At 39.0% G+C, this 95,287-nt stretch carries 83 protein-coding genes; 43 read left to right on the forward strand and 40 right to left on the reverse strand.

The annotated features are described in order from the left end of the window. Positions 1–263: 263 nt before the first annotated feature. The 3 genes from B3209_RS07500 to lepB are packed head-to-tail and all read right to left on the reverse strand — an operon-like array spanning position 264 to position 4,442. Positions 264–2,051, reverse strand: coding sequence for a motility associated factor glycosyltransferase family protein (locus tag B3209_RS07500; protein WP_296690324.1), 1,788 nt, complete (start codon positions 2,049–2,051; stop codon positions 264–266). A 10-nt stretch (positions 2,052–2,061) separates the two neighbouring features. Then, positions 2,062–3,936 (reverse strand): penicillin-binding protein, encoded by a 1,875-nt coding sequence (locus B3209_RS07505; protein ID WP_296690326.1) that lies wholly within the window; start codon positions 3,934–3,936, stop codon positions 2,062–2,064. Further along, positions 3,933–4,442 carry a signal peptidase I gene (gene lepB, locus B3209_RS07510; protein ID WP_295797866.1) on the reverse strand — a complete coding sequence of 170 codons (510 nt, stop codon included), beginning with the start codon at positions 4,440–4,442 and terminating at the stop codon, positions 3,933–3,935. The genes B3209_RS07505 and lepB overlap by 4 nt, the downstream gene beginning before the upstream one ends. 60 nt (positions 4,443–4,502) lie before the next feature. On the opposite strand from lepB, the gene B3209_RS07515 reads away from it, so the two are divergent. The 4 genes from B3209_RS07515 (at position 4,503) to B3209_RS07530 (ending at position 9,255) form a co-directional block, all read left to right on the forward strand. Continuing rightward, positions 4,503–5,711, forward strand: a complete 1,209-nt coding sequence (locus B3209_RS07515; protein WP_296663342.1) for a peptidoglycan DD-metalloendopeptidase family protein — start codon at positions 4,503–4,505, stop codon at positions 5,709–5,711. An 18-nt stretch (positions 5,712–5,729) separates the two neighbouring features. Then, complete coding sequence (locus tag B3209_RS07520; protein ID WP_296690327.1) at positions 5,730–7,952, forward strand: polysaccharide deacetylase family protein; 2,223 nt, start codon at positions 5,730–5,732, stop codon at positions 7,950–7,952. 71 nt (positions 7,953–8,023) lie between these two features. Beyond that, entirely contained in the window at positions 8,024–8,692 is a 669-nt protein-coding gene (locus B3209_RS07525; protein WP_296663346.1) for a pentapeptide repeat-containing protein, read from the forward strand. Then, the gene (locus B3209_RS07530; protein ID WP_295796587.1) at positions 8,689–9,255 is read left to right on the forward strand and encodes an MBL fold metallo-hydrolase; all 567 of its coding nucleotides are present in this window, start codon (positions 8,689–8,691) and stop codon (positions 9,253–9,255) included. The genes B3209_RS07525 and B3209_RS07530 overlap by 4 nt, the downstream gene beginning before the upstream one ends. A gap of 3 nt (positions 9,256–9,258) precedes the next feature. Here B3209_RS07530 and B3209_RS07535 read toward each other — a convergent pair whose 3' ends face one another. After that, the gene (locus B3209_RS07535; RefSeq protein WP_296690329.1) at positions 9,259–11,010 is read right to left on the reverse strand and encodes a hypothetical protein; all 1,752 of its coding nucleotides are present in this window, start codon (positions 11,008–11,010) and stop codon (positions 9,259–9,261) included. A gap of 45 nt (positions 11,011–11,055) precedes the next feature. On the opposite strand from B3209_RS07535, the gene B3209_RS07540 reads away from it, so the two are divergent. Further along, complete coding sequence (locus B3209_RS07540) at positions 11,056–11,502, forward strand: hypothetical protein (RefSeq protein ID WP_296690331.1); 447 nt, start codon at positions 11,056–11,058, stop codon at positions 11,500–11,502. A gap of 3 nt (positions 11,503–11,505) precedes the next feature. Here the strand turns inward: B3209_RS07540 and ilvN are convergent, their stop codons facing one another. From ilvN to thrA, 3 genes are all read right to left on the reverse strand, one after another. Further along, a complete protein-coding gene (ilvN, locus tag B3209_RS07545) occupies positions 11,506–11,997 on the reverse strand; it encodes an acetolactate synthase small subunit (RefSeq protein WP_296011508.1) in 492 nt (163 codons plus the stop codon). Positions 11,998–12,030: 33 nt separating this feature from the next. Next, the gene (gene aroF / locus B3209_RS07550; RefSeq protein WP_296690333.1) at positions 12,031–13,971 is read right to left on the reverse strand and encodes a 3-deoxy-7-phosphoheptulonate synthase; all 1,941 of its coding nucleotides are present in this window, start codon (positions 13,969–13,971) and stop codon (positions 12,031–12,033) included. Positions 13,972–14,222: 251 nt separating this feature from the next. Beyond that, positions 14,223–16,715, reverse strand: a complete 2,493-nt coding sequence (gene thrA, locus B3209_RS07555) for a bifunctional aspartate kinase/homoserine dehydrogenase I (RefSeq protein WP_296663361.1) — start codon at positions 16,713–16,715, stop codon at positions 14,223–14,225. 160 nt (positions 16,716–16,875) lie between these two features. Here thrA and B3209_RS07560 point away from each other — a divergent pair, with 160 nt between their 5' ends. Both B3209_RS07560 and B3209_RS07565 read left to right on the forward strand, forming a co-directional pair. Beyond that, positions 16,876–20,673 (forward strand): N-6 DNA methylase, encoded by a 3,798-nt coding sequence (locus tag B3209_RS07560; RefSeq protein ID WP_296663363.1) that lies wholly within the window; start codon positions 16,876–16,878, stop codon positions 20,671–20,673. Positions 20,674–20,861: 188 nt separating this feature from the next. Beyond that, complete coding sequence (locus B3209_RS07565; protein ID WP_296663366.1) at positions 20,862–22,184, forward strand: ATP-binding protein; 1,323 nt, start codon at positions 20,862–20,864, stop codon at positions 22,182–22,184. A 251-nt stretch (positions 22,185–22,435) separates the two neighbouring features. Here B3209_RS07565 and B3209_RS07570 read toward each other — a convergent pair whose 3' ends face one another. Together B3209_RS07570 and B3209_RS07575 are read right to left on the reverse strand one after the other, a co-directional pair. Then, positions 22,436–23,413 carry a LacI family DNA-binding transcriptional regulator gene (locus tag B3209_RS07570; protein ID WP_296663369.1) on the reverse strand — a complete coding sequence of 326 codons (978 nt, stop codon included), beginning with the start codon at positions 23,411–23,413 and terminating at the stop codon, positions 22,436–22,438. Positions 23,414–23,657: 244 nt separating this feature from the next. Next, positions 23,658–25,373: a hypothetical protein gene (locus tag B3209_RS07575; protein WP_296663371.1), complete on the reverse strand. Its 1,716-nt coding sequence runs from the start codon at positions 25,371–25,373 to the stop codon at positions 23,658–23,660. Between the two features lie 428 nt (positions 25,374–25,801). Here B3209_RS07575 and B3209_RS07580 point away from each other — a divergent pair, with 428 nt between their 5' ends. The 10 genes from B3209_RS07580 to B3209_RS07625 all read left to right on the forward strand — a co-directional run bounded on the left by B3209_RS07580 (position 25,802) and on the right by B3209_RS07625 (position 37,778). Beyond that, positions 25,802–27,097: an ABC transporter substrate-binding protein gene (locus B3209_RS07580; RefSeq protein ID WP_296663374.1), complete on the forward strand. Its 1,296-nt coding sequence runs from the start codon at positions 25,802–25,804 to the stop codon at positions 27,095–27,097. Between the two features lie 234 nt (positions 27,098–27,331). Next, the gene (locus B3209_RS07585; protein ID WP_296663376.1) at positions 27,332–28,213 is read left to right on the forward strand and encodes a carbohydrate ABC transporter permease; all 882 of its coding nucleotides are present in this window, start codon (positions 27,332–27,334) and stop codon (positions 28,211–28,213) included. A 24-nt stretch (positions 28,214–28,237) separates the two neighbouring features. Next, positions 28,238–29,395: a carbohydrate ABC transporter permease gene (locus B3209_RS07590; RefSeq protein ID WP_296690335.1), complete on the forward strand. Its 1,158-nt coding sequence runs from the start codon at positions 28,238–28,240 to the stop codon at positions 29,393–29,395. A gap of 11 nt (positions 29,396–29,406) precedes the next feature. After that, positions 29,407–31,536: a cellulase family glycosylhydrolase gene (locus tag B3209_RS07595; RefSeq protein WP_296690337.1), complete on the forward strand. Its 2,130-nt coding sequence runs from the start codon at positions 29,407–29,409 to the stop codon at positions 31,534–31,536. A gap of 16 nt (positions 31,537–31,552) precedes the next feature. After that, on the forward strand, positions 31,553–32,734 hold the full coding sequence (locus B3209_RS07600) for an AGE family epimerase/isomerase (protein ID WP_296690339.1): 1,182 nt from the start codon (positions 31,553–31,555) through the stop codon (positions 32,732–32,734). Next, positions 32,731–33,906, forward strand: a complete 1,176-nt coding sequence (locus B3209_RS07605) for a glycosidase (RefSeq protein ID WP_296690341.1) — start codon at positions 32,731–32,733, stop codon at positions 33,904–33,906. Before B3209_RS07600 ends, B3209_RS07605 begins: the two co-directional genes overlap by 4 nt. Positions 33,907–33,924: 18 nt before the next feature. Next, positions 33,925–34,914: a glycoside hydrolase family 130 protein gene (locus tag B3209_RS07610; protein WP_296663392.1), complete on the forward strand. Its 990-nt coding sequence runs from the start codon at positions 33,925–33,927 to the stop codon at positions 34,912–34,914. A gap of 9 nt (positions 34,915–34,923) precedes the next feature. Further along, entirely contained in the window at positions 34,924–35,697 is a 774-nt protein-coding gene (locus B3209_RS07615) for a type I phosphomannose isomerase catalytic subunit (protein ID WP_296663394.1), read from the forward strand. Between the two features lie 399 nt (positions 35,698–36,096). Then, the gene (locus B3209_RS07620) at positions 36,097–36,837 is read left to right on the forward strand and encodes a hypothetical protein (protein ID WP_296663397.1); all 741 of its coding nucleotides are present in this window, start codon (positions 36,097–36,099) and stop codon (positions 36,835–36,837) included. Then, the gene (locus tag B3209_RS07625; protein WP_296663400.1) at positions 36,834–37,778 is read left to right on the forward strand and encodes a metallophosphoesterase family protein; all 945 of its coding nucleotides are present in this window, start codon (positions 36,834–36,836) and stop codon (positions 37,776–37,778) included. The genes B3209_RS07620 and B3209_RS07625 overlap by 4 nt, the downstream gene beginning before the upstream one ends. Before the next feature lie 44 nt (positions 37,779–37,822). Here B3209_RS07625 and arfB read toward each other — a convergent pair whose 3' ends face one another. The 3 genes from arfB to dapA form a co-directional block, all read right to left on the reverse strand. Next, complete coding sequence (gene arfB / locus B3209_RS07630; RefSeq protein ID WP_296663403.1) at positions 37,823–38,233, reverse strand: alternative ribosome rescue aminoacyl-tRNA hydrolase ArfB; 411 nt, start codon at positions 38,231–38,233, stop codon at positions 37,823–37,825. A 210-nt stretch (positions 38,234–38,443) separates the two neighbouring features. Further along, the gene (gene asd / locus B3209_RS07635; protein WP_296011584.1) at positions 38,444–39,535 is read right to left on the reverse strand and encodes an aspartate-semialdehyde dehydrogenase; all 1,092 of its coding nucleotides are present in this window, start codon (positions 39,533–39,535) and stop codon (positions 38,444–38,446) included. A 22-nt stretch (positions 39,536–39,557) separates the two neighbouring features. Further along, positions 39,558–40,472, reverse strand: coding sequence for a 4-hydroxy-tetrahydrodipicolinate synthase (gene dapA, locus B3209_RS07640; protein ID WP_296663406.1), 915 nt, complete (start codon positions 40,470–40,472; stop codon positions 39,558–39,560). 312 nt (positions 40,473–40,784) lie between these two features. Here dapA and B3209_RS07645 point away from each other — a divergent pair, with 312 nt between their 5' ends. Genes B3209_RS07645 through murI form a run of 4 tightly spaced genes read left to right on the forward strand, consistent with a single transcriptional unit; the run spans position 40,785 to position 46,374 of the window. Further along, the gene (locus B3209_RS07645; RefSeq protein WP_296663410.1) at positions 40,785–42,965 is read left to right on the forward strand and encodes a LuxR C-terminal-related transcriptional regulator; all 2,181 of its coding nucleotides are present in this window, start codon (positions 40,785–40,787) and stop codon (positions 42,963–42,965) included. A 42-nt stretch (positions 42,966–43,007) separates the two neighbouring features. Next, positions 43,008–44,069: a chorismate synthase gene (gene aroC, locus B3209_RS07650; RefSeq protein WP_296663412.1), complete on the forward strand. Its 1,062-nt coding sequence runs from the start codon at positions 43,008–43,010 to the stop codon at positions 44,067–44,069. A 2-nt stretch (positions 44,070–44,071) separates the two neighbouring features. Next, the gene (locus B3209_RS07655) at positions 44,072–45,517 is read left to right on the forward strand and encodes a D-alanyl-D-alanine carboxypeptidase family protein (RefSeq protein ID WP_296663415.1); all 1,446 of its coding nucleotides are present in this window, start codon (positions 44,072–44,074) and stop codon (positions 45,515–45,517) included. Between the two features lie 20 nt (positions 45,518–45,537). Then, complete coding sequence (gene murI / locus B3209_RS07660; protein ID WP_296663417.1) at positions 45,538–46,374, forward strand: glutamate racemase; 837 nt, start codon at positions 45,538–45,540, stop codon at positions 46,372–46,374. Between the two features lie 20 nt (positions 46,375–46,394). Here the strand turns inward: murI and B3209_RS07665 are convergent, their stop codons facing one another. From B3209_RS07665 to B3209_RS07675, 3 genes are read right to left on the reverse strand one after another with little or no spacing between them, the layout of a single operon-like run. Next, on the reverse strand, positions 46,395–47,597 hold the full coding sequence (locus B3209_RS07665; protein ID WP_296663420.1) for an NADP-dependent isocitrate dehydrogenase: 1,203 nt from the start codon (positions 47,595–47,597) through the stop codon (positions 46,395–46,397). 37 nt (positions 47,598–47,634) lie between these two features. Further along, positions 47,635–48,414, reverse strand: a complete 780-nt coding sequence (gene map / locus B3209_RS07670; RefSeq protein WP_295796340.1) for a type I methionyl aminopeptidase — start codon at positions 48,412–48,414, stop codon at positions 47,635–47,637. Between the two features lie 19 nt (positions 48,415–48,433). Further along, entirely contained in the window at positions 48,434–49,198 is a 765-nt protein-coding gene (locus tag B3209_RS07675) for a J domain-containing protein (protein WP_296663423.1), read from the reverse strand. Between the two features lie 149 nt (positions 49,199–49,347). Between B3209_RS07675 and gatC the strand changes: the two genes are divergently transcribed. The 6 genes from gatC to B3209_RS07705 all read left to right on the forward strand — a co-directional run bounded on the left by gatC (position 49,348) and on the right by B3209_RS07705 (position 53,951). Continuing rightward, positions 49,348–49,662 carry an Asp-tRNA(Asn)/Glu-tRNA(Gln) amidotransferase subunit GatC gene (gene gatC, locus B3209_RS07680; protein WP_013700656.1) on the forward strand — a complete coding sequence of 105 codons (315 nt, stop codon included), beginning with the start codon at positions 49,348–49,350 and terminating at the stop codon, positions 49,660–49,662. Between the two features lies 1 nt (position 49,663). Then, the gene (gene gatA, locus B3209_RS07685) at positions 49,664–51,169 is read left to right on the forward strand and encodes an Asp-tRNA(Asn)/Glu-tRNA(Gln) amidotransferase subunit GatA (protein ID WP_296663427.1); all 1,506 of its coding nucleotides are present in this window, start codon (positions 49,664–49,666) and stop codon (positions 51,167–51,169) included. Between the two features lie 2 nt (positions 51,170–51,171). Continuing rightward, positions 51,172–52,713, forward strand: a complete 1,542-nt coding sequence (gene gatB / locus B3209_RS07690; RefSeq protein ID WP_296663430.1) for an Asp-tRNA(Asn)/Glu-tRNA(Gln) amidotransferase subunit GatB — start codon at positions 51,172–51,174, stop codon at positions 52,711–52,713. Positions 52,714–52,956: 243 nt separating this feature from the next. Further along, entirely contained in the window at positions 52,957–53,163 is a 207-nt protein-coding gene (locus tag B3209_RS07695; RefSeq protein ID WP_296663432.1) for a hypothetical protein, read from the forward strand. Continuing rightward, the gene (locus B3209_RS07700; protein ID WP_296663433.1) at positions 53,147–53,527 is read left to right on the forward strand and encodes a DUF3793 family protein; all 381 of its coding nucleotides are present in this window, start codon (positions 53,147–53,149) and stop codon (positions 53,525–53,527) included. Before B3209_RS07695 ends, B3209_RS07700 begins: the two co-directional genes overlap by 17 nt. A gap of 7 nt (positions 53,528–53,534) precedes the next feature. Next, the gene (locus tag B3209_RS07705) at positions 53,535–53,951 is read left to right on the forward strand and encodes a flavodoxin (RefSeq protein ID WP_295796351.1); all 417 of its coding nucleotides are present in this window, start codon (positions 53,535–53,537) and stop codon (positions 53,949–53,951) included. Between the two features lie 149 nt (positions 53,952–54,100). On the opposite strand, the gene B3209_RS07710 is transcribed toward B3209_RS07705, so the two are convergent. After that, positions 54,101–54,370, reverse strand: coding sequence for an ACT domain-containing protein (locus B3209_RS07710; protein ID WP_295796354.1), 270 nt, complete (start codon positions 54,368–54,370; stop codon positions 54,101–54,103). Positions 54,371–54,477: 107 nt separating this feature from the next. Then, entirely contained in the window at positions 54,478–57,249 is a 2,772-nt protein-coding gene (locus B3209_RS07715) for a glycoside hydrolase family 3 protein (protein WP_296690343.1), read from the reverse strand. Positions 57,250–57,396: 147 nt separating this feature from the next. Between B3209_RS07715 and B3209_RS07720 the strand changes: the two genes are divergently transcribed. From B3209_RS07720 to fabZ, 6 genes are all read left to right on the forward strand, one after another. Beyond that, on the forward strand, positions 57,397–58,284 hold the full coding sequence (locus B3209_RS07720; protein WP_296663440.1) for an AraC family transcriptional regulator: 888 nt from the start codon (positions 57,397–57,399) through the stop codon (positions 58,282–58,284). 88 nt (positions 58,285–58,372) lie between these two features. After that, positions 58,373–58,819, forward strand: a complete 447-nt coding sequence (locus tag B3209_RS07725) for a PTS sugar transporter subunit IIA (protein ID WP_013700664.1) — start codon at positions 58,373–58,375, stop codon at positions 58,817–58,819. A 168-nt stretch (positions 58,820–58,987) separates the two neighbouring features. Then, positions 58,988–59,944 (forward strand): ACP S-malonyltransferase, encoded by a 957-nt coding sequence (locus B3209_RS07730; RefSeq protein WP_296663443.1) that lies wholly within the window; start codon positions 58,988–58,990, stop codon positions 59,942–59,944. Positions 59,945–59,961: 17 nt separating this feature from the next. Continuing rightward, on the forward strand, positions 59,962–60,705 hold the full coding sequence (gene fabG, locus B3209_RS07735; RefSeq protein ID WP_296028317.1) for a 3-oxoacyl-[acyl-carrier-protein] reductase: 744 nt from the start codon (positions 59,962–59,964) through the stop codon (positions 60,703–60,705). Between the two features lie 52 nt (positions 60,706–60,757). Next, on the forward strand, positions 60,758–62,005 hold the full coding sequence (gene fabF / locus B3209_RS07740) for a beta-ketoacyl-ACP synthase II (RefSeq protein WP_295796364.1): 1,248 nt from the start codon (positions 60,758–60,760) through the stop codon (positions 62,003–62,005). 4 nt (positions 62,006–62,009) lie between these two features. Continuing rightward, positions 62,010–62,441 carry a 3-hydroxyacyl-ACP dehydratase FabZ gene (gene fabZ, locus B3209_RS07745; protein WP_296663447.1) on the forward strand — a complete coding sequence of 144 codons (432 nt, stop codon included), beginning with the start codon at positions 62,010–62,012 and terminating at the stop codon, positions 62,439–62,441. Here fabZ and B3209_RS07750 read toward each other — a convergent pair. Continuing rightward, positions 62,438–63,076: a hypothetical protein gene (locus B3209_RS07750; RefSeq protein WP_296663450.1), complete on the reverse strand. Its 639-nt coding sequence runs from the start codon at positions 63,074–63,076 to the stop codon at positions 62,438–62,440. The genes fabZ and B3209_RS07750 overlap by 4 nt on opposite strands. 80 nt (positions 63,077–63,156) lie before the next feature. On the opposite strand from B3209_RS07750, the gene ndk reads away from it, so the two are divergent. The 3 genes from ndk (at position 63,157) to ffh (ending at position 66,259) form a co-directional block, all read left to right on the forward strand. After that, complete coding sequence (gene ndk, locus B3209_RS07755; RefSeq protein ID WP_296663452.1) at positions 63,157–63,603, forward strand: nucleoside-diphosphate kinase; 447 nt, start codon at positions 63,157–63,159, stop codon at positions 63,601–63,603. A gap of 180 nt (positions 63,604–63,783) precedes the next feature. Next, positions 63,784–64,839, forward strand: a complete 1,056-nt coding sequence (locus B3209_RS07760) for an NAD(P)H-dependent glycerol-3-phosphate dehydrogenase (protein ID WP_296663455.1) — start codon at positions 63,784–63,786, stop codon at positions 64,837–64,839. 25 nt (positions 64,840–64,864) lie between these two features. Beyond that, on the forward strand, positions 64,865–66,259 hold the full coding sequence (ffh, locus tag B3209_RS07765) for a signal recognition particle protein (protein WP_296663459.1): 1,395 nt from the start codon (positions 64,865–64,867) through the stop codon (positions 66,257–66,259). On the opposite strand, the gene B3209_RS07770 is transcribed toward ffh, so the two are convergent. Beyond that, positions 66,256–66,987 (reverse strand): glycogen-binding domain-containing protein, encoded by a 732-nt coding sequence (locus B3209_RS07770; protein ID WP_296663462.1) that lies wholly within the window; start codon positions 66,985–66,987, stop codon positions 66,256–66,258. The two genes, ffh and B3209_RS07770, sit on opposite strands and share 4 nt — an antisense overlap. A 156-nt stretch (positions 66,988–67,143) precedes the next feature. On the opposite strand from B3209_RS07770, the gene flcA reads away from it, so the two are divergent. Further along, entirely contained in the window at positions 67,144–70,488 is a 3,345-nt protein-coding gene (gene flcA, locus B3209_RS07775) for a periplasmic flagellar collar protein FlcA (protein ID WP_296663464.1), read from the forward strand. 2 nt (positions 70,489–70,490) lie between these two features. After that, positions 70,491–71,141 carry a diacylglycerol/polyprenol kinase family protein gene (locus B3209_RS07780; RefSeq protein ID WP_296663466.1) on the forward strand — a complete coding sequence of 217 codons (651 nt, stop codon included), beginning with the start codon at positions 70,491–70,493 and terminating at the stop codon, positions 71,139–71,141. Here B3209_RS07780 and B3209_RS07785 read toward each other — a convergent pair. After that, a complete protein-coding gene (locus B3209_RS07785; protein WP_296690346.1) occupies positions 71,138–71,917 on the reverse strand; it encodes a hypothetical protein in 780 nt (259 codons plus the stop codon). The two genes, B3209_RS07780 and B3209_RS07785, sit on opposite strands and share 4 nt — an antisense overlap. Before the next feature lie 206 nt (positions 71,918–72,123). Between B3209_RS07785 and B3209_RS07790 the strand changes: the two genes are divergently transcribed. From B3209_RS07790 to B3209_RS07810, 5 genes are all read left to right on the forward strand, one after another. Next, positions 72,124–72,825, forward strand: a complete 702-nt coding sequence (locus B3209_RS07790; protein ID WP_296663473.1) for a DUF2259 domain-containing protein — start codon at positions 72,124–72,126, stop codon at positions 72,823–72,825. 273 nt (positions 72,826–73,098) lie between these two features. Beyond that, a complete protein-coding gene (locus B3209_RS07795) occupies positions 73,099–74,331 on the forward strand; it encodes an LL-diaminopimelate aminotransferase (RefSeq protein ID WP_296662360.1) in 1,233 nt (410 codons plus the stop codon). A gap of 75 nt (positions 74,332–74,406) precedes the next feature. Beyond that, the gene (gene hisC / locus B3209_RS07800; protein WP_296662361.1) at positions 74,407–75,531 is read left to right on the forward strand and encodes a histidinol-phosphate transaminase; all 1,125 of its coding nucleotides are present in this window, start codon (positions 74,407–74,409) and stop codon (positions 75,529–75,531) included. A gap of 25 nt (positions 75,532–75,556) precedes the next feature. Beyond that, the gene (locus B3209_RS07805; protein ID WP_296662363.1) at positions 75,557–76,231 is read left to right on the forward strand and encodes a metallophosphoesterase family protein; all 675 of its coding nucleotides are present in this window, start codon (positions 75,557–75,559) and stop codon (positions 76,229–76,231) included. A 56-nt stretch (positions 76,232–76,287) separates the two neighbouring features. After that, complete coding sequence (locus tag B3209_RS07810; protein WP_296662366.1) at positions 76,288–78,135, forward strand: alpha-amylase family glycosyl hydrolase; 1,848 nt, start codon at positions 76,288–76,290, stop codon at positions 78,133–78,135. 123 nt (positions 78,136–78,258) lie between these two features. Here B3209_RS07810 and B3209_RS07815 read toward each other — a convergent pair whose 3' ends face one another. From B3209_RS07815 to B3209_RS07910, 20 genes are all read right to left on the reverse strand, one after another. Beyond that, positions 78,259–78,879 (reverse strand): response regulator transcription factor, encoded by a 621-nt coding sequence (locus B3209_RS07815; protein WP_296690347.1) that lies wholly within the window; start codon positions 78,877–78,879, stop codon positions 78,259–78,261. A 2-nt stretch (positions 78,880–78,881) separates the two neighbouring features. Further along, complete coding sequence (locus tag B3209_RS07820) at positions 78,882–80,099, reverse strand: sensor histidine kinase (protein WP_296690349.1); 1,218 nt, start codon at positions 80,097–80,099, stop codon at positions 78,882–78,884. Between the two features lie 5 nt (positions 80,100–80,104). After that, on the reverse strand, positions 80,105–80,764 hold the full coding sequence (locus B3209_RS07825) for a hypothetical protein (protein WP_296690351.1): 660 nt from the start codon (positions 80,762–80,764) through the stop codon (positions 80,105–80,107). A 349-nt stretch (positions 80,765–81,113) separates the two neighbouring features. Next, entirely contained in the window at positions 81,114–81,545 is a 432-nt protein-coding gene (locus tag B3209_RS07830; RefSeq protein ID WP_296690352.1) for a hypothetical protein, read from the reverse strand. Positions 81,546–81,773: 228 nt separating this feature from the next. Then, the gene (locus B3209_RS07835; RefSeq protein ID WP_296690354.1) at positions 81,774–83,336 is read right to left on the reverse strand and encodes a PcfJ domain-containing protein; all 1,563 of its coding nucleotides are present in this window, start codon (positions 83,334–83,336) and stop codon (positions 81,774–81,776) included. Next, positions 83,305–84,066 carry a hypothetical protein gene (locus B3209_RS07840; protein ID WP_296690355.1) on the reverse strand — a complete coding sequence of 254 codons (762 nt, stop codon included), beginning with the start codon at positions 84,064–84,066 and terminating at the stop codon, positions 83,305–83,307. The genes B3209_RS07835 and B3209_RS07840 overlap by 32 nt, the downstream gene beginning before the upstream one ends. A gap of 554 nt (positions 84,067–84,620) precedes the next feature. Continuing rightward, a complete protein-coding gene (locus B3209_RS07845) occupies positions 84,621–85,403 on the reverse strand; it encodes a FliG C-terminal domain-containing protein (RefSeq protein ID WP_296690356.1) in 783 nt (260 codons plus the stop codon). Positions 85,404–85,424: 21 nt separating this feature from the next. Then, complete coding sequence (locus B3209_RS07850; RefSeq protein ID WP_296690358.1) at positions 85,425–86,030, reverse strand: hypothetical protein; 606 nt, start codon at positions 86,028–86,030, stop codon at positions 85,425–85,427. Next, complete coding sequence (locus B3209_RS07855; RefSeq protein ID WP_296690360.1) at positions 86,027–86,473, reverse strand: hypothetical protein; 447 nt, start codon at positions 86,471–86,473, stop codon at positions 86,027–86,029. Before B3209_RS07855 ends, B3209_RS07850 begins: the two co-directional genes overlap by 4 nt. 100 nt (positions 86,474–86,573) lie before the next feature. Then, positions 86,574–87,926 (reverse strand): hypothetical protein, encoded by a 1,353-nt coding sequence (locus tag B3209_RS07860; protein ID WP_296690362.1) that lies wholly within the window; start codon positions 87,924–87,926, stop codon positions 86,574–86,576. A gap of 190 nt (positions 87,927–88,116) precedes the next feature. After that, positions 88,117–89,376: a PD-(D/E)XK nuclease family protein gene (locus tag B3209_RS07865; protein WP_296690364.1), complete on the reverse strand. Its 1,260-nt coding sequence runs from the start codon at positions 89,374–89,376 to the stop codon at positions 88,117–88,119. A gap of 204 nt (positions 89,377–89,580) precedes the next feature. Next, positions 89,581–89,781: a hypothetical protein gene (locus B3209_RS07870; RefSeq protein ID WP_296690366.1), complete on the reverse strand. Its 201-nt coding sequence runs from the start codon at positions 89,779–89,781 to the stop codon at positions 89,581–89,583. Positions 89,782–90,229: 448 nt separating this feature from the next. Then, entirely contained in the window at positions 90,230–90,832 is a 603-nt protein-coding gene (locus tag B3209_RS07875) for a hypothetical protein (RefSeq protein WP_296690369.1), read from the reverse strand. A gap of 27 nt (positions 90,833–90,859) precedes the next feature. Continuing rightward, positions 90,860–91,075, reverse strand: a complete 216-nt coding sequence (locus B3209_RS07880; RefSeq protein WP_296667367.1) for a hypothetical protein — start codon at positions 91,073–91,075, stop codon at positions 90,860–90,862. Further along, complete coding sequence (locus tag B3209_RS07885; protein WP_296092289.1) at positions 91,059–91,241, reverse strand: hypothetical protein; 183 nt, start codon at positions 91,239–91,241, stop codon at positions 91,059–91,061. Before B3209_RS07885 ends, B3209_RS07880 begins: the two co-directional genes overlap by 17 nt. A 19-nt stretch (positions 91,242–91,260) precedes the next feature. Then, positions 91,261–92,028, reverse strand: coding sequence for an amidohydrolase family protein (locus B3209_RS07890; protein WP_296690371.1), 768 nt, complete (start codon positions 92,026–92,028; stop codon positions 91,261–91,263). Position 92,029: 1 nt separating this feature from the next. Then, entirely contained in the window at positions 92,030–93,499 is a 1,470-nt protein-coding gene (locus B3209_RS07895; RefSeq protein WP_296663006.1) for a radical SAM protein, read from the reverse strand. A 14-nt stretch (positions 93,500–93,513) separates the two neighbouring features. Continuing rightward, positions 93,514–93,864 carry a hypothetical protein gene (locus B3209_RS07900; RefSeq protein WP_295799090.1) on the reverse strand — a complete coding sequence of 117 codons (351 nt, stop codon included), beginning with the start codon at positions 93,862–93,864 and terminating at the stop codon, positions 93,514–93,516. A 74-nt stretch (positions 93,865–93,938) separates the two neighbouring features. After that, positions 93,939–94,067 carry a hypothetical protein gene (locus B3209_RS07905; protein WP_295799092.1) on the reverse strand — a complete coding sequence of 43 codons (129 nt, stop codon included), beginning with the start codon at positions 94,065–94,067 and terminating at the stop codon, positions 93,939–93,941. A 108-nt stretch (positions 94,068–94,175) separates the two neighbouring features. Continuing rightward, positions 94,176–94,331 carry a hypothetical protein gene (locus tag B3209_RS07910; RefSeq protein ID WP_295799097.1) on the reverse strand — a complete coding sequence of 52 codons (156 nt, stop codon included), beginning with the start codon at positions 94,329–94,331 and terminating at the stop codon, positions 94,176–94,178. Positions 94,332–95,287: the final 956 nt, after the last annotated feature.

Here is a 95,287-nt window from a genome sequence, read left to right on the forward strand (position 1 = left end):
TAAACATCGCAGTGTCGTAGCATGGGAATGACACTTAAATTACTGTTCTTATCAAAACTTGACATTTGGGCTATTTAAAAAAAATGAAAAGACCAAAGGCAACATCCTCTGATCTTTTCTCACGGAGATATTTAACATCTTTGTTGAGATGTATGGAAATTCTTTACAGGCGTCTGGATGTCCTCTAAGATTTCTCAAAAGAACCGCCTATAGTAAATTTCTATCACTGCACATTTATATTATCGGTGAGGCTTAAAAAAACTTTAATTGGAATTTGGAAAAAATTTTTTATATAGATTTATGGATTTTAAAAGTTCAGTGTAAATTAGATTGGAATATCTTATGCTGTAAAGTTTTTTTTCTGCTTCAGAATTATTTGGGATTTTTTCTGAAAGGGAATCAAGCTGCCTTTGCGTAGGGAATACAAGGGCTGCTGCGTCCTTTGCGGAAGACGATGAAATTTTTTTATCTATTTCATTGAGCTTGCTAAAAACTTCTGGAATTGCAAGAGAAGAGCGGAGCGCTTTATTGCAAAGATTGATTCCTTTTTTTGCAAGGGATTCAAGAAGTTTTAAATTTTCACAGAACTGACTTTTCTGCTGTTCAAAAGAAATTTCTTTTTGCTTTGATAATTCTTTTTTATTTTCTTGAGCTTTTTCAAAAAATATTTTTCTTTCTGCTGTTATGACTGGCTTTAAAAGAAAATCTTCCACGTTGAATTTTTCTATTCCGTTTATTGCAAGGCTTTCTGGCGTAAGTGAAAATGTTCTTATTCCCTGTGCGGCTGCGGTTGTGCAATTTTTTTCAAACCACCATGAAAAAAACTGCATTTTTTTATCTGTTAAAATTTCATTTCCGTTGTAGTCTTTTGCATAAAACGGAGCAGCTGAAAATAAAGTTTCAATATTTTTTGTTTCAGAAGTTTTTGTTCGGCTGCTTTCGCAATGAATTTTTTCTTCAAACTTTGAGCCTCTGACATGAGTTTCTTTGTTTGGAAAGCCCAAGTCCATTCCTGCTAAATAAATTTCAGAAGTTCCGCACATTCTTGCAAAGTCCCACGCTGTTGTTGTTACGCTTCCGCCGGCTGCAAGCAACCCTTTTTTATTAGTATTATTTTCAAAAAATTTTCCAATTGGAAACATTGAAGAAAAAAGAACAATTTCTTTGCACTGAAATCTAAACACAGAAGGGTAAACTGCGATTTCTGTAACAAGAATGGATTCAGGCGATTTTAAAAATTCAAGATGGAGTGAACAGTAATATTGCGGATCGGCAAGAATTATAAAATCCGGCTCAATGTTAAATTCCAGGCACGAATGGAGAGCAGTGTCTACGCAGACAATTATTGCTCTGTCTTTTATTTCCTTCAAGTGCGGAAGAATTTTTTCTAAAGTCGGACCTGCTGCTATAATTACAAAAGGAATTCCACTTGCTTTATTTAAGAATTTATTTACTCCGTCAAGCTTTTCAATGTAATCTAAATTTTTGCAGCTGTTGCTTAGCCAAAGTCTTGAAAACTTTTCGAGAGTGTTTGTGTTGACTTCTTCCTTTTGCTTGTTTTGAAATATTACGTTTTCAATTGAATCAAAATATTCCTGTTTGTGCGCAGTGTGGGATTTTGTTTTAAAAATATGAGTTTTAGAATAAGAGCAGTTTGAAATTAATGCGGCGGTTTGTTCAACTGAAGCTCCAATTATAAAAATCAATTTTTTATGTTCAAAAACTGGAGACCAGTCTATAGCGTTTAATGCGGAAAAAAAAGATTGTGTGTCTTCTTCGATTATAATTAAAGTTGGCTCTGGAAATTTTTTTGCAAACTCTATAGGTCCGTATCCTAAGCCAAATCCAAGAAAAATCGCAGTGTCTTTTTTTTCTGAGTCAAAACCGTTTACAAGACTGTCAGCTTCTTTTTCAGGATTGTATTTTGAATGCAGCAAAAGATTTTTTCTTTTTGCACTCAGGCTTCCGTTTTTTGCAGTTTCAAATTCGATTTCATTTGAAAACTTAACTTCTAGTGAATTTGAAAGTTCTGGAAAACGCCTTTTAAACAAAGAATAATTTTTATTCCAAATCGAGTTCAATAGTCATATTCTCCGTTATCGGTGTTCCCGGTTCTGGGCTTTGTGCGGCAACCCAGCCTTCGCCTTTTATTACAAAGTTCAAGTCATCTCTTGCCAAAAGCGGAATCAAGTCTCTTTTTGGACGACCTGTAAAATCCGGCACAACCTTTCCAATTGAAAGCGGCAAATTTTCTTTTATTGTAATTCGGCCTGAATGCTCAAGACTTGCGGCTCCTTCTCGGTTGATTCCAAGATGATCGATTATTTCATCAGCGGCTTTTGCAATTACTGGAGCTACGATTCTTCCTGCGTAAGTTTCACCTTTTGCTTTTTCAATAACGATATACAAAACAATCTGCGGATTTTCGATTGGAAAAATCGCCATGCAGTTTGAAAGAAAATCTGTGTTGCTATATCCGCCGTTCACGGTATCTGCCATTTGCGCAGTTCCGGTTTTTACACCAATTGAAATATCTCTTAACGAAGCTCTTGTTCCTGTTCCACTCTTTGCTGTTGTTTCCATGCAGCTTAAAAGATAGTCCGCAGTTGAGCTTTTTAAAACACGGTTTCCGTAAGTCGGCTCATGTTCATATTCAGTTTTTCCATCGATGTCTGCTATTTTTTTTATAAATGTAAGTTTTATCTGAACACCTTTGTTTGCAAGAACGGTTGCGGCCTGAACCATTTGCAGCGCGCTTACACTTATTTCCTGGCCGATTGACATTGTGGGCTTGCTTCGTGCAGACCAGTATCTGTCATTCTGATTTTTTACTGAGCCTCTGGTTTCAGACGGAAGTTCGACGCCAGTTCTTTCTCCAAATCCAAACCGCCTTATATAAGATAAAAATTCTTCAGTTGTTATTTTTTCGCTCATTTGCGCCAACGCGTCATTGCATGAATATTTTAGTGCGCTTCTTGCGTTAAGCCAGCCATGGTGGTCAAGACAAGTTATTCTGATTGTTTCGCCTGATGAAGTTCGTCTTTGATAAATTCCATCGCATAAAAAACTGTCATCAGCAGTAATTGATTTTGAATCAAGAAATGATGCAACTGAAAAAATTTTAAATACGCTTCCCGGTTCGTAAGCTGTAACAGATGCTCTGTCTGTCATTTCCTGCGTTGAAGCGGAAGAGTATTCATTTAAATTTGCAGATGGCAAACTTATGTATGAAAGTATTTCTCCGTTTTTTGCATCAGCGGCAATCAGCATCAAACTTTCAGCCTGAGTTTCTTCCATTGATTGCTTTGCAATTTTTTCAAGCTTATACTGAAGTCCAGAGTCAATTGTTAAGTAAACATTGCTTCCGTGGATTGTTCCAGTTGCGTCAGGATTCGGCTCTGGGGAAAGAATGTTTTGCTTGGAATATTCAATTCCGCTCAGTCCTGTTCCGTCATCGCCCATGTAGCCAATTAGCTGGCTTGCTAAAGAATTTTCAGGATAAAGACGACCGGGAATTTTATCAAAGCGGGTGAAATTGTAGTAATTATTTTCATCAATTATTTTTATAAGCTCGTCGTATTGTTCTTGGGAAATTTTTTTCTTGATGTAAATGAAATTTGCATTTTTAGCATTTTGAATTTTTTGCGTTATTTCCTGTATTCCCATGTTTAATGGTTCGCAAACTTTTTCGGCAAATTCATCTGGAGCTTTTATGAGTTTTGGAGTTACAACGAAATGATAAAAATTTGTCTGGACTGCAAGCGGCTTTCCGTTTCTGTCTGTAATTGAACCGCGCTCAATTGTTACTGGAGCTGTAATTGTTTTTTTCTGCGGATAAAAAGCCAGCTTTACAAATTTCACATAAACATAAACCAGCCCGACTGCGCATATAAAAAAAATAAATCCAATCCGGAATTTATTAAAAAAAACACTCATTTAAAAATCACCTTGCCCAAAATATTTTTCTGAGCCACAAAGCCGTAAGTTCTTGAGTCAATTGAGTTTTCAAAATTATCTCCTATTGCAAGAATCATTCCTCGTGGAACACAAGGGCTGTTTTTTATCAGATTATACTGAAGTTCTGTAAGCGAGTAATTTTTTTCTCCTACGTGCAAAGTATATCCTGAATCTGATGAATATTCTAGGGATTCGCCTTCTGTGGCAACGCACCTTTTTACAACGAGATTGTTTTTATAAAAATAAATTACAATATCGCCAGTTTTTGCATTGTTCCATCTGAGTAAAGTTGAATTGCCGAATGGATTTACGATTCCGTATGAAAGTTTGCAGACTAAAATTTTTTCGTTATCGTGAATTGCAGGTTCCATTGAAATGCCTTGCACTGAAAGAATATCAAAGACAAAAATTTTTATTACCGCTCCTATAAAAATTCCTGCGAATATGTATTTCCAAAAAGTTGGTTCTTGTGATTTATTTTTCATTATTATATTCATCGTCAATAATTGCTAATATCAAAAACTTTTTTTGTCGATATTGAAAATATGGAAATAATAAATTGCCTGGAATCTTCTGGCTTTAGAAAAAATACTACACACTTGATTCGACACAATGTTTTGCGCAGTGCTCGTGCTTCAGCAAAAACAGTTTATAGAACACGCAATGTTTTTAGCTCAAATTCAGTTAGAGCAGATTTTAATATTTTCTCGTTGATTCAGAATCTTCGCGGGCAGATTGGAGTTGCCGGAAAACGGATTAAAATTGCTTCCCGGTTTGCATGGCTTGTTCCGGTTGTGCTTTTGTGCATAGCTTCGCCTTTTTTTGTTTCCAAGTTTATTTCTTTTTCTGAAAGCTTTGCAAAAAATATAAATCTGAATCCTGTTTCAATGGATGAGTTTCAGGCTCTTGATAATGCGATGAGCGAATTTGCTTTTGACCGGACTTCATATTTTGACAGCGAAGGAAATATTTTTTCTGAAGACGGAATTAAAGTTGAGGCTAATTCAATTCTTTTAAAACAGCCTGTTGTTTTCCAAAATTACACGGTAAAACCGGGAGATACGATAAGTGGAATAAGTTCAAAGTTCGGACTTTCAAATATTTCAACATTGATTGCTGTAAACAATATCGGAAACGTCCGCTCAATTTATGCAGGCCAAAAACTTTCAGTTCCTTCTGTAGATGGTCTTGTTCATTCGGTTTTAAAAAATGAAACGCTTGATTCTATTTCAAAAAAATATTCTGTTGCTGTTTCTGATTTGCTTGATATAAATGACTTGTCATCTGAAAAATTGCAGGAAGGACAGAAAATTTTTATTCCAGGCGCAAGGCTCGACAGCAATTCTTTAAGAAAGGCAATGGGAGAACTTTTTGCAAATCCGCTGAAAATAAAATACAGACTTACTTCAAGATTTGGTTCGCGCGCAGATCCGTTTACTGGCGTTGCATCCCATCACACTGGAATTGACATGGCTTGTCCTACAGGAACTCCAATTTATGCATCCATGAGCGGAAAAATTGCATATACAGGATTTTCTTCGGTCTTTGGAAATTATGTGATTATAAATCATTATGACGGCTACCAGACTTTGTATGCGCACATGAGTAAAATTATTGCGAAAAAAGGCGAGGTTGTTAGCCAGGGCGCGAAGATTGGACTTGTTGGAAACACCGGATATTCTACTGGTCCGCATCTTCATTTTACAGTTTATAAAAATTCAAAGCTTGTAGATCCGCTTACAGTTTTAAAATAAATTTTAGAGGAAATTTATATGAACAGAAATTTCAAGTTGCGCAGTTTTGCTTTTATAGTTTTCTTTGCATTAATTTTTCCAGCTTTTTCTCAGATTGAATTTGGCAGTTTGGATTTAAATAAAGAAGATTTTCTTATATTTTCCGCCGGACAAAATATTCCCGGAACGCCTTCTTACAAGTCGCTTTTTTTCACTCAGCTTGATGAACAGAAAATAAAAAAAGAGCCTGTGATTTTGACTTGCTTCCCGGAAAAAATGGAGCTGCTCAACGAAAATAAAATTCTTCAGATTAGAAACAGATACGGAACTGCAAAATATTCTGTTGAAGATAAAAATTTAAAATGGACTTCTCTTGCTTTTGGAATTCCAGAAAACTACAGCCGGGCGAATTTAATTTCTGAAAGTCCTAATGGAAATTATTTTTGCTATGTAAAGAAAACAAAAAACACAACTGGAAAACTTTTGGTTGTTGACTGTAAAACTTATGAAGAAAAAATTCTTCTTGAAAAAACTCCGTTCAGCTACAAGTCCATAAATGCAAAATGGTCGCCAGACAGCAAGTTTCTTCTTTATGAAAAAGATGGCTGTGTATATTTTATAACTCCTAGCGAACTTTTCAAAAAAATAAATTTGCCTGAAAGCTATAGAAAAATTGGAAATGGCACAATCGATAATGTTCAGTGGACTCAAAATGGAAATATAATTTACGTTTCAAATGACCTTGTTTTTTTAATTGAAGAAAATGAGCTTTACACAAGAGGTCTTTACGCATCTCTCATTGGAAGCGGAAAAATTATCGGACGAATTCCAAAAGCGTTTGATCCGCTAAAAGATAAATTTTGGACAAATGAAGACGGAACAAAATTTGCGATAGTTTCAAGTAAAAATGCTCTTTATATTTATTCTGCTACAGAAAACGATGAACTTAGCTATTTAAAGCCGGAAGGAGTATTTCCTTTTTCACAAATAGACGGAAGCAGCTATGATTTTAATATTTTCTGGAGCGGAACATCTTCACCAGTTTTGTGGTGCGATTCTTTTTCTTTTGAAAATCCAAAAAGAGTCAGCTATGCTTATTCTGTAAAAGAAAAAATGGAGCTTTTGTTTAAAGCTGAAAATTCTATTTCTCCTGTTGTTTCGCCAGATAGAAAAAAAATTGCTTATACAGATTCTGGAAAATTTTTTGTATATGATATTTCTGCGCAGAAAAATATTTTGTCAAAGCCAGAGGAAAAAATTGTTTCGGCTGCTTGGAACGGAAATTTTTCAATTTATATTGGCGGAGAAGAAACTGTAAAGCTTGTAAATTTCCGTGGAGATGAAAAACTTCTTTTCCTCTCTTCTGCCTGCCAGCCATATTGGAGCAATGGGAAAATTTTGTGCAAGTCTGAAATTTCAAAGGAAACATTTGTTTATGAGGCGGACAAAAATACTTGGAGAACAATCTTGCCGTCTTCTACAGAAAATTTTTCACGGCTTGAAAAAAACGGAAGGTACAGAGTCTTTCTTGGTTCTTCAGTGAATTCAAAATTTTCAAATTCAATTTATGTAAGATCTCTTTCTGGAAAAACAAAAACATATTCTGTTTATAAGGAAACTGAAAAATATTCAGAGCCTCTAAAAAAAGCTTCTCTTGTTTTTGACGCATTGAAAAATTCAGAAGGACTTGCAGAAGTTCTTTATACACTTGATGATTTTAGAGTAAAGGGAACTTTCTTTTTGAACGGAGAATTTATCCGACGTTATCCGCACAAGGCAAAGCAAATTGCATTTTCTGGAAATGAATGCGCTTCAATGTTTTTTAGTTGCGCCGACTTGCTTGAAAATAATTTTATAATTGACAAGGATTTTATTCAGCGTGGACTTGCAAGAAATGAAGATGAATTTTTTACTGCGACAGGAAAAGAACTTTCGCTTTATTGGCACGCTCCTTTTTATCATTCAAATCAGCTTATGAAAAATGCAGGCGCAGAAGCTGGTTATAATTATGTTGAAGCTTTTAACAAATTCAATGATAGAATTACATTTGAAGAAAGCAAGAAAAATGGAAATGAATATTTGGATGCCAGTTCGCTTGTTGATTCTCTTGCTGAAAATCTTTATGACGGAATTGTAATTCCAGTTTCGATTGGAAATATGGACGGAACACGCCGCGATTATCTTTATGAAAAATTGGATTTGCTGATTTCTTCGATTTTAGAAAATGGATACGAAATTGTTTCGTTAAAAGATTTGCATTAAATTTTTATCTGCATTTCTTGCGCTTTGAAATGACTATTTGACTAAATGTTTTCAATAACGTAAAGTTAAGTATGTTTGTGACTAACAAGTGCCAGTGCAAGGAATGTCAGAACCCTGCGCTTTCTGTAATCCGCGACAATGAAATTATTCCGCACGAGCCGGGCTTTTGCTTTGAGCATACGGAAGATAAAATTGGTCATCTTACATCGCTGTTGAACTATATAAATTCACATGAAAAAATTATCGGACTTTGCGCTTACGGAATATCCGTGAACGGCGTTGATCTTTCAGGCAAGAAATTTTACGGCTGCAATTTTCAGCATTCAACATTTTCAAACATACATTCAACTGGCTTAAAATTTAAAATATGCACACTTGATTTTTCAACATTCTCAGACTGCGATATGTTGAACAGCGACATTCAGTTTTCTTCTTTTTCCGGTTCGAAATTTATTCACGTGGTTTTTACTGGAAGCGATTTGGTTCATAACAATTACAACGGAATAACTGCTTACCAATGCAGCTTTGACGATTCGGATTTTTACAATAGCCGTTTTATTCGCGCAATTCTTATGAATACATCAATGAAAAACTGCAATCTCAAAAAAGCGATATTTTATAATTCCGCAAGAGAGCACGTTTCATTTAAACTTTCAAACACGCGGGAAGCTTTAATTGACAGAAACAAAAGCGGCTTGATTGAAGACTTTTCAGAATCTGAAGGAGAAGAGGAGTTATGAAAGTTTATTTTCATTTGTGCATAGACGGATTTACAAACAGCTATACAATTTTAAATGAAAATCCCGATATAAAAGAAGCGATTATTGTTGACCCAGGAAAAATTGATATGGAAACAATAAATTTAATTGAAGAAGGCGGCTACAAATTATCTGCGGTTTTAATTACGCACAAACATACTCACCATATACAAGGTCTTAGAACTCTCAAAAAAATCTATACTCCTGTAGTGTATGCCGCTGATGCTGGAATTTACGGAATGGATTGTTCTATTTTAAATGGAGACGGAATTATAAAGATTGCAGGTTTTAATGTTGAGTTTTTTTCTGTGCCAGGACATTCTCCAGACAGCATGGTTTATAAAATTGAGGATGTGGTTTTTACAGGCGACACTTTGATTTCTGGAGTAACGGGAAGCACTTTGAGCCAGTATTCCCATAAATTGCTTTGCAAAAAAATTAAGGATAAAATTTTTTCACTTCCAAATAGAACTGTTGTTTTCCCTGGACACGGTTCTCCAAGTACTATTGAAAGTGAAAAGCAATTTAACATTGATTTAATTTAAAAACTAGTCCAGTCTTTGAACAAGCGCGACTCTTCCGCAAGCAAGCCCCCAATTATCAAAAGCGTAGCTGTTTAAAATTTCTGCCGCATCAACAAAAGCCTGTGCGTTTGTGTTCCTGATATATTCTGCGCTTTCCGGCTGAATTCTGTTTACTGAACCGCGTCCTGCAAGTTGAAGAAAATAATTTCTTACATTTGAAAAAGACTGCTGCATTATGTAAGCCATGAATTCATTTTGCATTAAATATTCATTGTTTGTGTCATATCCAAGTCCCGGCTGCGTTTCCCAAAATTTCTTTAGAAAATTCAAAGAGTCTTCGTCAAACATATTGTAGCAAGTTGCAACGAGATTTCTAAAACTTTCGTCAGTAAAATAAATTCCGTGCCAGCTTTCATGCGCCATAAAAGTATGCCTAAGATATTCTGGAGATTCCCTGCTGAACGAAACGACTGCGCCTTTTCCGGCTTTAAATTCATCTTTGTCTTTTTGTATGATTTTATTTGCAATCAGAATTTCTTTTAAAATTTCTTCATAGCTGTTTATTTGAAAATTTTCTTGCTCAACTAAAGAAAAGAAATTTGCCAAGTCATCGGCCTTATAGTCGTGCGCATTGTAGCCGTGCTTATTTTCCACAAAGTCATCAGAAACCAAAGTTCCCTTGTATCCGGCTTTTTCAACAAAATATGCGATTCTTGTAAAAAATTGATTTTGAATTTTGTAATCTGCAAAATCGAAAAATAAAACTCCGGGGAAAAGTTCCCATTCAAAAAGCTCGTAGTCATTTCGTCTCCAATTTTTTTGTGGCCAGTTGTTTACAAGACCCAAGTCTGTTTTCAATGGAAATAAAACTTTTCCATTTGTGTCTTGCGCAAATACTGAATCCGAAGACTTCATTATAAGTTTTTTTACAAGCTCTTTATTTTCTTGCAACTCAATTTTTTCAAAAGGACTTTTTAATGCTGAAGTTTGCAATGTTTTTGAGTTTTCATTTTTTGAAAGCCGTATTGAAAATTTTTCTTCGCCTGCTGTAACTAAAACTCTTTTCTGATTTTTAAAAATGCCGATGTCGTTTGGAGCTGAAATTCCAATTTCAATTTTTGGCATTATGCGTGTTGGAATATTTTGATCTGGAAAAAGATTTTTTGCATCACTGAAATCCGCAGAATTAAAATCCCATTTTATTTTTCCTCCGTTTGGTCCAAATGCAAAAAGCGGAATATTTTCATTTTCCCAGCCAAGCGCCGCTTCTGTTATCTGCGCTTCTGTTACTTTGAATTTTACATTTCCGTATACAAAAAATCCGGCTGGAACAATATCATTTTGTGCAATTGAAAATACAACTCTAAAATCTTCGGATTCAAAGTCCGAAAAATTTCCGGTTATAAGTTTTCTTGAATATATTGACGTTTTTAAAGTTCCGTTTGAAAAATCATCGTCAAATAAAAAACCCATTGCAAAAACATTTTCCATGGATTTTGAAATTGAATTTTTTGAAAAAGAAATTCTTACAGAAAGGCCTGCGCCTGATTTTTTATAGCGGACATTGCTAAAATGTGCCTTTTGATTCTCTGTGAATTTAAAAAACATATATTGTTTTTTATGTGGGTTTGATATTTTTGCTTCTTTCGCAGCTTTGTTTAATGCAATTAAATTTTCGCCGCTCATTCCAATTGAAGAGTTTCTAGCTTTGAATGCGCAAGATGAAAATGCAATAATCAAAAACAATATTGAGGACTTAAAAAAGAATTTCTGCATGAAAACATACTAAACTTTTTTTTTACTTTACGCTACACTGATAAAATGTTTGCCTTTGTTCCAGGAAAAGACGCGCTTTTGTTTCTTGCAAAAATTCAAAAAAAAATAATTTCTGTTTTTAATTCAAATTGCTCTGCGGAATTTTTTGCAGTTCCTGTTTTTCCGCTTTGGGCTTTTTTTAGTTTTCCTTTTCCGGAAAAAATAATTTCCTGTGAATTTCTTGAGCCGGTTCTAAAAGATGAAAAATTCATTTATCCAGTAAAAATATTTTTCTTGAAAGATGAAAAAGAAAATATAATAAACCTTGAAATTGTATTTGGAAAAATTCTTGGGAAAATAAAAAGCAGTCTTGAATTTCATCTTTGTCCAGACGAAATAAAAAACTGCTTTCCATATAAAATCAGAGTTTTTAAAACCGGAAATGTTTTGGTTCAAGACAACAGCTGGCAGTTGTTTGATGAAAAATGGTGCAAATGCCAGCCGCTTTCTTAAAAACTATCGCATTACTTTTTCGCCGCGGTCCATTGCAATCAGACCGGACTTTAAAAATTCAAGAATTCCGTAAGGCTCAAGAAGCCGCTTTAATGAGCTTATTTTTTCTTCGCTTCCGGTTGCTTCTACAATCAATGCGTTTTCTGAAACGTCAACGATGTGGGCGCGGTAAATGCTGCAAGTTTCGATGATTACGCCTCTGTTTTCTCCGGCGGCCTTTACTTTTATAAGGGCTGTTTCGCGCTGGCAAGTCGAAGAAGAGTCGCAGTGTTCAATAGAAATAACTTCAACAAGTTTTGAAAGCTGTTTTTCAATCTGCTCAAGAATATATTCATCTCCGCGAACAACAATTGTCATGCGGGATTTTTCAGGATCTGCTGTTTCGCAGACTGTAAGCGAATCGATGTTATATCCGCGGCGGCTAAAAAGTCCAGACACACGGCTTAATACACCTGCATGGTTTTCAACAAGAACAGAAAGCACATATTTTTTCATTTCAAACTCCTATAAAAAATCAATGAGAAAATGTTATTTTCCTAATTCAGAATAAATTCCAAGAAGCCGAATTTCTTCAACTTTGTTCGAAAGTTTTTCCATTAACGATTTTACATATTCCGCCGCATTTTGATTTTTAATTTCAGCGTCCGCATAGAACCAGTATCTCCATGGCTGACCTGCAATCGGGCGAGACTCAAGGCGTGTCATGTTCAGTCCGCAATCGTTGAAAACTCCAAGCACATTGTACAAAGCTCCCGGCTCATTTTTTGTCTTAAAGATAAAACTTGCCATGTTTGCAGGAACATTCGCTTCTTTTGCGCCTTTTGGCTTTGCAGTGTGGTTTGCCTGAATTACAACAAAGCGCGTAAAGTTTCCCGGATCATTTTCAATGTCTTCTGCAAGGATTTCGAGTTTGTAAAGTGAAGCGTTGACTGAACTTGCGATTGCTGCGTTTTCCTTTGAATTTTTTTCTGCAACAAACTGGGCTGCTGTTGCTGTGGAAACTGCATCTATGAAATTCCAGTCTTTGTGTTTATCTAAGAATTTCTTGCACTGGCTCAATGCCTGCGGATGCGAATAAACATTTTTAATGTCAGCAATAGTTGCGCCTTTTATTCCAAGCAAAGCGTGTCTGATATTTAAAGTTACGGCACCTGCAATGCTTACGTCTTCAAATCTGCTGAAGTTGTCGTAGTTTTGGAACACGCTTCCTGCAAGGCTGTTTTCAATTGGAACCATTCCGTAGTCGGCTTTTCCATCTACAACGCTTTGGAAAATTTCTTCGAATGAATCAACTGAAACGGCTTCCACATCATGCGAATCGAAATAGCGTGAAATTGCCTGTTCTGCATACGCGCCTCTTTTTCCACTGTAAACGCAGACAATTTTTCCGTTTGATTTTTTTTGTCCTGAATGCACAACAGAAGAATTTTCTTCTCTGATATGGGCAACTGATTTTCCGATTACAGGCGCAAGAGCTTCAATGTCATGCATCATTTTGTCGAACTGGGCAGGAAGCATAGACTGTGCTCCGTCGCTCATCGCTTTTTCAGGATGATTGTGAACTTCTACAATTATTCCGTCTGCTCCGGCTGCAATGGAAGCAAGTCCCATGGAAGGAACTTTGTCGCGGATTCCAACGGCATGGCTTGGATCTACAATAATCGGAAGGTGAGTGAGAGAACGCAAAACTGGAACTGCGGAAATATCCAGCGTGTTGCGTGTTGCGTGCTCAAACGTTCTTATTCCGCGCTCGCACAAAATTACGCTGTCTGTTCCGCTTGAAAGCAAATATTCCGCGGACATCAAAAGCTCTTCCAATGTTGCGGTGTAGCTTCGCTTTAAAATTACAGGCTTTCCGATTGCTCCAACTTTTTTTAAAAGATCAAAGTTCTGCATATTCCTTGCGCCAATTTGGTAGACATCAACATAGTCTTTCATCAGCGGAATAAGAGATTCAGAAACTATTTCTGTAACAATTGGAAGTCCGTATTTTTCTCCAGCTTCCTTTAAGTATTTTAATCCTTCTTCTCCCAAGCCCTGAAAACTGTATGGAGATGAACGCGGCTTGTATGCTCCGCCTCTAAGCATGACTGCTCCACTGGAAGCTACGGCGGCTGCAATTTCCATCATCTGATCGCGGCTTTCAACGGCGCAAGGTCCTGCAATGGAAACAACGTGCTGTCCGCCTATTCTTATTATTTGTCCGCGATTGTTTGGAACTTCAATTATTGTGTTTTCTTTTTTAAATTCCCGGCTTGCAAGTTTGAACGGCTTGCTGATTGGAATAACATTGTTTACGCCCGGCAGAAGTTCAACTTCCCTTACATCCATAGAAACTTTTCCTACGGCGGCAATAATTGTGTCTTCTTCCCCGACGATTTCATTAAGCTTGAAATTTTTTTCTTTTAAAAACTGGCAGATATATTTTTTCTGTTCTTCAGTTGAATCTTTCTTTAATACAATAACCATTTCAAGAAAATCTAGCACAAACAGTTGAATTTTTCAATTCCTGCTTTTGCGTAAAAAAAGCCACTGCCGGTTTTATTCCCAGCAATGGCGTGGTTTTTATTCAATTGACAGTCATTCCCATGCTACGACATGGGAATCTATTTTGTAACTTTTCAATAGATTATCAACCGAGTTTCTTTCAGAAACATCGCAGGGTCAAGCCCGATAATGACATAGAAGGTATTTTGAAGACATTTCAATTATAGTAAATATTAGCTGTGGCTGTTCCAGCTTACGGTTCTAAGAATGTCCCCAAAGACACCTGCCGCCGTAACTCCAGCACCTGCGCCGTAGCCACGGACTGTAAGCGGAATCGGTGTGTAGCGCGCTGTGTGGAATACAAATGCGTTTTCTCCGCCACGCACTCCAAAAAGCGGATCTTCTGGTCCGACTTCAAGCATTCCAACAGAAACTTTTCCGTCTTTTATGCTTGCTCCCATTCTAAGAACTTTTTTGTCTTTTCTAAGCGAAGCCATTTTTTCTTCAAAGTAAGAATCCAGTTCAGGAAGCTTTGCAAGAAATTCTTCTACAGAACCTTCGAGAGAAAATCCTTGAGGGAAAATTGAACGCATTTCAATGTCTTCAAGTTCAATGTTCATTCCGCTTTCACGGGCAATGATTAGAGCTTTTCTTGCAACGTCAGTTCCCTTTAAGTCGTCGCGTGGATCCGGCTCTGTGTAGCGCAGCTGTTTTGCTTCAAGAACTGCCTCGCTGAATTTTTTGCCTTCATCAAGTTTTCCAAAGATGTAGCTCAAGCTGCCGGACATGATTCCGTTGAATCCTGTGAGCTTGTCGCCCGACTTGAACAGATTCTGCAAAGTGTCAATGATTGGAAGACCTGCGCCAACGTTTGTTTCGTACAAGAATCTTACGTGCATTTCATTTGCAGTGTCGCGTAACTTTTTGTAGAAATCCATGCTCATTGAATTTGCTCTCTTGTTTGGAGTTGCAATGCTCATTCCGGCCTTGAAAATATCAAGATAGCGTTCAGGCAAATCGTAGCTTGCAGTGCAGTCAACAAAAATCGGATTGATAGGCTTTGTTTCTTTTACAAAGTTGATTATTTCATCAAGGTTTGTCTTTGTTCCGTTTTTCTTAACTTGATCTCTCCAGTCGCCAAGAGAAATTCCTTCCGCATTGAAAATCATTCCGTCGATATTTGCAATTGCCATAACGCGGATGTCAATTCCCTGCTCTAAAAGCATTTTCTGTTGCTCGCCAATCTGGTCAAGCATTGTTCCGCCGATTGTTCCAGCTCCGAATGCAAAAACCTGAATTGACTGAACTGTGTTAAAGAAGAACTGGTGAACAACGCGCACTGCCATGTCTCCGTCTTCTGCCTTTATTACAGCTGAAATTGAACGTTCGCTTGAGCCTTGCGCAATTGCAAGGATGTTTACGTCGCGGCTTGCAAGTGAATCAAAGAAAGTTCCCGCAACGCCTCTTTTTTCTTTCATTCCGTCGCCGATTATTGAAACGATGGCGCAGTCAGATTGAACCTTTATAGGATTTATGAGCTTTGTTGAAATTTCAAGTGAAAATTCTGATTTAAGAACATCCTGAACTTCATTTGCAAAAGCTTTGCGCACGCAGAATGAAATAGTATATTCAGAAGATGACTGAGTAATCAAAAGAATTGAAATACCTGCATTGCTTACCGCAGAGAAAATGCGGGCTGCCATTCCCTTGCGTCCTTTCATCCCGGAGCCGCTTACAGAAATCATTGCGCAGTCTTTAAGACAAGAAATTCCGCAGACAGGGCCTTTCTTTGCAGAATTTTCAAACGGGCCTTTTCCGATTCTAGTTCCGCGCGCAGAAGGATTGTGAGAGTTCAAGCTCCAGGCTTCAATTCCTTTTGCCGCAAGAGGCGCAAGTGTTTTTGGATGAAGAACTTTGCTTCCGAAGAATGAAAGCTCCATTGCTTCTTCATAAGTCATGTCGTCTACAAGAACAGCGTCCTTTACAACTCTTGGGTCTGCTGTGTATATTCCATCAACGTCAGTCCAGAATTCAACTTTAGAAGAGCCAAGGCAAGAGCCGACAATCGCCGCGCTAAAGTCAGAGCCGTTGCGTCCTAAAAGTCCCATAACAGGCTTTGCGCCAGTTCCAGAAATCCATGAGCAGATAAATCCCGGGAACAAAAGAATTTGCGCCAAAGGTGCTGAACCGTCCCTGTAGTCAGCAAAAGCGTCCGCGCAGTGAGCGTAGTCTGGCTCGCCTTCTTTTTGGTCGCCGGTTGTATAAATAAATTTACGTGAATCCAAAAGCAGAACGCTCTGTTTTTTTGCAAGAAGAACTGCTTCAACAATCGGAGCGCAGATTAGTTCGCCCATGCCCATAATGCGGCAATGAACGGTGTCAGGGCATTCTCCAAAAACTGTAAGACCTGCAAGAAGTTTTTCAAGTTCAGAAAACAACGGCTCAATTTTTGCGTTTACGGATTCTGTGCTGAATTCTGGCAACGCTGATTTTATTTCCGCGCAAATGTCCGCATGAATTCTACGAAGCTCGCTTACAAAAGATTCAGCTGTTCCGCCGGAAGCGCAGCCGTCAATGGCAGTTTGAAGCTTGTTTGAAACTCCTGCAACGGCACTTACAACAACACTGATTCTGTCAGACTTTGCACGTCCGACCATAATTTCCACGCTGTCAAGAATACGGCGGGCAGAACCCATGCTTGTTCCGCCAAACTTTAATGTAAGCATAAACATCCCCTGCTTAAAAAAATATTTCGTTATACTACCATTAATAGAATGAAAATTCAATTGAGGATATTTTGAGTAAAAACACGTTTTTTATGCGGATTGTTGAAGGTGTTTTGCCGTTTTGTTTGTAAATTCCCGCGTTTTGCTCTAAACTAAAACCATGCTCACTAAAGAAAATTTCGCCGATGTTTTAGTTCATCTTGGATTTACAAAAGAAAACAATATTTACACAAAGAAATTTGAGAATGTCGGCTGCGTTTTAAAGGCCGACTTTGCAAACGAAAAACTGATTTATCCTATTGAAAAAGGCTTTGCCGTGAACGACGGAACTACGAGCAATTTTCTTCACGACGAGAATTTTGTTGTCTTTGAATGTGTGGCCCGCCTTTTTGAAAAAGGCTACCGCCCGGAACATATCGAGCTTGAGCCTAGATGGTCGCTAGGGCACGGCGGAAAAAGCGGAAAGGCAGACATCTGCGTAAAAAACAAGGACGGCTCGCCTTATCTTTGCATAATCGAGTGCAAAACTTTCGGCTCTGAATACAAAAAAGAGCTTTCAAATATGAAAGAGTACGGCGGACAGCTTTTTTCTTACTGGGAGCAAGAAAAGGCGACTAAATGGCTGATTCTCTATGCAAGCGATTTTGTTTTGGATTCAGGCTCAAAAGGCAAAAAAATAATAACTTCAATTTCCACTGTGAACTGTGCCGACGACCCGAACCTTTTGGAGCTTTCAAAAGACGAGAAAAACGACACGAAGTATAAGCTTTACAAGGACGCCACAAACGCAAAGTCGCTTTTTGAAGTCTGGAAAGAGACTTACGAGCAGAAATTCTTGGGCGACATAATTTTCAACGATGACACTGTCGCTTACGACATTGGCGTGCTTCCCCTCAAAAAGAAAAATCTTGCTGACTTTACGCGCGACGCAAAGATTGTGAACCAGTTTGAGGAGATTTTGAGGCACAACAACGTCTCTGACAAGGAAAACGCTTTTAATCGCCTTATCGCGCTTTTTATCGCGAAGCTTTACGACGAGAAGAAAAAGACTGACGACACGGAGGTTGATTTTCAGTACAAGAGCGGCACCGACACTTACCAGACAATGCAGGACCGACTCCAGCGGCTTCACCACGACGGAATGAAAGAATTTATGAAGGAAGAAATTTTTTACGTTTCCGATGACTACGTGAAAAATGTCCTGAAAACTTCGCTCGGAGAAAACAGGGAGCAGCTTGAAAAAGAGCTGAACGACACAATTACAAAGCTTAAATTCTACACGAACAACGATTTTGCTTTTAAGGACGTTCACAACAAGACGCTTTTTTATCAGAACGGAAAAATTCTTGTTGAGATGGTCGAGCTTTTCCAGAATTATAAGATTGTCGATTCAAAAAATCTCCAGCTTTTAGGCGATATGTTCGAGCAGCTTTTGAACAAGGGCTTCAAGCAGAACGAGGGCCAGTTCTTTACGCCTGTTCCAATCACAAGTTTTATATGGAAGTGCCTTCCGCTTGAAAAAATTATTTTTGACGGCGAGAAAAATGAAATCCGCTATCCGAAAGTGATTGACTACGCCTGCGGTGCTGGGCATTTCTTAACCGAAGGCTTCGGTGAAATCAACAAGACAATAGAAAATCTCAATCTAAAGCCAAAATCTGGCTGGGAGCGCGGCTGCATTTACGGAATCGAAAAGGATTACCGCCTTGCGCGCGTTAGCAAAATCTCGCTTTTCATGCACGGCGCGGACGAGGGAAACATAGTTTTTGGCGACGGGCTTGACAACCACGAGAACGAAATCACAATCAAAAACGGAATGTTCGATATTCTAGTTGCAAATCCGCCGTACAGCGTGAGCGCGTTCAAGAATCATCTTGAGCTAAAAAACAACAGCTTTGAAATCCTTGACTATATCTCAAAAGACGGAAAAGAAATCGAGACGCTTTTTGTTGAGCGGATTGCGCAGCTTTTAAAGCCGAAAGGAATTGCCGCCGTTATTTTGCCAAGCTCGATTCTAAGCAATTCAAGCGCAACGTACATAAAGGCGCGCGAGGTGATTCTAAAGAATTTTGCGCTTCATTCTATCGTGCAGCTTGGAAGCAAGACTTTCGGCGCGACTGGCACAAACACCGTTGTCTTGTACTTGGAGAAAAATGACGAGCCGCCTGTAAAAAGCCTTGCGGCTAAAGACAGCGTCTCCGCGATTTTCAGCTCAGATGATTTGCAGGTTGCCGCCGACAAGGAAGTTTTTGAGAAATACTGCGCGCACATTCAAGTTGAAAAGGAGGATTACATAAAATTTTTGAAAGACGCGCGGAAAAACGCGGACTGTTCCGCTTACAAAAATCACAATTATTTTGGAATGTATTTTTCAGATTTTGTTCAAAGCTTAGAATTCAAGACAGCCCAAAAGCAGGACGAAAAACAGAAGCTGAATTCTGAAAAAAACGGAAATGCGGACGCGAACGTAAACGAAAACACAAGAAAAGCGTTTTACAGGTTTGCGCGAAAAACAGAAGAGGACAAAATTTATTATTTTTCGCTTTGCAAAAATCAGAAAGTGCTTGTTGTAACTGCGCCAAATGACAACGCTGAACAGGAAAAATTCCTGGGCTACAGCTGGAGCAACCGAAAAGGCGACGAGGGAATCAAGCCAAAATACGAGAAAACAGAAGAAAAATGCGGGCTTTTGTACAACAAAGACGATGAGGAAAACACCGTTTCGCGCTACGTGAAAGACAGCTTTTTAGGAATCTACAGAAGCGAGGGCAAATTGCAGAAATATCTTAGCGTGTGCGCTTTGCCTGATATGCTCGATTTTTCACGCGCAGTTTTTGACAAAGCTATAAAAACGAACGCAAAAAGCAAAAGCGCAGAGACGGAAATAAAAAGCAGGTTTAAGACAAAATCTCTTGAGCAAATTTTGCTTCCTGTTGAAGGAAAATTAACGAAAATAGAGCAAAAGCAAATCATGCAAGAAGGAAAATTTCCTGTAGTTACCCAAGAAAGCGAAAAATTTATTTCTGGCTACACAAATGAAGAAAACTGCGTGACCGACTTGCCTCTTATTGTTTTTGGCGACCATTCATGCACTTTCAAATATGTTGACTTTCCGTTTGTGCGCGGCGCGGACGGAACACAACTCCTAAAGACGAACCAGAAAGAAATTCTGACAAAATTCCTGTATTTTTATCTTCAAACTATTCATATTTATAATTCTGAAAAATATGAACGGCATTTCAAATATCTTAGAACGATGAATATCCCGCTTCCGCCGCTTGAAGTTCAAAAATCGGTTGTCGCAGAGTGTGAAAAGCTAGATTTTGAATGCGAGAACGCAAAAAACGAAATCGAAAACTGCAAGAATCAGATAGAAGAGATAATGGCAAATGTTCAGGGCGAAAAGAAAAGATTAGGAGAGATTGCTCTGTATGCAACAAAAAGAATCGCCTATTCAGAAATCAGAGCGGAAGATTATGTTTCAACTGACAATATGCTTCAAAAATGCGAGGGTGTAAAAATTTATGACGGCGTTCCGAATATTGAAAGCGTGATTGAATACCAAAAAGATGATATTTTAGTCTCGAATATCCGTCCTTATCTTCGGAAAATTTGGCTTTCTGACCGGAGCGGCGGCTGTTCCCCTGATGTCTTAGTTTTTAGAAATTCTGACCAGAAAAAACTTGATTCTAAATTTTTATATTTGTCGCTCTGCCGGGATTCTTTTTTTGATTTTATGATGAGCGGTAGAAAAGGAATAAAAATGCCTCGCGGTGATAAAAATACTATTCCTAATTTTTTTGTTTCTGTTCCTCCAATCTCCGAGCAAAAGAAAATCGTTGCAAAAATCTCAGAGCTTGAGCAGAAAATTTCCGCCGCAAAAGCCGTAATCGCCGCCTGCCCTGAAAGAAAATCCGCCGTGCTAAAAAGCTGGCTGGAGCAGGCTGTTTTTCAGTGATAAATAAAGCAGTAATATCGCTTTTTTCCATGAATGCTTGTTAAAAAGTATATTTCCTCAAAAGAAGCTCCAAAAACTGTATTAAATTGTTGAAAACTCCCTTGGAAAAGTGTAGTGTATAAACAAAAACTCCATTGAAAAAGTGCGTTGATAAGCGAGGTTTTATGTTTATGTACAAACGGAAAATCATGGATGACTTGATAGCTTGGAAAAATAATGCGGGAAAAAAGAAAGCTCTTGTGATAAAGGGAATGAGACAGATTGGAAAAACATTCATTGTGAAAGCATTTGCCGAGGAGAATTACGAAAATGTTGTCTATATAAATTTCAAGGATAATGAATCTGCAAAAAAAATATTTGATGGCGATTTTGTAATCAATAGAATTACTTTGGATATTTCTGCTCTCTTTCCCGGCACTCATTTTGTTCCTGGCAAAACAATTGTTATTTTTGATGAAGTTCAAGAATGTGCTAATGCAAGGGCAAGTTTAAAAGCATTTATGCTTGATGGCCGTTATGATGTAATTTGCACAGGATCACTTTTAGGAATTAAAGGATATAACCGCAAAAAAGGACGTGGAATTCCAACGGGATTTGAACATATAATTTATATGAAGCCTATGGATTTTGAAGAATTCTTATGGGCCAAGAAGATAGACGAAAGTGTTATTTTGGAACTTAAACGTTGTTACCGAGAAAGGATTCCTGTAAGCGAGGTCATTCATAATTCAATGCTAAGAAATTTTAGGGAATATATATGTGTTGGTGGACTTCCTTACGTTGTAGATAGGTTTCTTGCAACTAACGATATGAATGTTGTATATGCTGAGCAAAGGGACATTATTGAGGAATATAAGGATGATTTTGGCAAGCATCTGGATGAAAATGAAAGGGAAGAAATAGATTTAACTTTGCTTGCTAGAATAAATAGAGTTTTTGATTCGATTCTTGCGCAATTGGCAAAAGAAAATAAAAAATTCACTTATGCACAGCTTGAAAAAAAAGGACGGTCAGAAAACTATCAGGCTGCAATTCAGTGGTTATTCGATGCTGGAATAATAAACATTTGCTATAATCTTTCTAATATTAGCCTGCCTTTTGAAGGAAACAAAATAGACAATATTTTTAAAATATATATGCAGGATTCAGGATTGTTTGTTGCAATGCTTGAGCAGGGAAGTTCTGCTGCCTTATTGAATGGTGATTTTGGTATGTACAAAGGTGCGATCTATGAAAACATAATTGCTGATGCTTTTTCAAAGATGAATAGGCCTCTTTATTATTATCACAAAGAATCGGGTTTAGAAATTGATTTTGTTACAAAATATCAAAATAATGCTGTTCTTGTAGAAGTCAAAGCAACCAATGGAAATACTAAATCTGCAAATACTATATTGAAGAATAAAGAACAATATAATGTGAACCTGTGCATTAAATATGGAGATTGCAATATTGGACAGGAAAAAGAAAAATTGTCTCTCCCTTATTATATGATTTTTATGTTGGAGTAAAAAGACCTTCTGTCGATTGAAATGCTGTTATAAGCTCTTTTTCTTCTGAAACGTAAGTGCTGAAAGGTTTTGCAAAACATCTTATTTACCCTAGGCAAATAATCTATTTACCGTGAGTAAATAATATATTTACCTGTGGTAAATAGACTGTTTTCTCAAGGTAAATAAGCTATTTACTTTAGGCAAATAACTTATATGCGCATAGAAAATGAAATACTCGTAATCCTAAACGAATATATTTCTCATTTTCCTTACACAATAGAAATATCGAAAAGTGAGGAGTTTGGCGGTTCTTCGTTGTTTATAAGCTGAAGAAGAATTTTTGTGTTTTGAGCTCCCATTTGCTTTATCGGCTGTCTTGCGGAAACTACTGGCTTTATTATGTAGTGAATGGGCTTGTAGTCATCGAAAACCGCGAATCCGATTTTATCCAAGTCAAAGCCGAATTTACGCATTGTATCGAATATGAAGAAAAGAAAGTCTCCGCCAGCAGTTATAAAAACTGAATCAATATGCGGATTCTGTTTTAGAAATACGCTGATGTTTTTTACGGTTTCTTCTTCTGTGTACGGGCTGTGGACTACAGGCGGATTTTTTATTCCCTGTTCCTTTAGCGCGCTCTTGAATCCTTCAACACGTTCCTTGTTGTAAAGAAATTCTTTTGGACCGGCAATGCAGGCTATGTTCTTGCCTCCGTTTTCAATCAGCCGGGAAGTAAGAAGATACGCGCCTTCTTTGTTCCGAACGTCAACGCAGTAGTGGTTGCAAAGCGGAGTCCGCCCTTGAATGACAAATGGAATTCCAGAAGTGTTCAAAAGCTTGATTAAATCCGCGCGCACATATTCAGCTGGAACTACAAGCCCGTCTATGGATTTTTTTAATATTGCGTTTTCAAGTGATTTTAGCGGCTCGTCCTTGTCCTGTGTAATCACAAGAAGATTGTAGCCGTTTTTTTCAGCCTCGTAAGAAACTGCGGAAATTATTTCTATCCAGTAGGAAGTTGAAAGCGTGTATTCGTAATCTGCTGAAATCAGAATTCCGATTGTTTCTGACTTGTTGTGGGAAAGTGCTCTTGCCGCCGCGTTTGGAATATAGTTATATTCCGAGGCAAGCTTCATTATTTCAATTCGTTTTTCTTCGCTTACGCCTTTCTGTCCGTTAAGGGCTTTTGACACTGTGCTTTTTGCAACACCTGTAAGTTCTGCAATTTCTTTTATCGTGTATTTCATATTCATTTTTTTTGTAATGGTTGTTTTTTAGTTAAGGAAAATTTAAGGAAACTGTTTTCCTTTTGTTTCTATAAATATAAAGTAAACTTCGCTTTTGGGCAAGGAAAAAATTTGTTACAAGATTATTCGATCAAACTGGATAATGACAAATTGAGTTCAATAAAAAATGCTTCCCTGGAAACTCCAAGGAAGCAAGTGTATGTTAAGTTTTATTAAAATAGGAGGCTAAAATAAAACTTAAATTCTAAAGTCTAAAGCTGAATGTTCCTGTGATGCATCCTTTGTCGGTGTCGTTGTCAGTGCTGTTTGTGTAAAGCTGATCCTGACGTTCATAGCGGAAATCAACATTGAACTTTTCAGAAGGATAGATAACAAGACCGAGCCTTGAATCCACTGTGTACTGTCCTGTTCTCTGGAGATTTGAACCGCATCTTTGAATGCAGCGTCCAAGAGCATAAGGCTTGATTCCAACAGAAAGACCGCTCTTTGTTACAGTTTTAATCATGTATTCAAGCTGGGCTGCTGCAAAGAATCTTGAGTCTCCGCCGTCCTGCTCCGCAAAGTTTACCCATTCAAACTCAACGAATCCTCCGAGGTTTGGAATAAGAGCGTTTTCATCAGGAGTTTCAAATGCTGAAACTACAAGGCTTGCAATTCCGTTGTTGTCTGTGTTTACACCAACAGAAGCTCCGATTGGGAACTGTCTGCCCCAGAAGTCAAGAGAGTCGTGTCCGGCTTTTGCGTCTGCTCCGCGTGGATACCATGCCAAGCCTCCGCCGACTTCAAACTGGCTGTTCTGATCTTCTGTCTTGCTTACGCCGTCATCGTAGTAAGTTCTTGTTCTTCCGTCGCTGTAGTTGTAGTCAATTCCAGCATAAGGAGCGATTACGCCTTTAGAGGTTTCAATGTTGTAAGTAATGTCTGCGCCGAATGCCCGGATGTCTTTTGCTGTGCTAAGCTCTGTAAAGTTGATATTCTCGTTCGTTCTTGTTTCGCCTTTGCGTTTAGATTCGTAGGCTTTCTTATAGTTGAAAGTTGTGAGTCCGCTCAAGTTAAGTTCAAGCTGCTCTGTTGGCTTAAACATAACGTCAAGCTGAACTGCTCCTGCGTTTCCTTCATTTAGCTTTTGATAAGTTTTTCCTCTCTTGATGTTTGCGCTAGAACCATAAGGATCTCCATATCCGCCATCGCCATCAATATTGTCTTTAGAGCTTATCCAAGAACCAGCTGCTCCTGTAGAAAGCTGAACTTTAAGATTGTCGAATTCAATTCCTGTAGAAATAACGCCTGTAAGTCCAAGGCTTCCAGTGTCTTTGTCAAGAAAGTTTCTTGTGTCCTGAATTCCGTTGTAATACAAGAAACCAAGTGAGTTGTCCTTGTCTGTGTCGAATGCCTTGTCGCTGCGGAAGTCGTCAAAGATTGATTTTAAACTTGCGTGGTTGAATCCAACTTGGGCTCCGTCTTCATAGTTAAAGTTGTAGAAGTCCATGAACCAGTTTCTGTATTTTACGCCGGCAACAATGCTTGAATAGTCAAAGTAGTTTGAAGCTTTGTCGTTGCTAGTTCCTGGGCGTTCTTCCCATCCTGTTGACTGTTTCTTTGAATCTACAGTTCCTGATTGTGCATCGTCTCCTCCGTTGTAGCTGTCAAGGTAAGTTTTCTTTTCGTCATAGAATTTAAAAACGTATCTCAAGTCTTCAACTCTAAAGTAAACAGAAAATCCGTCGTTTTCTGAACTGTAGCCGCGGTTTGCTCCAGGAAACAAGTCCCACCAGATTTGCGCCTGATCAACTGTTGATTCCATTCCGTAGATTTTTTCTTCAAGGTTGTAGCCAACTGTGTTGTGCATTTTAAGGTCGAACCAGGCGTTCTGCTTAACAGGAGCATCATCTGCAAAAGCCGCCCCCCCCAGTGAAAGAAGTAAAGCCGATAAAGCCACAGGCATTTTTTTAATCTTCATAAAAACCTCATAAAAAGTTAATTGATTTAAGAAACCGTTTTCTCTTTTGTATGTTTATGATAAGCATGGAATTCTTTGGCTGTCAAGTTTTTTTTCTGCAAAGTAAAAATATTTTTTTGTTGAATTTTGCACTTTTTTCTATTATTTGCTGTAAAAATATGAATTTTTTCTTCAAAAATTTTTAAAAATCTGCAAGAAGCTGCATTTTTTCAAGAAAAATCCGGCTAAAAATATATTAAAAAATGATAAAAAAAAAGATTGACAACTGGGTTTTCGGTGCTATAATAAAATAAATAAAGAAACCGTTTTCTCTATTTTCAAGAATTAACAAACAAATGGATTAGCTTGATTTTAGTTCTTTTGTGTGAAATCTGTTTTAAAAACTGCGGCTGCTTCTTAATATTGGAAGTCAGCATTTTGGAGGAAAAATGAAAAGAAGTGTAGTTTTGTGCACTGCGGCGGCTTTGGCTATTTTGGCTTTGGGCTGCTCAAAAAACAATGGCGGTGAAAATTCTATTCACGGAAAAATCGGCGGAAACATTATCGTTCTTACAAACAGAACAGATATTGTAGACACCAAGCTTCAGGAATACAAGGAAGCGTTTGAACAAAAATATCCGGGAACTTCTGTGGAGTTCGAGGCAATTACAGACTATGAAGGAACTGTAAGAACTCGCATGGGAACTCAGGAATACGGCGATGTTCTTTGCCGCCCGAATATTCAGTCAATTGACTTTGAAAAATATTTTGAGCCGCTCGGTTCGCTTGAAGATTTTGACAAAGTGATGAACTTTACAAGAACTTCAAATGCAATTTCCTATAAGGATGTTGTGTACACATATCCGATGGTTGCAACTGTAAGCGCGGGAATTGTTTACAATAAAGCTGTTTTTGAAAAAGCCGGCGTTGGAGTTCCAAGAAACACAGAGGAATTCTACGAGGCAATGCAGAAAATCAAAGACAAGACGGACGCAGTTCCTGTATTTATGAACTATCCTTCTGGCTGGACTTTGAATCAGTGGGAAGGCGGACTTTTGAGTGCGTCTGGAGATCCAGAATATAAGAGAAAGATTATCCACGAGGATTCTCCTTTTGTTCCTGGCGACGGACACTATGAACTTTACAAGATGATGTACGAAGTTGTAAAGCGCGGCTTGTGCGAAAAAGACTTGCTTGCTTCTGAATGGGAACAGTCAAAGCAGGATCTTGCTGACGGAAAAATCGGATGCATGGTTCTTGGCTCTTGGGCAATTCAGCAGGTAAAAGACCTTGCAGCCCGCCCGGAAACAATCGGATATATGCCGTTTCCATTTGAAATCGACGGAAAAAAATATGCGGAAGCCCAACTTGATATGCCGCTTTGCATCAACAAGTACAGCAAAAACAAAGCGACTGCTTATGCTTGGATAAAGTTTATGTCAGACGACACAGACTGGGTTCAGTATACAGAATCAATTCCTGTAAAGAAGGGCGAGCCTTATCCTGCAGTTTTGGATTCGTTCGGTGAAATGGGCGTTCAGTACATTGAGTCTGCTCCGGCGGAACCACAGTACGAAGGCGTTTACGACAAGATTGACAAGGAATCTGAAATCGGTTTCTGGAACGATCCTGAAAAGAAAAGAATTATCGACGCTGCTATTGGAAGCACAAAAGAAACTTTTGAAGGCATCATGGCAGACTGGAACAAACGCTGGGCAAAAACCAGAGCAGAATATTTAAACTAAAAAAGTTTTAAGAATGCCATTGAAGATTGCCTGGTCAAGCCAGACAATGACAGGCAATTTCACGTCCTGCAACGATAGAGAAATTTATGCTGGGCAATAAAATGGCATTCGATCTAAAAAAATATTTTCATCTTTAGGCGCATAAAAAATGTGCTTAAGGATGAAATGTAAAACTTTCGTGCATAAAGGCATTGGAATTTCTTTGTGGAAATTCCTGTGCAAATGGGAGCCACAATGAAAAACCAAATACAACTTTCAATTAAAAAACAGCAGAAAGTCGTGATTTTCACATTTTTGCTAGTTCCGCTTGTGCTTGTAATCGTCTTTGGATTTCTTCCAATCATAAATATGTTTGGCTACAGTTTTCTAAAGTGGGACGGACTTGGTCAGAAAAAATTCATCGGAATTAAGAATTATATAGAAGTTTTTTCACGTCCGGAATATTTCAAAGTTTTTGCAGTCAGCATTTACTATCTTGTGGGCTCTTTTATTCAGCTTGCGCTTGCGCTTTTATTTGCGGTTGTTTTATGCACAAAAGTAAAAGGCGTTAATTTTTTTAAGGGAGTTTTGTTTTTCCCGAATCTTATAAACAGCGTAGCAATTGGCTTTATTTTTACATATTTTTTCAAGGACACAGGAACTCTTAATTCATTTTTGAATTTCCTTGGAATAAAAAACACACCTCTTTGGCTTACAAATCCTAAGCTTGTAAACTACTCATTGTCGTTCACGTCTATTTGGCGATACATGGGATTTAATATTGTAATGTTTGTGGCGGCTATAGAATCTCTTCCAAAAGTTACTTTTGAAGCGGCTGCCTTGGATGGAGCAAACTCATGGCAAAAGTTCCGCTTTATAATTCTTCCTGGAATTGCTCCTGTTCTTCAGATTAATGCGATTCTTGCTGTAAAAGGCGCAGTAAGTGTATTTGAAATTCCTTACATTATGACTGGCGGCGGAAACGGCTCTTCAACTTTTGTAATCAAGACAATGGACACAGCATTTAAATTCAACAAGATTGGACTTGCTTCTGCTATGGCGATTGTGCTTACCATTATGGTTCTCTTTGTTTCGTTTATTCAGAATGCGGTTTTCAAGACAGATGAAAAAAACTGACATAATTTTTTAGGAAGGTTGATTATGAATTCAAAAATTCACGAACGCCAAATTTCAAAATGGCTCAAATATATTTTACTGTGTTTTTCTGCACTGACTGTTATTCTTCCGATTCTTGTTGTTTTCCTTGGCTCTTTTAAAACTGGCGAGGAATTCAACAGAAGCCGTCCGTTTGATCTTCCAAAGTTCCAGGCGAACAACGAAATTTGGAAAGGCGCGGAATCTTTTGACAACGGAAATAAAATTGTGCTGAATTCTTCTATATTAATGGAACATAACTTAAAAGGATTTTCGTTCCTTTATGACAAAATCGAAGACAGTTCAAAAGAAAGTTTTATTGTTGTTTCTGATTCTTTAGGAAATGAAGTTGCAAGAGTTGAGCTTCCGCTTAATTCCGAAGAAAGTTCTGTTTCCGTTGATAAAAAAAACGCTGCATCTTTAATGGTGAAAGGCGCTTATGTTTCTGGAGAAAACTGTACTGTAATCAGAGTAAAAGTTACAGAAGGATTTTTCCTTGAAAACTACAAGACTGCGTTTATAAAAGGAAATATGCTTCTTGGCTTTTGGAACACATTTATTCTTATTCTGTTTTCTGGCGTGGGAACTGTAATAACTGGTTCTATGACAGCGTTTGTTTTGAGCCGCTTTGACTTTAAGCTTAAGAAGATTGTGCGCCAGATGTTTCTTTGGATTTCTCTTATTCCGACGATAACGACACAGGTTGCAACTTTCCAGATAATTCAGAAACTCGGAATGTACAATACGCATTTGTCTGTAATCATTCTTTCTATGGGAACTGATATTATTGCGATTATGATTTATCTTCAGTTCTTGAACAATATTTCAAAGTCGCTTGACGAATCTGCGATTATTGACGGAGCCGGATATTTTCAGGTTTTTGCAAAAATAATTTTCCCTTTGCTTCAGCCTGCGACAGTTACAATTTTGATTTTGAAATGCGTAAACCTTTACAATGATTTTTACAATCCGCTTTTGTATATGCCAAAAAAATCTTTGCAGGTTATTTCAACATCGCTCTATAAATTCAAAGGTCCGTTTGGAACTAACTGGCCTGTAATTTGCGCTGGTGTTGTTATTGCCGTTATTCCGACTCTCGTAGCTTTTATTTCTTTGCAGCGCTACATTTACGGCGGAATGGTTACTGGTTCTGTAAAAGAGTAGCGGAGGAATTTGTGAAACTTATAAAGAAATTGACTGCGGTTTCTGTTTTTGCATGCTTTGGTCTGCTTGCTTCATGTTCTGCTTTTGGTGCGAAGGAATTTGTAACAGTTCAAAAAAACAAGTTTATGCTCGACGGAAAAGAATTCCGTTTTGTAGGCACAAACAATTATTATATGCATTATTCTCCGGACAAAATGATTACTGATGTTCTTGACGATGCACAGGAAATGGGCGTAACAGTTTTGCGCTGCTGGGGATTTCAGTTTGGACCTAATGCTGATCACAATTCGCACGGAATGGACGAGCCTGGAGCTTTTGGAGTTCCTAAAAAATTTATAAATGAAAACACAAAGAAGCCTGAGCAGTTTGGCTATCCGCGTGATATTTTTGAGAGGCTTGATTTTATAATTGCGGAAGCTTCCAAAAGAAACATTAAACTTGTGATTACCATGAACAATTATTGGGACGCTTTTGGCGGACTTATGAATGCAACTACTTGGCAAAAATGGTTCGGACTAAAAAGCGCGGAAGAATTCTACACAAGTGAAAACTGCCGCAAAGCATACAAGGAATTTGTTGAGCATCTTGTTACAAGAAAAAATTCTTACACAGGAATTCCGTATAACGAAGATCCTACGATAATGACTTGGGAGCTTATGAACGAGCCTCGCAACCAAAAAGACACAAGCGGAAGAACTATAAAAAACTGGGTTTCGGAAATGAGCGCGTTTGTAAAAAAAATTGCTCCGAACCAGTTGTGCGCAATTGGAGACGAAGGCTTTATGAGGCAGCCGGGGTTTACTCCTTATGCTGGTGAAGGTGAAACTTGCTACAATGGTTACGAAGGAACAGACTTTGATTCTCTTATCCGCATAAAAAATATTGACTACGGAACTTTTCATCTTTACCCAGAAACTTGGGGAATCCTTGGCAATGCTCAAATAAACTGGGGCGATGAATTTATAAAAAAGCACGCAGCTTCCGGCCGCTCTGCAAAAAAGCCGATTGTGCTTGAAGAATACGGAACTTCTTCCGGCGGAAATTTAAATCGTCTTGCAGCTTACGACATTTGGAATTCAACCGCATACAACGAAGGTCTTGCAGGCTCAATGTTTTGGATTCTTACGTCGTCAAACACTTATGAACTTTCAGAAGGCGGAGATGGAATATATGATGACTACGACGGATTCAGAATACGGAATGACAAGTCCAGCGTTTCAAATCTTTTAAGCGACTATGCATCTTTGTTTTCTGGAAAAGAAATTCCTGAATATCTTTTAAATCCCCGCGTTTATCTTTTAAATCCTACGCATGATCAAGATGTAAAAGGTTTGTTTGAAGTAAGCGCAAAATTTATGCCGGGAAAAAATTCTTCTGTAAAGGCAAAGCGCGCGGAACTTTACATAAACGGAAATCCAGCGGCTTCTCCAAGAACATTGAACTACAATGTTGCCTCGGACATTTATAGAATCAACTTTGACACGCTGGCAAATGCAAAAACTTTCCCAGACGGAAGTGTTCTTTCTATAAAAGTTGTATTCACTTTGAGCGACGGAACAAAACTTGAAACCGAATCAAATTCAATCACAATTTCAAATAAAATAACTTATAGCGTTATAAAGCACTACGATTTTAAAAACGACATTGCGGACGCTTCCTCTTTGGGCGGCTATATGGCTGAAATAAAAAGCATAAAGCATACAAAGCTAAATGGCGGAATGGTTGAAGTTTGCGGCTCTTATTCAGGAGAAAACGCTTGGGAAGAACTAAAGGTTAAATTTGGAGCAATGAAAGAAGTTGCCGACGCTTCAAAACTTGATTTCACTTTTTACTATGAAAAAGACAAGGCAGTTCCTCATGTTTCAAAGAAAAGCGAAGGGGAAAAACTTCCTGGAGTTCAGCCTTATGTTGCTTTTGATCCGGGTTGGGTAAAAACAGGTTTAAAGGAAAACAACGTTTTCTTAAAAGACTTGCCTATTGTAACTCTTGATGACGGAAAATCTTATTACAAAGTTTCTGTTTCGCTTGAGTTTCAGCAGAATCCAACCTACACATTTGTAACAATTTGTCCTACTATGGGTTATGTGAAGTACGACGGACCGGTTTATATCGACGATGTTGTTCTTTATAAAAAAGACTGATAATTGGAGTAATGCAATGCTTGAAGAAATGTTTGCAGAAGTTGAGAGTGAGCTTATTTATCACATCATTCCTTTCTGGAAAAAAATGAAGGATGATGAGCGCGGCGGATTCTATGGTCTTCTTGATTTCGATTTGAATCTGCATAAGGATGCTGAAAAAAGCTGCATTCTTAACAGCCGTATTCTATGGTTCTTTTCTAACGCGTATAAGATGCTGGAAGACAAAGAACTTGTAGATTATGCCAAGCACGCCTATAAATTTCTTTGCGATAAATTCTTTGACAAGGAAAATGGCGGAGTGTTCTGGTCTGCAAATGCTGACGGAAGTATTCTTGATTCAACAAAGCATACTTACAATCAGGCGTTTGCAATTTATGCCTTGTCTAGCTACTACGATATTTCGCACGACAGAAATGCGCTGGATAAAGCATTTGAACTTTACAAGACAATCGAAACTAAATGCCGCGATGCAGATGGATACCTTGAGTCGTTCACTGCTGATTTTAAGCCTAACGAAAATGACAAGCTCAGCGAAAACGGAGTTACTGCCGAACGAACAATGAACACTTTGCTTCATGTCCTTGAAGGTTATACTGAACTTTATCGTGTAAGCCGCAGCGCAGATGTAAAGAAAAATCTTGTTTTTATCTTGAATCAGTTTGCTGACAAAATCTGGAATCCAAAGGAACAAAGGCAGGAAGTTTTCTTTGATAAAAATTTCAATTCGCTGATTGACTTGTATTCTTATGGACACGACATAGAAACTTCTTGGCTTGTTGACAGAACTCTTGAAGTTCTTGCCGATGACGAGCTTAGAAAAAAAATTGCGCCAATCACAGAAATAATTCCGTACAGAATTCTAAAGACTGCTTATAAAGATAATTCTGTTCTGAACGAATGCGAGCGCGGAAAAAATAGCGAGATTCGCATTTGGTGGGTTCAGGCTGAATCTGTAGTTGGATTTTTTAACGCATATCAAAAAACAAATGATAAAAAATTTCTTGATGCGGCTAAGTCAGTTTGGAGTTACATCAAGAATTATATAGTTGACAAGCGCGCAGGCTCTGAATGGTTTTGGTGTGTTGATTCTGAGCGAAAGCCTTCAACCCGTCAGCCTATAGTTGAGCCGTGGAAATGTCCTTATCACAACGGACGAATGTGCTTTGAAATAATTTCAAGAATCAAGAGGATAAAATGAACTTTGAAGAAAAAGTAAAAATTCAGACAGAAAAATACGAGTCGCTTATTGCCATGAAAAATGAAAAGAGCGATTTTTACAATGGAATCTTTGACCGCTACAAGAACCCAGTTCTTACAAGAAACCATGTTCCGCTTTTTTGGAAGTATGACATGAATCCTTCGACAAATCCGTTTTTTATGGAACGGCTTGGCGTGAATGCTGTAATGAATTCCGGGGCATTGTATATAGACGGAAAATTTTATCTTGTTGCCCGTGTCGAAGGCGCAGACAGGAAATCATTTTTTGCCGTTGCAGAAAGCGTTTCTGGTGTGGACGGATTCAGGTTCTGGGATTATCCTGTTCAGCTTCCAGACACTTGCTCAGAAGAAACAAATGTTTATGATATGCGTCTTACTCAGCATGAAGACGGATGGATTTACGGAATTTTCTGTTCGGAAAGCAAAGATACAAAATCAAAGGACTTGAGCGCAGCTGTTGCTTGTGCAGGAATTGTTCGCACAAAAGATTTAAAGAAGTGGGAGCGTCTTCCAAACTTAAAGACATTGCGCTCTCCTCAGCAAAGAAACGTTGTCCTTCTTCCTGAATTTGTAAACGGAAAATATGCATTTTACACGCGCCCGATGGATGACTTTATTGATACAGGAAGCGGCGGTGGAGTAGGCTTTGGTCTTTGCGATGACATAACAAATGCCGTAATTGACGAAGAAAAAATTTCAAGCCGAAGAAAATACCACACAATTACAGAAGTAAAAAACGGAGCTGGAGCAGTTCCAATAAAAACAGAACTTGGCTGGATTCATATTGCGCATGGAGTCCGCAACACAGCTGCCGGTCTTCGCTACGTGCTTTATTGTTTTGCGACTGATTTAAAAGATCCGTCAAAAGTAATCGCCGAACCTTCAGGGCTTTTCCTTGGACCGCTTGGAGAAGAGCGTGTGGGAGATGTTTCTAATGTTGTGTTTACAAACGGAGCTGCGGTTACGCCGTCGGGCAATGTTTATATTTATTATGCCTCAAGCGACACAAGGCTTCATGTTGCGACAACAACACTTGAAAAACTTACCGACTATGTATTCAACACGCCGTCTGACCCGGGACGTTCTGCTGACTGCGTAAAACAAAGGTGCGATTTTATTGCAAAAAATCTTGAGTTCATAAACAAAAAATAAATTTCGGAGAATAAAAAAATGATTAAGATTAAAGGTGAATCAATTCCAAATATGCCGTGGGAAGACAAACCTGCTGTCTTTGACAAACCTGTCTGGCGTTATTCTAAAAACCCTGTTATCGGAAGAAATCCTATCCCTAATGTAACCCGCATATTCAACAGCGCAGTTGCATTGTGGAAAGACGGCGGTTTTGTCGGCGTGTTCCGTGCTGAAACTTGCAACGGAATTCCTTACCTTTACTACGGATTCAGTGATGACGCTCTCAATTGGAAATTCAGCAGCGATAAAATTAAAATCACTGACGAAAACGGAAACGATGTAAGTCCGAACTACGCTTACGATCCGCGCCTTGTAAAAATTGATGATGTCTATCACATAATTTGGTGCACGGATTTTCACGGAGCTTCAATCGGAATCGCGACAACAAAAGACTTCAAGACTTTCACTTCTAAAGGCAACGGTTTTCTTCCGTTCAACAGAAACGGTGTCTTGTTCCCAAGAAAATTCAACGGAAAATATTATATTATGACACGACCGTCAGACAGCGGACACACTCCGTTTGGCGACATTTTCCTTTCTGAAAGCGACGACCTTTTGCACTGGGGCAACCACAAATGGATTATGGGAAAATCAAGCCAGTGGTGGCAGTCTGTAAAAATCGGCGCGGGTTGTGCTCCAATTGAAACAGAAGAAGGCTGGCTTTTGTTCTATCACGGAGTTACAGGAACTTGCTCCGGCTTTGTTTATTCAATGGGCGCGGCACTTTTAGACTTAGAAGATCCTTCAAAAGTGATTCATCGCTGCGGAAACTTTCTTCTTACTCCTGAAGTTGAATACGAAGAGCGTGGTTTTGTTGCGAATGTTGTGTTCCCTTGTGCTGCTCTTGTTGACGCTGATACAAATAGAATCGCGATTTACTATGGAGCGGCCGATACAAACACAGCTTTATGCTTTACAACTGTTGACGATGTTATTTCTTACATCAAAAAATATGACATCGTAAAGTGAGATGCAAAAATGCTAAAGCTTAATCCTATTCAGTGTGATAAAATCTGGGGATACGAAAGGTGGATAGCTTCTACTCATCCTGATGGCTGCCAAAAAGATTTTCTAAATGCCATTGGAAAGGAATATCCGCTTATCGTGAAAGTAATTCAGGCGAATGAAACTCTTTCTGTTCAGGTTCATCCTGATGACGAAACTGCAAAAAAACTTGAAGGGGAAGGCGTGCGCGGAAAAACTGAATGCTGGTATGTTCTTGATGCAGAGCCTGATGCCAAGCTTGCATACGGAATAAAAGAAAATTTTTCCAAGGAGCAGATTGCTTCTTCTATACAGCAGGGAACTTTTCAAAATGAACTGAATTTTATCAGCGTAAAGAAAGGCGACTTTGTTTTTATTCCCTCTGGAACAGTCCACGCCATTGGAAAAGGAATCCGTGTTTTGGAAGTTCAGCAGTCAAGCAACATAACTTACAGAATGTATGACTGGGGACGTCCGCGCGAGCTTCATGTTCAAAAAAGCCTTGCATCTCTTAAGAATAATAAGTTGCTAAAGACAGGTCCTTTTCCTGGAAAGTTTGAGTGCGAATATTTTTCACTTGAATTATTTGAGGAAAAAAGCTTTGTTCCCAAGAAACTGACTTTGCTTTACTTGCTTGAAGGTCAGAATGTTGAGCTTTGCGGTTCTGATGAAACAAAAATTCAGATGGAGCAAGAAGATATTGCTGTTGTTTTCCCTGATGAAACAGTTTCTATAACTGAAAATGCAAAGTTCATGAAGATTTGTTAGTTCTATAAAGTGTTTTATGGCCAGAAACAACTATTTTTGGTTATAAAACACTTTACTTTTTGTCAAAATAAAGTGTTTTTATTAAAAAACTAGATGATTTTAGTTTAAAAACAACTAGTTTTTGTCAAAAAACAGATGAAATTTGTCTTAAGACAAGTGTTTTTAGTCTAAAAATAGATGAATTTGTGTCATAAACAAGTGTTTTTCCTTTAAAAACAGATGAATTTGCTCAGAAACAAACTCTTTTTACTCTCTGACTAAAATTTAAATGCACTGCTATTTAAAAGTACTTTGAAGTTTTTAGATATTTTTCTTTTAAATGTATCCTGTTTTTATGGACAACTTATCTTTGTTTTTTCTCTTGATAAATTTAGTCAAAATCTTATAATCGGAATTGAAATGAAGAGATTTTTTTTGCTTTTCGGTTTGATTTTATCCTGCGCTTTTTGCTTTGCTTTTCCGAGCGTTTCGCAGTTTGTCGAAGCCGGCACTGGCTATGTTGCGGCAAAAAATGTGGAGCGTGACTTCAATCCCTTTAACTTTACTTACGGAATCGAGGAAAAGAACGAAAATTTCCTGAATTTTGCGCCGAATTTCAAGGCACTTGCTTCCGTTCAGTTTTCCGACAATATTTTTGACTTTACAACGCTCGGCAACTATTTTATTCCGCGGATGAACCAAGAGACTGAATCCCAGAAAATCGGCTTCGGCGCGGAATTTATCTATCATTTTCAGCGTTATTACGATTTGTATTCTGAGCACGACATTTATCTTGAAAGTGTTTTTCGTCTTGCGCTAAAAGACAGGCTTTTTTTTCTTGCAAATCTAGGTTCTGGCTTGAAATTTGCGCAAATTGACGCTGTTGACCGCGATTTTCTTTGGGATTTTTCTTTGAGCGGCTCTGTCGCCTTGAATTATTATTTTGACTGTGGCGCAGAAATTTACGGCTCTGTCGTCTCGCACACTCTTTACCGCTATCCGCTTGCGTTCACGCCGCTTTATTCTCTGGGTTTCGCATGGAATTTCAAGAGAGAATTCAGGCTCTCTTCTGATTTTGGCTTTCGCCTGCGCGACCAGTTTGTTGTTGCTCCTTACATCGACCGCTACGAATGGAATTTAAAAGCGAGGTTTTCATTTTGAGAAGGTTTAGAAGACTTTTAAATTTGATTTCAATTTTGTTTTTGATTTCGCTTGCTTTTTCTTCATGCGCGAACTACGGTTTTTACCAGTTTTTGTTCGGCGAGGAAGACGTTGACGAGAGATTCAGCGGATTTTTAGACTTGAGCGGCGAAACTGTCCTTTCTTCCGGTTTGGACTTGGGCGGAAAATACAGCTTTATCGTTGTTACAGACGTTCACATTGGAGCGGGCGACGTTCACTCTTCAAAAATGAATGATTTCTTAGACGAGATTTCTTCCCTTTTTGAAAGCAGCGACAAGACAAAAGTTCCGAGATTCATAGTGAACTTGGGCGACACTGCCGACGGCGGGCATTTATCCGAATTCAATGAATACAATTCCTATCTTGAAAAAATCAAAAAGCTTGCGCTTAAAAAAAATGTTGTAAGCTCGGCGGAAGATTTTAAGGTTTACACGATTCTTGGAAACCACGACCTTTACAACAACGGCTGGACAGACTGGAAAAAGACGATTTATCCGTACAAGTCATCGTATTATTTTTCGCTTTCCTCAGGCCCAGCCGGTTCAGCTTTGTTGCCGTTCTCTTTTTATTTTGTTGACACTGGAAACGGCGCGTTTGGAAAAGACCAGCTTGACGCTCTTGAAAAATTGCTGAAGTCAGATGCGAACCCGAAGATGGTTTTCTCGCATTATCCTTTTTACAGCGACAACGTTCCTTTGATGGCTCTTGAAGACACAGCTGAGCGCAATTATCTTCTTTCGCTTTTTGCAAAAAACAACGTGAAATCTCTTTTCGGCGGACACGTTCACAGGGTTTTTGAGCACGATTTAGGCAGCTTTTCGCAAGTGAACACTTCCGCACTTTTTAAGAACGGCGCATTCCGCCTTGTTACAGTGGACGAAAGCAGCGCAAGCGTCTCAACAAAGCTGATTGAGTTTTAGCTGTTGTTTTTCTATATTGAACTAAAACTTAATATTCGGATTGACTAGAATTTAAATGCGCGCTGCTGTTTTAAAAGCGATTTGAGTTTTTTTGTTTTAAGGCGTTTCTCTTTTGAAGCTGCACTTGGCTTTGTTTTTATGCGCTTTTTGGTGATTTTTACAGCTGAAGTGATTTTTGATTCAAGCCGTTCCAGCGCAATTTTTCTGTTTTGCTCTTGAAATCTTGAATCTTCGCAGTCAATAAAAATTTCAAAATCTTTGTTAATTGAAGATTTTAACTTGGCTGTTAAAAGTTCCAGTTCTTTTTCAGAAAGTCCTGCAAGCTTTGAAAGTGGAATTGAAATGTGAACTTTTGTATTTACTTTGTTTACATTTTGTCCGCCTTTTCCGCTGGAACGTGCAAATGAAAAAACTGCGTTGCTGCAAATTGAATTGTGGAGTTCTTCTTTGTCCATTGAATTTTTTTCGTAAAAATATTTCAGTCTGAAAAAAAAGGGATGTCCTAAAAGTATCTTTTCTGTCATTTTCGGAGCAGACCCGAAAATCTAAATGCATATATTTAAATCATTTAGAGATTACTAACCGAGTTTGCTATGCAAACATCGCAGTATCAAGTACAACAATGACATTTAGAACTTATTAGACATCCCCTTGCTTGTTGTTTTCTACAGATTGTCAAAAAATCCTTTTGCCTTTAAAAGTTCTGCGTTCAGGATTCCGCCAAGGGCTGCACCGCGCTTTGTGTTGTGGCTAAGCGAAACAAACTTTATGTCAAACACATTGCATGGGCGAAGGCGTCCTATTACGCAAGCCATTCCTTTTTCTGTCTCGCGGTCGCGTCGTGGCTGCGGACGGTTTTCTTCGTGACGAACAACAATCGGATGTTCCGGTGCGCTCGGAAGATTCAATTCCTGTGGAACTGATTTATAAGAAGTCCAGATTTTTTCAATTTCTTCAAGGCTTGGCTTTTTGTCCGCAAACTCAAGAGAAACACAAGCTGTATGTCCGTCGATTACAGGAACGCGCGTACAAGTTGAAGAGACAACCGGATATTCAGCGTTCACGATTTTTCCGTCCTGAACTTTTCCAAGAATCTTAAGGCATTCTTTTTCTGTCTTTTCTTCTTCGCCGCCGATGAACGGAACGATATTGTCAATCATGTCAAAAGAAGGAACGCCCGGATAACCAGCTCCGCTTGTTGCCTGCAAAGTTGTAACAATCATTCTTTTGATTGGATAGCCAGCCTGAATCAACGCATGAATCGGCATCATATAAGTCTGGAGCGAACAGTTCGGCTTTACTGCAATAAATCCTTTGTCCCAGCCGTGGTGCTTTTTCTGCTCGGCAATAACATCAAGATGAGAATAGTTGATTTCCGGCACAAGCATTGGAACATCTTCTGTCCAGCGGTTTGCAGAAGCATTAGAAACAACAGGAATTCCTTCTGCGGCATAAGCAGCTTCCAAAGCCTTTATTTCTTCCTTGCCCATTTCAAGCGCAGAAAAAACAAACTGACATTTTCCAAGAGCCTTTTTTTCATCGTTTGCATCCTCAACAATCAAATCCGCAACGCCGGCAGGAATTTCAGCGCCGATAAGCCAACGGTTCTTTACCGCATCTTTGTATGCTTTTCCAGCTGAACGTGGGCTTGCCGCAACGTAAGTCACTTCAAACCAAGGATGATTTTCCAAAAGTTTTATATAACGTTGGCCAACCATTCCAGTTGCACCCAAAACACCTACTTTAATCTTTTCCATAAAAAGCACTCCTTCTTTTCTATTATAAGTTACATTCTTTTATTGCGGCTTCAACAACTTTTTTTGCTTCATCAGTTATTTCAACTAGAGGAAGTCTTACAGAACCAGCCGGAAGTCCTTTGAAATTCATTGCGTACTTTATTGAAGTTGGATTTCCATCTACAAAAGCTGCCTTGAAGAACGGAAGCATTCTGTAGTGAATTTCTCTTGCTTTGTCAAAGTTTCCTTTAAGTCCTTCTGCAACCATTTCTGTTACAAGCGCAGGTGCAAGGTTTGAAACAACAGAAATAACTCCATCTCCTCCAGCTGCCATAAGCGGAAGTGTAAGTCCGTCATCTCCAGAAAGAACTGCAAAGTCCGGTTTCTTTGATTTGATTTTTGCAATTACATCCATCATCTGAGAAATATTTCCGCTTGCTTCCTTTACGCCTGCAATGTTTGGAAGTTCCGCAATGCGCTCCAGCAAGTCGGTAGGAATATTAAGGCCTGTTCTTCCTTGAATATTGTAAACAACAATTGGAATTCCTACTTTTGAGACTGCTTCAAAGTGGCGGAAGATTCCTTCTTTTGATGGCTTGTTGTAATACGGAGTTACGACAAGAGCTGCGTCTGCTCCAGCTTTTTTTGCCCGTTCGCAATAGAGAACCGCGTCCTTTGTATTGTTTGATCCAGCTCCAAGAATTACTGGAATTTTTTTACAAGAGTTTTTTTCAAATTTGCGGACTTCTTCGAATACAATTTCGATAATCTTGTCTTCTTCGCTGCCGGGTTTTTCATCAAGAGTCGGAGTTTCTGCCGTCGTTCCCAGCGGAACCAGACCGTCTATGCCATGCTCCAACTGAAATTTTACATTTTTTCTGAAGCCCTCGTAATCTATTGAACCATCACTGTTCATGGGTGTAATCATTGCTGTAAAAGCACCGCGTAATTTAATCATAGGGACCTCCAAATATTTTTGCATAATTATTGCATTTTTATAGAAAAAAAGCAACGCAATGAAAATTTCATTATTGTTTTATAAAACAAAAAAGACCGCTCTGAAAAATGAAGCGTTAATTGCACTTCGCCCAGAACGGCCTTTGTTTTTCAATTTATATGTGAAAAACTATATATTTAATCTCTTCAACTTTATTGATTTGAATCATAGAGATGAAAAGAAGTGCTTCAAATACCATGCAAATGGTAGTTTTATACCTAAAATATGGTAAATTTTATTTGATTTTAGAATAACTTGGGTTATAATTCAGTTATGAAAAATAAAAAATATTTGTTTTTTTTATCTGTATTTTTCGTATGCAATTTATTGCCTTTGTTTGCAAAAATAAAAAAATCAGCTGAAAAAGAAATTCCAATCCATGTAAAACTGTTCATTGATAAAACTGCGCAAAAAGATGTTGATGAGCTTGATGAAAGTTTATTTAAGAATACAAAAAATCCTATAAATCCTGGATTTTATGATGGAAATTTATGGATTGAAATAAAGCCTGAGATTTCAGAAATTCAGCATTGCGTTATAAGCCTTGGAAATGAGTATATAGATTCTGCGGAATTCTATGAAAAGCGTGGAGGAAAATTTTTCTTAATTGGAAAAGTCGGACATAAAATTTCAACAGATGAAATAGAAGCTCCAGACAGTTTGCAGGCGTTTCCCGTTTTTAGAAATTCAGGATATGACGATGATACTTGCTTTAGAATAAAAATAAAAAATCATAATGGAAATTTTATATATATCAAGCTTGTTAATGAACTTGATTTTTTTAATTCACGAAGAATTTATTTTGCAAAACTTTACACCGTTTTGGGAATATGTTTTTGCATTTTTGCTTTGCTTTTTATATATGCAATTGCTGTGCGCCGGCCAATGCCATTTTTTTTGTCAATGGCAGCGTTGTTTTACATTTTCCTTCAGCTTCAGTTAAAAGGAATTGGTCCTGTATTTTTGTGGAATTTCTTAAATCCGTTTTCATTTTCAACACGGCTTGCATATTATTTTGAAAGTTTCATTCTGATGTTTTTAATTCTTTCCGCAGATACAGTTTTAAAAGGCAATTCAAAAATAGTTTATAAAAAACTTTCTCCAGTTGAAATTCAGCTTATAGTTGTTACATTTTGTGTTCTTTTAACGGTGAGAGCAGAGCAGACAATGCTTTATTCTTATGCCGCGCTCTCTATAACGACAAAAGTTTTTTTTATTGCTTCCATATTTATGTGCTTCAGGGCAATGCAAAAGAATACAAGGATAATACTTTTGCTTTGGATTCCGCAGATTTTATTTTCTATGCTGGCTCAAATTGTAAGAATTTTAAGATTTAAAGGAAATAATGTTTTTTTTGATTTTATATGTTCCGATGAATTTTTAATTTCATTTTTGTTTTACTTGCTGATTACAATGCCCTCGCTTTTTTTTATAACTTATAAAATTAGGCAAGAGTCTCATAATTCAAAAGTTGAGCTAAAAAAAATAAAGGCGCAAAACTCTGAGCTTCTTATTCAAAAAAATCTGATTGAGCGGCTTATGAAAAATATTTTAGTTGATTCTGCGCAAACTTTGAGCATGGCTGATATTCTTTCTGGCCAGGTTTTTACTGCGAAAAATACTTCTTATATAGAAAGAATTAAAATAAATTCTGCAAAAATAAGCGACACGCTTGCAACTCTTAGAATGTGCAATGACGAATCTGAAATTCAAAATCAGCCGATTCTTCTTGCGGATTTTTTTAAAAGCTGCATTCAAGCTTCAAAAACTTTTTGCTCGTCTAAGCCCAACACGATTTCTTATTCGATGGACATACAGCCAGAAACTGTGATTCTTGCGGACATGAGGGTTGTGGAACTTTTTTTTATATCGTTTTTGAATTCTGTAATCGAAGTTTCTGTTCCGAATACCGAAGTTTCTGTTTCGTTGAAAGGTGATGAAGAAAATTTTATTTTTTCAATTTCGAATACAATGGATTCCCAGACAGTTGAAGAAGTTCTTTCTCGCATGGAAACTGAAAATGAAAAGCGTAATTTTACATTTCTTATGCGCATTGCAAAATTTTACCGCGGAGATTTGTCTGTTTCAAAAAATGACAGCAAGTTTAAATTTTCAGTTGTGTTTGATTTTAAGCGTGTTGAAAATTCAAAAGATTCCAGCGTGATAATAAATAAAACTAGATTTTCTCCGTCTAAGAAAAAAGAGCAAAAAAATTCGGAAAAGAAAAAGGAAGTTACTTTGATAAAAACTGGCGAAGAAAAATCAGAGGACTTTATGAAAAAATTATCTTCAAGAGAAAAACAGATTGCAGAACTTATAATTTCTGGAAAAAGCGACAAGGATATTGCGGAGGAACTTTTTATAAGTCCTGGAACTGTTGCAAGCCACAACAAAAAGATTTTCAAAAAACTTGATGTTCATAGCCGTGTTGAGTTGATGAATAAATTGCGTTAAAATCTTTTGAGAATTTTATTATTTACTTTTTAGGGAAAAATTATGTCAGGAAATATATTTGGAGAAATTTTTAAAGTTGCAACATTTGGAGAAAGCCACGGAGCAGGACTTGGCTGTATTATAGACGGATGTCCTGCTGGAGTTTTGGTGGATGAAAAATTTCTTCAGCATGAAATGGAACGGAGAAAGCCAGGTGCAAAAAGCGCGGCGGTTACTGCAAGAAAAGAAGATGACTTTGCAGAAATTCTAAGCGGCGTATTTGAAGGAAAAACAACAGGAACTCCGATAGCTGTCTTAATCAGAAATTCAAATCAGCATTCATCAGACTATGAAAATATAAAAGACAAATTCCGGCCGGGACACGCTGATTTTACATATTATAAAAAATATGGCATAAGGGATTACAGAGGCGGCGGAAGATCTAGCGGAAGAGAAACTTGCGCGAGAGTTGCGGCTGGAGCGTTTGCAAAAATGTTTTTAAAAAATTTTGGAATTCGAATTTTTGCATATACAAAAGAAGCGGCAGGAATAAAAAGCGGCAAAGTTGATTTTTCTGAAATTGAAAAAAATGCAATGCGTGCCGCAGACAAAGATGCTGCTGTTTTAATGCAGCAAAAGGTTGAAGAGTTCAAAATGAAAAAGAATTCTTGTGGCGGAATTGTTGAGTGCGTTGTAAAAGGCGTGGCTGCTGGAATTGGCGAGCCGGTTTTTGACAAGCTGGATGCGGTTTTGTCCCATGCAGTTATGTCGATTGGTGCAATAAAAGGAATTGAATTTGGAAGCGGATTTGCTTGTGCGGATTCAAACGGACTTGAGAACAACGATTTTATGGGAAACTGCTTTTCATTTAAAACAAACAATGCCGGCGGAATTCTTGGAGGAATTTCCCGAGGCGATGATATAGTTTTTAGAGTTGCTGTAAAGCCTGTTCCAAGTATTTATCTTTCGCAGGAAACTGTTGATGTAAATGGAAATGAGTGTGATATTCTAATTGAAGGAAGACACGATGTTTGTCTTTGTCCAAGGATTGTTCCTGTTGTAGAAGCCATGACCGCAATTACTTTGGCAGATATGATTTTAAGAAATAGGAGCAGCAGAGTTTAGCAATGGAAACTTATACATCAGATTTTTTTAACAGCATAGAAGAAAATAAAAATAATAATAACAATAAAAAGAAAAAAAAACACATAATAATTTTTTTTATTTTAACTGCTGTTTTTATTTTTGCTGTGACGCAGGCAGTTTCTGTTTATAAACTTTTAAATCCAAGAAATCCAGAACCGCTTTCTTTGGAGCAGCAGACTTTTCTTGAGCAGTCGTTGAACAAAAAATATCCTGAGCGCGCAGACATTGTTTCTGAACTTCCGTTTCAGTATGTTCCGGCTGATTTGTTTGTAAATGCAGAAAGCGCCATTGTTATTGATTTTGCAACGGGAAATATTCTTTTTGAAAAAAATGCTGAAGTTCAAATTCCTCCGGCTTCAATGACAAAGCTTGTGGAAATGTATGTTGTTTTTGAGGCTGTTGAAAACGGCGAAATTTCCCTTGATGATGTTGTTCCGCTTCCGCCTGAAAGTTGGGCTAGAAATCTTCCAAGCGATGCTTCGATAATGTTTTTGGATGAAGGCCAGAAAGTAACGCTTAGAGAACTTTTGCTTGGACTTGCGATTGCCAGTGGAAATGACGCTTCAATTGCTGTTGCAAAATATGTCTGCGGAAACATGGATTCGTTTGTTGAGCGGATGAATCAGACTGTAAAAAAGATGGGCTTGGTAAAAACTGAATTTGTGGAATCAAGCGGCTACAGCGAAAAAAATATTACGACTGCAAAAGAGTTCGCGGCTTTCTGCAGAAAATACATAGAAAAATTTCCATTTGCAATTACAGAATTTCATTCCCAAAAAATTCTGCGCTATCCGCTTGCAAAAAATCTTCCAAAAGAATCTGCAGAACGAAACGGCGACAGCCAGGCTGTGATTCAGTACAACACAAACAAGTTGCTTGGAAGTCTTGAGGGCTGTGATGGATTGAAAACTGGTTTTATTTATGAAAGCGGTTTTAACATTGCTCTTACTGCAGAACGAAACGGTGTCCGCTATATTTCTGTTACAATGAAAGGACCTGGAGTTGGAAGCACGCAGGGAAATATTTACAGAGTTAAAGATGGAACTAATTTAATGGAATATGCGTTTTCAAAATTTTCTCCTTATATTGCAAAGCAGCCTCATAGTTTTTCTGTGGGCGTTGCAGGTTCTTCTTTAAAAAGTGTTTGCCTTGTTCCTGCAAAAAGTGAAAATTTTTCTGTTCCATTTATTTCTGGAAGTTCTCCAAAAGAGGCAGCTCAAAAAATTCATGTTACAGCAAATATTCCAAAAAGCATCTTTGGAGAATTCGATGAAGGAACTCAGTTTGGAACTTTGTCATATTCACTTGACGGAAGAATTTTAAATACAGTTCCTCTTGTTGCTGACAGAAAAAGTGAAAAGGTAAATTTCTTTGCTAGAATTTGGGGCGCGCTTGCTTATAAAATTTCGTCTTTAAATAAAGGCTGAAAAAATATTCTGTGGTTTTTATGAGTGAAAAAATTGATTTTGCATTTTTAGACAGCGGAACAGGCGGCATTCCATATATGCTTTTGCTGAAAAAAAAATCTCCCGGCTCAAGATGTGTTTACCTTGGCGACACTGTTCATTTTCCTTATGGAGAAAAATCAGCGGAGGAAGTAACTTCTTGTGCTTCTGAATCAATAGAAAAAATTCTTGACTTGTGGAATCCGCGTCTTGTTGTTATTGCCTGCAACACAATCAGTGTGACGGCATTGAATCAGCTTAGAGAAAAATTTTCTGATGTTCCGATTGTTGGAACTGTTCCTGCGATAAAACTTGCTGCGAAAGTTACGGAAAACAAAAAAATCGGACTGCTCGCAACTAACGCAACTGTAAATCATCCTTACTGTAAAAAACTAGTTTCTGATTTTGCTTCTGGATGCGAAGTTTTCAATCGGGGCGACCCTGGCTTGATAAGTTTTATAGAACACGATTTGTTTTATGCTTCAAAAGAAAAGCGGCTTGCTGCTGTAAAGCCTGCTGTGGATTTTTTTTGTTCATGCGGATGCGACACTATAATTCTTGGATGCACGCATTTTACTCACATGGCGGAAGACATAAAAGAATATTTTTCCAATGTTGCCGGAAAAAAAGTTTTTGTAGTGGACAGCCGAAACGGAGTTTCAAATCATGCTCTTGAAGTTATAAAAGGCACTTCTTTAGAAAATCAGCATGAGCCAAAATTTCTTCCGCCTGACATGAGCTTTTTTGTAACAAGCCTTAAAAATAAAAACGACCAAAAAGAATACGAAACTCTTTGCAGAAATTTCAATATTCCTTTTGGCGGACTTTTAAAGCTTTAAAAAGTGCAAAAAGTTAAATTTTACTTTTCCATTTTTGCTGCAATTTCATCGATATATTCCCAGCTGTTTACAATTTTCTTTGCTGGTGGATTTGCAAGACGTGCAAGGTCTCCTGTCATTGTTCCTTCTTCAATAACATCGAGAGTTGCCTTTTCAAGCTTGTGTGCGAAATCTGCAAGTTCTGGAGTTCCGTCTAGCTCGGCGCGTTTTGCAAGTGCTCCTGTCCAAGCAAAAATCAATGCGACTGGATTTGTTGAAGTCTTTTCGCCTTTTAAATATTTGTAGTAGTGTTTTTGAACAGTTCCGTGGCTGGCTTCGTATTCAAATTCTCCGTTTGGAGAAACAAGAACAGAAGTCATCATTGCAAGGCTTCCGCAGGCAGATGCAATCATGTCGCTCATAACATCTCCGTCGTAGTTTTTGCAGGCCCAGAGAATTCCGCCTTCACATTTCATTATGCGTGCAACTGCGTCATCAATGAGCGTATAAAAATATTCTATTCCAGCTTTTTCAAACTTTTCTTTGAACTCGGATTCAAATACTTCATTGAAAATTGCCTTGAAGTTTCCGTCGTAGATTTTGCTGATTGTGTCTTTTGCTCCAAACCATACATCGATTTTTTTGTCTAGGGCATACATAAAGCAGCAGCGCGCAAAGTTTCTTATAGAATCGTCCAAGTTGTGGATTCCCTGAATTATTCCAGGACCTTTCATAACTTGAATTGTTTTTCTGATTTCTTTTCCATCATCGCCTGTGAAAACAAGTTCCGCTTTTCCAGCTCCCGGAGTTTTTATTTCGCAGTTTTTGTAAACATCTCCATAAGCGTGGCGGCCAAGAACAATCGGCTTTCTCCATGAAGAAACATTGCACTGAATATTCTTTACGAAAATCGGCGCGCGGAAAACTGTTCCGTCTAGTTCTCCACGGAGAATTCCATTTGGTGAAGGTGTAAGCTGCTTAAGTTTGTACTCTTCCATGCGGGCGGCATTGCTTGTGATTGTGGCGCATTTTACTCCAACACCAAGACGTTTGATTGCGGCGGCGGCTTCATAAGTTACTTTGTCGTCTGTGTCGTCGCGATTTTTTAAGCCAAGGTCATAGTATTCAACATTAAGGTCAACGTAAGGTTCAAGAAGTTTTTCCTTGATAACCTTCCATAGAACTCTTGTCATTTCATCGCCGTCAAGCTCGGCAATCGCATTTTTCATTTTGATTTTTTCCATAATTAAACTCCTGAAAATCTATTAGAATTTTAGTGCGTTATTTTAAACATGAATTTCCGTTGTAGTCCAAGTCTGTAAGAATTTCCGTGTGGTCTTTAAAAACTGCAACAGTATGCTCTTCGTGGCAGCTCCAAGAACCGTCTGCTGTAACAACAGTCCAGTCGCTTCCTTCTTCAATGTCAACGTCCGCAGTTCCCTCGTTAATCATAGGCTCGATTGCAAGAACCATTCCAGCTTGAATGCGCGGATTCGGACCAGTTGAAGGGCAGTTGCAGACGCTTGGATCTTCGTGGACTTCAAGGCCGACTCCATGTCCGCAGTATTCATAGACAACGCCGTACTTGTTCTGGTTGTATGCGATGTCATATACCGCGTTTGAAATGTCGCTGATTCTGTTTCCTGCCTTGCAAGCGTCGATTCCAGCTAAAAGACATTCTCGTGTAACTCGGCAAAGTTTTTGATGCGCAGGCTTTACGTTTCCTACAAGAACTGTGTGCGTGCTGTCTGAAATATAGCCTTTTAAATTTAGTCCGATGTCAAGCGAAACAATATCGCCATCCTTTACAATCCGTTTTTTTGAAGGAACGCCATGGATAACTTGATTGTTGATGCTTATGCACGCACAGCCAGGAAAGTCCTCCTCGTACCAGGCTGGAGTTGCTCCGAATTTTCTTGCGAAGTTTACGCACCAGTCGTCGATTTCCTTTGTGCTTACTCCGGGCTTTACTTTTGGAATAATTTCGTTGAATAAATCAGCAAGCAAGTGGCAGCTTTTTCTAATTCCATTAATTTGCTCTTCATTTTTTAAACGTATCATATATAAACTCCATGATTTCCTATTTTGTTTCCGCGGAAATTCTTGCGGCTTCGTTTCTGCATATTTTGGCAGTTTGAAAATCCCCAATCCGCTCATAAGAGTCTGCAATCTTTAAAAGAAAAAACGCATCGTCATTTTTCCCAAACCTAAGTTCAAGCGCGCGCTCCCATGCGTCTATTGCAAGTTCATCGTTCACGGCTCCTTCAATGTTGTTCCGAAGAATATGCCGTGCAAGGCTTTTTACTTCCGGAAAGAAAAGCTTGAAATATTCAAATGAAAATTCCATCCTTATAATCTGATCCAAAAGAATGACTGCATCGTAGTATTCCTGCCGCAAAACAAGTTCTTCCGCAAGAATAAATCCGTAGTCCATAAAGTCTTCCCGTGTGAACCATCTTGACAGTCTGAATCCAACACGCTCCATGTTCATTCTTTTGAATTCCGTTACAGCCTCGTCCTCGTTGTTGTGCAGCAAGTCAAAAAAAATCAGTTTGGCGCGGCTTTCGTCATCGGTGCGCTCTAAAAGCCATTTTCTGTAGTCGAATGATTCAAAATTTTTTTCATGGTGGAAATTGCTTTGCTTGAATAAAACTGACTCGTCAAAAAGTCCGCGTGATTTTATGTCGGACAAAACTTCGTAGGCTGCCACAAGCTCGCGGAATGCCTTTGAGTCTTCACCCGTAATGTCCGGATGCAGAATCTTAGCTTTTCTTCTGTATGCGCGCCGGATTTCTGCGATTGTCGCTGTTCTTGAAACACCTAGAATTTTGTAATAGTCTTTCATCTTTTTTCTTTTCAGACGGAAAAAATTTCACGCAAGATGAAGTTTACATTTTTTTTTGCATTTAAGCAATTAAAGCGCTTTTTCAGTTTGCTGAAGATTGATTCAGCCCTTAAATTGCTTAAACGTTCTAAATTTTGTATAATCGCGGCATGAGTGAAAATAAACGTACCGTTGACGAGTCAACATTGGAAAAACTTTTATACCTTTCACGTCTTTCCCCGGAAAGCACAGACATGGCTACTTTGAAAAAGCAGGTGGACGAGATTGTAGGATACTTTGATATTCTTTCTAAATACGATGACAGCGAAAATCCTTATGACGCTTATCCTACAACAAAAGCTGAATGCCTGCGCGAGGACGAAATTGTTCCGGGGCTTGAGATGCACGATGTCAAGAAAATAAACGAACCGAATTTTATGGACGGATATTTCCAGGTTCCAAAAGTTCTGGGAGAAGGTGCGTAAGATGAAGTACAAGACTATAAAAGAAACTGTAGAAGCCTTAAAAAGCGGAGAAACTTCAAGTGTGGCTTTGGTAAAGGAATCCAAGGAAACTTTTGAGGCGGATAAAAATTCAGTATTGCCACTTAATGCATTTTTGGAAATTTATGACGATATTTTAAATTCTGCGCAAGCTGCCGACCAGAAAATTTCAGAAGCTAGAAGCAATGGTTCCCTTGATAAACTTTTTGAAGAACAGCCTCTTCTTGGAATTCCATTTGCGGTAAAGGACAACATTTCTGTGCGCGGAAAAAAGCTTACCTGCTCAAGCAAAATTCTTGAAGGCTACGTTGCTCCGTACAGCGCGACTGTAATAAACCGCCTTGAAAAAGCTGGAGCGATTCCCATTGGAAGATGCAATCAAGACGAATTTGCAATGGGCTCTTCAACTGAATATTCAGTTTACGGACCTACAAGAAATCCTATTGACCGCGCTTATGTTTCCGGCGGTTCTTCCGGCGGTCCTGCTGCTGCGGTTGCTGCGAATCAGGCATTGTTTGCTCTTGGCACTGAAACTGGCGGTTCTGTCCGTCTTCCTGCAAGCTACTGCGGAATCTACGGTCTTAAGACAACTTATGGTGTTCTAAGCCGATGGGGAGTTGTTGCTTACGGTTCTTCTTTGGATCAGGTTGGAATTCTTGGACACAGTCCGCAGGATATTGCACTTCCGTTAAGCGTTATGAGCGGCGTTGATTTTTATGACGACACTTCCGCTGATTTACCTGACGCAAAGCCTTCTGTTGAAGCTTTCTCTGATTTTTCAAAACTGAAAATTGCAGTTCCAAAGCAGTTCCTTGAGTCAAAGGGAATGGATGCCGATGTTGCAAAAGTCTTTGAACAAACCCGCAGCTGGTTTGAGTCCAAAGGCGCAAAAATAGAAGTTGTTGACCTTCCGATTCTTGATGCCGCTATTGCAAGCTATTACGTAATTGCTTTGTCTGAAGCCGCTTCGAACTTGAGCCGCTTTGATGGAATTCGTTACGGAAACAGAATTGACAACGGCAAAGGATACGATGAGCTTTATGTGGACACAAGAAGCAACGGTTTTGGTCCGGAAGTTAAGCGCAGAATTATAATTGGAAACTACGTTTTGTCTGAGCAGTTTTCAGGCGATACTTATAAAAAAGGAATGTCTGTGCGCGCTCGCATTCAGCGTGAGATTGCAAAATTGTTTGAGCAGTTTGATTTGATTCTTTGCCCAACTTGTCCGACTCCGGCTTTTAAACTCGGCCAGAAAGTTGATGATCCGCTTGCCATGTATCTTAGCGACTTGTTCACGACATTTGTAAACCTTGCCCGCATTCCGTCTTTGTCTGTTCCGGCTGGAAGAACTTCTGCGGAAAACGGAAATATGCCTATTGGAATTCAGTTTGCAGGACCTATGTTCAGCGAAATGAAAATTCTTGAAATTGCCCAAGTATGGGAAAACGAGCATAAGGGATGCGGAATTCCTGTTTCGGAGGAAAAATAAAAATGCCTTCTATTGATAAATATGAAATTGTAATCGGCTGTGAAATTCATACGCAGCTTTTGACAAAAACAAAGGCTTTCTGTGCCTGTGAAAATCGTTACGGAGGAATGCCGAACACCCGTGTTTGTCCTGTTTGTCTTGGACTTCCGGGAGCGATGCCGCGCGTTTCTAAAGGATATGTTGAGCTTGGCTCTGTGGCAGGCCTTGCTCTTAACTGCGAGATTTCACGCTTTACAAAATTTGACCGCAAGCATTATTTTTATCCTGATCTTGCGAAAGGCTATCAGATAACTCAATATGATATTCCTCTTTGCCACGATGGATATGTTGATCTTCCGATGCACAAGTATCCAAAGGAACAGCAGTTTGGTTCAGAAAAATGCCGCACAAAAAATTTCATAGGCAATGACTGCATTATTGAAAACGGAAAATACCGCCGTGTCCGAGTTGAACGCATTCACCTTGAAGAAGATGTAGGTAAATCGTTGCACTTGCAGGGGGCGCATTCTTATATTGACTACAACCGTTCTGGAACTCCGCTTATTGAAATTGTAACAAAGCCTGATATGACAAGCCCGGAAGAAGCAGCGCTTTTTATGGAAACTGTTCAGGAAATTCTGCGCTATGTTAAAGTTACAAATGGAAACCTTGAAGAAGGAAACATGAGATGCGATGCCAACATCAACTTGAATGTTTGGGAAGACGGAAAACTTTATCACACTCCGATTTCTGAAATCAAGAACTTAAACTCGTTCCGTTCAATCCGCGATGCCTGCGCTTACGAAGCCCAGCGTCAGCTTAAAGAATTTCAGGAAGACCGCCAGGAATTCAATCCGGGATTTAAAGTTACAATGGGCTGGGACGAAGCAAAAGGCCAGACTGTTGTTCAGCGCACAAAAAATTCTTTTGTTGACTACCGCTTTGTTGTTGAGCCAGACATAAAGCCGTTCAGTGTAAGCGAGGAGCTTATTGAAAATGCAAAGTCAAAAGTCGGAGAACTTCCAGAAGCAAAACGCACAAGATTAAAGAAGAATTACGGACTTTCTGATTTTGATGTTGAAACTTTGACCTCTAGCCGCGACTTGGCTGTTTGGTTTGAAGAAGCTGCTGCCGGAACAAAAAATCCAAAGCGTACTGCAAATATAATTCTTACAGAGCTTCTTGCAAAACTGAATGAAGATAAAAAAACAATCAACGATGTTTCTATAACTCCTGCCCATATTGCGGAGCTTGTAAATGCGATTGACTCAAAGAAAATTTCAAGCGCGCAAGGAAAAGTCGTTTTTGCAAAAATGCTTGAGACAAATAAAATGCCGGCGGAAATTATAAAATCTGAAGGCATGGAAGTTGTAAGCGACAGCGGAGCAATTGAAGCAATTGTTGATAAAGTTATTTCAGCAAATCCAAAAGCTGTAGCCGACTTTAAATCTGGAAAAACAAATGTCGTCGGTTGGCTTATGGGACAGGTTATGAAAGAATCCAAAGGCAAGGCAAATCCAGCAGAAGCAAGTTCCCTTGTTCAAAAGAAGCTTTCAGAAATATAATTTTTCTTATCCTTTATTTTTATCCGTCGTTCTGTTTTAGAATGGCGGATTTTTTTTGTTTAAAAATTTTTTCTAGAATTATTGACAATCTTTCTTAGTTACTGTATGCTAACTTTTGTAAGTTAGTTTAGTCTAACTTGTGTTTGTTACTAGCGGGCATATAAACTTGCGGTTCTTAATCCTAAGTTTACATCTCCTTACACAGCCACTGATGTGATATGCCCGCATTTTTTTTGAGGTTGTATGAAAACTTTTGAGCAGACAGTAATTCACTTGGGTGCGCCGACTTTGTGCGGAGTAAAGCCTTCAAGCCTTGTTTCTGTTTCAAAAGAAGTTCTGTTTTGTGAATACAAAAAAATTCTTCTGTGGAATAAAATCCTTGAGGGCAGCCAGAAAAAAAATAAAAATTGCAAAACGAGGAGAGAATCTTTTTTTGCTTTTCATTTATGACGAAAAACTTGTTCAGGAAATTCTTTCAAATCCTGAAGTTTTGTCATACTTGAATTTAAAAGGCTATTTTACGGACAAAGGAATTTCAAATGTCTTGAACGAGCTTTTGAATCGCCTTTCTTATTGCGAAAGTTTTCCGCATGAGATTGGAGTTTTTCTTGGTTATCCGTTGGAAGATGTTGTTGGATACGAAAAATATTCAGGAACAAAAACTAAATTTTCCGGGGCTTGGGCGGTCTACGGAAATGTAGATGAAGCTGTAAAAAAAATGGAACTTTACAAAAAGTGTTCCGTTTTTTGCTCAAGCCTTTTTGAAGCTGGAAATAATTTTGAAGCAATTTGCAAAACAATAAATTTTATGTGAGGTAAATATGAAGAAAGCTGTAATCTATGCAAGCACAACTGGAAACACAGAGGCAATGGCAAATGCTGTAGCTGAAGGTGTAAAATCTTGCGGCGCGGAACTTTTGATGTCAACTGCAAGCGATGCGAATGTTTCTGATGTTCTTGCTTGCGATGCTATTATACTCGGAAGCCCTGCTATGGGAGATGAAGTTCTTGAAGATTCAATGGAAGAATTCTATACGAATCTTGAAGGCGGGTTGAGCGGAAAAAAAGTTGCTGTATTTGGTTCTTATGATTGGGGCGACGGACAGTGGCTTAGAACTTGGGTTGAACGTCTTTCTGCTGCAGGTGCAACTGTTGTAAATGGCGAAGGCCTGAAAGCTCAGCTTGCTCCAGATGAAACTGCTCTTGCTGAATGCAAGTCTCTTGGAGAAACTGCATAAAAAAATAGACTGCTTTGCATCTTGCATTGCAGTCTTATAAAAAAGTGCTAGCAACAGGCACAGGTTTAAACTAATTCCTCGAGTTGGTTTAAAAGTGTGTGTGTTTGGTTTTAACTCCATTCTGAGTTTCAGACTGGAGTTTTTTGTTTTTAAATTCTGTGCATTTCAGAAAAAACTTTTTCGTTCATTATGTTTACTTCAACGCCAAGAGTTCCAAGCTCTTCAACAAGTTCTTTTCTTGCAGTGTCGATTCCGATGTCCGCATTGTCAAAATCAACCATCATCATCATAACAAAATTTCCGCTTAAAATTGTTTGAGAAATATCCGCAATGTTTATAGAATGTTTTGCAAGATATGCTGAAACTTTTGCGATTATACCGACTTTATCCGCACCAACGACAGTAACTATAGCTTTCATAATGAATTCATTTTAATAGAAAAAAAACTTATGCACAAGAAGCCGCAATGGAAATTCAAACAGCGGCAGTTTTTAACTGGCTTTATGAATTTCCAAAGCGGTATTTTTTATTCAGACTTTAAATAATCGATTCCGGATGAAACAGAAACATCTCTTGAAAGTGCAACGAATTTTATTTCGATTCCAGGTTTTGTATGCTCAAGCGAAATTTCATATTTGCCTTTTTCAAGCTGAACCTGCCCGATTACAGCTCCTGTGTCTTTTCCTTCTGTGGAGCGGCATTCAAATGCAAATGTTGGTTTTCCATCGATCAGCACGTTGCATACAGATTGCGAAACTTTGCCCACATCAGCTGGCTTTGAATAAACTCCAAGCACATTGTAAACTCCGTTTGCCGGCGCAAAGAAATTTCTTTTTGTTTCACCGTTGCAAAGAAATCTGAAATTTTCCTGAGCTGGTTTTTTTGCATTTTGATTTTCTACCTTTGGAGCCAAGACTGGAATATTGTTTAGCGGACGAAGCTTGCGTTCAGCGACAAGAGTTTTTGTAAGAAATTTTATAATGTCCATTGCGCAAACTTGAAGTTCCGCAGTTGTAAGCTCGCCGTTTTTTAAGCTTGACTTTATATTGTCGTTGTTTCCGTCTTTTTCCGCAGTGTCGTTGTTTACAATCATGTAGATGTCGTTTCTTGCTCGGACCATCGAAGCGGTAAGTTCAATTTCTCCTTTTCCGCCTTTTACGCAGTCGTTTATTCTTGCCCACCAGTCGGTTATTACAACGCCTGTGTATTTCCAGTTTTTGCGGAGAATTGTTGAATTTAAATCGTAGTTGCTTGCCGCAAAGTGTCCATTGATTTGATTGTAGCTTGTCATAATTGACTGGGCATTTCCTCGTTTTACAGCGGCTTCAAATGGCTTAAGATAAATTTCTCGCAATGCGCGTTCTGAGACAATTGAATCGTGTTCGCGCCTTTGAGTTTCCTGGCTGTTCGCGGCGAAATGTTTTATTGTTGCAACCGGACCTTCTTTTGAAACGCCTTTTAAAATTGCAAGCGTCATTTCAGAAGTAAGAAGCGGATCTTCGGAAAAATATTCAAAGTTTCTTCCGTTAAGAGGATTTCTGTGAATGTTTATTCCAGGTCCAAGAACTGTGTCAATTTGATTTTGCATTAGCTCTTGGCTTTCAAATTCAAAAAGCTCCTGAACAAGAGGAGGATTCCAAGTGCAAGCCAGTAAAGTTCCTATTGGCATAAGAGAAGCTTCCTTGCCTGTGTCGAGCCTTATGCCTGAAGGACCATCCGCGCATCCTGCAACAGGAATTCCGTAGTCATAAAGAGATTCACTTACGCCACCAAAAACTGAAGCGATTCCCATTGTTGCTTTGCGGCTCATCATTCCTTCTCCGCGCACAAGAGTTGCAAGCTCTTCGTTGTTTAGCTGGGCAACAAATTTTTCAAGTAGCTCAGGATTTTCCTTTACATCTTGAAATTTTATTCCTTTGTTTCCTGTGAATGGAATTTCTTTTGGAAGATTTTCTTTTATGCGCTGTTCAAGGCTGAAAGATTCAAGCGGAACATTTTCTTCTTCAATTGAATAGTTTCCGTCCGGCTTGATTTGCACTGGCTTGATTCTTGAAAAAGCTTTTCGCGGAGCAAGTGCCTGGCAAAGTTTTTCTGTGGCGTAAGTTTTTTCAACTGAAATACAATCGCTGCTTCCAACTGGAATTTTCTTTGCGCTTTCAGAATCAGTTCCCATGAATAAAAAATATTTTCCTTCTTCAAGAACAAACGAAAATTCAAATCCAGAAATTCCAGAATCATCATAAGAAGCAGCTGATTCCAAGTTGAACAAAAGCTCAAGTTCTTCCGACTGGCCTGGTTTTAGCAAATTTGATTTTTTGAATGCGACAAGAACTTTTGAAGGCTTTCCGAGTTTTCCTTGCGGAGCTTGAAGGTAAAGCTGGACAATTTCTTTTCCGCTGAATTTTTTTCCGATGTTTTCTACGCGGACCTTTACGTTTACATTTTTTTTGTCCACAGAAGAAGAAATAAATTCGGTTTTAAATTCCGTGTAAGAAAGTCCGAATCCAAATGGAAATAGAATTTTTTCTTTTGCGAATGTTGAAAAATATCTGTAGCCGACATAAATATCTTCCATATAAAAAGATTCACTTTGTGTTGCGAAATTTTTTGTGGAAGGATAGTCGTCTATTGATTTTGCGATTGTGTCTGTGAGTTTTCCGCACGGAACTGATTTTCCGCACAGAACATTTGCGCAGGCTCTTCCGGATTCTTGCCCTCCTTGCCAAGCGTAGACTACGGATTTAATTTTTCCTGAAAATTCTTTGTCGTCAATCCAAGCCGTGTCGATTATTCCGCATGAGTTAAAAACAATTATTACACTTTCAAATGCCGAGCAAATTTCTTTAATTGAATTGCGTTCTGTGTCAGTTAAAAGCCAGCAGCCTTTTTCTTTTGTAAAGTCTTTGTCTTCGCCAGCATTTCGGCCTATAACGAAAATTGCTTTTTTTGAAACTTTTGCAGCGTTTTTTGCAAGCTCAGCTGAAACTGAAAGTTCCTTTTGAAAAAAAGGCTCCATTGCCCAGCCACCTCCGCCATTGTCAAACGGATTTTCCTTTATCCAGTTTCTGTAAATTTCAGCAAGTTCTTTGTTTGCCATTGGAATGTTGTCTGTTAAATTTGTGGAATAAGGCGAGCGGACAGAACCACCAGAACCCATTCCGCATTTGTAAAAATCAAACTGGCATCTTCCAAAAATAGCAACAGTTTCATTTTCTGCAAGCGGAAGCGTGTTTTCATTGTTCCTAAGAAGTACGATTCCTTCTTGCGCGGCTTCAAGAATTTTTTCTGCGAATGTCATAAAATCCCCCATAATAATATTTAAAGTGAAAAATTGTTATAAAAACAACATCTGTTTTTTATCAATATTAACATTGGTTGCTTTCAAAATCTTTAACTATATGCTAAATTAATATAACAATCTTCCATTTTTTTTAAGAGGCAGTTTTTGAAGCGTTATTCAACTTTTAATGTGGATTTGTCAGAAAATGTTGCGTACAATGATCCGGCTTTTCCTGCGTATATTACAAGCGGATTTTTATCTTGCTATCCTGATTTAAAAGGCTGCACTCACTGGCACGAGGACTGGGAATTTATAATTGTTCTTGAAGGCCTTGAAACTTATAACGTGAATGGAAACTTAATTGAAATTGAAGCCGGAGATGCAATCTTTGTAAACAGCCGGCAAGTTCACTATGGATTTTCAGCGGATCGAAAAGACTGCGAATTTATCTGCATTTTGCTGAACCCTTCGTTGCTTTGCTCCAATAAAGATTTTGATGAAAAATTTGTAAAACCGTTTACGTACAATGCAAATTATCCTTTTATAAAGCTGAGCCGAAAAATCCAATGGCAAAACAAAATTATAAAACTTCTAAAGGAAATTCATTTAAAAAAAGACGAAAAGACTTGGCAGTTTATAACACAACGGAATTTTTTCAGCATATTTGAGCTAATCTATTCTAACGTGGACATAAAATCTGAAAAGTCGGCGCAAAATTCTGCTGAACTTAATGCTTTAAAGCTGATGATGGTTTTTATTCAGGACAATTATAAGAGGAAAATTTCACTTGAAGATATTGCTTCCGCCGGATTCTGCTGCAAAAGCAAATGCTCTTCAATTTTCAGCCAGTATTTAAAGGAGTCTCCGATAATTTATCTTATAAAATACAGATTAAAAATCAGCACAGAGCTTCTTTGCAAAACTGGCATTCCAATTACAGAAATTGCCTATGAATGCGGTTTTTCTGGAACGAGCTATTTTTGCGAGACTTTCCATAAATATTACAAGACAACACCGCTTGATTTTAGAAAGGATTCCGCACAGATTTCTTAGACTTTTTTGAAAACCTTGCTTTGTTAAAAATTTTAACATTGCATATTTAAACCTTGACAAATTTTTCATGTGAACATAAGATATTAATATGGACTTAAGAACTGTATTAACACCTGACACAGTAGACCTTCATTTAAAGGGAACTACAAAAGAAGAAATTATTGACGAGCTTCTCGATATTCTCGTGAAAGCCGGGAAAGTAACAGATAAAGCAGTTGCAAAGGAGTGTGTTCTTGACCGTGAGCGTAAAATGTCTACCGGTATGAAGCATGGAATTGCAATTCCGCATGGAAAAACTGACACAGTTTCTGACTTAGTTGCTTGTATTGGAGTTTCAGACAATCCTGTTGATTTTGACAGCTTGGATCAGGAGCCTTGCCGTATATTTATTATGACATTGTCGCCTGTAAACAAGACTGGTCCTCATCTTCAGTTCCTTGCTGAAGTCAGCCTTTTGTTTAAATCTGCTGACAAGCGCGCTCAGATTCTGAATACTCAGGACAAAGCGGAAGTTATAAAGATTTTAACTGAATAGTTTGTTTTATTCTATTATTTCTATAGAAGCTCTTGCTAAATGCAGGGGCTTTTTTGTTTTCCATTAAATTTCATTTTACGCAGAAAAACAAAGGTTCATCAAAAAGAAAATACTTGACATTTTATCTTTTTTTGTCATAATAAAATAAAATTTATAGAAGAGGTAATTATGGCTGAAAAATACGCATTTTTGTTTCCAGGACAAGGCGCACAAGCTCCAGGAATGGTAAAAGACGTTGCTGAATCTTTTTCTTCAGCAAAGAAAGTTATTGATGATGTTTCTTCCATTGTAAATTTAGATATGGCAAAACTTTTGTGGGAATCAGATGCGGCACAGCTCAGCCGTTCTGACAACAGCCAGATTGCCATAACAGCGGCTTCTCTTGCTTTGATGGCTGCTTTAAAAGATAAAAATATTGAGCCTTCTGCGGCAATGGGTTTCAGCCTTGGAGAGTTTCCTGCTCTTTATGCGGCAGGAGTTTTGTCATTTGAAGATGTTGTAAAAGTTGTACGCCAGCGCGGGCTTATTATGCAGAAAGTATGTGAAGAAATCGCGGCAAAAAACGAAGGTCATGCGCCTGGAATGACAGCAGTTCTCGGTCTTTCTCCTGAAAAAGTAAAGGAAATTGCTTCCGGCATAAAGGATGCTTATGCGGCAAACATGAACAGTGTAAAGCAAACTGTTGTGAGCGGAACTTTTGATGCTCTTGCTGCTGTTGAAAAAGCTGCTTCTGAAGCTGGCGCGCGTCGTGCAGTCCGCTTAAAGGTTGCAGGTCCTTTCCATTCGCCTTTGATGCAGGATGCCGCTGTAGAATTTGAAAAAGCTATTGCTGATGTAAAGTTCAACGATCCTAAAATCAAGCTGTTTTCAAATGTAACAGGAAAGGAATGTGTTTCTGGAGAGGAAGCAAAAAAATCTGCGGTTCTTCATCTTACAAACCCAGTTCTTTGGACAGACGAAGAAGACTGCCTTGCTTCTGTTATGAAAGCTGACGGTTTTGATAAGTGGGCTGCTCTTGAAGTTGGACCTGGAAAAGTTCTTTCTGGACTTTGGGGAAATACTGACTACAACGCTTCAATTTCAGTTTTGCCAGTTAACACAGCTGAATCTGTAAATAATCTGTAATTACTATAGGGGATAATATGCTTCTAAAAAACAAAAAGGCTTTGGTTACTGGTTCTTCACGCGGAATCGGGCGTAAAATTGTTGAAGTTTTTCTTGCAAATGGATGCGAAGTCTGGGGAATGTGCACAAAAGAATCCGCAGGAAAAGCCGAGCTTGAAAAACTTGCCGCGGAAAATGGAACTGCTTTCCATGAATTTTATGCAGATGCGGGAAATGCTGAAGTTCTTACATCAGCGGTAAAAAATGCGCTTGGTGAATCAGGCGGTTTTGATGTTCTTGTAAATAACGCAGGAATTACACGCGACACTTTGAGCTTTAGAATGAAAAAGGAAGACTGGGATTCAGTTCTTGCTGTAAACCTTACTTCGGCTTTTCTTGTTTGCCAGATTGTTTCAAATGATATGATTCACAAAAAATCAGGCTCTATAATCAACATGGCTTCAATTGTTGGAATTCATGGCGGAGCTGGGCAGGTGAATTATTCTGCAAGCAAAGGCGGACTCATTGCGTTTTCAAAATCGCTTGCAAAGGAAGTTGGAAGCCGCGGCGTTCGTGTAAACTGCATTGCTCCTGGATTTATTGAAACAGACATGACAAATGCTGTAAAAGAAGAAATTCGCAAGGCATGGGTTGAAGGAATTCCTTTAAAGAGAGCTGGAAAACCTGAAGATGTTGCAAATGCGGCGTTGTTCCTTGCTTCTGATTTGAGCCTTTATGTAACAGCTCAGGTTATTGGTGTTGACGGTGGAATGGGAGCTTAAAGCTTTCATTTATAAAATTATCTATATACTACTATTTTTTATGGAGAAAATTATGCGCAAAGTTGTTGTAACAGGACTTGGATGTGTTTCGCCAATCGGAAACAGCGTTGAAGAGACTTGGGCTTCTATAAGAGCTGGAAAAAGCGGAATTGCAACTATAACACATTATGATGCTTCTGCTTTTAAAGTAAAGTACGCTGCTGAAGTAAAGAATTTTGAAGCTGACAAATACATGGATCCTCAGTCAGCACGCAAAATGGCAAGGTTTTCAAAATATGCTGTAGCCGCTGCGAAAATGGCTTTGGACGATTCAAATCTTACAGACAACAAGGAAGCCTTGGACAATGCCGCTGTTTACCTCGGTGTTGGAATTGGCGGACTTGAAATTACAGAATCAAGCATGAAAAGCTACTTTGACTCTGGATTTAAACGTATGCCTCCAATGACAATTCCTCAGCTTATTCCAAATGAAGCCGCTGCAAACATTAGCATAAAATTTGGACTTCACGGAGTTGCTCATACAATTGCAACTGCTTGCGCTTCTGGTTCAGATGCTCTTGGACAGGCTTTGGACAATATCCGCGCAGGAAGAAGCGACATTGTTCTTGCTGGCGGAGCTGAATCTACACAGAATGGATTTGCAAACTTGGGATTTACAGTTCTTCAGGCTTTGAGTTCAAAATGGGCAGACAATCCTTCAAAAGCTTGCCGCCCGTTTGACAAGCAACGCGATGGATTTGTTATGGGCGAAGGAGCTACAATTCTTGTTCTTGAAGAATACGAGCACGCAAAAGCCCGCGGTGCAAAAATTTATGCTGAATTTGCTGGCTATGGCGCAACTTGCGATGGCTACCATCTTACAGCTCCTAATCCAGACGGAATTATGGGTGCGCGCGCAATGACGTTGGCAATGAAAGACGCTGGTGTAAAACCAGAAGATGTTACATATTACAATGCGCATGGAACTTCAACTCACTTGAATGATTCTGGCGAAACTGCAATGCTCCACATGGCATTTGGTGAGGCTGCAAAGAAACTTCACATTTCTTCAACAAAGAGTATGCACGGACATTGTCTTGGCGATGCCGGCGCACTTGAAGCTATGATTTGTGTAAAGGCAATTCAAGAAGGCTATATTCCTCCGACAATCAACCTTGATGAAGTTGATGTTGAAGGCGGTTGCGACCTTGACTATACACCAAACAAAGGAATCGACATGAACATTGATGTTGCTATGAGCGGAAACTTTGGATTCGGCGGACACAACGGAATTGTTGTATTCAAAAAAGTCAGCGAGTAAAATTATGGAAAGATTTACTGATATAGAAAACCTTCTTCCGCACAGAAAACCATTTTTGTTTGTGGATTCAATTGAAAGCTACGATGAAAAAGGCTGTGTTTGCACAAGAAAATTTACAGATGAGGATTTTTTCTTTAAAGGACATTTTCCGCAGTATCCTGTAGTTCCTGGTGTAATTCTTATTGAAACTATGGCGCAGGGAGGAGGAGCTGCATTGAGCTTGCAGAAAACTTTCGCTGAAGGCAGTTTGTTTTTCCTTGCTACAGTTGACAAAGTAAAATTCCGCAATCAGGTTCGTCCGGGAGACACTGTAAGAATGGAAGTTACAAACTTGCGTGTAAGCCCAAAAATGGTAAAGCAGTCTGGCAAAGCTTTTGTAGGCGATGTTCTTTGCGCTGAAGCCGAATGGATGTGCCTTGTGGGTTCTGCAAATTAAACAGATTTATTTGACTTTGTTCTTTTAGCCGTTGTCTTTTTGGCAGCGGCTTTTTTTGTTTGCTGGGTATTTTTTGAAGGACGTCCGCCTTTTTTTCCATTTGCACGTGAAGCAGCGGCTTTTTTTTCGGACTTGATTTTTCCAAGAATTTTTCCGGCATTTGAAACAGATAGCGGAATTTCTTGTGTCTGCCAAAGCTTAAGATTTTTCTTTCCTTCATTTTTTAAAAAAGCGATTTGCTGGATTGAACTATATGCGGAATCCAAGCGGACTTTTATATTTGCGCAGAAAATTTTTTCCGTAGAGTCTTCAATCTGTTCTTCAAACTGATCTATGAGGCTCAAAATTTCGTTTGCGGCGGCGGCAGCTTCTTTTGCGAAAGTTTCAATGTCGATTTCTTTTGTGGAATTGCTTCTAAATTTTTTTAATGCTTCTATAATCAGTTTGTCGCTCGGCTTTAGTTCAACCGGATCGTCTTTGAATTCCGCGGCAAGAAGAAAAAGCGATATATTTGAGTCAAGCATATTCAAGTCGAATATCTGGGCTGAGTCTGGTTTTGCAGAAAGCTGAAGCTCTTCGATTTTTCGTTCTACGGATTTTTGAAGCTCGATGATTTCCTTTTTTTCTATAGTCATTCTACTGTTAGTATAGATTAGGTTTTTGTGAAAGTCTATTACCCGTTGAAAAACAAGGAAATTTTTGTTAAAATCAGAATATGAGTACAAGATGTTTTACAATGTTAAAGCCTGGTGTTTTGAATCGCAGGCTCGTAGGTGAAGTTGTTAGCCGCCTTGAAAAAAAAGGTCTTAAATTGATTGGGCTGAAACTTATGAACATAAGCCAGGATCTTGCTTCCCAGCATTATGCAGAGCACAAGGGAAAAGCTTTTTATGATCCGCTTCTTGATTACATAACAAGCGGTCCTGTTGTTGCAATGGTTTGGCAGGGCGATGACTGTGTTACTTTGGTTAGAAAAATTACTGGCGCAACAAATCCTGCAGAGGCGGCTCCGGGAACTATCCGTGGAGATTTCTGCTGCCATACTTCTCATAATATAATTCATGCTTCAGACAGCGACGAAAGCGCAGAAAGAGAAATCGCATTGTTTTTCAAGCAAGAAGAACTTGTTGACTGGGAAGATCAGGCTGGAATTTGGTACTAATCTTTTCTATAAAAATTATAAGGCATTGCATAGGCATTTTGTCGCATTGCAGTGCCTTTTTTGTTTTTATTTTGGGTTGATTTTTTTGCATTGAGGAATTGTTTTTTCTGTAGTAATATTGAGCTATCTGCAAATTAGGATGAAGAGTAAAATTCAGTCAGCTTTATCAGGGAATTTGATATGGAAATTTTTGAAGTCGGTATAATTGGAGCGGGTGCCTGGGGAACAGCTTTAGGAACGGCGATTGCACGTGGCGGACATAAAGTTCAGCTTTGGGCAATGGAAGAAGATGTTGTTGAGTCTATAAATAATCAGCATGAAAACAAAAGGTATCTTCCTGGATATGCGCTTGAAGCATCAATGACTGCAAGTTCTGACATAAAGGCTGTTGCTTCTGGAAAACAGTTTTTGATTATGGGAAGCCCTTCGCTTTATCTTGCTTCTACAATAAAAAAATTTACTGATGTTCCTAACATTGCAGATGGCTCTACGATAATCGGCGCACTGACAAAAGGCTTTGTTCCTTCTGAATCTGGAAATCCTGAATTTGTTTTGAATACAATGGAAGAAGCTCTTCCTGAATGCTACAAAAATGCGACTGTTTACATTGCGGGACCTAGCCACGCCGAGGAAGTTGCTCTTGGAAAAATAACCGGACTCATTGCGGCAAGTCAGCATCATAGAAATGCGGTTCGTATGCGGGATCTTTTGCGTGTAAAAGGAATCATGGCTTATGCTTCTTTTGATACAATTGGTGTTCAGGTTTGCGCGGCTGCTAAAAATGTAATTGCTGTTGTTTACGGCGCAATGGATGCTCTTGCTGAAAACAGCCCTATTTTTGGAGACAACACGGAAAGCCTTTTGATGGCGGCAGGACTTAATGAAATTCAAACGCTTGGTTTTGCAATGGGTGCAACTCATGCAGCTACGTTCACTTCAATCAGCGGAGTCGGAGACCTTGATGTAACTTGCAAATCAAAATACGGTCGCAACAGAAGATTTGGGCAGGACTTAATAAAGACAGGAATGCTGGATCAGTTTAAAAATCTTGATGACTTGATTGCGAATGTAAAGAAAGTCGGATATTTGCCGGAAGGCGCGATTGCCTGTAAATATGTGCATAAAATCATGGAGCAGAAAAATCTTAAGCTTCCTATTTGCAATGCCTTGTACAAAGTTCTTAATAAGGAAATAAATGCGGAAGAATGCCTTAAAGAACTTTTGCTTAACAGATAGCAATATTTCAAAAACGGAGTAAAAAATGCTTGAAAAAATAACAGGAACTTTCAGCGGAATAATCCGCACTTTGAGTGGAAAATCTTCAATTACAGAAAAAAACATAGAGGAAACCGTAGAGCAGATAAAAATGGCTCTTTTGGAAGCGGATGTAAATTTGAGAGTTGTCCGCCGGTTTGTAAACAGCACAATTGAAGAAGCAAAAGGTGAAAAAGTTTTAAAGGCTGTAGATCCGGGACAGCAGTTTGTAAAAATTATTTACGACAAGCTTGCGGCTATGCTCGGTGATAAAAAAACTGACCTTGCGTTAAAAGGACCTGACACTCAGTCTGTAATTCTTTTGCTTGGTCTTCAGGGCGCAGGAAAAACAACAGCGGCACATAAACTTGCGGCTCGGCTTAAAAAAGATGGAAGACGCCCTTTGCTTGTTGCCTGCGATTTGATTCGTCCGGCGGCGGTAGAGCAGCTTTGTGTTCTTGGTGAAAAAATCGGAGTTCCTGTTTACAAAGAAGATTCAAAGGATGCTGTAAAAATTGCTGAGCATTCGGTTGATTTTGCAAAGAAAAACGGACTTGATACAATAATTGTGGATACAGCAGGACGCCTTCAGATTGACGAAGACATGATGGCGGAACTTGTTTCTATAAAAAAGAAGCTTAACCCTGTAGAAACTGTTCTTGTCGCTGATTCAATGACTGGTCAGAACGCAGTTGACATTGCAAAGAGCTTTGATGAGCAGCTTGGACTGACTGGCGTTATTCTTACAAAATTTGATTCTGATGCACGTGGCGGTGCGGCTCTTTCGTTAAAGTCGATTACACAAAAACCGATTCTCTTTATCGGCACTGGCGAAAAAACAGAAGACTTTGAGCCTTTCCATCCAGATAGAATTGCAAGCAGAATTCTTGGAATGGGCGATGTTGTTTCGCTTGTTGAAAAAGCCCAGGAAACTGTAGATCAGGAAGCTGCTCTTAAAATGCAGAAAAAAATGCAGCGCAATGAATTTACGTTGCAGGATATGCTTGAGCAGCTTGAGCAAGTTGAAAAAATGGGAAGCATAAAATCGCTTCTTGACATGATGCCTGGACTTTCCGGACAAATTAGCGAAGAGCAAATCAACAAGGCTGGAATGAAGCATCAGAAAGCTATTATTCAAAGCATGACATATAAAGAGAGAATGAACCATTTAATTATTGGTCCTACACGCCGCAAAAGAATTGCAAAGGGAAGCGGAACAAGTGTTCAGGAAGTTAACAAGCTTATAAAGCAGTTCGAAAAAACAAAGCTTACAATGAAAAAACTTGCACGTAACCGCGGTGCGCAGGCAAAGCTTATGCAGCAAATGGGAGCTATGGGAATGGGCGGTTCTATGCCAAATCTTCCGAAAGGATTTAATATGCCAGGCGGATTTAAGTTCTAGTCCAGGACAATCAGAGATGCTGTTTTTCCATCGGGAGTGTAGCATTTCTGAGGATTTCCTGAGTCTGGAAAAGAATTTATTCCAGTGTAAAAGGCGTATTCATATTTTCCAGGTGGAAGCGGAATTTCAAACTGATAAATTCCCGGTGCAACTTCGCTCATCTGATAAATCCAGCTGTCCCAGTTTGTAAAGTTTCCGCCCACACGGATTTTTTGCCCTGATTTTCCTTTGTAGACAAAGCGTATTTTTCCGCCGCTGATTTTTTCAGTTACCTGCGGAATTTCACGAGACGCATTAAAATGTGAAAGCACAAGATTTGTTTCTCTGTTGAAAACCGTTTCATTATTGAGCGGATCAACTGTCCAAAGTCCGTCTATAATCAGCCTGTAATTTATTTCAAGAACATTTTTTGGAACTTTCAAAATGTAAAAATAAATAGAGCCGGCTTCTTTGTATTCCATGTCGATGAATTTTTTTATTTTGAATGAATGAATTGTCTTGAATCCTTCAAAGTCGAATGCGATTCCAATGTGGCGTGCGTTGCTTTTTGATGTGAAAATTGCATAGTCGCCCTTGAGATATGGAGAGCCCGCATCTTGAATTGTGTTTACAAGTTCGGCGTAATCAAGCTCTTCGTCTGTGAGCATGACTTTTGATTCCGCAGAAAAAAGTTCCGCAGAAGATAAAAAAAGAAAAACTGAAAAAATAGCACAAAGTATTTTCTTCATATATGTATTTTCGGATTTTTTTATTTTAAAGTTGAATTCTATTTTTTTGTTGAAAGTTTGAGCTTTTGTCTTGATTTCAATTTCCTAAACTTGGCGGATTTGTGTGCCGATATTAGACTTGAAACCATGTCGCTTTGAGGAGTATAATTTTTAACCATGCCAGGACTAAAGCAGCTGCAGCAGTTTAATTCGGATATATTGAATCTCGGTGATGAAGTTAAAATCCGGGCTGCCCGCGGAGAAAAACCAGTAACAGTAAAAATCCCCAAAGATGTCGCAGATATAGATGATTCTGAAGATTTTATAAATGGACTTCCAGCTCTTTCAGAAGAAGATCAGGCGCAAGCCGCCGCTGCCGCAGAAGAACGCAAACGTGAAGCAAATGATTTTTCAGACTTCATGGACAAGGATGATTCTGAATCCAGTTCTGAGCAAAAGCCTGTTTCAAGCGAAGATGAAGAAGTTCCTGATGTTTCAAATCTTTTGCCTTCCGCTGGCGACATGGATTTGTCCGATCTTGATTTGTCTGAATTTGAAGATGAAAAAGAGCCTGAGCCCGAACCAGAGCCAGAAGAAATTGGAATTGAAGACATGGATTTGGAGTCTCTTCTTGCATCCAGTCCAGAACCTAAAGAACAAGACGAGCCGCAGGTTTCCAATGCTGAAAAAAAATCCAAGGACAGTGAAGAAACTGTAAATCCTGATATTTTCAACACGGACTCTTTTGATGCTGATTCTGCTTCAAAAAATTCTATTCCAGCTTCAGAGCCGGACGGAACTGCTTTTGACGAGTCTCTTTTTGATATGCCTTCTGAGAATGATTCGAGCCAGGAAAATGTTTTGCCAGATCTTGACACAGATTCTCTTGCTGATTCTTTAAGTGGAATTGGCGAAATGGATTTTTCTTCCGCGGAAAATAAATCGGAAAACGCAGAAAAAACTTCGCCTGAAAATTCTGCAGATGAAAATTCATTTGACTTGGATTCTCTTAATCTTGACGGCTTGAACGGCGAAAATTCTTATGAGCCAAAATCAGAAACTTTTGATGCGCCACAAGAAAATATTTCAGAGCCTCCTACGGAAAATGCGGAAACTAAAGCCGACGATTTTTCTGATATTGATTTGCCGGATTTTGATATGCCGTCAGACAATTCAGATTCCTTGCCTGATTTTAATGAAGAAGTTTCTGTTCCGAATTTCAATCAGCCAAAAAATGAAGAAAAACAAACAGAGCAAAATGATTCCGCTCCAGCCGCAACTGACGGTGAGCTTTTTTCTCCAGAAATGGATGTTCCGGAAGATGAACCTGTTGAAACTTTTGACACAAGCGATATAAACGATCTTGACTTTTCAAATCAGGAAGACAGCGGATTTGAACTTGGCGGACTTGATTCTGACGGAGATGACGAATTCCATATTCCGGGATTTTCTGACATTGCGACTGCCGATCTTACCAAAAAACCTGATGTTGCGACTGCTGATTTTTCCAATGCCGCGGAAGCCAAAGAAACTGAAAAGCCAAAGAACACTTTTACGGATGCGGAATACAAAAGATTTCAGAAAAACCTTGCGACTTATCCGCTGAATGTAAGAATTGCGCTTGAAGATTTTGTTGTAAAAAATGAATTTACAGACGACGCGATTTTTTCAGTTCTTGAAAAAGTTTTAAGAAAAGCTCCCGCCCGGCAAGTTGCCTCTGAACTGGAGAAGCTTCTTGATATTTCACTTGATGTTCCGCGGGATTTTGAACGCCGTTCTGCCGCTGAATATGAAGCCTACAAAAAATCAATTGAGTATCAGCTGAAAAACAGAATAATTCCTAGCGCGATTTTTACAACTGCCGCTGCGATTCTTGTTTTCTGTATTTTTACGCTTACAAACAATTTTATTTATAAGCCGGCAAGAGCTAGCAGTCTTTACAAGCAAGGATATGCGCTTTTGCAGGACAATCAGTATCCGCAGTCTGAAAAAAAATTTAATCAGGCTTTAACATATAAACCTGTAAAAAAATGGTTTTTCCGTTTTGCCCAAGGCTACAGAAATCACAGGCAGTACGATCGTTCCAGAATGATGTACCGCGCAATTCTTCAGCGTTACGATCATGACAAAAAAGCCGGGCTTGAATGGGCGGACATGGAAACTTCAGACTTGTACAACTATGATGAAGGCGAGCGGATTTTAAAGCGCGAAGTTCTTGATTATCACATAAATGATTCAGACGCTTTGCTTGCTTTGGGCGACTTGTATCTTGAATGGGCTTCGGACAGAAATGCTGAAAAATTTCCTTTGGCAAAAGAGCAGTACGATTTGCTTACTCAGCTTTACGGAGTTAACGATCTTTATCTTTCGCGCCAGATGAGATATTTTATACGTACAGATAATTTGCGCCAAGTTCTTATGTACAAAAGTATTCTGATGGGTAAGAAAAATGTCATTTCTTCAAAGGACTTGATTGAACTCAGCGGATATATGCTCGACAAGCGTTATGGAAAACTTCGACCATCAGAAGAAAATTTAAGATTCTCTATAGAAGATGTCAGAAAACTTTTGGAAACTGCGTTGAAATCTGCACCGGAAAATTCTGTTGCGCTTTACAATATGGGCCGTTATTTTGTTGAAACTAAAAGCGGACGCAATGCGGCAAAACTTCTTGAGGCTTCTATAAATTCTTTTGAAAATCAGCCAAAGAGAAACCGCAAGGATACTTATAAGTATATAAACGCAGTCAGGCTGTTGGGCGAAGAAATGCGTAATCAGCGTGAATATCTTACTGCAGAAGAATTGTACGGAAAGGGAATTGAAATTTTTGAGCGTGAGCGGGATTCCAGCGGATTTGAAAGCGATGAAAATGTTGGAACCTTGTATTCTGACCTAGCGGATTTGGATTATTTTATTTCCGGGGACAATGCTGCTGCCTTAAAAAATTATCAGAACGCGGTGAACAACAAGCACGACACTTCTTCTGTTCGCTACAGAATTGGATATATTCAGTACCAAAATAGAAACTATCCTGCTGCTTTGGGTTCGTTTATAAAAAGTCAGGACACGAATGAAAACGACACTCATCTTTTACTTGCCCTTGCGAACACTTTGAATTTGAGCGGAGACAATTACATTGCGCGCGGATATTACGAAAGGCTTCTTTCTATTCTTGACGTTGAACGTGAAAAATACGGAGTTGTGCTTCCGCAGATTCGCGATGACCATGCTGATATTGTTGACACTTACATGAAGGCTTCTAACAATCTTGGAGTTACGCTTTCAAGGATTGCATCGGCAACAGGAAATAGTTCGTTGAATGCAAAATCGATTGTTTGTTTGCAGGAAAGTCTTAGAGCTTGGGACGCAATGACAAGAAATCAGACAACGATGATAAGGCTTGACGGTTCAAATCTTGCTGAGCAAAACATAAAATATATAACGCGCCCTGTTTCTGGATACGAGCCTGAAATCTATACTGAAATTCCGCGGCTTTTAAATGGAGAGGAAGGACTGGAGTAGTTATGATGGTTCTTTTCTCAAAAAAATACAGCGGAATAATTTCTCGCCAGAAAATAATTGGAATTTTAAAAGAGCTTTTCAGAAAGTCGATTCATCTGTGCAGTGCGTTTGTTCCATGTTTTCTTTGGATTGCATATAAGCCGACAATTGCTTGTCTTTTGGTGCTGGTTGTTTTTTATTCTGCTGCGGAAATTTTGCGCCTGAATGGAAAAGAAGTTTTTTTGATTTCTGCCGTAACCGAAGCCGCCGCTAGAAAACGCGATGAAAATAAATTTGTTCTAGGTCCTGTAACGCTGGTTTTGGGAATTATTTCAAGCGCAATTCTATGGGAAAAACTTCCTGCTGCAATTGGAATTTACGCTCTCGCCTTTGGAGACGGTCTTGCAAGTCTTGCTGGAAAACTTTTTGGAAGAGTTCAGATTCCATTTACAGAAGGAAAAACCGTTGCAGGAAGCCTTACTTGCTTTACCGCGATTTTTATTTCTTGCTACTTGGCTTGCTTTTTTATGCTTCAGGGGCAGGCGGATATAACAAGAGTTTCGCTCATAGTTGCAGGAGCCGGAATGCTTATTGAAATTCTTCCGCTAAAGGATTTTGACAATCTTTTTATTCCGGTTTTGCTCGGCGGATTAGCTCAATATTTGCTTTGTTAGTTCCAAGTATTTTCCAAATAGTGAACGGTCTTTAAGTAAAGAAAACATCCTGAAACATAAAGAATAATCGCAATGAAAAATTCAAGCCAGCAGTCTGTGTTGCATAAAAGTCCGTATCCTGCCGCAAGAACTACAACACCGAGCGCCTTTATGTAAATTTCTTTTATTCCTTTTGTGTAGGCTTCTGCCAGAACTGAAAAAATTGTTACTACAACAATAAAAACTCTTATGACCGCAAAAAATTTTCTAAAGCCCCAAAGAACTGTGCAAGTTGAAGTTGTTATTGTTGTGTCCATAGGGTAAAAAAATCCGAATGCGCAAGTCGAAGCAAGCAAAATAAAAATGTTCCGTTCCGCATTTTGAAGTTCTTCCGCGGAAGAAAAAACTGCCGCAAAGAAAAGGCTCATCGGAGCAAGAAATCTTCCGGCTGCTACAATACGTCCAATGTAAATTAAAAAAAGTGAATTTGTTTTCCAGAATCCAAAAAGCGGCAAAAGAATTCTCGCGCTTTCTGTAACGCAGCTGATTATGAATCCTGAGAAAAATAAAATTTCAAGCGAAGGCGTTTTTTCAAAACCTTTGAAGATTGCAATTGAAAGTGCTGGAGCTGAAAGGCTGAATGCAATTATTGCCGCCAGCGATGAATTAAAATTGTACGGGCATAATCCGCCTTTTGGAATAAGAACAAACGGCCGCATCGGATTTATTGGTGGAACTATTGATTTTGCCGCCGCCGCAATGCAAAGAACTGTAATATTGAACAAAAAAATTATCACGCTGAATATAAATAGAAAAAGAAAAATTCTATTCTTGTTTTTTAAAGTCATGTCTAAAGAATACTCCAGCGGTTTCTTTTTATCAAGGGAACTTGTTTTGCTTTTCCGCGGAATTCTTTTCTAAAGATTTATTTTTGCTTGCCGAAAATTTACTTGTGGGAACTTTCAGCATTTTTTTTGTTGAAGTTTTTTCCGGGAGGAATAAAATGAAAAAGATTTTAGTTTGCGCATTTTCTGTTTTTTTTGTTGTGTGCACTTCATTTGCAGGAGACGCCGCTTCTTTTGACGATATAGGTTTTTCTGAAGACGGAAAATATTATCTTTTTGGTCAGTACGGAAAAACAGATAAAACTTACGAGCCTTGGGCAGAAGTTTATACAGTTGATGTCGCCGCGAATGATTTTGTAAAAGGCGAAGTTTTTAAGTCAAGAGATTCTTCATTGGATATTTCAGGAAAAACGGCCTATGAAAATTTAAAGGCAAAATGCAACTGGAAAATTTCAAAATACAATGCAAAGCCAGCCGGAGTCGGAACACTTTTATATTTGCGCGAGTCAGAAACAAAATCTCCTACAGAAGAAATTGTATTCAAAGATTTTGAAGGAATATCTGATGCCTCTGGAATTCTTTATCACGTGCGCCTTGTTCCGTCTTTTAATGGAAACGGAAAAAATTGTCGGTCAAAGTTTTTTATCGAAGTTCTGAAAAAAGATTCTTCTGGAAATACAGTTTCTTCTTTTGCTGTCGGAACTCCTGATTTTGAGCGCAAGGGAATTACAGCATATCAAATAGAAAGAATTTTTGCAGACAAATCTGGAAAGAGCCTTGTGTTTGTTGTAAAGAAAACTCTCGAAGATGACACAGGAACTTCAATCAGATACATGGTTGAAACTTACCGCATAAAATAATTTTCCTTAAATTATATAGTCCGAATGTCGAGTTTTGATAAGAACAGTAATTTAAGTGTCATTGCCGTGCTTGACACGGCAATCTTGCAAAAAAAAGTACAATAGATTATCGGGTCAAGCCCGACAATGACATTAAATCATAAAACTCGAAGTTTGGGCTATATAAACCTCCTTCATTTTTGGCCTTCTGTTTTTTCAGAAGGTCGTTTTTTTTCATTGTAGCAAACTTGCAAAAATGCTAAACTTTTCAAAAATTGAACAGAGGAAATCAAAGTGATAAAGAGAAACAAAAATTACACAAATCTTGCAAAAGGCTATCTTTTTCCGGAAATTGCAAAAAGACGCAAGGCATTTCAGACTCAGCATCCAGAAGCAAAAATAATCAGTCTTGGAATTGGCAACACAACAGAGCCGCTTGCTCCTCACATTGTTGAAGGAATGAAAAATTTTGTGGAAGCTCTTGGCACAAAAGAAGGCTACGAAGGCTATCAGGATGACAGCGCGGGAATGCCTAAACTTCGTGAGCGTATTTCACAGGCAATTTATGGCGGCGAAATAAAGCCAGCTGAAATTTTTGTTTCGGACGGAGCAAAGTGTGATCTTGGACGGCTTCAGGCAATGTTTGGCGCGGATGTGAATGTTGCGGTTCAAGACCCTTCTTATCCAGTTTATGTTGACGGAACTGTAATGGCTGGAGCTGGCGGAAAAGAACCTGTTACAGAAAACGGGTTCAAGGACATAACTTATATGCCGTGTCTTCCTGAAAATGGATTTTTCCCGGACTTGTCGGTTGTAAAAAAAGACAGCCTGATTTATATATGCTCGCCGAACAATCCTACTGGCGCGGTTGCAACAAAAGAAAATCTTTCCGAGCTTGTGAAGTTTGCAAAAGCAAATGGATGCGTTGTTCTTTTTGATGCGGCGTATTCAGCGTTTATCCGTGATAAAAATCTTCCGAAGTCAATTTATGAAATCGAAGGCGCAAAGGACTGTGCAATTGAAATGCAGTCATTTTCAAAGCCAGCCGGATTCACTGGAGTCCGCCTTGGATGGTGCGTAGTTCCAGAAAATTTAAAATTTGATGACGGTTCAAAAATTGCAGACGCTTGGGCGCGCATAACAAACACTGCATTCAACGGAGCAAGTAATATTGCGCAGGCTGGAGGATTTGCCGCCTTGGATGAAACTGGTCTAAAAGAAATGCAGGAAACAATAAGCTATTATCTTGAAAACGCAGCATTGATTCGCTCCGCTTTGGAAAGTGAAAATTTCAAATCGATGGGTGTTGAAGTTTATTCTGGCGGAAACGCTCCTTATGTCTGGGCAAAATTTCCCGGAAAGAAAAGCTGGGACGTGTTCGATCAGATTCTTAGCCAGTGCAATGTAGTTGTAACTCCAGGCGCAGGATTCGGACCGAGCGGTGAAAGTTTTATCCGCTTCAGTTCATTCGGACACCGTGAAAATATTCAAGAAGCTTGCGAAAGACTAAAGTCATTTAAAATGTAGCTAAAAAAATCTGCTGCTTTTTTACGCGGCAGGTTTTGCAAATGTTTGAATCCGCATATTTTTTTTGAGGTAAAAATGCTATCTGAACGATTAGAAAATCTTCATCCTTATGTTCCGGGCGAGCAGCCAAAGGACAGAATTTATATAAAGCTGAACGCAAATGAAAATCCTTATCCGCCGAGCAAAAACGTTGCAAAAGCTATAAAAAAAGCCGCATCTTGCCATCGTGAAAAACTTGGACTTTATCCAGACCCGGATTCTGGTGAACTTAGAACTGCAATTGCCGATATGCTGAATTCCACAGGCGGAGTTCTTTGCAATTCCCAAAACGCAAAAAAGGAACTTGGTTTTAAAATAACGCCGCAAATGATTTTCTGCGGAAACGGAAGCGATGAAGTTCTTTCGTTTGTTTTTTATACATTTTTTGGCAGCAACTGTCCTCTTGTTCTTCCTGAATTCACTTATAGTTTTTATCCCGTTTACTGCGGATTTTATAATATTCCGATGCATAAAATTCCGCTAAAAAATGACTGGAGCTTGGACACAGAAAAAATGATTTTCGAGTCTGAAAAAAACAACAGCTCAATAATTTTTGCTAATCCAAATGCTCCAACAGGAATTGCCTTGAAGCGCGCGGAAATTGAATCGCTCTTGAAAAAAATTCCTTCAGACCGAATCCTTGTTGTTGACGAAGCTTATGCTGATTTTGGCGAGGAAAGCTGCCTTGCACTTTTAAATGATTACAAAAATCTTGTTATTGTGCGCACGTTCAGCAAAAGTTTTTCGCTAGCAGGAATGAGGCTCGGTTTTGCCGTTGCGAATCCAGAACTTATAAATTCAGTTTTTACAGTAAAAAATTCATTCAATCATTTTCCAGTTGATTTTCTTGCGCAGACAGCAGGAAAAGCCGCTTGTAAAAATTATTCTTATTATGAAGAAAATGCAAAAAAAATTGTGAATGAAAGAATTCTTCTAACTGAATTTTTGCGCTCAAAAAATTGGTTTGTGATTGAAAGCAAGACAAATTTTATTTTTGCAAAAAAAGATGGAATGAGCGGAACTTCAATTTACGAAGCTGTAAAAAAAGAGGGAATTCTTATCCGCCATTTTAACACGCCTGGCATCGAGGATTTTGTGCGCATAACGATTGGAACAAAAAATCAGATGGACAAACTTAAAAAAGTTCTTGCTGAAATTTAAACTGAAATTGTTCGGAGACATTAAAATGAAATTTTTAGTAATATCAGATTTGCACGGAAATTTGGAAGTTCTTGATAAAATGGATGAAACTTTTAAAAAGGCTGACGGAGTTGTTTTTGCAGGCGACTTTGCAAAATTTGGCAACGAGGAAACTGGACTTCCGGCTCTTGAAAAACTTTGCTCCAAGCACGATACAATTTTTTCTGTAATCGGAAACTGCGACAATCCTTCTTTTATTGAAGAAACTGAAAAACATGATATTTCCGTAGAAAAGCAACTTGTTATGTATGAAGGTCTTGCGTTTGCAGGTAGCGGCGGCGGAAGTAAGTTTACCGGCACAACTCCGAATGAAAAGTCAGAAGAAGAGCTTATGGCGGACTTTAAAATTATTACGGAACAAGGCGAGCAGGAATGGAACAACTTGATTGCGGTAAGCCACAATCCTCCAAAGAATACAGACTGCGATAAAATTTCAGGAGGCGTTCATGTTGGAAGCGAACTTTTTACGCAGTTTATTGAGCAATACAAACCACTTGCAGTTATTACAGGACACATCCACGAAAGCGCAGGAATCTGCAAAGTTGGAACTACAACTGTCATAAATCCAGGTCCGCTTCTTGAAGGAAAATATGCCTGGCTTGAAGTTGCAAAAGAAAACGGCGAATGGAAAGTTCTTTCTGCTGAATTGAAGTCGCTTTAAATTTTCAGCTTGAAAATCCGCATTGAAACTTGTTTTGTTTTCTATATAATTTCAGTGTGGACAAAAAATATTATTCAAATGAAAACTCAGCTCCTTCAATTGATTCCGCTTTTTATTATGACGGAAACGATCTTGGCTTAACCTTGAACGGAACTTCTGCGTCTTTTAAATGCTGGGCGCCGACTGCCAGCAATGTGCGGCTTTTGCTGTTTAAAGATTCAGCTGCAAAAAAATTGTGCGCCGCAAAGCAAATGGAACGCAAGGAAAAAGGCGTTTGGTTTTTTAGCGGCTCTTATGAAGGCTGCTCTTACTATCAGTATGAAATTTCTTTTGGCGCAGAAATTTTCAAAGTTGCTGACATTTGGCACACTGTCGCTTCTCCAGATTCTGTTGCATCTCAAATCGCTGTCATCGAAAAATCCGAATATAAAAATCCATTTAAAGAAACTGATTATTCAAAAGCAGTAATTTACGAAATGCACATCCGGGACTGGAGCCGCGCTGTAAATCTAACTTCAACTGGAAAATTTCTTGAAGCTGCCGACCCAAAAATAATTTCGCATTTAAAAGAGCTTGGCGTAACTCATGTTCAGATTCTTCCGATGTTCGACTATGCGCAAAAAAATTCAGACCTTTCATACAACTGGGGTTACAATCCTTTTCATTACAATGTGCCAGAAGGACGCTATGTTTCGCAAGAATACACTGACGGAATTCAGGCTGTAAAAGAAATGCAGCAAATGGTAAAGTCGTTCCATGATGCGGGAATCGCTGTGATAATGGACGTTGTTTACAATCACACTGACGGCACTGAAAACAATTCGCTTTATGACATGACTGTTCCTAAATATTTTTACAGGCTTAATTCTGAAGGTGGATATTCCAACGGTTCAGGCTGCGGAAACGAAATTGCCACAAATCATAAAATGGTAAAAAAATATGTTATTGATTCTCTCAAGCATTGGATGAAAGATTTTCATATAAACGGATTCCGCTTTGATCTTATGGGAGTTCAGGAACAGGAAACTATGTCGGAAATTTTTTACGAGCTGAAAAAAATAGATCCGTGCGTAATGGTTTATGGAGAGCCTTGGACTGGCGGAGAATGCGCTGTAAAAAACGGATGCTCTGCTTCTGTTGCTTGCGGAAAAAATTGCGGAGTCGGCGCATTCAATGATGATTTTAGAGACGCAATAAAAGGAAGCGAATTCGGCGGATTTGCAAAAGGTCATGTTCAGGGAATTTTTTGCGATTCAGAAATTGAAAAAGGACTTCTTGGCGCGACTGGAAAGAACAACAGAAATCCAAGCGGAATTCCAAGCCTTTCAATTCACTATGTTGAATGCCACGACAATTACACTTTGTTTGATAAGCTTGCAATTTCGTACCTTGAAGAAACTTCATATTCAGGAAATCTCTTTGAAGCAATCGGAAACGTTGGGCTTGAAAAAGTTAAAAGGCAGGACATTCTTGCGGCGGCGTATATTATTCTTGCACAGGGAACACCTTTTATAAACGGCGGTCAAGAATTTCTTCGCACAAAGCAAGGAAATGAAAATAGCTACAATTCAAGCGATGAAATAAATCAAATCAGCTTGAAATTTAAAACGCGTTATTCTGATGTCTTTAACGCATACAAAGGACTTATTGCATTCCGCAGGAAAAACCCTGACTCGTTTGGCTCAAAAACTGATTGCTTGGCAAAGACAATTTCCCCGGGACTTACAAAATACACTGCCGGAAACTTCTGCATATATTTTAACGCTACAAATTCTTCTGCAAAAATTGATTCAGCCGGATTTGCAAATTCCATAGAAGTTTTAAGCGGAAAACCGGAGCAAAAAAATTTTGTTCCAGACACTGTGGATGCAAAAAGTTTTGTGATTTTAAAGAAACTTGATTGATAATCTGTCAGACTCAAAATATCAGGTCGAATGTCGAGTTTTGATAAGAACAGTAATTTAAGTGTCATTGCCGTGCTTGACACGGCAATGACAGTAAATTTACAGAACTCGAAATTGAACCTGTTATTTTCCAAACCGCCTGATGAATTCCTTTTTGTCGTTGATGCCGGTTTTTTCGTAGATGCTTGAGATATAGTTTTCTACGGCGCGCTGTCTTATCTGCAGTCTTTCGGCAATCTGCGTGTTGGAAAAGTTTTGCAGAATCAAGGCCATCACCTGTTTTTCTCTTTGCGTAAGCGCGTCTGTAAACGAATTGAATTCTACAAGATTTTCCCGCAATTCTTTTTGGACAAAAGTTTTTCCGCTGAAAGCGTTGTCCATGCATTCTATGAGCTCGTCCGACGGCGCGTTTTTTGAAACATAGCCCGCAGCTCCGTTTTGAATTGCCGTCTGGACCATTCCTGCCGAAAAGAACATTGAGTACACTATGATTTTTAGTTCCGGATAAAGCGAGTGAAGCTCTGCGATAAAGTCAAAGCCCGCGTCGTCGCCAGAAAAATTAAGGTCGGAAATCACAAGGTCAGGAAGCGTGTTTCCGCCCGACAAAAGCGAAAGCTCAGAAAGAGCCTGTTCAGGCTCGCCGGAATTCCCTTTGCAAACCCAGCCAGATTTCTTTTCGATGTAAGAAATCGTGCCGATGCGCAAAAGCTCGTGGTCGTCAACAATGTAAAATGTTCTTGCCATTTTCAAACCTCCACCGTTATCTGCGTTCCAAAATCCGGCGCGGAAGAGAACGTCACTTTTCCATTTAGAAGCTTTGCCCTCTCACATATATTGCGGACTCCAAAATGGGATTCCTTGGACTTCTCAAAAATGGCACAGTTTATCTCTTTTACAAGCTCCCCGTCCATTCCGCAGCCGTCGTCGGAAATTATGATTTTAAGGCAGCCCCGCGGATTTTTTGCGGCCATCGCTCGCGACGAAAATGCCTTTTTCAATGACGCTTTTTGTCTGGCAGGTTCGACAGATTCAGCCGCCAATGGATTTCTCTTAAAAAACACCGTGACTTCGCTTGCGCCCGCGTGATTCTTTATATTCTGCAGAGCTTCCTGCACAATCCGGTAAACATTCAAGAGCCCATCGCCATTCAAGCAGGAAAAGTCAACACCGTTTTCCGCAATCAGACGGAACTGAAAGGAATCGCCGAAAATCTTTTTTGCAAAGACATTCACCAAAGAAAGCAGATTGTCTTTTGTAATGCTCGGCGGAGTCAGGTTGTAGCAAAGATTTCTGATTTCCTCAATGTTCTGATTTTGCGTTTCAATAATCTTAGCCGCCGTGTCTTTGTCAGAAATATTTTCCGCAAGAAGAGAAACATACCGCAAATTCTGCGCGACGCTGTCGTGAAGCTCCCGGCTGATTCTTTTGCGCTCGGCTTCCTGAACCAAAATCGAATGCTGCAAAAAGGCCTGCGAACTGTAAAGCATCTTGTCTTTTTCAAGCCCTTCCTTCATGTTCAGAATGACAAGAGCAGCTCCGCCAATCAGAATCGTAAGCGTAAAATAAATGAAGAATTCGTACAGCTTTTGGTGCGTGTCTTCAAGAGATTCGTTTTTGTTTTTTAGAAAACTCATAAAAACCCTGTCCATTTCGTGAACAGCAAGCAGAATCTCTTCCTTATGGTTTTCTTTTTCCAAAATGAGCGGCCGCAGACCCTCCGCCAGGGAAATGCAGAACTTGAGCTGATTCTCTGCCAGCTCTTTTAATGCCATGTCGCTGTTAAAGCATTTAGTGTCAAAGCGTTTAAGCGTGCCGATAAAATCCTCAAGAGAGGAGGCGTCCTGCATTGCGCAAAATTCGTTCCAGGAGCCGCAGACTGCATCCGTGCCGTTTTTATCCGGAGATTTTTGCGCGCATGAAGCGAGAAAAGCGATAACTGTAAGAAGCAAAAGGAGTTTTTTCATATTTTCTATACCGAGTCAAAGCCGGCATCCTGCCGCCGCTCTTTACCCCCCCCATGCATAATTTTACTATACAGCTTGCTGATTCCAAAGCCCGAAAAGGTCGTAATCACTCTGTCCAAAACGGTGACGGGAATGCGGCCTATAATTGAGGAAAAAAGGAAATTCATATATTCGTCGCCGTTGAAGGCAAAAATAAATGTGTTGAAATTCCAGTTTTTTTGGAACAGTTTTTGCGCAAACCAATTTATCAAGCCCGAAACAACGCTGCACGAAAGCCCTGCAAGAACCGAAGCGGTAAGAATGTACAGAAAGGTCAGGTTCACGCCCTTCTTGAGATTTTCCTTTTTGCGGATAAAAAGCCAGGTAACAAGAATAATCGTGAACGCGGAAAGCGTGTACAAGAAGACAAAATCAGTTTTTCCATCGCGGATTTTAAGCTTTACGCAGGTAAAAGAAATGAACAGAAGATATTCGATAAGAGAGGCAACCGGCCCGAACAGAAACAGGGCGGCAATCATAAAAATAGTGTCAAAGAAAAACGGCGATTTTAAGAAGTCCTGAAAAAAAGAAGCCGCAAGCAAGTCGCACACGCTGAAAATGAGGATTGTAATGGCAACCGTGAAGAAATGCCTTTTGCCGAATTTTGCAGTGTTTCCGTTCATCATTCATAAAGTATAGCAAATTCCAGCGAAAAATTTCAGTGCGTTTTACGCACCGGGAATACGGCTTGGTCAAGGTACGTTCGCTTCGCTCTCTTAAAGCCTTTTTATAATTTAATGTCATTATCGGGCTTGACCCTGCGATGTTTCTGAAAGAAACTCGGTTGATAATCTATTGAAAATTTCCAACAGATTCCTGACCGAGTTTACTGCGTAAACATCGCAGTGTCGTAGCATGGGAATGACAATTAAATTACTGTTCTTATCAAAACTCGACATTTGGGCTAAATAAAAAAAGGCCTCCCATAAAAACAGGAAGCCTTTCACAGAGTCTTTAGCGGATTAAGCCGCAGGACTACTGTTTTACATATTTATCATAACTAGAGTCATTCACGTCAACTGTAGCTGGAATATCATGTACATCAAGATAGAACACGCCGTCCTTGATTTCCAAGGAAACTTTCTCCCAGCCGCTTTTTTTTCCGTTATGCTCTACAACTGTAAAATCCAGCGTTCCGTTTGTAAAATCTCCAGAAGTAATTGCATACGTTCCTTTATAATCTGTTCCTGTATAGTTAAATTCAGGTTTTGTTTCTATACATTCCCAGGTATTATCTGCATAGAAATAAATTGTTTCTGTTCCATAACTTTGAGTATAAGTAAACGCTGCCAACGCTCCTGAGGCTGAGCCGCCGTCATCATCGTCAGAATCAGAGCAAGATGCGAATCCAAATCCAAGCGCTGCGACCGCCGCAAGCACTGCCAATGCTTTTAAAAATTTCTTCATAAGAAACTCCTTAAAAAATTAATATGGCAGTATTTTACAGGGCAAGGGGGGGGAGCGAAAGTGCGTTTTACGCACCGAAATTAAATTACCGTGCACAACAGGAATTTACTTTGCAGCTTATGCGGAAAACTCGCGCACATTATTTCTCCCGGCCGTGAATGTAGATTGCTTTTTTTTTTGCTTCCATTGATTTGCTCTTCACTTTTCTTCTGACTCATATCTTTTACTTTAAAAGACTTTCTTGAATTTTATATTCTTTGCACGGCACCATTCCTGATATGCAAGTAAATCTTCGCCCTGTAAAACCCGATTTCCTGGTCCTAGCGCCTGACGGATGCTGAATTTTGGTGAAACTTCAATGCAAATCCTATACTTATTCTTGTATTTTGCATACACGATTGTGCAGTATTTTTTGCGAGCCAGTTCTGTATAACACCAGCCCACGCAATTGTGCATTTCACTTCCGACTGTCCTCAGTTCTGCGGAGCTTTGGGCCACATAAAAGCAATAACGGTCTTCATCTTTTACTTCGACAGTTTCAATCTTTCCGTCACCTGTGCGAATCGTAGTCCTGTTTTCGCCGCATTTATAGGCAAGGTCAAGGTGAGGCTGCTCGATTTCAAATTTTTCATCTTTTTCTTGATTTTCGTCAAACATCCGGGCAGAAAGAGCGTTTGCATTCTGTGCTTGCACAATGTCGGCACGGCGAACTAAAAAATCATGCGTATAATCATTGAATCCTTCGTGAAGCACATCTTTCTTTTCTTTATCACTCAAAGCATCAGCGCAAATCGGATAAGAATTTATTCCATCAATAATAACATTGTTTGGAATCTTTTCGTCAGCAAAAAAATTGAAAGTTCTTTCCAGGCTATTCCAAACTGTTTTTTCGGAAGAAACTGCAAGCATATCCCCGACGAATTTTTTTAGCGAGAGGCGAATGCTGTAAGAAATCTCGCCGTCAGAAAAATTTACCATACAAAACTTGAAAAAAGCATAGCAAAGAGGATTAGCGCTTTTTAAAAGAATATTCACATCAGAAAATCCCAAATCCTTTACCGCCGCATACGAGATGACACCTTCAGGGAAACTCTGGTACAACTTTCGGACAGATTTTGAAGGCTTTATTCCGAGACTGTGAAACATTTCGTTTTCGGCGGTCGGAGTGTTTCCAGAAGAAAGAGTTGAAAAATCCTTATCATACGGATTTAAAGCCCAGTGATGAGAAATTTTATAGAAATTGATGTTGAACGGACTTAGCATATAACCAATGATAAGACTGAAGCCACGAAATTTTGAAGCAATGGTCGGGACTATGCCAAATTCTTTTTTATACCGATCGCCTAAATCCTTTAAGATTTCTTCCGTGATTTCAGGACAAAGGCCGGATGCCAAATCTTCGCTCTCAAAAACAGATTTTCCGTTTTTGGATAAGACTTTACGCTCAAGATTAAGCTCATAAAAATTTTCGATAAGACGGCGGTTCTGCTTTACGACAGTCTGGGATTTTACAAGAATGAGATAATTATTTTTTGTTTTTGCCACATGATAGCCATAATTAAAGATTGAATTTTCATAAGCAAAAGGTCCTTCATACAAATGTCCGCACTGACTTTTAAGAATATTATTTGAAAAGGCGGCGATATATTCCCAGCGATGGCACGAGCGGCAATATACGCTTTTCTGTTTTAAATTTACTATGGTCGGGAAAAGAGACATCGGCTCACAAGAAATTGGTATGTACTTATTAATTTTTGGACTAAATGCCCAGTAGCTGCACTGTGCTCTCATTTTTTTTCTCCAGATTGTTTAAGATTTCACAGTCATATATATCGATTGCCCAGCCGTCTTTTATAGCCCGCTTGATGTCCGTGTAATGAGCAATCACTTTTTCTGTAGGAATAGGAAGCGTCGTGGTGATTTTAGGAACCGTAACCGTCAGCTCCATTCCTTGCCCTCTCTTCTTTTTTGCACTCAAAGAAAAGTCATACATCTCGCGCATTTCAAGCTCGTTTATTTGCAGATGATGAGATGAAACAACTGATATAATTCCGTACCTGCCGTCAAGATTTCGTATTGTGACTTTCGGCTTTGCATTTTGAACCGTTTGTCTTCTGACTTGTTGATTCCACTTATACTCGCCCGATTCCTTGTACTCAACCAGTTTTTCAAACTCTTCCTCAGAATAAAACAGGTGAGTTACATAATAAAGTTTTTTTTCGATATATCCTTTAATTCCTTCTCCGTTATCACTTCTGCAGCTAAAGGAAATATCATAGCCAAAATGCTGGAATCTGAAATTGAACTCATAAGGCGGTTCTTTGGTCACAAAACGAATCGCATCATTCTGAATATCGATGAAAATCTTTGTGCCATCGTCGAACTGGCCTTCAATCAAGTCCTCGTCTTTTAGTCCGAAATATTTGAAATCAATTTCATTTTTTTCATTTCCGAATTTTTCGACAAACCTAAGGAACTGCTCGTGGTTCAAAAACTTTATTTCACAATGAGTTGGATTCATTCTGCGCTCTCCATTTTTAGAAACGCCGGTTTCGTCTCTTTGGGAAACCGGCAAACCCGAATTTCACCGGCAAAAGATAGGCGCCGGATTTAGCATTTTGCGATTCAACCGCAAAACACAAGAATAATATATGGAAAATTCGCAAGAAGTTCAAAAAAGTGTAAAGAAAGCTGAATTTTTTTCCAGCTCAGAATGTCCCCTGGTTAAAAAGGAATGTCGTTAGCCTGAATTTCGAGTTTTATGATTTTATGTCATTTTTGTTTTTCATTCTCAAATAAAAACACCGCACCACTACAATCCAAAAAAGACTTATAGAGGTGCGGCATTGTATTTTGAGAATATATAAATTGTCTGAGATTTGACAGATTTTAAAGCACAGAAAGCGCGAACAGAACTTGAATTTATACCATCTATTGTTTGCATTTTTTCTGTGCTCCTCGTGCAAATTTTTATGAGTACTTACAAGTTACAACACAATTTTAATAAAAAACAGTGCGTTTTACGCACCGAATTTTTTATTTCAGAGGCTAACAAGCTTGTCTTACCGGCTGTATTCAGCTGCAATATAAAGAATCCATTATCTTTTTTTGACATTCAACGGAAGGCTTTTTCATCTCCAGAAGTTCCGCTTCAAGCTTTTTCTTCGTCTCCGGGCTGACACACCTGAAGATTTTGCTCTGGATTTCATAATCACAAAATGCGATTGCCTGTGCAAGGAAATCAAGGTTTTCCTCGGCGATTTTCTTCACGGTAATATCATCAAGCCAAACAATGTTCTCAAAGTTCCCGGAAAGATAGACTTCCATCGCTGTATGTGCCCGCTGTTCTTTTTGCTCACTGCTTTCTTCAAGTCTGCGCAAGTATTCCGCACGATTTTCATCATCCCGCTTTTCAAAGTCTGACATTAGCTTTGTGCCAAGTTCTTCGCCAATCATTGAGGCAAGTTTCGTCGCAAGGACACGAGGATTCGCCCCTTCATAGATTGAATGCACGCCCTCCGCCGCCATCATCAGCGCAAGTTTTTCTTCGTCGCCGCCTAGTTTTTGGGAAGAAGCGATTGCATAGAAGGCGATTTTCTCAATATCGGATATTTCAACACCGTCACAGATGTCCATAAAAAGATTTCGTATAAAATTTCTACCATACAAAGAGATTTTTTGCGGAAAATCCTCTCCCGCAAAATCATTGAAGGCCTGCTCAGTATCCATATCCGCTTGCAAGGAAAGAATTCCTTCACGGCGGGAACGTTCGGCCGTGTTTATCAAAAACCATGCCATGCCAAGCAAAGTCTTTTCGTACTCAGGCTTTGCGGGCGGTAAATTGTAGAAGATTGCCATTTATTCCTCCAAAGATTTTTTTCATGTATTCAAAGGGACGGTTTTATTTATTTTCCCGATAATCGATTTCAGGGCATAAAGCACAACATTAAAAAGCTTCTTTTTTTCCGGGTCTGGTACAAGAGCGAAATTCACGAGAAGGTCATAATACCCATTATTGTAATCAATTTTTCCAAGCCGAGTTTTAGGCTCAAAAATCAGGTAGTAAGGTGGTGCTTTTCTGAAATTCTCCCTCATGATTTCAAACAGCTCAATGTATGCGTTCCGTCGCTGGATTTGATTCTTCACCCTAGCCCCAATACCGCTTCCGGTGACATTCTTTGAAAACTGTGACATTGATTTTTTTGCCCGCTCAAGATTTGAATCCGTTGAATTCGCCTGAATATAAAGCTTAAGTGCCTCAAGGTCAGCCCCGCTTTGCATGGCGACATTTCCCTGCGCATAGAGTTTCTGAGCCTCAATCTCAGATTCAAACTGCTTTGTTTTTACGGAAAGGAGAGCCTTTTTTTGCGCAATGCTCAGGGGGAAACCAAGATGGTCAAGCAAATCCGCAACGGCTTCCTTCAGGACAAGACCGTTCTCCAAATCGGCAAAGGCACAGTTAGGCTCGCTGTAGCCAGCAATCAAAGTGTTTTTTCCTTGTCGTTGATTCGTACCGAAAGCGAATAGTCACCGTTTTTGCCTGTAATCGAAACGAACATCACTTTTTTGGCGACTTTGAAATTGCCAGCCTCAACCAAGTCCGAGTCGTCGAAGATTCCGCTTTCGTCGCGTTTCTGAGCGAGTGCCATTTTTCTGGCATTACGACTGTCAGCTATTATGATTGGTGAATACTTTGCGATGTCGTCGCTGATTGTATTCACTACGAATTCTGGAATCCATGCAGAATCCTGAGCGATGTTGTTCAGGCTAGGCTCCTCGACCTGCATCACAAACTCACCGCTGATGTTTCTCTTTTTGGACTGAGAATCTTGATTCGAGAAATTTCCATAATATTCTGCGGATTTTTCGCCAGTTGATGCACAGCCAAAAATTACGGCGATAATCCAGAACCGCTTTTCAGTTTTCATAGGGTATGAATAATATATGGAAAATTCTCAAAAAGTTTAAAAATTTTGAAAAAAAATGAATTTTTTTGATGAATTTTTTTTCAAAATTTACCTACTTTTACTATGCTTCTGAATAAATTACATCACAATTGTTGAATTTGCAGCTGGAGTTTCTTACACTGTGATTCTCAAACACTTTCTTAAAATTATTGAAAACGCAGGAATAGAACACAAACTTATTTTCTGATTCAAAAGTTAGACTTCCATCATCCTTTTTGGTTGTGAAAAATTCACAGGAATTAAAAATTATGTTTTCAGTCTGATAAGCATTAAAGTTGTATCGATCCAGATTCTTGAACGAAATACCTTCAAAAGTAATCCCCTTGCATTCTCCAATAAACACAATCGAATCCACCTGAACAACCGATTTCTGGGAATCGGGAGCCTGAGTGTTTATTACAGCCCCTTTTATAGTAATGTTGTTTTTTCCTTCCAAATTAAAGCCCTGATACTGAGTACCAGGAGTTAGAACGATAGTGTCGCCGTCGTATGCCTCGTCAATTGCAGTTTGCAGAAGCTTGTAGGTCTTTTTGTTGCGCTCGTTGTAGCTTAGCGCATTGTTTGATGGTACATCATAATGCGGGCTTAAAAGAGACTTCTTTATAGTACAGTTCCTAAGGCAGTCAATACTCTTTTCCTGGAAAATGTATTTAACGGAATCGAATGTTGTGTCCTTTATATAACTAGCCTCGCCAAAATAACAACCATTTTGCCGGAAAGCATTACTACAATTAATAAAAAGACTGTTTTCTATCTTAATGGTGGTATCTTCAATAAAAGATATTGCATGGTGCATTGTCATAAAAACACAATTCTTAATAACAAGCTCATAACTCCAAGAAAAAACGTATACAAATTTTTCTTTGTCTTTTCCTTCAAAAACAATTCCATCAATTATTGTATTATCTCCAATTGGGGAAAATGATTTATCATATAGCTTGAACACTGTGCGCTCATGCAATGGAGAGTTCATGTTGTTGTTTGAGGCTTTGAATGTCAGAGATTTTTGAATATCATAATCTTCATTGATTTCAAACACACCGTTTGAGAACACAAGTGTGTCGCCTTCCTGTGCGTCATCTACAGCATCCTGTATTGAGGTGTAGACATTGCCCTTACTCTGCAGTGTAATTCTTGGCGTATCAGAAGACAGTTCTGTAGGATTTTCCGCATTCTTGCAGTCAAAGAGACACTTCCTGGAGCAAAACTTACGCCCTGGAAAAAGCAGCTGGTTTGCATAAATCTGTTCGTTCTGCCTTCCACACCAGGCACACTTTCCAAGTTTTTCAAGACGCTCTGCTTCTTCCTGGCGACGTTCTTCTTCAGCTTCTTCTTTTTCACGCTGTTCCTTGTCGGCGTTCTTCTTCTGCCCGTTGATTGATATATGCAGAACTATTCTTAAGGTTAAGAGCATAAGCCCTCATACAGCTTTCACAACAGAAACTCATTCCTTTTAGGGCACTAAAATCATTTAAGATTTCATAACCGATTTCAGCTTTATTAACATCGTCATTCTGCGCTTCATATAAGGTGTCGATTGTAAATCTCCGACCACAATATACACAAATTTCCATATTATTTTTCCTCCGTTTTCAATTCTATATTTATTGCGCCTCACTTATGTAATACGCTTCCCCAAGATTATCATTCACATGGCTGACAAACTTAGGTATGTTATTAATAGCCCATTCACGGCAGACGGCTATCTCTGTTCCGTCACCAAGCGCAATCGGCTTATCAACGAAAAAGTAGTCTTTTGCTTTGCTTTTATATTTGAGTTTTATTTCCTCAATTTTTTGAAATACCCCCATGGGACCTTGCAACTCCTTAGGGAAAAATTTTTCAAGGTCTGTCACAGTTAAAGGTTTCTTTTCGCTTATATAGGCGTTCACCACAGCCTGAACTAAAGGAGATTTTCCGTATTCTTTTCCGTTAAAAAGATACTTTCGGTTATCTCTATGCTTTTCAAGAACTTTAATAGTTTTGTTCATTTTTTGTTTTTCAGAGTCATCAATTTCATCATCTGTGCACAAAACTTTAATAGCTGCCAGAAGCAGCTGGGAATTCTTGTTCCAGAACTGGCGAAGTAATTTTTTTTCTTCTGAACTATATGCCATAATCAATTCTCCATCCATTTTTGAAGGGTCTCTGTAACTAAGGCAGCGCAAATAATCAAGAGTGAGCAACTCGCCCTGCTTTGACATTCCCTTTTTTAAACACGGCTCCAAAAGATAATCCACAATATTCTGATAATTTATCAAAATGTAATTGGGGTTCTTGCAAATATTCGTTCTGCTTGTTTCATCAACAAGGCTAAAATCAATTTTAGGAGTGAGGAAAACATAGACCGGCTCGACACATTTATTTGAATCCTTATAGTGTTCTCGCGCCCATTCGTAATACTTATCGCTCTGATTATCATGCTCATCAGACTTTACCTTATTTTCTATGACAACCGGATAGATTCGGCGATTCCCGCAAAATGTGATTTCAAGCAGAATATCAATCCGCCCCTTTTTTGATGACTGAACGAAGGTCTCACGACTTACACAGACATTTTCAATCTGCCAGTTTTCAAGCAAGAGATTGTTCTGAAACTCTTCATCAAAGGGAACAGAAAAGTTGCATGGATAATCATTCCTTGCCATCACAAGAAGTTGAAGAAATTTTTGTACGGGATATGCATCCAAAGTATGATTTTCAGCAGGACTCAAAAGCCAGGCAAGAAAATTGCTATGGGCATCCTCACTTCGCCCCACTCCAAGAATGTCAAAGCAAGTCCGTCTGCCATAATAAGCAGAAAGCGAGAGATATTCAGGCGAATTATAAAGCTCAATAATCTGGCGCTTTATATTTTCAGTCATAATTCATCCACGATGTTCTTTTGTTCAGCAACATTCCCTGTGTCTCCGCACCTATTTTAACAGTAAAAAATTTCTTATTATACAACGGATTTTCTAAAAAACCTAGTACTTTAACTCACTAGAATCATTATTTCAGCACGCTAACTGCGATTGATTCAAGAATGCAGTCAGTTGTCCGAAAAAAGCGGACAACTGAAAATGCCATCAAGCAAACGGCACAAACACCGTGTGTACCGATTTTTTATCTTTTGTCATCGTCCTGTACAGAACACCGCCATACACTCTGATGACATCGGTATATGGGGAGTCAGTTTCTTCCGCCCCAAAGTTCAAGCCTGTTCCATCATCTATCAGCTCCCCCCTACAAATTCTCCAATTTTTGAGTTCTTCAAGTTCTTTGTTCATATTGCTTTCTCCTTTCTCTGCGGTCATTTTTATCCGACATGCATAATAATATATGAGAAATTTGCCAAAAGTTCAAAAATTGTTAGGAATTTTGAGTAATACGATCAATGTATGAATCATTTTATTGCCGTATATGTGTTCATACATTACCGTATATGCATCCTTACATTGCAATAAAAGTTTGTTTATATTGCTATAGTTTGATATGCCGTTCTTTTATGTAAGCATTGTTATGCTTTTGATATGCCTCGTCACATGAAATATATTCCTATGTGGGCTTAATTGAAGTATCTGTAAGTTTCAATAAGTGCTGATTTTTATGGAATTTTGTTCTAAAACCTCATTTTTCATTCTTTTTTCGCTTAAATCTGCAAAAATTAAGCTTCGTTAAGTTTCAGTCTTACGACCTACGCCGGTTAGAGGCACCATTGTACTCTCCAATATTTTTCTATTCTTTGCTTTCTTCTGCATCATCCCCAAAATCAAAATTCTTCAATGTGCATTCTCTTCTCGAATGTCTAGGTCTTCGCGGTGCATTACTTTGCTCCTCATAAAACTTTTTCATCGCAGGATCTGTCTCCTGAAATTTAACACGCAATGGCGGTCTAAAAACTTTAGCTGCATCGTTTGCTGTCGTAGAGCCATCTCTTCCTTTGCCGAACACTTTTTTGTGTCCTTCCTCGCTGAACTGAATCGTGCAGTATAAAAATCCACGAATCTCATAAAATCCAAGCTCGTAATTCACAACTTCATCAGGAAAAAGCGCTTGCATAGTTTCAGTATAAAGCCTTTGTACTACATCTTTATCCCATTTTACAAGCATCTCGTCCAAAAGAATGCTGAACTCTTTTAGGAACACGCCAAGTTTTGCCTTACCAGTGCAGAACGGCGGAATGGTTATCGTGCAAAAAGGGTAATCATCTGGCGATAATGTCAGGCTTCTGTCTTCATATTTTCCCTCGTAAAAATTGAAATCAGTTTTAATCGCAGTTTCGCAATCCTCAATGTAAAAATCCGTAAATTGATATATTCCTTCATTATATGGAAACAAGATTCTTTACCTCCTGTAATTGCAAAATTACTCTGTTTTGCCTTCGTTTAGCGGCACAAACACCGTGTGCACTGATTTTTTGTCCTTGGTCATAGTCCTGTACAGGACTCCGCCGAACACTCTGATGACATCGGTATAGGGAGAAGCTGTTTCGTCAGTTCCATAGTTCAATGCCGTTCCGTCATCTAAAAGCTCTACATGACCAATTCTCTTTTTTTTAAGTTCTTCAAGCTCTTTGTTCATAATTTTTCTTCCGCTCTAATAATATATGGAAAATTTGCAAAAAGTTTAAAAAAAAGGTGATTTTCCCGCAATTCTGGCACAGTGGCTCCAAGTTCACCTTTGCTCCACAATTACTGTAGAAATTTGCACCATCTGCAAATTCTGCACCAAATTCAACGTATTTCATAATTATTTTCCTACATTAGTTAGTTGTTTAAAAACTCTAGCAACTCTTTTTCCGTCGGGTCTTCTTTAGGAGCAATCTTTCTATAGTGAGTTATGGGAAAATCAGAACCATAAAGGAGCCTATCGGAAAAACCAGCATTTCTTATTTCACCCACAACATACTTTGGGGCAAATGCCGTATCACAGATTGTGTTGGGATATTTTTTTAGCATATAAAGCGTGTCGTTAACTGGTCGGGAATGAGCAAGTTGAACGATAGCCTTAGGATGTTTTTTTATTTGATTTTCAAAAAGACGCGGAGAACAGATTGTATCATCGCCGCAATGAATTACTATACGCAAACCATTTTGTTCCGCATAAGAAAAAATTTCTTCAGTAAGTAAAGCCGTAAAAGACTCAGAAAGATTCCATTTTTGTGCTAACGGATGAATCTTAAAGCCCTCGTAGGGAAGAGTTTTCATCACTTCACAAACGGAAAACCCCAGAGACTTATGAAGTTCTGGCACGCACCAGTAAAGAGCATATGCCTTTATTCCGATTTTTTTTGCGGCTAAAAGAGCATTGCTCACCTCTTCCTTGATTCCCTCATACAAATTTTTTGCAGATGGGGCTTGTGCCTTCAAATCAGACTTATCCGTCAAATCGGAGCACTCTTTAAAATACATACAGCTTGTGGTAGATGAAAAATAAACTTCATCAGTACCACAAGTCTTTAATGCCGAGAAAACTCTGTCCGCATAATAGTAGACATCTTCAAACTGCCCGATATGAACATGATAGTCGGTCAAACTATTTTCCAAGTTCCTTTAGTTTTGCTTTTCGCCAGTTAAGGACAATTTCCTTGTTCTTTTGCGCAACCGCACAGAAGTGGCGGTTTATTTCAAGCGGGTCGCCAGTGGGTGATTCGTTTGCATTACGAACCATGCACGGAGCACAGAACGCAGCCTTGTCGCACTTGCAGCACTCGCCATGTCCCAAATCCTTCATTTTTAAACCGCGAATCCAATTGATTTTCTCCGAGTTGTCCCAAATTTCCTGGAGCGGAGTTTCGTTGAGATTGCCCAAGACCATTTCCTGCCAGCCAGGACAGGGGTAAACATTGCCGTTTGCCACCATGCAACACGACGAAACACCCGCACCGCAAAGACGGCGTTCTGGATTAAACACAGCCTCATTGCAGCGTTTCACAAAGTCAGGGGAAAGAATTGCTTTCTGATAATCAATATCACCGCTTAAAACATCACTGATAACCTTTCCAGCCTCATCAACCGAAAGACGATTTGCAAGATTTTCTGTCTCATGATTATAGGCCGCCATCATAATGTAGTCGGTCTGGGCACGGATTTTATGCTCATGACACCATTTAAGGACATCACCGTAGTCGTCCTTGTTGCCTTTCATCGTGGGGCAGGAAACATGAAGCGGAAGGTCATTTTCTATGAGCTTTAAGATGTTGTCACTGGTTTTGTAGAAACTGCCTTTGAGCTGTGTGATTGCATCGTGATGCTCAGGTATCATTGAATAAAGAGAAGTCTGAACAGAAGAAACATTGCTGTCTTTCATAATTTCGATTATTTCGTCATCAAGAAGCGTAAGATTGCTCAGAATATTCACATAAAAATCGTAATTCTTGGCAGCCCGCAGGTATTCCTTGAATTTCGGGTGGCACATACATTCACCGCCCGAAAGAGTAACGGAAAGAACGCCCATTTTAGAGAGCTGTTCCAGCGTGTTGTAATAAAGTTCATCGCTGATATTATAAAGCTTGAATTTATGCGGAATATAGCAGTGAACGCACCGCTCGTTGCATTTGCTTGTAAGCTCAATCTGAAAAGTCGTGAGATGCGGTCTTCCATTAAAGTGTTTTTCCAAAAATTCCTGAGTATCGCTGTCCGCACGCTGGATTGTCGGGGAAAAATCCTCTCGGATTGTTTTTGGCTGAACGGCGGTATATGTAAAGCCAATGTCCTTGACATTCAATTCTTCTTCGTTTTCGCCTTTTACGATGAAACCGTCCTGAACAAGAGTGTCATAGAATTCTTCTGCATCCTTCTTGATTGTATCGCGGTCAACATCGGTGAATTGCGGTAAAATTTTATCAATAAGTTCGTCGAGCGACTGCGGTTTTCGGCTCAATGCACAAAGGAAAATCGTTCCGCTTTCGTTCACAATGCGGTCATTGAAAATCCCAGTGCTTGTTATGTAGCCCAAGCCGTCGTAATTTCTTATATAAGTGTCTTTTTTCTGTCGGTAAAGCATGAATGTATCCTTTTTTAATTCTTTGATATATTAAATGCTTTGCTATAAATATTCACATCATAAGGAGAAAAGTCAAAGTCAATATTTTTCTCCCGTAATGCTTTTCGTGTTTCTTTTACAATTGCATCATGGGTAACAAATGTCGTATCACCGTTCTTTTTTCGAGCTTCCGCCAGTTTTTCTATGTAAACTTCTTCCAGCTCATGAAATCCAATTAAGTCATCAAGAATTTCACTGACTTTTCTTTTTTGTCTTTGGGTAATATCATTGTGTCTTATTGAATACACAGAAACAAATGTAGTTGCAACAACGCCAGCAAGGGCAACTCCCGCAGTTATGAATCCATTTATAAGCGAAGAATCCATTTTTTTCTCCAGAATAAAAAAATAGCCCACATTATTTTACATGGCGGGGCTTAATCTACCATAAAGCAAAAGGCTTAGTTTGTCATTTCGCATTTTTTGCACAAACTGCGGTTTGCAATTGTTGAGTGGTCAGCAGGACAGCCAGCAGCATAGCTTCCAGAAACTGAGTTCTGTGCGACAACCTGTGGTTTTGTATAAGCCATTTTTTTCCTCCTTATACTTCTTTGGTTTTTCGCCAAAGCAAGCAAGATAAAGCACCGCCCGACGGACGGCAAAATATCGCAGGACGAAAAAACTCCGCCCCCGTTATTTTATACGATTGAAAATGTTGCTATAGAACCGTCAGAAAGTGTGAATTCCATGCTGTCTGCGTTCTGCAAGAAAGATGTTTCTTTAGGCTCGGCCTCTTTCTCTTTTGTCCCATCCTCTTTGTCTTTCTTTGACTCACAGCCGGTACAACTTTTCATAAATCCTCCGACGAGTCCCGCCACAATTGCAAATATAATCCAAAAATGAACCATAATTTTCCTCCGCGTATAAGTCCGCCGACTTAATAGATTTGATTTAAGGCTATCACAACAAGGGGGGGGGGAGCGAAAGTGCGTTTTACGCACCGAAAATACTGTCGTAGTGCGGCTTGCTCATTATTTGTGCAGTTCAGTCTGTTAAGATAAAACTTATATTGAAGGAAAGTGATTATGAATTCAGATGCCTTTTTTGTAAATTTATTTAAAATTCGAAATTCAACCTTATAATAAAAATCCGTGTCGCGGATATGTGCAAGTCCGCATCGCGGATATGACTACGTCCGTGCCACGGATATGTATGTGTCCGCTATGCGGATGTGTAAATGTCCGTGGCACGGACTGATTTTGCGTTTTCATTTTTGAATACTTTTAGGTTCAATTTCGACTTTTATGATTTAATGTCAAAATTGGGCTTGATGCTGCGATGTTTCTGGAAGAAACTCGGTTGATAATCTAAATGCATATATTACAGTCATTTAGAGATTATTCGGTCGAGCCGGATAATGACGACTTCTGCGAGATTGCTAACCGAGTTTGTATGCAAACATCACGGTGTCAAGTACGGCAATGACATTCGGGGCAAGCTCCCGCATTTTTTTTAGACATCTGGCATCACAGTAAAGCTTGCCTTTTGCTGCTTTTCTGCTGCGTATTCAGTTTTTATGTTGATTAATAAAACTTGACATTTGGGTTATTAAAAAAAACAAAAAAAGTTGAAAAAAGCGGTGTTAAGGTGTTGACACGTCCGTGTGATATGCGGTATATTGATGTCCACCTGCGGCAGTCAGCCGCAAGCTTTTTGAAAGGCATAAATCAGGGATGGACAGCAAAAGCAAGAAACGCTTATAGGAGAGAAGTTTTCATCAGGTGGGTTTTATAGGCAGTCAGATTCGTAA

Origin of the sequence: Treponema sp. UBA6852 (assembly GCA_002449305.1) — a bacterium.
Classification (GTDB): Bacteria; Spirochaetota; Spirochaetia; order Treponematales; family Treponemataceae; genus Treponema_D.

Bases quoted from the DNA above. Each gene is read 5' to 3' on its own strand.
- B3209_RS07505 (WP_296690326.1), bottom strand. From the start codon at position 3,936: ATGAGTGTTTTTTTTAATAAATTCCGGATTGGATTTATTTTTTTTATA.
- lepB (WP_295797866.1), bottom strand. From the start codon at position 4,442: ATGAAAAATAAATCACAAGAACCAACTTTTTGGAAATACATATTCGCA.
- B3209_RS07515 (WP_296663342.1), top strand. From the start codon at position 4,503: ATGGAAATAATAAATTGCCTGGAATCTTCTGGCTTTAGAAAAAATACT.
- B3209_RS07520 (WP_296690327.1), top strand. From the start codon at position 5,730: ATGAACAGAAATTTCAAGTTGCGCAGTTTTGCTTTTATAGTTTTCTTT.
- B3209_RS07525 (WP_296663346.1), top strand. From the start codon at position 8,024: ATGTTTGTGACTAACAAGTGCCAGTGCAAGGAATGTCAGAACCCTGCG.
- B3209_RS07530 (WP_295796587.1), top strand. From the start codon at position 8,689: ATGAAAGTTTATTTTCATTTGTGCATAGACGGATTTACAAACAGCTAT.
- B3209_RS07535 (WP_296690329.1), bottom strand. From the start codon at position 11,010: ATGCAGAAATTCTTTTTTAAGTCCTCAATATTGTTTTTGATTATTGCA.
- B3209_RS07540 (WP_296690331.1), top strand. From the start codon at position 11,056: ATGTTTGCCTTTGTTCCAGGAAAAGACGCGCTTTTGTTTCTTGCAAAA.
- ilvN (WP_296011508.1), bottom strand. From the start codon at position 11,997: ATGAAAAAATATGTGCTTTCTGTTCTTGTTGAAAACCATGCAGGTGTA.
- aroF (WP_296690333.1), bottom strand. From the start codon at position 13,971: ATGGTTATTGTATTAAAGAAAGATTCAACTGAAGAACAGAAAAAATAT.
- thrA (WP_296663361.1), bottom strand. From the start codon at position 16,715: ATGCTTACATTAAAGTTTGGCGGAACAAGCATGGGTTCTGCCCGCCGT.
- B3209_RS07560 (WP_296663363.1), top strand. From the start codon at position 16,876: ATGCTCACTAAAGAAAATTTCGCCGATGTTTTAGTTCATCTTGGATTT.
- B3209_RS07565 (WP_296663366.1), top strand. From the start codon at position 20,862: ATGGATGACTTGATAGCTTGGAAAAATAATGCGGGAAAAAAGAAAGCT.
- B3209_RS07570 (WP_296663369.1), bottom strand. From the start codon at position 23,413: ATGAAATACACGATAAAAGAAATTGCAGAACTTACAGGTGTTGCAAAA.
- B3209_RS07575 (WP_296663371.1), bottom strand. From the start codon at position 25,373: ATGAAGATTAAAAAAATGCCTGTGGCTTTATCGGCTTTACTTCTTTCA.
- B3209_RS07580 (WP_296663374.1), top strand. From the start codon at position 25,802: ATGAAAAGAAGTGTAGTTTTGTGCACTGCGGCGGCTTTGGCTATTTTG.
- B3209_RS07585 (WP_296663376.1), top strand. From the start codon at position 27,332: ATGAAAAACCAAATACAACTTTCAATTAAAAAACAGCAGAAAGTCGTG.
- B3209_RS07590 (WP_296690335.1), top strand. From the start codon at position 28,238: ATGAATTCAAAAATTCACGAACGCCAAATTTCAAAATGGCTCAAATAT.
- B3209_RS07600 (WP_296690339.1), top strand. From the start codon at position 31,553: ATGCTTGAAGAAATGTTTGCAGAAGTTGAGAGTGAGCTTATTTATCAC.
- B3209_RS07605 (WP_296690341.1), top strand. From the start codon at position 32,731: ATGAACTTTGAAGAAAAAGTAAAAATTCAGACAGAAAAATACGAGTCG.
- B3209_RS07610 (WP_296663392.1), top strand. From the start codon at position 33,925: ATGATTAAGATTAAAGGTGAATCAATTCCAAATATGCCGTGGGAAGAC.
- B3209_RS07615 (WP_296663394.1), top strand. From the start codon at position 34,924: ATGCTAAAGCTTAATCCTATTCAGTGTGATAAAATCTGGGGATACGAA.
- B3209_RS07620 (WP_296663397.1), top strand. From the start codon at position 36,097: ATGAAGAGATTTTTTTTGCTTTTCGGTTTGATTTTATCCTGCGCTTTT.
- arfB (WP_296663403.1), bottom strand. From the start codon at position 38,233: ATGGACAAAGAAGAACTCCACAATTCAATTTGCAGCAACGCAGTTTTT.
- asd (WP_296011584.1), bottom strand. From the start codon at position 39,535: ATGGAAAAGATTAAAGTAGGTGTTTTGGGTGCAACTGGAATGGTTGGC.
- dapA (WP_296663406.1), bottom strand. From the start codon at position 40,472: ATGATTAAATTACGCGGTGCTTTTACAGCAATGATTACACCCATGAAC.
- B3209_RS07645 (WP_296663410.1), top strand. From the start codon at position 40,785: ATGAAAAATAAAAAATATTTGTTTTTTTTATCTGTATTTTTCGTATGC.
- aroC (WP_296663412.1), top strand. From the start codon at position 43,008: ATGTCAGGAAATATATTTGGAGAAATTTTTAAAGTTGCAACATTTGGA.
- B3209_RS07655 (WP_296663415.1), top strand. From the start codon at position 44,072: ATGGAAACTTATACATCAGATTTTTTTAACAGCATAGAAGAAAATAAA.
- murI (WP_296663417.1), top strand. From the start codon at position 45,538: ATGAGTGAAAAAATTGATTTTGCATTTTTAGACAGCGGAACAGGCGGC.
- B3209_RS07665 (WP_296663420.1), bottom strand. From the start codon at position 47,597: ATGGAAAAAATCAAAATGAAAAATGCGATTGCCGAGCTTGACGGCGAT.
- map (WP_295796340.1), bottom strand. From the start codon at position 48,414: ATGATACGTTTAAAAAATGAAGAGCAAATTAATGGAATTAGAAAAAGC.
- B3209_RS07675 (WP_296663423.1), bottom strand. From the start codon at position 49,198: ATGAAAGACTATTACAAAATTCTAGGTGTTTCAAGAACAGCGACAATC.
- gatC (WP_013700656.1), top strand. From the start codon at position 49,348: ATGAGTGAAAATAAACGTACCGTTGACGAGTCAACATTGGAAAAACTT.
- gatA (WP_296663427.1), top strand. From the start codon at position 49,664: ATGAAGTACAAGACTATAAAAGAAACTGTAGAAGCCTTAAAAAGCGGA.
- gatB (WP_296663430.1), top strand. From the start codon at position 51,172: ATGCCTTCTATTGATAAATATGAAATTGTAATCGGCTGTGAAATTCAT.
- B3209_RS07695 (WP_296663432.1), top strand. From the start codon at position 52,957: ATGAAAACTTTTGAGCAGACAGTAATTCACTTGGGTGCGCCGACTTTG.
- B3209_RS07705 (WP_295796351.1), top strand. From the start codon at position 53,535: ATGAAGAAAGCTGTAATCTATGCAAGCACAACTGGAAACACAGAGGCA.
- B3209_RS07710 (WP_295796354.1), bottom strand. From the start codon at position 54,370: ATGAAAGCTATAGTTACTGTCGTTGGTGCGGATAAAGTCGGTATAATC.
- B3209_RS07715 (WP_296690343.1), bottom strand. From the start codon at position 57,249: ATGACATTCGCAGAAAAAATTCTTGAAGCCGCGCAAGAAGGAATCGTA.
- B3209_RS07725 (WP_013700664.1), top strand. From the start codon at position 58,373: ATGGACTTAAGAACTGTATTAACACCTGACACAGTAGACCTTCATTTA.
- B3209_RS07730 (WP_296663443.1), top strand. From the start codon at position 58,988: ATGGCTGAAAAATACGCATTTTTGTTTCCAGGACAAGGCGCACAAGCT.
- fabG (WP_296028317.1), top strand. From the start codon at position 59,962: ATGCTTCTAAAAAACAAAAAGGCTTTGGTTACTGGTTCTTCACGCGGA.
- fabF (WP_295796364.1), top strand. From the start codon at position 60,758: ATGCGCAAAGTTGTTGTAACAGGACTTGGATGTGTTTCGCCAATCGGA.
- fabZ (WP_296663447.1), top strand. From the start codon at position 62,010: ATGGAAAGATTTACTGATATAGAAAACCTTCTTCCGCACAGAAAACCA.
- B3209_RS07750 (WP_296663450.1), bottom strand. From the start codon at position 63,076: ATGACTATAGAAAAAAAGGAAATCATCGAGCTTCAAAAATCCGTAGAA.
- ndk (WP_296663452.1), top strand. From the start codon at position 63,157: ATGAGTACAAGATGTTTTACAATGTTAAAGCCTGGTGTTTTGAATCGC.
- B3209_RS07760 (WP_296663455.1), top strand. From the start codon at position 63,784: ATGGAAATTTTTGAAGTCGGTATAATTGGAGCGGGTGCCTGGGGAACA.
- ffh (WP_296663459.1), top strand. From the start codon at position 64,865: ATGCTTGAAAAAATAACAGGAACTTTCAGCGGAATAATCCGCACTTTG.
- B3209_RS07770 (WP_296663462.1), bottom strand. From the start codon at position 66,987: ATGAAGAAAATACTTTGTGCTATTTTTTCAGTTTTTCTTTTTTTATCT.
- flcA (WP_296663464.1), top strand. From the start codon at position 67,144: ATGCCAGGACTAAAGCAGCTGCAGCAGTTTAATTCGGATATATTGAAT.
- B3209_RS07780 (WP_296663466.1), top strand. From the start codon at position 70,491: ATGATGGTTCTTTTCTCAAAAAAATACAGCGGAATAATTTCTCGCCAG.
- B3209_RS07790 (WP_296663473.1), top strand. From the start codon at position 72,124: ATGAAAAAGATTTTAGTTTGCGCATTTTCTGTTTTTTTTGTTGTGTGC.
- hisC (WP_296662361.1), top strand. From the start codon at position 74,407: ATGCTATCTGAACGATTAGAAAATCTTCATCCTTATGTTCCGGGCGAG.
- B3209_RS07805 (WP_296662363.1), top strand. From the start codon at position 75,557: ATGAAATTTTTAGTAATATCAGATTTGCACGGAAATTTGGAAGTTCTT.
- B3209_RS07815 (WP_296690347.1), bottom strand. From the start codon at position 78,879: ATGGCAAGAACATTTTACATTGTTGACGACCACGAGCTTTTGCGCATC.
- B3209_RS07820 (WP_296690349.1), bottom strand. From the start codon at position 80,099: ATGAAAAAACTCCTTTTGCTTCTTACAGTTATCGCTTTTCTCGCTTCA.
- B3209_RS07825 (WP_296690351.1), bottom strand. From the start codon at position 80,764: ATGATGAACGGAAACACTGCAAAATTCGGCAAAAGGCATTTCTTCACG.
- B3209_RS07830 (WP_296690352.1), bottom strand. From the start codon at position 81,545: ATGAAGAAATTTTTAAAAGCATTGGCAGTGCTTGCGGCGGTCGCAGCG.
- B3209_RS07835 (WP_296690354.1), bottom strand. From the start codon at position 83,336: ATGAGAGCACAGTGCAGCTACTGGGCATTTAGTCCAAAAATTAATAAG.
- B3209_RS07840 (WP_296690355.1), bottom strand. From the start codon at position 84,066: ATGAATCCAACTCATTGTGAAATAAAGTTTTTGAACCACGAGCAGTTC.
- B3209_RS07845 (WP_296690356.1), bottom strand. From the start codon at position 85,403: ATGGCAATCTTCTACAATTTACCGCCCGCAAAGCCTGAGTACGAAAAG.
- B3209_RS07855 (WP_296690360.1), bottom strand. From the start codon at position 86,473: ATGAAAACTGAAAAGCGGTTCTGGATTATCGCCGTAATTTTTGGCTGT.
- B3209_RS07860 (WP_296690362.1), bottom strand. From the start codon at position 87,926: ATGCTCTTAACCTTAAGAATAGTTCTGCATATATCAATCAACGGGCAG.
- B3209_RS07865 (WP_296690364.1), bottom strand. From the start codon at position 89,376: ATGACTGAAAATATAAAGCGCCAGATTATTGAGCTTTATAATTCGCCT.
- B3209_RS07870 (WP_296690366.1), bottom strand. From the start codon at position 89,781: ATGAACAAAGAACTTGAAGAACTCAAAAATTGGAGAATTTGTAGGGGG.
- B3209_RS07880 (WP_296667367.1), bottom strand. From the start codon at position 91,075: ATGAACAAAGAGCTTGAAGAACTTAAAAAAAAGAGAATTGGTCATGTA.
- B3209_RS07885 (WP_296092289.1), bottom strand. From the start codon at position 91,241: ATGAAATACGTTGAATTTGGTGCAGAATTTGCAGATGGTGCAAATTTC.
- B3209_RS07895 (WP_296663006.1), bottom strand. From the start codon at position 93,499: ATGCTTTACCGACAGAAAAAAGACACTTATATAAGAAATTACGACGGC.
- B3209_RS07900 (WP_295799090.1), bottom strand. From the start codon at position 93,864: ATGGATTCTTCGCTTATAAATGGATTCATAACTGCGGGAGTTGCCCTT.
- B3209_RS07905 (WP_295799092.1), bottom strand. From the start codon at position 94,067: ATGGCTTATACAAAACCACAGGTTGTCGCACAGAACTCAGTTTCTGGA.
- B3209_RS07910 (WP_295799097.1), bottom strand. From the start codon at position 94,331: ATGAAAAGTTGTACCGGCTGTGAGTCAAAGAAAGACAAAGAGGATGGG.